Consider the following 115,343-nt stretch of genomic DNA (forward strand, 5'->3'; position numbering starts at 1 on the left):
CCGACCAGCCGTTCGTCCGGCACTGCGCGGAGATCACCGGCGGCAACCCGCTGCTGCTCGACCGGCTGCTGCGCGCCCTGCGCACCGTGGGCATCCCGCCCGGCGCCGACGCCCTGCACCAGCTCAGCTCCCTCCACCAGACCGTACTGACCGCCCTGGTCCCCGAGTTCCTCGCCGCCGGACCCCGCCCCGCCCGGCAGGTCGCCACCGCCCTCGCCGTGCTCGGCCGCGCCGACGCCGACCCGCTCGCCGCGCTCAGCGGGCTGAGCGGCCGGCGCGTGGAGTCCGCCCTGAGCTGGCTGCGCCACATCGAGGCCGTACCGCCCGGCTCCCCGCCGCGGATGCGCGAGGGCATCCGTACGGCCGTCCTCGCCGCCCTCGACGGCCCCGAACTGCAGCGGCTGCGGGTCCGGGCCGCCCGGGTCCTCAGCGATGCCGGGCATCCCGCGGCCGAGGTCGCCGCGCAGCTCGCCCAGCTGGACCGGATCGACGAACCGTGGATGTTCGCGGTACTGCGCGACGCCCTCGCCGAAGCCCCGACCCGCGCGACCGTCAGCGCCGCCGGCCGCTGGCTGCGCGGACCGGGCCGCCGGCTCCCCGCCACCCGGCGCGCGGACCTGCACGTCGAACTGGCCCGCGCGGCCAGCCGTACCGCCGTCGCACCCGCCCACGCCCTCTGGCACCTGCGCCAGGCCCTCGCCGTGACCCCCGGCCCCCGGGAACGGGCCCCCGTCGCCGTGAAGTACGCCATGATGGCGCTCGGCACCGCCAGGGCCCCCGAAGCGCTCCGATTACTGGAGCGGGTCCTGCACGACCTGCGCGCCGCGACGGGCGCCGGCGAGGAGCCCGCCGACCGCGAGGTACGCGTCACCGTCGAATCGGCCCTGCTGGCCAGCGCGGTGAACGACCGGACCGCCCTGCCCTCCGCCCGCGCCCGGGCGGCCGCCCTGCCCGTACCGGGCGGACACAGCCCGGCCGACCGCCGGCTGCTCGCCGCCCTCAGCGCCTTCGCCGCCCTCGACGGCGGATCCGCCGGCCGGGCCGCCGCCCTCGCCCGGCAGGCCCTGCGCGCCGACGAACCCGGCACCGCCGGCTGGGGGGTGTTCTGCTCCTCCGCCGTCCTCGCCCTCGCCGACTGCGTCGACGAAGCACTGACCGCACTGGACCAGGCCCTGTCCCCGGCGGAGACCCACCCGCCGCTGTGGCCCCGGCGCGCCGCGCTGGCAGGGAGGTCCCTGATCCTGCACGGCATCGGCGACGTACCCGCCGCCGCCCGGGACGCCTGGGCCGCCGTCGAGGTCGTCGGACCCTCCGGGGCCCCGCCGTTCGCGCGGATCGCGCTGGCCTCCGTACTCCTCTCCCAGGGCGAGGCCCGGCAGGCCGCCACCGTCCTCGACGAACTCGTACGCGCCACGCCCGACCTGGACCGGAGCGTCTGGGAATGGCACCACCACCTGTACACGAGGGGCCGGATCCTGCGGGAACTGGGCGATCTGGAAGGCGCACTGGACGCGTGGCGCCAGTGCGGCCGCAGCCAGCAGGAGGCCGGCATCGCCAACCCGGTGCTGGCCCCCTGGTGGCTGCCCACCGCCACCACCCTCGGCCGCCTCGGCCGGGGCGCCGAGGCCGCCGCCCTCGTCGCTGCCGCCCAGGAACGCGCCCGGAGCTGGGGCACCCCGCGCGCCCTGGGCCTGGGCCTGGTCGCGCAGGCCTCGGTCGTCGAAGGCCGCGGCCGTACGGCGCTGCTCGCCGAGGCCGTCGACCTGCTGGCCGACTCCCCGGCCCGGCTGGAACTCGCCAAGGCCCAATACCAGTTGGGCCGCGAACTGCTCGTCCTCGGGGACGCCCGCAGCGCGCGCGGCCACCTGCGCCGGGCCATCGGCCTCGCCACCCGCTGCGGCTACCACGTGCTCGCCGCCATCGCCCGCGACGCCCTGGTGACCGCGGGGGGCCGGATGCCGCAGCTCGCCGCCGTCCCCCTCGACTCCCTCACCCACAGCGAACGCCGGATCGCGTCGCTGGCCGGGCGCGGCCACAGCAACAAGAAGATCGCGGAAACCCTGTTCATCACCCCGCGCACGGTGGAGATGCACCTGACCAACGTCTACCGGAAGCTCGACGTGCGCGGCCGCGCCGACCTGCCGCGCGGCCTCGCGGGCCGCTCCGGCGCGCCCGGACGGGCCGACGGCCTGCCCGCCACGCCCTGAGTCCCCGGGTGACGTCACGCAGCCCCCGGCGGCAGCCGGGAGGAGCCCCGACCGACCCGACACCCCCTGGAGGACGGACAGCCATGGAGCGGACGACGACAGCGACGCACCCGGCCCGCCGGACACCCCCCGCCCGCCGTACACCGCCCGCCGGGCGGACGCGGCCGGCCACCCCCGTACAGCCCGCGGCGCTCGTCGGACGGGACACGGAGACCGGGCTGCTGCGCGGCCTGCTGGAGGACCTGCGGGAGGGCCGGCCGGCGCTCGTCGAGGTGCACGGCCCGCCCGGCATCGGACGCAGCTCCCTCCTGGACCACGCCACCGCCCTCGCCGAAGCAGCGGGCGTCCGGGTGGCCGCGGCCCGGGCGACGGCCGAGGAGACCGGCCTGCCCCACGGCGTCGCCGCGCAGCTGCGCGCGCGGCTCCTCCCCGCACGCACCCCGGCCGGCCCCGCCACCGCGCCCGAGAGCGCCACACCTGCGGGCGACGGGCCGGCCGGCGCAGCCCCGGCCGGCCGGCCGGAGGACCTGTGCGCCGTCTTCCTGGAGGCCGCCCGCAGCGGACCCCTGCTGCTCGTCGTCGACGACGTCCAGTGGGCCGATGCGCCGTCACTGCGCCGGCTGCAGGCACTGGCCCGCAGGCTCGCCGGGACGCCGCTCATGCTCCTCACGTCCCGCAACAGCGCGGTACCGGCCACCGCGCACGACCGGATCGAGCCCTGCACCCTGGCCGGCGAGGACACCGTGGCCCGGCACGTGCTGGCCCTGGGCCCGCTGCCCGACCGGGCCGTCGGCGAGCTCCTCGCCCGGACCTGGCGGGCCCCGGTCGACGAGGCCTTCCTCACCGCCGCCGTCCAGCACCTCGAAGGCAGCCCGGCCCTGCTGCGTTCCGTCGTCGGACGGTTCCTCCGGCACGGCTGGACCCCCGGCGCCGACCACCTCGGCCGGCTGGCCGACAGCGCGGCCGAAGCCGTACGGACGCGCACCGTACGGACCCTCACCCTGCTGCCCGAGGAACTCCTCGGCGTCCTGCGCGCCATCGCCGTCGCCGGACCCGACTGCACACCCGGCCTGATCGACGCACTGGCCGGCCCGCGCACCCTCGGCACCGCCCGCGTACTGGCCCTGCTGTCCGGGGCCGGCCTGCTCGCCCCCGGACCCCGGCCCGGCCTGCGGACTCCCGCAGCGGCCCGGGCCGTCCTCGCCGACCTCGGCAGCGAACACCGCGAGGAACTCCACGCCCGGGCCGCCGAATGGGCCCACCGCGCGGCCCTCCCCGACCGTACGCTCGCCCGGCTGCTGCTGGACGCCCGCCGGATCGGCGCCCCCTGGGCGGTGGAGGCCCTCCAGCGCGAAGCCGCCGACTGCCGGGCCACCGGACAGCCCGGCCGCGCCGCCCGGCTGCTCGAACGGGCGCTGCGCGAACCGGCACCACCCGCCCTGCGGGTCCAGCTGCTCACCGACCTCGGCGCGGCCGTCCTGCCCACCGAGCCCGAGGCCGCGAGCCGCCACCTGTACCGCGCCCTGCACCCCACCGGCGACGGCTCCTGGTCCTCGCCCGGGGCCACCGCCGACCAGGCGACCGGCCGCGCCCGGCTGCGCGCCGCGGAACTCCTCGTGGCCCGCGGCGACGTCGTCACCCCCCGCTCCCGCATCGCCCGGGCCGCCGCCGACGCCCGCCCGGGCACCGCCGAACACTCCGGACTGCGCGCCCTGCACCGGATCACCGAGTACATCCGGCCCGACCCGGCCGACGAGGGCGACGCACCCCTGCCCGACCTCCGCCCGACGACACCGGAACGCTCCGCCGAGGCGGCCGTCGCCGCCTGGCGCACCGCGCAACGCGGCCGGGACATCACCCGGGCCCGCTCCCTCGCCCGGGCCGCCCTGGCCCCGCAGGCCCGTGAGCACGTCCCGCTCACCGTCCGCACGGCGGCCGCCCACGCACTCGTCCTCACCGGGGACACCGTGGAGGCACGCCGCGCGCTCGACGAGATCCTGCTGCGTGCCGAACACCGCGACGCCCCCGCGGTCGCCGGCCTCGCCCTGCTCGTCACCTGCCTCGCCGAACTGCGCGTCGGCCGCGACGCGGCCGCCGCGCAAGCCCTGGACCGGTGCGAGGAGCTCATGCCGAGCCGCTGCTGGCATCCGCTGATGGCACCCGGACCCCTCGCGCTGCGGGCCCTGCTGCACCTGCGCAGGGGCGAGCGGCCGGCGGCCGAACGGGTCCTCGCGACCGAGCTGCCGCCCGGCGCCGAAGGCGGGCTGTCCTGGGCCTACCTGCTGTACGCCCGCGGCCGGGTCCGGCTCGCGGGCGGACTGCGCGAGGAGGCGTTCGCCGACCTGCTGGAGTGCGGGCGCCAGCTGCTCGCCCGGCAGGCCGTGAACCCGGCCCTGCTGCCGTGGCGTTCGGCCGCCGCGCGGACCCGCGAGCCCGGGGACCCGGTGGCCGTGGCCCTGGTCGCGGAGGAGCGCCGGCGCGCCCTGCGGTGGGGTTCGCCCACCGCCATGGCGGCGGCGCTGGGGGAGGGGCCCGGGCCCGCGCGGGCGGGATCCCCGGGCCCGGGCCGGCCCGCCGGCTGGCAGTACCGGCAGGCGCTGGTCGCCCTCGGCACGGCCCCGTACTCCGGTCACCTCACCGTCGACTCCCTCCTCGGCAGCGCCCGGGAGGCGACCCCACGGCCCGGGAGCGGCGAGCGCCCGCCGCCGGTCCCGCCCGCGCCGGCGCAGGTACCGGAGGCCCCCCGCGCACCCGAGCCCCGTACCCCGTCCGCGCGGCCGCCGGCCGTCGGCGCGGGGCCGCTGACCCGCGCCGAGCTGCGCGTCGCGGCACTCGCCGCTTCCGGCCGGGCCAACCGGGCCATCGCCGAGGAACTGGCCGTCACCCCCAGGACGGTGGAGCTCCACCTGACCAAGGCCTACCGGAAACTCGGCATCCGGGGACGGCCCCAGCTGCCCGCGGCGCTGGAACGCACACCGAGGGAGACCCCATGACGAGGCCGGCCCGCCCACGCGAAGCACAAGAAGCACGAGACGGAGGCGGACACGGACGCGGCGGAACGACGAGGCCCCTGTTCCACCGGGACAAGGAACTCGACCTGATCACCGACGCGATGGACGCCACGCACCACGGCTCCGGCGGCGGCTCGGTGGTGATCGTCACCGGCGGCCTGGGCACCGGCAAGACCGCCCTGCTGCGGGCACTGCCCGAACGCGCCGAACGCCGCGGCATCCGCGTCGTCACCGCCAGCGGAGCCGTGTTCGAACGCGACTTCGGCTTCGGGGTGCTCGACCAGCTGCTGACCCCCGTCCTGCCGGGCACCGCCATCGCCCTGCCCGGCGACACCACGGGCCCCTCGGCGGGCTCCGAGCAGGACGCCGCGCTCCTCGCACTGCTGGCCGAACGCAGCGCGCACACACCGCTGCTCATGCTGGTCGACGACCTCCAATGGGCCGACGTCCCCTCCCTGCGCTGGCTCGCCCGGCTGGCCGGACGCGTGGCGGAGCTGCGCGTCACCCTGGTCGTCACGCTGCGCGAGGGCGACCCCGGCGAGGACGGACCGCAGCTCCACCAGCTCACCCAACAGGCCTCCCGCGTCCTGCGGTTGCTCCCGCTGCCCCCCGAGGGCACCGCGGACCTGGTCGGCGCCCTGACGGGCCGTCCCGTCGACCCGGCCTGCGCCCGGGCCTGCCACGAGGTGACCGGGGGCCATCCGCTGCTGCTCGCCGCCCTCGTCGAGGAACTGGCCGGTGCCGGAGAAGGGGCCCTGGACGACGTACGGGCCGTCCACGCGGCCCGGCCCGTGGCCCTGCACGAGAGGTTCGCCGTCGTCCTGCGCGACCAGCCCATGCCCGTACGGGAGTTCGCCGCCGCCCTCGCCGTGCTCGGCGACGGCGCCGACGAGGAGATGACCGGCCGGCTCGCCGGCCTCGACGACACCGGCCGGACCGAAGCCGTCCGGGTACTGCGCCGGCTCGGCCTGCTCGCCGAAGGCCCCGTACCCCGGTTCGTGCACCCGGTGGTGGCCGACGCCGTCGAGGAGGCGATGACACCCGCCGAGGCCGAGAGCATCCGCGTACACGCCGCCCTGCTGCTGCACCTGGGAGGACACCCCGCGGAACGGGCCGCCGCCCAGCTGCTCGCCGCCTCCGCCACCTGCCACGAGGACTGGCAGCTCGACGTCCTGCGGGCCGCGGCGGGCGCGGCCCGGCGGCGCTCCGCCCCGGACACCGCGGCCCGCTACCTGCGCCGCGCCCTGCTCGGCAGCCCGCCCGAAGGACAGGACCGGGCCGAGCTGCTGGTGGAACTGGCCACCGTCGAACGGGACTTCGCGCCCCGGGTGGCCCTACGGCACTTCGCCCAAGCCCTGATCCTGTTCCCGGACGCGGACCAGCGCGCCCGGGTGGCGGGCCTGATCCCGCCGTTCCTCCTCGACGGCTGCCCACCCGCCACCCTCGACACCGTCGTCAGGACGGCGGCCGAACTGGACGGGGCGGCGGAACCCGCCGGCGCCGCCCGCCGGTACGCGCGACGGCTGGAGGCACGGCTGCGGCACGTCGCCCCGGCCGGTCCCTTCGAGCCGGCCGGCTCCGGCCCCCGCCTGCGGTCCCTGGGCCCCCGCCCCTGCCTGGACACCGCGGCCGACCGCGAACTGGTCACCGTACTGCTGCACGGCGCCGCCATGGCCCAGACGGTCACCGCCGCCGAGGCCGTACCGCTCGCCGAACGGCTCCTCCAGCACGAACCCGCCGCCGCGGACCACGCGCACACGGCCCTGCCGCTGCTGACCGACGTCCTGGTCGCCTCCGACTCCCTCGGCACCATCGGCCCCTGGCTGCACACCGCCCACGACCGGGCCCGCAGGGAGAACGCCGACGTGCCGCGCGCCGTCATCGCCGTGGAACTCACCCGGCTCGCCCTCGCCCGCGGCGACCTGACGGGGGCCCGGGCGTACGCCGCGGAGGCACTCGCCCTGGACGTCACCGACTGGGCCACGCTCCAGACCCTTGCCGCCGTCGTACTGACCGCCCTGGAGGCCCGCGACGCCGCGCTGTGCGAACGGCTGCTGTCCGGGACCCGGGAGGAAGCCGTCCCCGGCCACCGGCCCTCCCCGCGACGGCTCCTCCACGGTGCGGCCGCCGCACTGCGCGGGGACCTCCCCGCCGCCCTGGACTGCGTCCTCGACTGGGGCCGCACCGCCGAGCACGCCCACTGGCGCAACCCGGGCATGGCGCCCTGGCGTTCGTGGGCGGCCGCGCTGGAGTACCGGACGGGCAGGTTGGACCGGGCCCACGACCTGATGGACGAGGAGTACGCGCGCGCCCTGAGCTGGGGCAGCCCGGTGCCCGTCGGACGCGCCCAGCGGGGCAAGGGCGCCCTCACCGAGGGCGCGGGCGGCATCCGGCTGCTGAGGGAGTCCGCGGACACCCTGGAGGGGACGGCCAACGCCCTCGAACGGGCCCGGACCGCGCTCCTCCTCGGCCGGCGCCTGCTCGCCCGGGGAGAGGCGACCGAGGCCGAGCGCCGGCTGACCCGTGCCCGCGAGGAAGGCCTCGCCTGCGGCGCGCCCTGGCTGGCAGAACGGGCCGGGCTGGCCCTGCACGGCATCGCCGGATCCCCCCGCGCGGACGTGGTGGCCGCACTGACCCGTACGGAGCGCCGGGTCGCCGGCCTCGCCGCCCGCGGCGCCTCCAACAAGGCCATCGCCGAGCGGCTGGAGGTGAGTTCGCGGGCCGTCGAGAAGCACCTCACCCACGCCTACCGCAAGCTGCGCATCGACGGCCGTACCGGTCTCGCCGCGATGTCCCGGCTGCTCTCCGACGACACCGGCCCCGTGCGCCCGTAGCGCCCCGTAGTGCCCTGACGGCGGAGGGAGACGACCGAACCGAACCGAAACTCCTACGGTACCGTCGGTAACCGTACCCTCCGCCCCCCGCCCACAGGGTTAGCGCACCTGGGATTGATTTCGTTGACACCCTTCAACGCGTCTTCATACCTTCATTTTCGGCGGTGATCGAACTGCGTGGCCGAGGCCCTGTCGAGGCCGGATTCCCACAGAGCCTCAGCACATCCCGCCTCGGTCGAAGAATGCGTGCCAGCCAGGAGAGGGAAGAAATGAGCCAGGGCGCACCGGTTGTCTTTTCAACGGTCCGAGACGGATATTTCAATCCGCCGTCGATGACGCAGTCACTGCGGCAGACCGCCCCTATCACCCGGATGGAATTCGCCGACGGACATCTCGGCTGGCTCGTCACCGGGCATTCCGCCGCCCGCGCCGTCCTCGCCGACAACCGGTTCAGCGCCCGCGGGGAACTCAAGCACCCGCCGGTACCGCGCGCCGCCACCCTGGACGAGGCCCCGGCCGCCCCGCGCGGCATGTTCATCCAGCACGACGACCCCGAGCACCAGCGGTACCGCAAGCTCCTCGTCGGGCAGTTCACCGTCCGGCGGATGCGGCTGCTCACCGAATGGATCGAGGGGATCACCGCGGAGCGCCTCGACGCCATGGAACGCCTCGGCTCCGAGGCCGACCTCTTCGAGCAGTTCGCGCTGCCCATCCCCTCCCTGGTCATCTGCGAACTCCTCGGCGTGCCCTACGCCGACCGCGAGGCCTTCCAGCACGACACCCACGTCTGGAGCAGCTTCGGCGAATCCACCGAGGTCGTGACGGCCGCCTTCCTGTCGCTGGGGACGTACCTGCAGGGCCTGGTGCGGCTCAAGCGCGCCGAGCCCGCCGACGACATCCTCAGCGGCCTGATCACCGCCGACCCGGACCTCACCGACGAGGAACTCACCTCGATCGCCTTCCTGCTGCTGGTCGCCGGACACGAGACGACCGCCAACCAGCTCGCCCTCGGCACCTTCGCCCTGCTGCGCCACCCCGAACAGCTCGCCGCGCTGCGCGCCGACCCGTCCCTGATCGAGGGCGCCGTCGAGGAGACGCTGCGCTACCTCAGCATCGTCCACCACGGCCCCACCCGGGCCGCCCTGGAGGACGTCGAGATCGACGGCGTCCTCATCAGGAAGGGCGAGGTCGTGATGGTCTCCCTCGCCGCGGCCAACCGCGACCCCGAGCGTTTCGACGACCCCGAGACCTTCGACGTGACCCGGCGCGCCGCAGGCCACCTCGGCTTCGGGCACGGCATCCACCAGTGCCTCGGCCAGCAGCTGGCCCGCATCGAGCTGCGCGTCGGCTTCACCGCCCTGCTGGAACGCTTCCCGGCCCTGCGGCTGGCCTGCCCGCCCGAGGAGATCAGGCTCCGCCACGACATGCAGGTCTACGGCGTGTACGCGCTGCCCGTCGCCTGGTGACCGGCGGCCCCCTGAGGGTCGACGCCGACCGGGACCTGTGCTGCGGCGCCGGCATGTGCGCCCTGCTCGCCCCCGAGGTCTTCGACCAGAGCGACGAAGGGGTCGTGCTGCTGCTCGACGCCCGCCCGCCCGCCGCGGTGCACGCCGCCGTCCGCGAGGCCGCCGACCAGTGCCCCTGCGCGGCGATCACCCTGCACGAGACCCCCGAGGCCCGCTGAAGGCCTCCTCCCCAAGGCCTCCTCCCCAAGGCCTCCCACCCAGGGCCTTCCGCGCTCCGCCGCGCGACCCGCCCCCCCCCGCGCCACCGCTCGCACCACCTTCGGAAAGCCAGGTACACACCGTGGAACAGCCCCTGTCCCGTCGCCGCATGCTCGGACTCACGGCCCTCGGCGCCGCCGCCCTGGCGGGCAGCACCACCATCGGCGCCCCCCGCGCCCTGGCCGCCGACCGCTCCGGCAGCCGGGCGTTCGTCCCCGCCGTCGTCATCGGGACGGGCTACGGCGCCGCCGTCACCGCCTTACGCCTCGCCGAGGCCGGCGTCCGCACCGTCATGCTCGAAATGGGCCAGCTGTGGAACCAGCCGGGTCCCGACGGGAACGTCTTCTCGGGCATGCTCAAGCCCGACAAGCGCTCCAGCTGGTTCAAGACCCGTACCGAGGCCCCGCTCGGCAGCTTCCTCTGGCTCGACCTGGCCAACCGGGACATCGACCCGTACGCGGGCGTCCTGGACCGGGTCAACTTCGACCAGATGTCCGTGTACGTGGGCCGCGGCGTCGGCGGCGGCTCCCTCGTCAACGGCGGCATGGCGGTCGCCCCGAAGCGCTCGTACTTCGAGGAGGTGCTCCCGCGCGTCGACTCCGCCGAGATGTACGGCCGTTACTTCCCGCGCGCCAACTCCATGCTCCGGGTCAACCACATCGACAACGGCTGGTTCGAGAGCACCGAGTGGTACAAGTTCGCCCGGGTCTCCCGCGACCAGGCCCAGAAGGCCGGCCTGGGCACCGTGCACGTCCCCAACGTCTACGACTTCGACCACATGCGGCGCGAAGCGGCCGGCGAGGTCCCCAAGTCGGCGCTGGCCGCCGAGGTCATCTACGGCAACAACAGCGGCAAGCAGAGCCTGGACAAGACCTACCTGGCCGCCGCCCTGGGCACCGGCAAGGTCACCATCGAGACCCTCCACCAGGCCAGGACCATCCGGCAGCAGAAGGACGGCACCTACCTGCTGACCGTCGAGCAGAGGGACGCCGACGGCAAGCTGCTCGCCACCAAGGAGGTCTCCTGCCGTCACCTCTTCCTCGGGGCCGGCAGCCTCGGCTCCACCGAACTGCTGCTGCGCGCCCGGGAGACCGGCACCCTGCCCGACCTCAGCTCCGAGATCGGCGCCGGCTGGGGCCCGAACGGCAACGTCATGACCGCCCGCGCCAACCACGTGTGGAACCCCACCGGCGCCAGCCAGTCCTCCATCCCCGCCCTGGGCATCGACGACTGGGACAACCCCGAGGCCCCCGTCTTCGCCGAGATCGCCCCCATGCCGGCCGGCCTGGAGACCTGGGTCAGCCTCTACCTGGCGATCACCAAGAACCCCGAGCGCGGCACCTTCGTCTACGACGCGGCCACCGACCGGGCGAACCTGCGCTGGACCCGCGACCAGAACACCCCCGCCGTCAACGCCGCGAAGTCGCTGTTCGACCGGATCAACAGGGCGAACTTCACGACGTACCGCTACGACCTCTTCGGCAAGCAGGTGAAGGCCTTCTCCGACGACTTCTCCTACCACCCGCTCGGCGGCTGCGTCCTGGGCAAGGCCACCGACGACTACGGCCGGGTGTCCGGCTACAAGAACCTCTACGTGACGGACGGCTCCCTCATTCCCGGCTCCATCGGCGTGAATCCGTTCGTCACCATCACCGCACTCGCCGAGCGGAACATCGAGCGCGTCATCCAGCAGGACATCGCCGGGTCGTAAACCCTTCCGGGTCATCACGTCGCGAATCGTCACGGGGGTCCCCCCGGCATGCCCGCACGCCGAAATGCGCTGCGGCACCAGCAAATTGGCAGTAGTTCAACGGGTCGATGGAGCACATAATGCGTGAGTCTGTTTCGATGCCGGACGGATCCGGGATCAGCGCACACGACGACGTGATCGTGGTGACCGGATCGGCGCACCGCCCGCCGGGCGGGACCGACGCGCCCGAGCCGTTCGACACCGAATTCCTCGCGGACTCCACCGGAACCCCGCCGGACCACAGCCTGACCGACGCGCTGCCGTACGGGCCCGCCGCCGCGCAGGTGTGGTGGCAGGCGCTGGAGGACGCCGGCGTCGTCCTCGCGGCGGAACCGGGCCCGCGCGCCGGCGTCTTCCTCGCCGTACCCGACGGCGGGGAACTCCCGCAGGACGGCGACACGGCCACCGCCGTCGGCGCCGTCCTGCGGACCGCCCCCGGCGCGGCCCCGCTGGTCCGGCGGGTCCCCTCCGGCGCCCAGGCGCTGCGGGAGGCCCACGACAGCCTCCACCGGGGCGGGACCACCCTCGCCCTGGCCGCGGGCCCGGACATCCTGCTCCCCGGTACCGACGCCGTGTCCGGCGGCTACGGCGCCGTCCTGCTCAAGACACTCGCGCGGGCCGTCGCCGACGGCGACCGGGTGCACGCCGTGCTGTCCGCCGACGGGCGCCTCACCGCCCCCGGGCCCGGCCTCGCCGCGGACGGAGCCGACACCGGCCCGGCCGGCCCCGAGGACACCGCCGTCGAACATCCCCTGCCCTGGATCCTCTCCGCCGCCGGCCCCGAGGCGCTGCGCGCCCAGGCCCAGCGGCTGCACGACCACCTCACCGCACACCCCGGCCTCGACCCCGCCGCCGTGGGGCGGGCCCTCGCCACCACCCGGCACCGCTTCCCGCACCGCGCCGTCGTCCTCGGCGCGGACACCGGGGAGCTCCTCGACGCCCTGGCCACCGTCGCCCGGGGCGGCTTCGCGGCCGACGCCGTCCGCGGCCACACCGGCCCCGCCACCGGCCGCCCGGTCGCCTTCGTCCTCCCCGGCATCGGCTCGCAGTGGCCCGGCATGGCCGTCGAACTCCTCGACTCCTCCCCGCAGTTCCGCACCGCCGCGCTGGAGTGCCAGGAGGCCCTGGCCCCGCTCACCGGCTGGCTGCTCACCGACGTGCTGCGCGGCGCGCCCGGCGCCCCCGCCCTCGACACCCCCGACGTCAGCATGCCCGCCACCTTCGCCGTCCAGGTCGCACTCGCCCGGACCTGGACGGCCTACGGCGTACGGCCCGCCGCGTACGCGGGCCACAGCATCGGGGACATCGCCGCCGCCCACCTGTCCGGGGCGCTGACCCTGCCGGACGCCGCCCGGGTCATCACCGCCTGGGGCGAGAGCCTGGCCGAACTCGCCGCACGCGGCGGGGACATGCTCGCGGTGACCCTGCCCGGCCACCGGCTGGCCGACCGCCTGCGCCCCTGGGACGGCAGGCTCGACGTCGCCGCGTACAACGGCCCCGAGTCCGTCGTCGTCTCCGGCGACACCGACGCCGTACACGAACTGCGCGCCGCCCTGGAGGCGGACGGCGTCCGTTGCCGCCGCGTCGCCGCCGGAGCCGCCTGCCACTCTTTCCACGTCGACGGCGTCCGCGACCGGATGCTCGCCGCACTCGCCGACATCGCCCCCCGGGCCACCCACACCCCGCTGTACTCCTCCGCCACCGGCGGCATCGTCGACGGCCGCACCCTGGACGCCGGCTTCTGGTTCGAGGCCCTGCGCCGCCCCGTACGGTTCGAGCAGACCACGCACGCCCTGCTCGCCGACGGCCACCAGGCCCTCATCGAGGTCAACCCGCACGCCTCGCTCACCGCGGCCGTGCAGGAGACCGCCTCCGCCGCCGGCCGGCACGCCGTCACCGTCAGCACCCTGCGCCGGGACCAGGGCGGCCCGCGCCGGTTCCGTACCGCACTCGCCGAGGCCTACGTACAGGGCGTGCACATCGACTGGGCCCAGGCGTTCCCCGCCGCCCCGGCCGGCCGGATGCCCCTGCCGACCTACCCCTTCCGGAGCACCGGCGGCGCCGCCGACGACCGGGCCCCGTACGGCCGGCTCGCCGACCTCCCCGAGGCCGAACGCGAGCGCACCGCCGCCGCACTCGTCCGCTCCGTGACCGCCGCGCTGCTCAGCCTCCCCGACCCGGCCGCCGTCGGCGCCGGACAGGCCTTCCGCGACCTCGGCCTGGACTCCGTCACCGCCGTCGAACTGCGCAACCGGCTCGCCGGGGCCACCGGCCTCGCCCTGCCGCACACCGTCGTCTTCGACCACCCCACCCCCCGCTCGCTGACCGCCCGCATCATCGCCGAAGCCCTCGGCACCCGCGACGAGGCCGCCGACGACACCACCACGGCCGCCTGGGACGAACCCGTCGCCATCGTCGCCATGAGCTGCCGCCTGCCCGGCGGCATCGACACTCCCGAAGCCCTGTGGCAGCTGCTAGCCGAGGGCGGCGACGCCGTGTCCGCCCTGCCCGGCGACCGCGGCTGGGACGTCGAAGGCCTCTACGACCCGGAGCCCGGCCGCCCCGGCCGCTACTACCAGCGCGAAGCGGCACTGCTCCACGAAGCCGCCGACTTCGACCCGGAGTTCTTCGGGATCTCCCCGCGCGAGGCCCTCGCCATGGACCCGCAGCAGCGGCTCCTCCTGGAGACCGGCTGGGAGGTGCTGGAACGCGCGGGCATCGACCCCGCCACCCTGCGCGGCACCCGTACCGGCACCTTCGTCGGAGCCATGACCCAGGACTACGGGCCCCGGCTATACGAGGCACCCGAGGACGTCAGCGGCTACCTGCTGACCGGTAACACCGCCAGCGTCGCCTCCGGACGCCTCGCCTACACCTTCGGCTTCGAGGGTCCCGCCGTCACCGTCGACACCGCCTGCTCGTCCTCGCTGGTCGCCCTGCACCTGGCCGCCCAGTCGCTGCGCACCGGCGAATGCTCGCTGGCCCTGGCGGGCGGCGTCACCGTCCTGCCGTCGGCGGGCTCCTTCATCGAGTTCAGCAAGCAGCGCGCGCTGGCCCCCGACGGGCGCTCCAAGGCCTTCTCCGCCGACGCCGACGGGTTCGGCCTCGCCGAGGGCGCCGGAATGGTCCTGCTGGAACGCCTCTCGGACGCCCGCCGCAACGGCCACCGGGTCCTGGCCGTCGTACGCGGCTCCGCGATCAACCAGGACGGCGCTTCGAACGGCCTCACCGCCCCCAGCGGCCCCGCACAGCAGCGGGTCATCCGCCAGGCACTGGCCAACGCGGGACTGACGGGCGGCGACGTCGACGTGGTCGAGGCGCACGGCACCGGAACCAAGCTCGGCGACCCCATCGAAGCGCAGGCACTCCTGGCCACGTACGGCCAGGACCGGCCGGCGGACCGCCCCCTGTGGCTCGGGTCGCTCAAGTCCAACATCGGCCACACGCAGGCCGCCGCGGGCATCGCGGGCGTACTGAAGACGGTGCTGGCCCTCCAGCACGGCACCCTCCCCAAGACCCTGCACGCCGATACGCCGTCCCCCCACATCGACTGGACGTCCGGCCGCGTACGGCTGCTCGGCGAGGCGGCCGACTGGCCCGCGACCGGCCGCCCGCGCCGCTCCGGCGTGTCCTCGTTCGGGATCAGCGGCACCAACGCGCACGCCATCATCGAAGAAGCCCCGACCGCCCCCGAGACCGCCGACCCCGAGACCCCGGAGGCCCCGGCCGGCGAAGCCGCCCCCGCCGCGGGCCCCGTGCCGTGGCTGCTGTCGGCCCGCACCGCCGAGGCGCTCACCGCCCAGGCAGGCGCCCTCCTCGCCCACACCCGGACCCACCCCGGCACCCGCCCCGCCGACACGGGCCACTCGCTCGCCACCACCCGCGCGGCGTTCGAGCACCGCGCCGTCGTCGTCGGCACCACCGAAGCGGAACTGACCGAAGGACTGCGGGCACTGGCGGAAGGCGGCACCTCGCCCCGCACCGTCCAGGGCGCCGCTGCCGATGACCGCCGCGTCGTGTTCGTCTTCCCCGGCCAGGGCTCCCAGTGGGCCGGCATGGCCGTTGACCTCCTCGACACCTCAGCGGTCTTCCGCGAGCGGATGCGCGCCTGCGGCGAGGCCCTCGCCCCGTACGTGGACTGGTCCTTGGAAGACGTCCTGCGCGGGGCACCCGGCGCTCCCGCCCTCGACAGCGCCGACGACGTCGTCCAGCCCGCGCTGTGGGCCGTCATGGTCTCCCTCGCCGAACTGTGGCGTTCCTTCGGCGTCCACCCCGCGGCCGTCATCGGCCACTCCCAGGGCGAGATCGCCGCCGCCGCCGTGTCCGGCGCCCTCGGCCTCGACGACGCGGCCCGCGTCGTCGCCCTCCGCAGCCGCCTCCTGTCCAGGCTCGCCGGGCTCGGCGGCATGGTCTCCGTACCCGAGCCCCTCGCCGACGTCACCCGGCGCCTGGAACGGTGGGGCGACCGGCTCGGCATCGCCGCGGTCAACGGACCCCGCTCCACCGTCGTCTCCGGCGACGCCGACGCCCTCGACGAACTCCTCACCACCTGCACCGCCGACGGGGTCCGGGCCAAGCGGGTCCCCGTCGACTACGCCTCGCACTCCGCCCACGTCGAGATCATCGAGGCCGAACTCGCCGAGGCACTCGCCGGCATCACCCCCGAGCCCCCGCAGGTGCCCTTCTACTCCACCGTCACCGGCGAGCCCGTCACCACCGCGGACCTCGGCGCCGCCTACTGGTACACCAACCTCCGCACCACCGTGCGGTTCGAGCCCGCCGTCCGCCGGCTGATGGAGGACGGCCACCAGGTCTTCGTCGAGTGCAGCCCGCACCCCGTCCTCGCCATCGGCCTCCAGGAGACCGCCGAGGCAGCCGGCGCCACCGCCGACGTCGTCGCCTCGCTGCGCCGCGGCGACGGCGGACCGGCCCGCTTCCTGACCTCGCTCGCCGACGCGTACGTCCGCGGCGTCCCCACCGACTGGTCCGCCGCCTTCGCCGGACTGCGCCCCCGGACCGTCGCCCTGCCCACCTACCCCTTCCAGCGGCGCCGGTTCTGGCTCGACGCCGCCCCGGCCACACCCGCCGCGGGCACCGGCACCGCCGCCTACAGCGACGAGGAGACCCGCTTCTGGACGGCCGTCGAGAACGCCGACGTACAGGCCCTGACCAGCTCGCTGGAACTGGCCCCCGACGCGTCCCTCGACCACATGGTCGACCGGCTCGCCCACTGGCGGCGCCGGACCACCGAGACCACCCTCGTCGACAACTGGCGCTACCGCGTCACCTGGACGCCCACGGCCACCCAGGCCCAGCGCGGCAGCAGGTCCCCGCTGACCGGCACCTGGCTGCTCGTCACCGCCGCCGCCCACCACGACAGCGCCGACACCACCGCCGTCCACGACGCCCTCACCGCACGGGGCGCCCGCGTCGAACGCATCACCCTCGACCCGGCCACCGACAGCGACCGGGAGAGCGCCGCCCGGCGCCTCACCGACCACCTGAACCAGGCCGGACTGGACACCGACCAGGTCAGCGGGGTGCTCTCGCTGCTCGCCACGACCGCCGGGGACGCCGACACCCTGCCCGGACACCGTGTCCTGCCCGCCCTCGCCGCCACCCTCGCCCTCGTCCAGGCCCTCGGCGACACCGGCATCGGCGCCCCCCTCTGGTGCGCCACCTCCGGCGCCGTCTCCACCGGACCCGCCGACCCGCCCCGCCACCCCGCACAGGCCCAGCTGTGGGGCCTCGGCCGGGTCGTCGGCGCGGAATCCCCCCAGCGCTGGGGCGGCCTCGTCGACCTCCCCGAAACCCTGGACGAACGCACCCTCGACCACCTCACCGCACTCCTCGCCGACTCCGACTCCGGCTCCGGCTCCGGATCCGACGGCGAGGACGAGATCGCCGTACGCGCCACCGGAACCCTCGCCCGCCGCCTCGTACGGGCGGACACCCACACCACCGCCCCCTCGCCCGAGTACGTCCTGGCACGCCCCCACGGCACCGTCCTGATCACCGGCGGCACCGGCACCCTCGGCGCCCACGTCGCCCGCTGGCTCGCCCGCTGCGGAGCCGCACACCTCGTCCTCACCAGCCGCAGCGGCCCCGCCGCGCCCGGCGCCACCGAACTCCGCGACGAACTCACCGCCCTCGGCACCCGCACCACCATCGCCACCTGCGACGTCACCGACCGCGACGACCTCCGCCGGCTCCTGGACTCCCTGCCCGCGGAACACCCCCTCACCGGCGTCATCCACGCCGCGGGCGTCCTCGACGACGGCGTCATCGACGCCATGACCACCGAACGCCTCGCACACGTCCTGCGCCCCAAGGTCGACGCCGCACTCCACCTGCACGACCTCACCGCCGGGCACGACCTGGACTTCTTCGTCCTCTTCTCCTCCATCGCCGGCGTCGTCGGCAACGGCGGCCAAGGCGGCTACGCCGCGGGCAACGCCTTCCTCGACGCCCTCGCCCACCAGCGCCGCGCCCAGGGCCTCCCCGCCACCGCCATCGCCTGGGGCTCCTGGGGCAGCGGCCGCATGATGGGAGACCTCGCCGAACAGCACCTCACCCGGCGCGGCATCCTCCCCATGCCCGCCGACCTCGGCATCGCGGCCCTGCGCCGGGCCATGGAACACCACGACACGGCCGTCACCCTCGCCGACATCGACTGGGACCGCTTCGTCCCCGCCTTCGCGATCAGCGGCGACTACCCGCTGCTGCGCCGGCTCCCCGAAGCACAACGCCTCCTCGACACCGCCGGCACCCCCGCCACCACCGCCGCGGGCGGCCCCGCGCTCGCGCAGCGGCTGACCGGACTGTCCGACACCGAACAGCTCCGGGCCGTCGTCGAACTCGTCCGCACCCAGGCCGCCACCGTCCTCGGACACGCCGGCGTCGACGCCATCGCACCCCGACGCGCCTTCCGTGACACCGGATTCGACTCCCTCACCGCGATCGAGCTGCGCAACCGGTTGGCCGGCGCAACCGGCATGCGCCTGCCCACCACCGTCGTCTTCGACTACCCCAACCCGACGGAACTCGCCGGATACCTCCACGCCCAGATCTCCGGCAGCCCGCAGGCCGGCCCCGCCGCCGCACCGCTCACCCGGCCCGCCGACGACGACGAGCCGATCGCCATCGTCGCGATGAGCTGCCGCTTCCCGGGAGGCGTGACCTCCCCCGAGGAACTGTGGAAGATCCTCGACGAGGGCCAGGACGTCCTCTCCGGATTCCCCGAGAACCGCGGCTGGCAGCTCGACTCCCTCTACCACCCCGACCCGGAACACCCCGGCACCACGTACGCCCGCGAAGGCGGATTCCTCCACGACGCGGGCGAGTTCGACGCCGGATTCTTCGGTATCTCCCCGCGCGAGGCCCTCGCCATGGACCCCCAGCAGCGGCTGCTGCTCGAAGTCACCTGGGAAGCCTTCGAACGCGCCGGCATCGACCCCGCCACCCTCAAGGGCACCCGGTCCGGAGTCTTCATCGGCTCCAACGGACAGGACTACGCCTCGGGCCTGCGCAAGGCCCCCGAAGGCGTCGAGGGCTACCTGCTCACCGGCCGCGCCGCCAGCGTCGTGTCCGGCCGCCTCGCCTACACCTTCGGCCTCGAAGGCCCGGCCCTGACCGTCGACACGGCCTGCTCGTCCTCCCTCGTCGCACTCCACCTGGCCGTCCAGTCGCTGCGCCTGGGCGAATGCGAACTGGCTCTCGCGGGCGGCGTCACCGTCATGTCGGGCCCCGGAATCTTCGTCGAGTTCAGCCGCCAGCGCGGGCTGGCCCCCGACGGCCGCTGCAAGGCCTTCGCGGCCGCCGCCGACGGCACCGGCTGGGGCGAAGGCACCGGCATGCTCCTTCTGGAACGCCTCTCCGACGCCCGCCGCAACGGCCACCGGGTCCTGGCCGTCGTACGCGGCTCCGCGATCAACCAGGACGGCGCTTCGAACGGCCTCACCGCCCCGAACGGCCCCGCACAGCAGCGGGTCATCCGCCAGGCACTGGCCAACGCCGGTCTGTCCGCCACCGACGTCGACGTGGTCGAGGCGCACGGCACCGGCACCAAGCTCGGCGACCCCATCGAAGCGCAGGCACTGCTCGCCACGTACGGCCAGGACCGGCCGGCGGACCGGCCGCTGCGGCTCGGCTCGCTCAAGTCCAACATCGGCCACACCCAGGCCGCCGCCGGTGTCGCGGGCGTCATGAAGCTCGTACTGGCCCTCCAGCACGGAGAACTCCCCAAGACCCTGCACGTGGACGCGCCGACCCCGCACGTCGACTGGACGACGGGCGCGGTCGAGCTGCTGGCCGAGTCCGTGGCCTGGCCCGACGACCGCACGCACACCCGCCGGGGCGGCATCTCGGCCTTCGGCGTGAGCGGCACCAACGCCCACGTCATCATCGAACAGGCCCCCGCCCCGGAGACGGAGCCCGACACCACGGCAGCCCCTGCCGCACCGATGACGGCCGTCCCCTGGCTGCTCTCCGCGAACACCACCACCGCCCTGCGCGCCCAGGCCGACCGGCTGCGCACCTACCTCGCCGACCACCAGGACGCCACCCCGGCCGACATCGGCCTCTCCCTCGCCACGGGCCGTGCGGCCCTCCAGCGGCGCGCCGCCCTCGTGGGCACCGACCGCGACGAACTGCTCCGCGCACTGACGGCCCTCGCGGACGGACACCCCGCCGACGCCACGCCCCACGTCATCACCGGCGCCACCGACTCCGCCGGCGGAAACGACGGCGCGCGGACCGCGTTCCTGTTCTCGGGGCAGGGGAGCCAGCGGCTCGGGACGGGACGTGAACTGTACGCGGCCCACCCCGTGTTCGCGGATGCGTTCGACGCGGTGTGCGCTCATGTGGACACGCACCTCGAGCGTCCGCTGCGCGACGTCGTCTTCGGTGAGGACGCGGAGCTGCTGAACCGGACCGCCTACGCGCAGGCGGCGTTGTTCGCCGTCGAGGTGGCGTTGTTCCGGCTGGTGGAGTCGTGGGGGGTCCGGCCGGATCTGCTGGCCGGGCATTCGGTGGGCGAGTTCGCCGCGGCCCATGTGGCGGGGGTCTTCTCCCTCGAAGACGCGGCGGCCCTGGTGACAGCGCGCGGCCGCCTCATGCAGGCGCTCCCCGACCGGGGTGTCATGGTGGCGGTGCAGGCCTCGGAGGATGAGGTACGGGAACTGCTCGCCGGGTACGAGGAGCACGCGGGCATCGCGGCCGTCAACGGGCGGTCATCGGTGGTGGTTTCGGGTGCGGAGGGTGCCGTAGCGGCAGTCGTCGACCGGTTGTCGGCCGACGGCCGGAAGACGAAGGCCCTCGCCGTCTCGCACGCCTTCCACTCGCCGCTGATGGATCCGATGCTGGCCGAGTTCCGGGCCGTCGTGGAGAGCGTCTCCTTCGAGAGCCCGCGCGTGCCCGTCGTCTCCACCCTCACCGGGCGCCTGGTGGCGGGGGAGGAGTTCTGCTCCGTCGACTACTGGGTGCGCCACGTCCGCGAGGCGGTGCGCTTCGCCGACGCCGTCACCTCACTCGCGGGCGAGGGCGCGACCACCTTCCTGGAGATCGGCCCGGGCGGCGTTCTGACCGCCATGGCGCAGGACTCCTTGGACGACCACGCGGTCACGATCCCGCTCCTGCGCGCCGACCGCGCCGAGGACGTCGCCGTCACCACCGCCCTCGCCCACCTCCACGTCCACGGCACCCCCGTCGACTGGACGGCCGTCTTCGCCGGACACGGCGCCCGACGCGTCGACCTGCCCACCTACGCCTTCCAGCGCGAGCACTACTGGCTCCACGTCCCCGCGACCGCCGACGTCACCGCGATCGGTGTCGCCGACACCGAACACCCCATGCTCGGCGCCACCGTCGTGCTCCCCGACGGCGCCATCGTGCTGACGGGCCGGCTGTCGCTCGCCACGCATCCCTGGATCGCCGACCATGCCGTGTCCGGCGTCGTCCTCGTCCCCGGCACGGCCTTCGTGGAGCTGGCACTGCGCGCCGGACAGGAAGCAGGCTGCACGCAGATCGAGGAACTGACCCTGGAGGCGCCGCTCGTCCTCCCCGAGCACGGCGGGGTCCAGCTCCGCCTCACCGTCGGGGCACGAGACGCGTCCGGACGCTGCGCACTGGAGCTGTACTCCCGGCCGGAGGACACGTCCGGGGCACAGGACTGGACGCGGCACGCGGGCGGCACGCTGTCCGCCGAACCGCCGAAGCCCGCGCCCGCGTCGTCCGAACTCACCGTGTGGCCGCCGCAGGGAGCGGTACGGGTCACCACGGACGGCCTGTACGACCTGCTCGACGACCTCGGCTTCGGCTACGGCCCGGTCTTCCGGGGCCTGAAGGAGGCCTGGCGCCACGGCGACTCCCTGTACGCCGCCGCCGCGCTGCCCGAGGAGTCGGCGCCCGAAGCCTCCGCCTACGGCCTGCACCCCGCCCTCCTCGACGCCGGGCTCCACGCCTCCTGGCTCGGCCTGCTGTCCGGGACCGGGACCGGTCAGGGGCTGCTGCCGTTCTCCTGGAGCGACGTGCACCTGGAGGCCGCCGGCGCAGCCGCCGTACGGATCAAGCTGACCCCGGCCGGGACGGACGCCGTATCGGTCCTCGTCGCCGACGGATCGGGCCGGCCGCTCGCGACGATCGGCGCCCTCACCCTGCGCCCCGTCTCCGCCGACCGGCTGCGCCGGGCCGCGAATCCCCGTAACGACTCCCTCTTCCGCCTCGGCTGGACCCCGGCGGCCGTTCCGGCTGCCGGACCCGTGCCCGCGTTCGACGTGGCGGCGCCGGGCCGCCCGGCCACCGAAGGCGGTACGGCCGCCGAGGTACGGGCCGTGACCCACCGGACGCTCCGGCTGCTCCAGCAGCGGCTGGCCGAGGACCGGACCGACGCGCCGCCGCTCGTCCTGGTCACCCACAACGCCGTCGCGACGCACGCCGGTGAACGCGAAGCCCTCGACCCGGCCCAGGCCGCCGCCTGGGGCCTCGTCCGCTCGGCGCAGTCGGAGAACCCGGGGCGCTTCGTCCTCCTCGACCTGGATCCCGGCCTGGACCCGGACAGCGACCTCGGCCGGGAGCGCGTCCGCGCGGCCGTGAGCACGGGCGAACCGCAGCTCGCGGTGCGCGGCGGCACGGTCCTGCTGCCCCGCCTGGCGCGGACGACGCGCGACGGCGGCGACGGGCAGGAAGGCCCGGGCGCGACGACGTTCCCGGACGGCGGGACCGTCCTCGTCACGGGTGCGACCGGCACGCTGGGCCGCCTCGTCGCCCGGCACCTCGTCACCCGGCACGGAGTCCGGCACCTCGTACTGACCGGACGCCGGGGCCCGGCCGCCGACGGCGCCGCCGCCTTCGAGGCCGAACTGACCGGACTCGGCGCCCACGTCGTCACCGCCGCGTGCGACGTGGCCGACCGTGACGCGCTCGCCGCTCTGCTCGCGGCGATCCCCGCGGAGCACCCGCTGACCGGGGTGGTGCACGCGGCGGGCGTGACCGACGACGGGATCGTCCCCGCGCTCACCCCCGAGCGCGTCGACCACGTGCTCCGCCCCAAGGTGGACGCCGCACTCAACCTGCACGAACTCACCCGGGACACGGACCTGTCCGCGTTCGTGCTCTTCTCCTCCGTCTCCGCCACCCTCGGTGGCGCCGGACAGGCCAACTACGCCGCCGCGAACTCCTTCCTCGACGCCCTGGCCCAGCAGCGCCGCGCGGCCGGCCTGCCCGCCGTGTCCATGGCCTGGGGGCTGTGGGCCGAAGGCAGCGGGATGACCGGCAAGCTGGACACGGCCGACCTCGCACGCATCCGCCGCATGGGCCTGGTCGCCATGGACTCGGCCACCGGCCTCGCCCTGTTCGACGCCGCCTGCGCGGTCGGCGACGACGTCCTCTTCCCCGTCCCGCTCGACCATGCGGGGCTGCGCGTCCAGGCCGCCGACGACAAGGTCCCCGCACTGCTGCGCGGCCTCGTCACCACCCCGGTCCGCAAGGTCCGGGCCGTGAGCGACGACCCGGCCGTCGGGGCCGCCGACCGCGCCACCGCCCTCGCCCGGAGCCTGCACGGACTCCCCGAGACGGAGCAGGACCGCGTCCTCGCCGACCTGGTGCGCCTCCAGATCGCCACCGTGCTCGGCCACGCCTCACCGGACCAGGTCGAACCGGAACGCCAGTTCAGGGACCTCGGCTTCGACTCGCTCACCGCCGTCGAACTCCGGAACCTCCTCAACGCCGTCACCGGCACCCGGCTCCCCGCGACCCTGGTCTTCGACCACCCCACACCCCTGGCCCTCACCCGCTTCCTGCGCACCGAGATCCTCGGAGACGGTCCCGACGGGACCGGCAACCGTACGGCGACCCCTGTGAGCCCGCTGTCCGCCGGCCTCCCCGCCGTCGACGAGCCGATCGCGATCGTGGGGATGAGCTGCCGTTATCCGGGTGGGGTGCGGTCTCCGGAGGATCTGTGGCGGCTGGTCGCGGAGGGCGGGGACGCGGTGGGTGGTTTCCCGGCCGATCGTGGCTGGGCGTTGGATGCGCTGTACCACCCGGATCCGGATCATGCGGGGACGAGTTATGCGCGGGACGGTGGCTTCCTGTACGACGCGGCGGAGTTCGATGCCGGGTTCTTCGGGATCTCGCCGCGTGAGGCGCTCGCGATGGATCCGCAGCAGCGGCTGCTGCTGGAGACCTCGTGGGAGGCGTTCGAGCGGGCCGGGATCGACCCCGCCACGCTGCGCGGTTCGCGTACCGGAGTCTTCGCCGGGGTCATGTACCACGACTACGGCTCGCGCCTGTCCGCCGCACCCGACGGATTCGAGGGATACCTCGTCAACGGGAGCGCGGGCAGCATCGCCTCCGGCCGAGTGGCCTACACCTTCGGTCTGGAGGGGCCGGCGGTGACGGTGGACACCGCGTGCTCCTCGTCGCTGGTCGCGCTGCACCTGGCCGCGCAGTCCCTGCGCCAGGGGGAGTGCTCGATGGCCCTGGTCGGCGGGGTGACCGTCATGGCGACCCCGAACGTCTTCGTGGAGTTCAGCCGCCAGCGCGGGCTGGCCGCCGACGGCCGCTGCAAGGCCTTCTCGGCCTCGGCCGACGGCACCGGCTGGGCCGAGGGCGCGGGCATGCTGCTCGTGGAGCGCCTCTCGGACGCCCGCCGCAACGGCCACCAGGTGCTGGCCGTCGTACGCGGCTCCGCGATCAACCAGGACGGCGCCTCCAACGGCCTCACCGCCCCGAACGGGCCGGCGCAGCAGCGCGTCATCCGGCAGGCCCTCGCGCAGGCCGGGCTGTCCGCCACCGACGTCGACGCCGTCGAGGCCCACGGCACGGGCACCACCCTGGGCGACCCCATCGAAGCTCAGGCGCTGCTGGCCACGTACGGCCAGGACCGGCCGGAGGACCAGCCCCTGTGGCTGGGCTCCCTCAAGTCCAACATCGGTCACACGCAGGCTGCCGCGGGTGTGGCGGGTGTGATCAAGATGGTGATGGCGATGCGTCACGGTGTGCTGCCGAGGACGTTGCACGTGGACGAGGCGTCGCCGCACGTCGACTGGTCGGCGGGCGCGGTCAAGCTGTTGACCGAGCCGGTGGAGTGGGCGGAGTACGGTCGTCCGCGCCGGGCGGGCGTGTCCTCGTTCGGTGTCAGCGGCACCAACGCGCACGTCGTCATCGAGCAGCCGGCACCCGGCGACGAGCCGGAGACCGCCACGGCGGCGGGCGGTGCGCTCGCGTGGTCGCTGTCCGCCAAGGACCCGGCGGCCCTGCGCGAGCAGGCCGCACGCCTGCTGACGCACCTGACGGAACACCCGGACCTCGCCCCCGCCGACGTCGCCCTGTCCCTGGCGACCTCCCGGGCCGTACTCGGCCTGCGGTCCGCGGTCGTCGGCACCGGCCGCGAAGAACTCCTGAGCGGCCTGGCCGCCCTCGCCTCGGCCCGCCCGGCGCCCGGCGCGCTCCTGCGCGGTGAGACGTCGACCGGAGCACCCGCAGGGGGGAACCGGACCGCGTTCCTGTTCTCGGGGCAGGGGAGCCAGCGCCTCGGGATGGGGCGTGAACTGTACGCGGCCTTCCCGGTGTTCGCCGCAGCCTTCGACGAGGTCTGCTCCGCACTGGACCCGCACCTCGAACAGCCCCTGAAGAGCCTGGTGTTCGGCGACGACACGGAGCTGCTGAACCGGACCGGCTCCACGCAGCCGGCGTTGTTCGCCGTCGAAGTGGCCCTGTTCCGGCTCGTGGAGTCCTGGAGCGTGCGGCCGGACTTCCTGGCCGGTCATTCGGTGGGTGAGTTCGCGGCCGCGCATGTGGCGGGGGTGTTCTCGCTCGAAGACGCGGCGCGGCTGGTGGTGGCGCGCGGCCGTCTGATGCAGGCGCTCCCGGCGGGGGGCGTCATGGTCGCGGTACAGGCTTCCGAGGACGAGGTACGGGAACTGCTGGCCGGTCACGAGGACCGTGCGGGTATCGCCGCCGTCAACGGGCCCTCTTCGGTGGTGGTTTCGGGCGCTGAAGACGCGGTGGCCGCGGTCGTGGAGCGGCTGGAGGCACAGGGCCGCAGGACGAAGGCCCTCGCCGTCTCGCACGCCTTCCACTCGCCGTTGATGGATCCGATGCTGGCCGAGTTCCGGGCCGTCGTGGAGAGCGTCTCCTTCGAGAGCCCGCGCGTGCCCGTCGTCTCCACCCTCACCGGGCGCCTGGTGGCGGGGGAGGAGTTCTGTTCCGTCGACTACTGGGTGCGTCACGTCCGCGAGGCGGTGCGCTTCGCCGACGCCGTCGTCTTCCTCGCCGACGAGGGCGTCCGTACCTTCCTGGAGATCGGGCCGGGCGGTGTCCTGACCGCCATGGCGCAGGACTCCTTGGACGACCATGCGGTCACGATCCCGCTCCTGCGCGCCGACCGCGCCGAGGACGTCGCCGTCACCACCGCCCTCGCCCAGCTCCATGTCCACGGCATACCCGTCGACTTGACGGCCGCCCACGCCGGGCACGGCGCCCGGCGCGTCGACCTGCCCACTTACGCCTTCCAGTACGCGCACTACTGGCTCGACGCACCGACCGCCCCCGGCGATGTCGCCGCGGCCGGCCTGGCCGCCGCCGGGCACGCCCTGTTCGGAGCGGTAGCCCTGCTGCCGGACGGCGCCGGGGCGCTGCTGACCGGGCGGCTGTCGCTGGCCACGCACCCCTGGCTGGCGGACCACACCGTCTCCGGCGTGACGCTGCTGCCGGGAACCGCCTTCCTGGAGATGGCCGTCCGGGCCGGCGACGAGCTGGGCTGCGGCCGCGTCGACGAACTCACCCTCGCCGCACCCCTGGTGCTCCCCGAGCACGGCGCGGTCCAGGTGCGGGTCGTGGTCGGCGCCGCCGAGGACGACCCGGACCGGCGCACGGTACGGATCTACTCGCGCCCCGACGCCATGGACGAGGCCGCCACGGTCCTTCCCTGGACCCGCCACGCCACAGGGTTCCTCGTACCGGACACGGAGGGGGCAGCCGCGTTCGCCGCGACGGCGGACGCCTGGCCGCCGGCCGACGCCACCGCCGTCGACATCCACGACCGCTACGGGCAGCTGGCCGAGGCGGGATTCGGCTACGGGCCCGTGTTCCAGGGCCTGCGCGCGGTGTGGCGGCGCGGGGACGACGAGCTCTTCGCCGAGGTCGGGCTGCCCGAGGACACCTCGGTCGCCGGTTTCGCCCTGCACCCCGCGCTCCTCGACGCGGCGTTGCACGCCATGACCGTGGGCGAGTTCCTCGCGGCGGGCCACGAAGGCCGGCTGCCGTTCGCCTGGGGCGGCGTGAGCGTCCACGGGACCGGCGCCGAAACGCTGCGGGTCCGCCTGACCCGGGCCCCCTCCGGGCCGGACGCGGTGGCGCTGGAGATCGCCGACGGCCTGGGCCGGCCCGTGGCATCGGTGGACTCCCTGACCCTGCGGGCCGTCACTCCCGGGCAACCCTCGCCGCTCCGGGACGCCCTGTTCCGGGTGGACTGGGAGCGGTACGAGCCGGTCCCGGGCGCGGAGCCCGCGGGCGTGGTGCTGTGCGAGGACCTGCCGGCTGCGGATCCCGGGCCGGAAGCCGTGGCCGTCGCGGTGCAGGGCCCGTCCGGCGGAGGCGAGGACGACGCGTCGGCCGCCTCGGCCGCGCGGCGGGTGCTGGACCTGCTCCAAGAATGGCTGCGGGAGGACCGGTTCGCGGCATCGCGCCTGGTCGTCGTGACGCGAGGTGCTGTGACCGCATCGGCCTCCGCCGCCGATGTGGATGCGGCGCAGGCCGCCGTGTGGGGACTCGTGCGCTCGGCGCAGTCGGAGAACCCCGGCCGGTTCGTCCTCGTGGACGTCGACACCGACGCCCCGGGCACCGCCCCGCTGGCCGCCGCGGTCGCCTCGGGTGAACCGCAGCTGGCGGTCCGCGACGGCGCGCTGTTCGTCCCGCGTCTGACGCGGGCCGCCGACACCACCGCCGACACCACCGCCGACACCACCGACGATGCCGCCGCCGATGCCGCCGACACGGGCCGCCGCCCCGCCTTCTCGGCCGAAGGGACGGTCCTGGTGACCGGCGCCTCCGGTGCGCTGGGGCAGCTCGTCGCCCGCCACCTGGTCACCGCGTACGGGGTGCGGCACCTGCTGCTGGCGAGCCGCCGCGGTCCCGACGCCGCGGGCGCGCCGGAGTTCGCCGCGGAACTGCGGACGCTGGGCGCCGACGTACGGACCGTCCGCTGTGACGTCGCGGACCGTACGGCGCTGGCCGCGCTCCTGGCCTCGGTACCGGCCGACCAGCCGCTGACCGGGGTGGTGCACGCGGCCGGCGTGACCGACGACGGGATCGTCCCCGCACTCACCCCCGACCGCGTCGACCGCGTCTTCCGCCCCAAGGCCGACGCTGCCCTGCACCTCCACGAGCTGACCCGCGACGCCGACCTCACCGCCTTCGTCCTCTTCTCCTCCGCCGCCGGCACCCTCGGCAGCGCCGGACAGGGCAACTACGCGGCCGCGAACTCCTTCCTCGACGCCCTCGCCGAAACCCGGCGCGCCACCGGACTGCCCGCCGTGTCGATCGCCTGGGGCCTGTGGGCGCAGACCAGCGCCCTCACGGCCGACCTGGCCGTCGCGGACCGGCACAGGATCAGCCGGTCCGGACTGGTCGCCCTGGAGGCACAGGAGGGCCTGGCGCTCTTCGACGCCGCCTGCCGCTCCGACCTCGCCACCGTCGTCCCCGTACGACTGGACTTCGGTGCACTCCAGGCGCAGGCCCGCGCCGGAACGCTGCCCCCGCTGTTCCGGAAACTGGTACGCGGCTCCGTACGGCGTGCGCTCCACGGCACGCACCCGAACACGACGGAGTCCTCGCTCGCCGACCGGATCGCTGCCCTGCCGGCCGCCGAGCGGCACGCCGTCGTCCTCGACCTGGTCCGGACCCAGGTGGCCGCGGTACTCGGACACGAATCCGTCCGGTCGGTCGCGGTGGACCGGCAGTTCAGGGACCTCGGCTTCGACTCGCTCACCGCCGTCGAACTCCGCAACTCCCTCAACACGGCCACCGGCCTGCGACTGCCCGCGACCCTGGTCTTCGACCACCCCACCCCCGAAGCGCTCACCCGGTCCCTGCTGACCGAACTCGTCGGCACGGAGTCCGGTGCCGCGGAGCACGCTCCGGCACCGGTCGCCGCCGCCGACGAGCCGATCGCGATCGTGGGGATGAGCTGCCGTTATCCGGGTGGGGTGCGGTCTCCGGAGGATCTGTGGCGGCTGGTCGCGGAGGGCGGGGACGCGGTGGGTGGTTTCCCGGCCGATCGTGGCTGGGCGTTGGATGCGCTGTACCACCCGGATCCGGATCATGCGGGGACGAGTTATGCGCGGGACGGTGGCTTCCTGTACGACGCGGCGGAGTTCGATGCCGGGTTCTTCGGGATCTCGCCGCGTGAGGCGCTCGCGATGGATCCGCAGCAGCGGCTGCTGCTGGAGACCTCGTGGGAGGCGTTCGAGCGGGCCGGGATCGACCCCGCCACGCTGCGCGGTTCGCGTACCGGAGTCTTCGCCGGGGTCATGTACCACGACTACGGATCACAGCTCGGCGGACCCGTACCCGAAGGCCTCGAAGGACACCTCGGCATGGGGACGTCCGGCAGCGTGGCTTCGGGACGGCTCTCCTACACCTTCGGCCTGGAGGGGCCGGCGGTGACGGTGGACACCGCGTGCTCCTCGTCGCTGGTCGCCCTGCACCTGGCGGCCCAGGCCCTGCGCCAGGGGGAGTGCTCGATGGCCCTGGTCGGCGGGGTGACCGTCATGGCGACCCCGAACACGTTCGTCGAGTTCAGCCGCCAGCGCGGACTGGCCGCCGACGGCCGCTGCAAGGCCTTCTCCGCGCACGCCGACGGCACCGGATGGGCCGAAGGCGTCGGCATGCTGCTCGTGGAGCGGCTTTCAGACGCCCGCCGCAACGGCCACCACGTCCTGGCGGTGGTGCGCGGCAGCGCGGTCAACCAGGACGGTGCCTCGAACGGGCTGACCGCCCCGAACGGGCCGGCGCAGCAGCGCGTCATCCGGCAGGCCCTCGCACAGGCCGGGCTGTCCGCCACGGATGTCGACGCCGTCGAGGCCCACGGCACGGGCACCACGCTCGGCGACCCGATCGAAGCTCAGGCGCTCCTGGCCACGTACGGCCAGGACCGGCCGGAGGACCAGCCCCTGTGGCTGGGCTCCCTCAAGTCCAACATCGGCCACACCCAGGCCGCCGCAGGCGTCGCGGGCGTGATCAAGATGGTCGAGGCCATGCGGCACGGCATCCTGCCCAAGACCCTGCACGCCGACGAGCCGTCGCCGCACATCGACTGGTCGTCCGGATCGGTACGGCTGCTCACCGAACCGGTCGAATGGGCGGAGCACGGGCGTCCCCGCCGCTCGGCCGTATCGTCCTTCGGCGTCAGCGGCACCAACGCGCACGTCGTCCTCGAACACGTACCGAGCCCGGAACCCGCACCGCCCGCCGAGAACGCGCCGGCGCCCGGAGCCGTCCCGTGGCTGCTCTCGGCGAAGGACGAGATGTCCCTGCGCGCTCAGGCGCAGCGCCTCGCGTCCCATCTCGACGCGCACCCGGACCTGGGCATCGCGGAGGTCGGGCGCTCCCTCGCCACGACGCGTGCGGCGATGGAGAGGCGTGCGGCGGTCGTCGGCACTCGGCGCGAGGACCTGTTGGAGGGCTTGACGTCCCTCGCCGCCGGCCGCCCGGCAGCCGGAGTCGTACACGGTGAGACGTCGACCGGAGCGCCCGCAGGGGGGAACCGGACCGCGTTCCTGTTCTCGGGGCAGGGGAGCCAGCGGCTCGGGATGGGACGTGAACTGCACGCCGCCTTCCCGGTGTTCGCCGAGGCCTTCGACGGGGTCTGCTCCGCGCTGGACGCACACCTCGAACTGCCGCTGCGCGATGTGGTGTTCGGCGAGGACGCCGAGCTGCTGAACCGGACCACGTACACGCAGCCGGCGTTGTTCGCCGTCGAGGTGGCGTTGTTCCGGCTGGTGGAGTCGTGGGGGGTCCGGCCGGATCTGCTGGCCGGGCATTCGGTGGGCGAGTTCGCCGCGGCCCATGTGGCGGGGGTCTTCTCCCTCGAAGACGCGGCGGCCCTGGTGACAGCGCGCGGCCGCCTCATGCAGGCGCTCCCCGACCGGGGTGTCATGGTCGCCGTGCAGGCCTCGGAGGACGAGGTACGGGAACTGCTGGCCGGTCACGAGGACCGTGCGGGTATCGCCGCCGTCAACGGGCCCTCTTCGGTGGTGGTTTCGGGCGCTGAAGACGCGGTGGCCGCGGTCGTGGAGCGGCTGGAGGCACAGGGCCGCAGGACGAAGGCCCTCGCCGTCTCGCACGCCTTCCACTCGCCGTTGATGGATCCGATGCTGGCCGAGTTCCGGGCCGTCGTGGAGAGCGTCTCCTTCGAGAGCCCGCGCGTGCCCGTCGTCTCCACCCTCACCGGGCGCCTCGTCCCGGCGGAGGAGTTCTGTTCCGTCGACTACTGGGTGCGTCACGTCCGCGAGGCCGTGCGCTTCGCCGACGCCGTCACCTCCCTCGCGGGCGAGGGCGCGACCACCTTCCTGGAGATCGGCCCGGGCGGCGTTCTGACCGCGCTGGTCCAGGACGTCCTGGACGAAGCCCACACGGTCACCGTCCCCCTCCTGCGCGCCGACCGCGCCGAGGCCCTGGCGGTCACGACCGCCCTCGCTCACCTCCACGTCCACGGCACCCCCGTCGACTGGACGGCCGTCTTCGCCGGACACGCCGCCCAACACGTCGACCTGCCCACCTACGCCTTCCAGCGTCGCCGCTACTGGCTCGCGGCGGGTTCCCCCGCCGGTGACGTGGCGTCGGCCGGGCTCGTCGCGGCCGAACACTCCCTGCTGGGCGCGGCCGTCACCCTCGCGGACGGTGACGGGGCCCTGCTCACCGGCCGGCTGTCGCTCGACACGCACCCGTGGCTCGCCGACCACACGGTCATGGACACAGTCCTGCTGCCCGGCACCGCCCTGGTGGACGTGGCGCTGCGCGCCGCCGACGAGGTGGGCTGCGACCGCGTCGACGAGCTGACCCTCGGCGCCCCGCTCGTCCTGCGCGAGCAGGGGGCCGTACGGCTCCAGGCCGTCGTCGGCGGGCCGGACGCGACCGGGCACCGTACGGTCAACGTCTACTCCCGTCCCGAGAGCGCCGACACCGTCGAGCCGTGGACCTGCCACGCGACCGGTGTCGTGTCCGTGGACGCACGGCCCCAGGCGCAGGGCGAACCGCCGCACGACCTCGTCGACTGGCCCGCCTCCCGGGCCGACCGGCTGGACACCGGCGGCGCGTACGAGCGGCTGGCCGGCCTCGGCTTCGGCTACGGACCCGTCTTCCAGGGCCTGCACGGCCTGTGGCGGCGCGGCGACGAGGTGTTCGCCGACGTACGACTGCCCGCCGGGACGCGGGTCGAGGGCTTCGGGGTCCACCCGGCCCTGCTCGACTCCGCACTCCACGCGATCGGCCTCGGCGGCCTGCTGCCCGACGCCGGACAGGGACGGATCCCCTTCGCCTGGAGCGGCGTGACGGTCCACGCCACCGGAGCGACGGCCCTGCGGGTCAGGATCACCCCGGCCGGCGCCGACGCGGTGGCCCTGTGGGCGACCGACGGGGCGGGCCGGCCCGTGGCCTCGGTCGACTCCCTGGTACTGCGCCCCGTCTCGACGGAACAACTCGCCCGGGCGGGCCGCGAGCACGGGCGGTACGACTCCCTCTACCGCGTCGACTGGACCCCCCTTCCCCGCACCTCGGAGGACCCCGTGAGCGAACCGGGAGAGCAGTGGACCCTCATCGGCGGCGACGACGGTCTGCGCGCCGCCCTGGAGGACTCCGGCGCGAGCGTCTCCTCCCACCCCGGACCGGACGGGGCGACGGGGGCACTGCCGGGCGTCGTGCTCGCGGCCGTCGACGTCCACCCCGACGGCGACCACCCGGTGGCGCACGCCCACGCGACCGCGCACCGGACCCTGGACCTCCTCCAGCGGTGGCTCGCCGACGAGCGGCACGCCCGCACCCGGCTGGTCGTCCTGACCAGCAACGCGGTCGTCGCCAAGGACCGGGACCAGGAGGACCGCGACAAGGAGGTCGACCCGGCGCAGGCAGCGATCTGGGGCCTGGTGCGTTCGGCGCAGTCGGAGAACCCCGGCCGGTTCGTCCTCGTCGACCTGGACCGCGACGCCGCCTCCGTACGGGCGCTGCCCGCACTGCTGGCCTCGGGTGAGGAACAGTTCGCCGTACGCGGCGGGTCGGTGCTCGTGCCCCGGCTGGCCCGCGCCGAGAACCAGGCCCCGCTCGGCGACGTCAGCCCCGCGTTCACGGCCGCCGGCACGGTCCTCGTCACCGGAGCCTCCGGCCTGCTGGGACGCCACCTCGCGCGGCACCTCGTCACCGGGCACGGCGTACGGAACCTGCTGCTCGTCAGCCGCACCGGCGGCCGGGCCGCGGGCATGGCCGAACTGGAGGCGGAACTCGCCGCACAGGGAGCCCGGGTCACCGTGGCCGCCTGCGACGTCGCCGACCGCGAAGCCCTGGCACGGCTGCTGGCGGCGATCCCCGCCGAACACCCCCTGACCGCAGTGGTGCACGTGGCGGGAGTGACCGACGACGGCATCGTCACCAGCCTCACCGCCGAACGCATCGACCGGGTGTTCCGGCCCAAGGTCGACGCCGCCCTGCACCTGGACGAACTCACCCGCGACATGGAACTCTCCGCGTTCGTCCTCTTCTCCTCCGCGGCCGGTGTCTTCGGCGCGGCGGGCCAGGGCAACTACGCCGCCGCCAACTCCTTCCTCGACGCACTCGCCCAGCAGCGCCGCGCGGCCGGCCTGCCCGCCGTATCACTGGCCTGGGGGCTGTGGGCCGAGAGCAGCGGGATCACCGGCGCGCTGAGCGACGCGGACCGCGGCCGCATGGCCCGGAGCGGGGTACTGCCCCTGGCCACCGACGAGGCCCTCGCACTCTTCGACGCGGCGACGGCCCACTCCCCGAGCGCGGTGGTTCCCGTACGGCTGAACCGGACGGAGCTGCGCAGCCAGGCCGCCGCCGGCGCCCTGCCCGCCCTGCTCACCTCGCTGGTCCGGGTCCCGGCCCGGCGTACGGCCCCCGGCGCGGCAGCGCCGGGCGGACCGGACACCGGCACGCAGGCCGGGGCCGGGGAGCGGGAACTCCCGGCCCGCCTGGCCCGCCTCACCGACGCCGAACAGCGCAAGCTGCTGCTCGACCTGGTGTGCGAGCACGTCGCCGCGGTCCTCGACCTCTCCTCGCCCCGGGCCGTCCGGCCCGGACAGGCCCTGCGCGACCTCGGCTTCGACTCACTGACCGCCGTCGAGTTCCGCAACCGGCTCGGCCAGGACACCGGGCTGCGGCTGCCGCCCACGCTCGTCTTCGACTACCCGACCCCGGCCGAACTCGTCGAGTACCTCAAGGCCGAGGCCGCCCCGTCCGGCCCCGGCGTCACCGGGATGCTCGCCGAACTCGACCGGATCGGGACGGCCTTGCGGACCACGGCGGACGCCGGTGCCGAAGGCCGCGACGCCATCACCGCGCGGCTGCGGGAACTCCTCGACCAGTGGGCCACCGCTCCCGGCACGGAGACCGCCGACGCGGCCGATTCCCCGGCCGTGGCGGAGGAACTCGACGCCGCCACGGACGACGAGATGTTCGAGTTCATCGGCAAGGAGTTCGGGATCTCCTGAACCACGGAGTCGGCGGCGACCCGCCGCGCACCGCCCATCTGCCGGCTTCCGGCCCCACCAGCTCGACGTAAAAGGTGACTCAGGTGTCCGACCTCCAGGCCAACCTCCAGGCGAACAACAACGAGGAAAAGCTCCGCTACTTCCTCAAGCGGGTATCGGCCGACCTCCACGAGGCCCGCGAGCGGCTGCGGGACCTCGACGCGGCACAGCACGAGCCGATCGCCATCGTCGCGATGAGCTGCCGTTTCCCCGGCGGCATCACCTCACCCGAGGGCCTCTGGCAGTTCCTCGCGGACGGCGGGGACGCCATCACCGCCTTCCCCGCCGACCGCGGCTGGGACCTCGAGTCCCTCTACGACCCCGACCCGGACAGCCGTGGCACCAGCCACGTCCGGGACGGCGGATTCCTCGACGGGATCGACCTCTTCGACGCCGGCCTCTTCGACATCTCGCCGCGCGAGGCCCTCACCATGGACCCCCAGCAGCGCCTGTTGCTGGAGTCCTGCTGGGAGACGTTCGAACGGGCCGGAATCGACCCCACGACCCTCAAGGGCAGCCGTACCGGCGTGTTCACGGGCGTGATGTACCACGACCACACCTCGGTGCTCGCCCAGGCCGTCGAGGACGTCGACGGCTACATCGGCACGGGCAGCGCCGCGAGCGTCGTATCCGGACGGGTCTCGTACACCTTCGGACTGGAAGGGCCCGCGGTGACCGTCGACACCGCGTGCTCCTCCTCCCTGGTCGCCCTGCACCTCGCCGTCCAGGCTCTCCGGCGGGGCGAATGCGACCTGGCACTCGCGGGCGGGGTGACCGCCATGCTCACGCCCACGTCCTTCGTCGACTTCAGCCGGCAGCGCGGACTGGCCGCCGACGGCCGCTGCAAGCCCTTCGCGGCCGCCGCCGACGGCACCGGCTGGAGCGAGGGCGCGGGCATGCTCCTGGTGGAGCGGCTCTCCGACGCCCGCCGCAACGGCCACCAGGTCCTGGCGGTCGTCCGCGGCTCGGCCGTGAACCAGGACGGCGCCTCCAACGGCCTCACCGCCCCGAACGGCCCTTCGCAGCAGCGGGTGATCCTGCAGGCGCTCGCCGACGCCGGGCTGTCCGCCACCGAGGTGGACGCGGTGGAGGCACACGGCACGGGGACGACGCTGGGTGACCCGATCGAAGCGCAGGCGCTGCTGGCGACGTACGGGCAGGATCGGCCGGCGGACCGGCCGTTGTGGCTGGGGTCGTTGAAGTCGAACATCGGGCACACCCAGGCCGCGGCCGGGGTGGGCGGGATCATCAAGATGGTCGAGGCGATGCGCCACGGAGTCCTGCCGAAGACCCTCCACGTGGACGCGCCGACCCCGCACGTCGACTGGTCGGCCGGAGCCGTACGCCTCCTCACCGAGCCCGTCGCCTGGCCGGAACACGACCGCCCCCGACGGGCGGCGGTCTCCTCGTTCGGCTTCAGCGGAACCAACGCCCACGTCGTCATCGAGGAGCCCCCGACGCCGGAGCACGGGCCGGCCGACGGCGCGGGCGACCCGGCGCGGGCAACACCCGTACTGCTCTCGGGGAAGAACGCGGCCGCGCTGCGCGGCCAGGCCGCCCGGCTCCTCGTCCACACGGAGAACCACCCCGACGGGTCCCTGGCCGACCTGGGCCTGTCCACGGCGACGACCCGGGCCGCCCTGGACCACCGGGCGGCGATCGTGGCATCGGACCGCGACGAACTGCGCCGCGCGCTGGAGCTGCTCGCGCGGGACGACGCCGGGGGCGCGGGCACGGTGACCGGCGTCGTCAAACCCCGGCAGACGATGGCGTTCCTCTTCTCCGGGCAGGGAAGCCAACGGCTCGGGATGGGCCGTGAGCTGTACGCGGCCTTCCCGGTGTTCGCCGAGGCCTTCGACACGGTGTGCTCCGCACTGGACGCGCACCTCGAACTCCCGCTGAAGAGTGTGGTGTTCGGTGTGGACGCGGAACTGCTGAACCGGACGGAGTACGCGCAACCGGCGCTGTTCGCGGTCGAAGTGGCCCTGTACCGGCTGGTGGATTCCTGGGGGGTCCGGCCGGACTTCCTGGCGGGCCATTCGGTGGGCGAGTTCGCTGCCGCCCATGTGGCGGGTGTGTTCTCACTGTCGGATGCGGCGCGGCTGGTGGCGGCGCGCGGCCGTCTGATGCAGGCGCTCCCGGCCGGAGGTGTCATGGTCGCGGTGCAGGCCTCGGAGGACGAGGTACGGGAACTGCTCGCCGGGTATGAGGAGCACGCGGGCATCGCCGCCGTCAACGGGCCTTCGTCCGTGGTGGTTTCGGGCGCGGAGGACGCCGTAGCGGCAGTGGTCGGGCGGCTGTCGGACGACGGCCGCAAGTCGAAGGCGCTGTCCGTCTCGCACGCCTTCCACTCGCCGCTGATGGACCCGATGCTGGCCGACTTCCGGGCCGTGGTGGAGGGCGTCTCCTTCGGAGCCCCGCGCGTCCCGGTCGTCTCCACCGTCACCGGACATCCGGTCCCGGCGGAGGAGTTCGGCTCCGCCGACTACTGGGTGCGCCACGTCCGCGAGGCGGTCCGCTTCGCCGACGCCGTCACCGCCCTCGCCGGGGAAGGTGCGAACACCTTCCTGGAGATCGGCCCGGGCGGGATCCTGACCGCCCTGGCGCAGACCGCCCTGGAAGGCGACGCTGCCGTCGTCCCCCTCCTGCGCGCGGACCGGCTCGAGGACGTGGCCGTCGCCACCGCCCTCGCGGGGCTCCACGTCCACGGCACGCCCGTCGACTGGACGGCCGTCCACGCCGGACGCGGAGCCCGCCGCGTCGACCTCCCCACGTACGCCTTCCAGCGCGAGCACTACCGGCTGGAGACGCGGCCCGCCCCGGGCGATCTCACCCGCGCCGGTCTCTGGTCGGCCGATCACCCGCTGCTGGGCGCCGTCGTCACCCTGGCCGACGGTGAAGGGGTCCTGCTGACGGGCCGGGTGTCGCTCACCACGCACCCCTGGCTCGCCGACCACGTGGTGACGGGTGCGGTGCTCCTGCCCGGAACGGCGCTCGTCGAGCTGGCGTTCCGGGCCGGCGACCAGGTGGGGTGCGCCCGGATCGAGGAACTGACCCTGGAAGCCCCCCTGGTCCTGCCCGGACAGGGCGGCGTACAGCTCCAGGTGGTCGTCGACGGCCCCGGCGCGAACGGCCTGCGCGCCGTACGGGTGTACTCGCGGCACGACGACGCCCTGGCGGCGGACGCCTGGACCTGCCACGCCTCGGGACTCCTGTCGGCCGGTGCGGGCACCCGCCCGGACCGGAGCCCGGACACGCCCTCGGACCCCGCGCTCACCGAGTGGCCCCCCGCCGGAGCCGAACCGCTCGACGCCGGAGCCCTCTACGACCGGATGACCGAACTCGGCCTGGAATACGGCCCGGTGTTCCGGGGCGTCCGGACCGGGTGGCGGCGCGGCGAAGACGTCTTCGCGGAGATCGCCCTGCCCGAAGGAACCGACGTCACCGGCTTCGGCATGCACCCCGCGCTGTTCGACGCCGCCCTCCACACGGCGGGTCTCGACGCCCGCGCGGCGCGCGCCGACGGACCCCGGATCCCGTTCGCGTGGAACGGGGTCGACCTCCACGCGACCGGGGCCACCGCGTTACGGCTCCGCCTCACGCCGGCGGCGGCCGGGAAGGGCGCGGCGTCGCTGTCCCTCGCGGACGCCACGGGCCGTCCGGTGCTCTCCGTGGAGTCCCTGGACCTGCGCCCGGTCGCCGTGGAACAGCTGGCCACCGCCGGGGGAGACCGTGCCGGGGGGCTGTTCCGGCTGGAGTGGAAGCCGGCCGCGGACCCCGCTCCCGCCTCGGAGCTGCCGGTCGCAATGTTCGACACCCTGGCCGGGCTGCCCGCCGACGGGACCCCCGTCCCCGACCTGGTGGCGGTACCGGCGCCGGTACCCGCCCCGGGGAGCGCGGGGACGGCGACGGCGGCCCGCCCGGCCGCGGCTGCCCAGGCGGCGCTGGAACTGGTACAGGAGTGGCTGTCGGACGAGCGGTACGCCGCCTCGCGGCTGCTGATCGTCACCCGGGGCGCGGTCGCCGTCGAACCGGCCGCGGCCGCCGACCCCGCGCAGGCGGCGGTCTGGGGCCTGGTGCGTTCGGCGCAGGCGGAGAACCCCGACCGCTTCGTCCTCGTCGACGTCGACGTCGAGGCCGATGCCGACGGGGACGACCTGCCGCCGCTCGCGGCCGCGGCCGCCACGGGCGAGCCGCAGCTGGCGGTACGCGGGAAGGCGCTGTTCGCGCCCCGGCTGGTGCGCGCGGCCGAACCGCCGGCGGGCGGCGAGGCCCCCGCCGCCACGGTGTTCGCGCCGCACGGCACGGTCCTGGTGACCGGCGCGTCCGGGGTACTGGGGCGCGTGGTGGCCCGGCACCTGGTGGCCGAGCACGGCGTCCGACGGCTGGTCCTGGCGAGCCGTCGCGGTCCCACCGCCGACGGCGCGGCCGAGTTCGCGGCCGAGCTCGGCGCACTGGGCGCCGAGGTGGACACCGTGGCCTGCGACGTGGCCGACCGGGAGGCCCTGGCCGGGCTGCTGGACTCACTGCCGGCCGCCCACCCGCTGACGGGCGTGGTCCACGCCGCGGGCGTGACCGACGACGGCGTCGTACCGGCCCTGACACCCGAACGGGTATCGAAGGTGTTCGGCCCGAAGGTGGCCGGAGCCCTGCACCTGGACGAACTGACCCGGGGCCTCGACCTGTCGGCCTTCGTGCTGTTCTCCTCGGCCGCCGGAGTCTTCGGCAACCCCGGACAGGGCAACTACGCCGCCGCGAACGCCGCCCTGGACGCACTGGCCCACACCCGCCGAGCGGCCGGCCTGCCCGGCCTGTCGCTGGCGTGGGGCCTGTGGGCGACCACCAGCGCCCTCACCGCCACCCTCGCCGACGCCGACCACCGGCGCATGAACCGCTCCGGGCTCGTCGCGCTGGAGACCGGAGAAGGCCTCGGACTCCTCGACGCCGCCCTGCGCTCCACCGAGCCGCTGCTCGTACCCGTCCGCTGGGACCCGCCCGCGCTGCGCGAACAGGCCCGCGCGGGGGCACTGCCCCCGCTCCTACGGGACCTGGTCCCCGCGCCCGTACGCCGTACCGAGGCGGCCGCGGCGACCTCCGGGGACACGGCCCGCTCCGCACTGTCGGAGCGGCTGCGGGAACTGCCCGAGGGCCGCCGCACCGAGCTGCTCGTCGAACTCGTACGCGCGCACGCGGCCTCCGTACTGGGACACGACCGGCCCGAATCCGTACAGGCCACCCAGGCGTTCCGGGAGCTGGGCTTCGACTCCCTCACCGCCGTCGAACTCCGCAACCGCCTCGTCTCCGCGACCGGCGTACGACTGCCGGCCGGGCTCGTCTTCGACCACCCGACCCCCGACGCGCTCGCCCGCCACCTCCTCGGCCAACTGGACGGAACCCGCCCGGCCGCGACCGCCCGGGCCGCCACCCCGACCGGGGGAGCCGCCGACGAGCCCCTCGCCATCGTCGCCATGAGCTGCCGATACCCGGGCGGCGTGCGGTCCCCCGAGGACCTGTGGCACCTCCTCTCCACGGGCACCGACGCCATATCCGACTTCCCCACCGACCGCGGCTGGGACCTCGACCTCCTCGCCGAGCACGACACCACCGGCTCCAGCAGCACCCGCAAGGGCGGATTCCTCTACGACGCGGGCGAGTTCGACGCGGCGTTCTTCGGGATCTCCCCGCGCGAGGCCCTCGCCATGGACCCCCAGCAGCGGCTGCTGCTGGAGACCTCCTGGGAGGCGTTCGAACGGGCCGGCATCGACCCCGCCATGCTGCGCGGCAGCCGCACCGGAGTCTTCACCGGCGTCATGTACCACGACTACGCCTCCTCGCTCCGGTCGGTCCCGGAGGGGGTGGAAGGCTTCCTCGGCACCGGCAACTCCGGGAGCGTCATCTCCGGCCGCCTCTCCTACACCTTCGGCCTCGAAGGCCCCGCGGTGACGGTGGACACCGCCTGCTCCTCGTCGCTCGTCGCCCTGCACCTGGCGGTCCAGGCGCTGCGCCAGGGCGAGTGCGAACTCGCCCTGGCGGGCGGGGTGACCGTCATGGCCGGCCCGGGCGCCTTCGTGGAGTTCAGCCGCCAGCGCGGCCTGGCCGCTGACGGCCGCTGCAAGGCCTTCTCCGCGAACGCCGACGGCACCGGATGGGGCGAGGGCGTGGGCATGCTGCTGGTGGAGCGGCTGTCGGACGCCCGGCGCAACGGCCACCCGGTGCTGGCGGTGGTGCGGGGGAGTGCCGTGAACCAGGACGGTGCGTCGAACGGGCTCACGGCCCCGAACGGGCCGGCGCAGCAGCGCGTCATCGAACAGGCCCTGGCGAGTGCGGGGTTGTCCGCTGCGGACGTGGATGTGGTGGAGGCGCACGGTACGGGGACCCGGCTGGGTGATCCGATCGAGGCGCAGGCGCTGCTGGCGACGTACGGGCAGGACCGTCCGTCCGATCGGCCGTTGTGGCTGGGGTCGTTGAAGTCGAACATCGGGCACACTCAGGCGGCGGCCGGGGTGGGCGGGATCATCAAGATGGTCGAGGCGATGCGCCACGGCGTCCTGCCGAAGACCCTCCACGTGGACGAACCCTCCCCGCACGTCGACTGGTCGGCCGGAGCTGTCCGCCTCCTGACCGAACCCGTGGCATGGACAGAACACGACCGGCCCCGACGGGCGGCCGTCTCCTCGTTCGGTTTCAGCGGCACCAACGCCCACGTCGTCCTCGAACAGGCACCGGCCGTCACCCGGCCCGCCCCGGAGACGACGCCCGCACCGCCGTTCGCGGCGCCCTGGGTCCTGTCCGCCAAGACCCCGGACGCGCTGCGCGCGCAGGCACGGCGACTCCTGTCGTACGCGAGGCAACATGCACAGGACGACGACGGACGCCATGAGGTGGCGTACTCGCTGGCCACCGGCCGCACCGCCCTGGAGCACCGCGCCGCAGTGGTGGCAGCGGACGCGGCCGGCGCCCTGGAGGGGCTGGCAGCCCTCGCGAACGGCGACGTGTCGCGGTCCGTGGTGCGGGCCGTCGCCGTGCCCGGTACGAAGCGGGCCTTCCTGTTCTCGGGGCAGGGGAGCCAGCGGCTCGGGATGGGACGTGAACTGCACGCGGCCTTCCCGGTGTTCGCCGAGGCCTTCGATGCCGCGTGCTCCGCACTGGACACGCACCTCGAACTGCCGCTGAAGAGTGTGGTGTTCGGTGAGGACGTGGAGTTGCTGAACCGGACGGAGTATGCGCAGCCGGCGTTGTTCGTGGTCGAGGTGGCGTTGTTCCGGCTGGTGGAGTCGTGGGGTGTGCGGGCGGACTTCCTGGCCGGGCATTCGGTGGGCGAGTTCGCCGCCGCCCATGTGGCGGGGGTCTTCTCCCTCGAAGACGCGGCCGCTCTGGTGGCTGCGCGTGGCCGTCTGATGCAGGCGCTCCCGGCCGGGGGTGTCATGGTCGCCGTACAGGCCTCGGAGGATGAGGTACGGGAACTGCTGGCCGGCTACGAGGACCGCGTGGGCGTCGCCGCCGTCAACGGGCCCTCAGCCGTGGTGGTTTCGGGCGCTCAGGACGCCGTGTCCGCGGTCGTCGACCGGTTGTCGGCCGACGGCCGCAAGTCGAAGGCGCTGTCGGTCTCGCACGCCTTCCACTCGCCGCTCATGGACCCGATGCTGGCCGACTTCCGCAAGGTCGTGGAGACGGTCACCTTCCACGCCCCGCGCCTGCCGGTCGTCTCCACGCTCACCGGCCGTCCGGTGGCGACCGACGAGTTCTGCTCCGTCGACTACTGGGTCCGCCACGTCCGCGAGGCCGTGCGCTTCGCCGATGCCGTCACCGCCCTCACCGACGAGGGGGCGGGCACCTTCCTGGAGATCGGCCCCGGCGGGGTCCTGACCGCGCTGGCCCAGGACGTCCTGGACGACGCGCACGCCGCGACCGTCCCCCTCCTGCGCGCCGACCGCCCCGAGGCCCTGGCCGTCATCACCGCCCTCGCCCAGCTCCACGTCCACGGCACGCCCGTCGACTGGACGGCCGTCTTCGCCGGACGCCGCGTTCAGCGCGTCGACCTGCCCACCTACGCCTTCCAACGCACCCGCTACTGGCTCGAATCCGCTCCCGCACCCGGGAACGTCGCAGCCGCCGGCCTGGCCGAAGCCGGTCACGCCCTGCTCGGAGCCGCGGTCGCGCTCGCGGACGGCGAGGGGATCGTCCTGACGGGGCGGCTGTCACAAGCGACCCACCCCTGGCTCGCCGACCACGTGGTGATGGGGGCCGTACTGCTCCCCGGCACCGCTCTGGTGGACCTGGCCCTGCACGCCGCCCGCGACGAGGCCGTCCGGTGCGACCGGCTGGACGAGCTGGTCCTCGGGGCCCCGCTCGTCGTGCCGGACGATGCCGCCGTCCGGATCCAGGTCCGCGTCGGCGTATCCGACGGCAACGGCCGCCGTCCCCTGGAGATCCACTCCCGCACCGAGGGTGCGCCGTCCGACGAGCCGTGGACCCGCCACGCGGCCGGGACGCTGTCGTCCGCCGCGACCGCCGACGCCGCCACCCCGCTCGCCGACTGGCCGCCGTCGGAGGCGGTCTCCGTTCCCGCTGAGGTCGTGGACTCCCTGTACGCGCGGATGGCGGGCCTGGGGCTCGACTACGGCCCGCTGTTCCGGGGAGTGCGCGCCGCGTGGACGCGGGACGACGTCCTCTTCGCCGAAGTGGAACTGCCCGAGGGGACCGACGTGTCCGGCTTCGGACTGCACCCGGCGCTGCTGGACGCGGCTCTGCACACCGTCGCCCTCGGCACCGGCCTCCTCGGCCCCGACGCCGATGCCGCTGACCGGGCACGGGTTCCGTTCTCCTGGAGCGGGGTCACGGTGCACGACCTGCCCCCGGCGGGTGCGTCGGCCCTGCGGATCCGGCTGGCTCCCGCCGGTCCGGACACCGTCTCGCTGCTTGCCGCCGATGCCCTCGGCCGGAGCCTGGCCTCCGTCGACGGGCTCGTCCTGCGGCCGGTCTCCGCCGAGCAGCTCGCCGCCGCACGGGCCGGGGGGTCCCGGGACTCCCTGTTCCGGGTCGACTGGGCGGCACTGCCCCTGCCGCAGCCGCCGGGCCCGGACGGGCCGTCGACCGCCGATCACATCGTGGAGCTCGGCCCCGACGGCCCCGACGGCCCCGACGGCCCGGACACCGCAGCCGGCCCGGCCGGGTCGGCCGAGGCCGTACGTTCCGCCGCCCGCCGCGCCCTGGCCCTCGTACAGGAGTGGCTGACGGCGTCCGAGGCCGATGCGACGGACGCGCGGCGGCTCGTCGTCGTGACCCGGAACGCGGTCGCCGTCGATGCCGACGACGCGGCGCGCCTGGACCCGGCCCAGGCGGCCGTGTGGGGCCTGGTCAGGTCCGTCCAGGCCGAGCACCCCGAACGCCTCGTCCTGGTGGACACGGACCGCTCGCATCCGGACGGCCTGCTGACGGCCGTACTCGCCACCGGTGAGCCGCAGTCCGCCCTCCGGGACGGCCGGGCCCTCGTACCGATGCTGGCACGCGCGGCCGGCGCCACGGCTCCCGGACTGCCCGCCTCCCTGGGGCTGAACCCGGAGGGCACCGTCCTGGTGACCGGTGCGACGGGTGCGCTAGGCCGGCTCGTGGCACGGCACCTGGTGGCGGCCCACGGCGTGCGGCACCTGGTGCTGACCAGCCGCCGGGGACCCGACGCCGACGGCGCGGCCGCCTTCGCCGCCGAACTGGCGGCGCTGGGCGCCGAAGTGGCCACCCTGGCGTGCGACGCGGGGGACCGCACCGCGCTCGCCGCCGTCCTCGACGGCATCCCGGCCGCGCATCCCCTGACCGGGGTCGTGCACGCCGCCGGTGTGCTCGACGACGCGCTGGTGGGAGCGCTGACGCCGGAGCGGCTGGACAACGTCCTGGGGCCCAAGGCCGACGCCGCCCTCCACCTGCACGAGCTGACCCGGGACCGGGGCGCGGACCTCGCGGCCTTCGTCCTGTTCTCCTCGCTCGCCGGTACGTTCGGCAACGCCGGCCAGGCCAACTACGCCGCCGCCAACGCCTGCCTGGACGCCCTCGCGCAGTCGCGCCGGGCGGCCGGACTCCCCGCCGTCTCGCTGGCCTGGGGCCCCTGGGCCTCGGACCCCGACTCCGACGGCACGCACGGGATGGCCGGCGCGGCCGGCGCCGCGGCCCTCGCCCGGATGGCCCGGGCCGGCGTGTCACCGCTCTCCCCGTCCGAGGGCCTCGCCCTCTTCGACACGGCGACCGCGACCGGTACCGGCCCGGACGCGGTGCTCCTGCCCGTACGCCTCAACCTCCCCGCCCTCCGCCACCGCGCCGGGACCGAGCCGCTCCCCGCCCTGCTGCGCGGCCTGGTACGGGCCCCCGCCCGCCCGGCGCCGGCCGCCGGGCCCGGGACGGCCGCCCTCGCCGGGCAGCTGGCCGGGGCGTCGCAGGACAAGCGGCGACGGATCCTGCTCGGCGTCGTCAGGAGCCAGGTCGCCGCCGTGCTGGGGCACGCCTCCTCCGAGGCGGTCGGCGCCGCGCAGGCCTTCCGCGACCTCGGCTTCGACTCACTCACCGCCGTCGAACTGCGCAACCACCTCGGCGCGATCACCGGACTGCGCCTCCCGGCGAGCCTGCTGTTCGACTACCCGACCCCGACGGCCCTCGCCGAGCACCTCGGCGCCGCGCTGCCCACCACCGGGGGCGCCGACGGCGGCGGGGCGGATCCGGCGCCCTCCCTGCTCTCCGAGATCGACCGCCTGGAAGCCGCGTTCGCACAGTCCCCGTACGACAGGACGACGCGGGCCACGGCCACCCTCCGGCTGGAGGTCCTGCTCGCGAAATGGCGCGAAGCGGGACGCGACACCGGCCGCGACACCACGCTCGACACCACCCTCGACACCGGCCACGCGCCCGGGGACGGAGCCGCGACCGAGATCGAGGAGGCCTCCGACGAGGAACTCTTCGACCTGCTCGACGGCGAGCTCGGCACCCACTGATCGACCAGCACGACATCCCTTCGCGTTGAGGAACAGAACCCAGATGACGACAGACGTGAACAAGCTCCGCGACTACCTCAAGCGTGCCACCGTCGATCTGCGGCACGCGCGCCGGCGACTGCGCGAGGCCGAGGGCAAGAACCGCGAACCGATCGCGATCGTGGGCATGAGCTGCCGCTTCCCCGGCGGCGTCCGGTCCCCGGAGGACCTGTGGGACCTGATCGCCTCGGGCGGCGACGCGATCTCCGGCTTCCCCACCGACCGGGGCTGGGACCTCGACGCGCTCTACGACCCGGACCCCGAGAACCCGGGGACGAGCTACGCGAAGGAAGGCGGATTCCTCCACGAGGCAGCCGAGTTCGACCCCGCCTTCTTCGGGATCGGCCCCCGCGAGGCCCTCGCCATGGACCCCCAGCAGCGGCTGGTCCTGGAGGCCGCCTGGGAGGCGGTGGAACGGGCCGAACTGGACCCGGTGTCCCTGCGCGGCAGCCGTACCGGGGTGTTCGCCGGAGTCATGTACCACGACTACGTCTCCCGTCTCCCGGCCATGCCCGAAGGCGTCGAGGGATACGTCAGCACCGGCAACACCGGCAGCGTCGTGTCCGGCCGCATCGCCTACACGCTGGGGCTGGAAGGCCCCGCCGTGACCATCGACACCGCCTGCTCCTCCTCCCTCGTGGCGCTGCACCTCGCCGTCCAGGCCCTGCGCCAGGGCGAGTGCGACATGGCGCTCGCGGGCGGTGTGACCGTGATGGCCGGGCCGACGACGTTCGTCGAGTTCAGCCGCCAGCGCGGCCTGTCCCCCGACGGCCGCTGCCGGGCGTTCTCGGCGTCCGCCGAAGGCACCGGCTGGTCCGAGGGCGTCGGCATGCTGCTCGTCGAGCGGCTCTCCGACGCGGTCCGGCTGGGCCACCCGGTGCTGGCCGTCGTCCGGGGCTCCGCCGTCAACCAGGACGGCGCGAGCAACGGCCTCACCGCGCCCAACGGCCCCGCCCAGCAGCGCGTCATCCACCAGGCCCTGGCCAACGCCCTGCTGTCCCCGGCCGACGTGGACATCGTCGAGGCCCACGGCACCGGCACCACGCTCGGCGACCCGATCGAAGCCCAGGCGCTGCTCGCCACGTACGGCCAGGACCGGCCGGCGGACCGGCCGCTGTGGCTCGGCTCCGTCAAGTCCAACCTGGGGCACACCCAGGCGGCGGCCGGCGTCGCCGGGATCATCAAGATGGTGCAGGCCCTGCGCCACGGCGTACTGCCGAAGACCCTCCACGCCGACGAACCGACCCCGCACGTCGACTGGTCGGCCGGGGCCGTCTCCCTGGTCACCGAGAACGCCGACTGGCCCGACACCGGCAGGCCCCGGCGCGCCGGTGTCTCCGCCTTCGGCGTCAGCGGCACCAACGCGCACATCGTCATCGAACAGCACCTCGCCCCCACCGGGCAGCCGGACGCCGAAGCCCCGGACGCCGAAGCCCCGGACGGTGAGCCCTCCGACGCGGCCGCCGAGTCGGGAGTGCCCGCCGCCCCGGCCCGCACCGCCGACGCACCGGGCACCGGGCTTCCGCTCGTCCCCTGGACCCTCTCCGGCAAGAACGCCGCCGCCCTCGCGGCACAGGCCGCCCGGCTCCGCTCCCACCTGGCCGCCGCCGGTCCGGCCACCACCCCCGACACGCTCGACATCGCGTACTCCCTCGCCACCACCCGTACCGCCTTCGCCCACCGCGCCGTGCTCCTCGCACCGGACCGGGCCGGACTCGACCGGGCCCTGGACGCCCTCGCCGACGGACAGCCCGACGCCGCCGGCACCGCCCTCGTACGCGGTACCGCCGACGACACCCGCCAGGTCGCCTTCGTGTTCCCCGGCCAGGGCTCCCAGTGGGCCGGCATGGCCGTCGAACTCCTCGACGGTGCCCCGGTGTTCCGCGAGCGCATCCGCCAGTGCGAGGAGGCCCTCGCACCCCACGTCGACTGGTCGCTGACCGAGGTCCTGCGGGGCGCGCCCGGGGCCCCCGGCTTCGACCGGGTCGACGTCGTCCAGCCCGTCCTGTTCGCCGTCATGGTGTCGCTGGCCGAACTGTGGCGCTCCCACGGCGTCCACCCCTCGGCCGTCGCGGGCCACAGCCAGGGCGAGATCGCCGCCGCGTGCGTCGTCGGCGCCCTCTCCCTCGCGGACGCCGCGAAGGTGGTGGCGCTGCGCAGCCAGGCACTGACCGCGCTCTCCGGCCGGGGCGGCATGCTGTCCGTCGCCCTGCCGCTGGAGCAGCTCACACCCCGCATGGCGCACTGGGGCGAGCGGCTGTCCGTCGCCGCCGTGAACAGCCCGACGTCGATCGTCGTCTCCGGTGACTCCGACGCGCTCACCGAACTCCGCGACGCCCTGCACGCCGACGACGTCCGGGCCCGGCTGATCGCCGTGGACTACGCCTCCCACTCCGCGCACGTCGAGGCCGTCCGCGAACGCGTCCTCGACGCGCTGGCCGACATCACCCCGCAGACGTGCGACGTGCCGTTCTACTCCACGGTCACCGGCACGGTCGTGGACACCGACACCCTCGACGCCGAGTACTGGTACCGCAGCCTGCGCCGGACCGTACGGTTCGAAGAGGCCACCCGCGCCCTCGTACGGGACGGCCACGACGCCCTCATCGAGGTCAGCGCCCACCCGGTGCTGACCATCGGCATCCAGGAAACCGTCGACGACCTCGGCTGGAACGCCGTCCCCCTCGCCACCCTGCGCCGCGGCGAAGGAGGCACCGACCGCTTCCTGCGCTCCGCCGCCGAGGCCCACGCCCACGGCGTCGCCCTCGACTGGCCGGCCGTCTTCGCCGGCACCGGCGCCCGCCGGACCGCCCTGCCCACGTACGCCTTCCAGCACGAGCGGTACTGGCTCGACGCCCCGCACACCGCCGCGGACGCCGCGGGCCTCGGCCTGGCCTCCTCCGACCACCCGCTGCTGGGCGCCGTCGTCACCCTCGCCGACTCCGACGGCCTGCTGCTGACCGGCCGGCTGGCCACCCACACCCACCCCTGGCTCGCCGACCACGTCGTGATGGGCGCGACCCTCCTGCCCGGTACGGCCTTCGTGGAACTCGCGGTCCGCGCCGGCGACCACGTCGGCTGCGACACCCTGACCGAACTCACCCTCCAGGCACCGCTGGTCCTGCCCGACCGGGGCGGCGTCGTCGTCCAGGTCGCGGTCGGCCCGGCCGACGGATCCGGCAGCCGGGACGTCACCGTCCACTCCCGCCCCGACGGCGCGGCACCCGACGACAGCTGGACCTGCCACGCCACCGGCGTCCTGACATCGGCCCCCGACGCCGAGCCCCCCGCGCAGGACCCGGCCGTCTGGCCGCCCAGCGGCGCGACCGCCGTCGAACTCGCCGACTTCTACCCCGAGCTCGCCGCCCGCTCCTTCGCCTACGGCCCCGCCTTCCAGGGCCTGCACGCCGCCTGGCGCCTCGGCGACGAGGTGTTCGCCGAAGTGGCCCTGCCCACGGACCCCTCCGGCCCGTCCGACACCGCCAAGTACGGGCTGCACCCGGCCCTCCTCGACGCCGCCCTGCACGGCGTCGGCTTCGGCCCGCTCGGCGACATGGGGACCGGGCGGATGGCCTTCGCCTGGGAGGACGTACGCCTGTACGCCACCGGAGCCACCCGGCTCAGGGTCCGGCTGACACCGGTCGGCGCCGACGCCGTGACCCTCACCGCCACGGACGACAGCGGCCGGGCCGTCGCCACCGTCGGTACCCTCACCTTCCGCGAAGTGCGCGAGGAACACCTCCGCGCGGCGCTCACCGACCACCACGAGTCCCTCTACCGCGTGGACTGGCCCGTCCTGCCGCTCGCGGACACCGCGCCCGGCACCACCACACCCTGGGCCGTCGTCGGCGTCACCCCCGAGGCCGATGCCGACGAGGTCGCCCGCGCCCTGCGCGGCGCGGGCCGGTCGGCGGACACCCACCCGGACCTGGCCGCCCTCACCGAGGCGATCGCCGCGGGCGCACCGGTGCCCGCGACCGTGGCCGCCGTCGTCCCCGTAGCCGACACGTCCGACACGTCCGACGCCGACACGGTCCGGGCGACCGCGCGGAGCGCCCTCGCCCTCGTCCAGGCCTGGCTGGCCGACGAACGCTTCGCCGCCTCCCGGCTCGTCGTCCTCACCCGGGACGCCGTCCCGGCACCCCGCGACACCGACGACCGCGTACGCGGGACACGGCCCGCGCACGCACCCGTCTGGGGTCTGATCCGCTCCGCCCAGTCCGAGCACGCCGACCGCCTGGTCCTGGCCGACACCGACGGCGAGCCGGACTCCCTGCGCCGCCTCGCCGCGGCCGTCGCCACCGGGGAACCCCAACTGGCCCTGCGCGCGGGCCGGATGTCCGTACCCCGCCTGGCCCGGGTACCCGTCACCACCGACGCCGCCCCCGCCCGAGCCCTTGACCCGCAGGGCACCGCCCTGATCACCGGCGGCACCGGCGCCCTCGGCAGACTCGTCGCCGCGCACCTCATCACCGCCCACGGCGTCCGCAACATCGTCCTCACCGGCCGCCGGGGCCCCGACGCCGCCGGGGCCGCCGAACTCCGCGACGAACTCACCGCACTCGGCGCCACCGTCACCCTCGCCGCCTGCGACGCCGCCGACCGCGAAGCCCTGGCCGCCCTCCTCGCCGGCCTCCCCGCCGACCGGCCGCTCACCGCCGTCGTCCACGCCGCGGCCGTGGTGGCCGGTGGGCTCGTCGACGCCCTCACCCCCGACGACCTCGACCAGGTCCTGCGGCCCAAGGTCGACGCCGCACTCAACCTCCACGCCCTCACCCGCGACCACGACCTCGCGGCCTTCGTCCTCTTCTCCTCCTTCGCCGGTACCCTCGGCGGCGCCGGGCAGGCCGCCTACGCGGCCGGCAACGCCTTCCTGGACGCCCTCGCCCACCAGCGCCGCGCCCAGGGCCTCCCGGCCTCCTCCCTCGCCTGGGGCGTCTGGGACGAGCGCGGTGACCAGACCCGCCTGGACACGGGCGACCTGCGCCGGATGGCCCGCGCCGGCCTCGTCCCGCTCGGCGCGGAAGAGGGCCTGCGCCTCCTCGACACCGCCCGGACCCTGGACGACGCGGCCCTGGCGCCCGTACGCCTCGACCTGGCCGCGATGCGCACCCAGGCGGCGGCGCACCCCGTCCCGCCCCTGCTGCGCGGCCTGATCCGGACGCCCTCCCGGCGCACCGCGCAGAGCGCATCCGGCCACGGAGGCCACTCCGCGGAACTCTCCCGGCTGGCCGCGCTGCCGCCCGCGGAACGCAAAACCACCCTCCTCACCCTCGTGCGCCACCAGGTCGCCGCCGTACTCGGCCACACCGCCCCCGACGCCGTCGACCCCGGCCGGGCCTTCCGCGAACTGGGCTTCGACTCCCTGGCCGCGATGGAACTGCGCAACCGGCTCGCCACCGCCACCGGAGTACGGCTGCCCGCGACCGTCGTCTTCGACCACCCCACCCCCTCGGCACTCGCCGGCCACCTCCTGGACGAGATCCCCGGTGGCCACCCCGGCACCGCCCTCGTCACAGCCGCACCCGACGCGCCCGGCCGACGCCCCGGCGCGGACACCGACGAACCCGTGGCCATCGTCGCGATGAGCTGCCGCCTGCCCGGTGAGGTCCGCAGCCCGGAAGACCTCTGGGACCTCGTGGCGAACGGCACCGACGCCATCACCGGCCTGCCCGTCAACCGCGGCTGGGACCTCGACGCGCTGTACGACCCGGACCCCGACCACCCCGGCACCAGCTACGTCCGGGAAGGCGGCTTCCTCCACGACGCGGGCGAGTTCGACGCGGCGTTCTTCGGGATCTCCCCGCGCGAGGCCCTCTCCATGGACCCCCAGCAGCGGCTGCTGCTGGAGACCTCGTGGGAGGCGTTCGAGCGGGCCGGAATCGACCCCGCCACGCTGCGCGGCAGCCGCACCGGAGTCTTCGCCGGCACCAACGGGCAGGACTACGCCGTCGGCCTCACCCAGCACCGGCACGACGGCACGGACGGCACGGACGGCATGGAGGGCCACCTCCTCACCGCCAACTCCGCCTCCGTCGTCTCAGGACGGCTCTCCTACACCTTCGGCCTCGAAGGCCCCGCCGTGACGGTGGACACCGCCTGCTCCTCCTCCCTGGTCGCCCTCCACCTGGCGGCGCAGTCCCTGCGCCGGGGCGAATGCGACCTCGCCCTGGCAGGCGGCGTCACCGTCATGTCGACCCCGGGCGCGCTGATCGGCTTCAGCCGCCAGCGCGGGCTGTCCCCGGACGCCCGCTGCCGCGCCTTCGCCGCCTCGGCCGACGGCACCGGCCTGGCCGAGGGCGCGGGCATGCTGCTCGTGGAACGCCTCTCGGACGCCCGCCGCAACGGCCACCGCGTACTGGCCGTCGTGCGGGGCTCCGCGATCAACCAGGACGGCGCCTCCAACGGCCTCACCGCCCCGAACGGCCCGGCGCAGCAGCGCGTCGTCCGGCAGGCACTCGCCGACGCCGGCCTGACGGCCGGCGAGGTCGACGCGGTCGAGGCCCACGGCACGGGGACGACGCTCGGCGACCCGATCGAAGCGCAGGCCCTGCTCAAGTCCTACGGCAACGACCGCCCCGCCGACCGGCCCCTGTGGCTGGGCACGGTCAAGTCCAACATCGGTCACACGCAGGCCGCGGCGGGTGTGGCGGGTGTGATCAAGATGGTGATGGCGATGCGTCACGGTGTGCTGCCGAAGACGCTGCACGTGGACGAGGCGTCGCCGCACGTCGACTGGTCGGCGGGCGCGGTCAAGCTGCTGACCGAGCCGGTGGAGTGGGCGGAGCCCGGTCGTCCGCGCCGGGCAGGCGTGTCCTCGTTCGGTGTCAGCGGCACCAACGCGCACGTCGTCATCGAACAGGCACCGGCCGAAGCCGCCGACGAACCCCGCCCCGAGCCGGAAGACGCCGACACCCGACCGGCCGTCCCCTGGCTGATCTCCGCGAAGGACGAAGCCGGCCTCCACGCCCAGGCCGAACGCCTCCTCGGGCACGTCCGGTCCACCCCCGGAACCGACGCCACCGACATCGCCCTCTCCCTGGCGACCACCCGCACCGCCTTCCCGCACCGCGCGGCGGTCATCGGCGCGGACCGCGACCAGCTGATCCGGGAGCTGACCGCCCTCGCACACGGCGACACGTCCGGCACGCAAACCCTCCGGGGAACGGCCTCCGCCACCGGCAGCCGGACCGCGTTCCTGTTCTCGGGGCAGGGGAGCCAGCGGCTCGGGATGGGACGTGAACTGCACGCGGCCTTCCCGGTGTTCGCCGCAGCCTTCGACGCCGCGTGCTCAGCACTGGACGCGCACCTCGAACAGCCCTTGCGGGACGTCGTGTTCGGTGAGGACGCGGAGCAGCTGAACCGGACGGAGTATGCGCAGCCGGCGTTGTTCGCGGTCGAGGTGGCGTTGTTCCGGCTGGTGGAGTCCTGGGGGGTCCGGCCGGACTTCCTGGCCGGGCACTCGGTGGGCGAGCTCGCCGCCGCTCATGTGGCGGATGTGCTCTCGCTGGAGGACGCGGCGAGGCTCGTGGCGGCGCGTGGCCGTCTGATGCAGGCGCTTCCCGACGGGGGAGTGATGGTCGCCGTACAGGCCTCGGAGGATGAGGTACGAGAACTGCTCGACGGTTACGAGGGGCGTGCGGGTGTCGCCGCCATCAACGGCCCGTCATCGGTGGTGGTTTCGGGCGCGGAGGACACCGTAGCCGCAGTCGTCGACCGGTTGTCGGCCGACGGCCGCAAGACGAAGGCCCTCGCCGTCTCCCACGCCTTCCACTCGCCGCTCATGGACCCGATGCTGGCCGACTTCCGCAAGGCCGTGGAGACGGTCACCTTCCACGCCCCGCGCCTGCCCGTCGTCTCCACGCTCACCGGCCGTCCGGTCCCGTCCGACGAGTTCTGCTCCGTCGACCACTGGGTCCGCCACGTCCGCGAGGCCGTGCGCTTCGCCGATGCCGTCACCTCCCTCGCCGACGAGGGCGTCCGTACGTACCTGGAGATCGGCCCCGGCGGGGTCCTGACCGCGCTGGCCCAGGACGTCCTGGACGACGAACACGCGGTCACCGTCCCCCTCCTGCGCGCCGACCGTGCCGAGGACGTGGCCGTCACCACCGCCGTCGCCGGACTCCACGTCCGCGGGATCCCCGTCGACTGGACGGCCGTCCTCGCCGGACGCGGAGCCCGGCGCATCGACCTCCCCACCTACGCCTTCCGCCGCACGCCGTACTGGCTCCTCCCCGCCGACCCGCACGAGCCCGCACCCGCCACGGGCGCCGCCGACCCGGCGGCGGACGGGTTCTGGGAAGCCGTCGAGAGCCAGGACCTCGCAGCCCTCACCGGGCAGTTGGAAGTCGACGAGGACACCCCGCTCAGCTCCGTACTGCCGGCCCTGTCCCAGTGGCGACGGCAGCAGCGGGACCGGTCCGTCGTCGACGGCAGCCGTTACCGGATCGCGTGGAAGCCGCTCACCGGCCGGGAGGCCGCCCAGCTGACCGGTCCCTGGCTGCTCGCCGTCCCCGCCGGCACCGAGGACGACCCCACGGTCAGCGGCCTCACGGCCGCACTGTCCCGCCACGGCGCAGACGTCGTATCGCTGGTCGTGCGCGCCGACGAGGACCGTCCGGCGCTCGCCGGACGCCTGCGCCTGGAGCTTGGTGGCACCTCACCGGCCGGGGTCCTGTCGTTGCTCGCGCTCGCCGAGGAACCGCACCCCGCCCACCCGGAGCTGACCACCGGTCTCGCGATGACCACGCTGCTCGTCCAGGCGCTGGGCGACGCGGAGGTGGCGGCACCGCTCTGGTGCGTCACCACGGGAGCGGTCACGGTCGGCCGGTCCGACCCGCTGGCCGGCCCCGTCCAGGGCATGGTCTGGGGGCTCGGACGTTCGGTGGCCCTGGAGTTCCCGGAGCGCTGGGGCGGACTGGTCGACCTGGCCGGTGCCCCGGACGAGCGGACGGCCCGCCGTCTGGTCTCGGTGCTGGCCGCACCTGCTGCCGAGGACCAGCTCGCGATCCGGTCGTCCGGGATCTTCGTCCGGCGCCTGGTGCGCACCCTCCCCGCTGCCGTACCGGCCGGCGGGGCCTGGCAGCCGCGCGGCACCGTACTGATCACCGGTGGCACCGGCGCGCTGGGCGCGCGGGTGGCGCGGTACGTCGCGGAGCGCGGCGCGGAGCATGTCGTACTGACCGGCCGGCGCGGCCCCGAGGCTCCCGGTGCGGCTGAACTGGCGGCAGAAATAGAGGAGTTGGGTGTCAAGGTCACCGTCGCCGCCTGCGACGTGTCCGACCGCGAGGCCGTCGCCGCCCTGCTCCGGTCGCTGCCCGAGGACCGGTATCCGCTGTCCGCGGTGGTGCACGCGGCAGGCATGCCACAGTTCGCGCCGACCGACACCCTGGACCTCGGCGACCTCGCGGACGTCGTCTCCGCCAAGGTGACGGGCGCGACGCACCTCGACGCGCTGCTGGGCGACCGGCCGCTGGACGCCTTCGTCCTCTTCTCCTCGGTGGCCGGCGTGTGGGGCAGCGGCCGGCAGGCCGCCTACTCGGCAGCCAACGCGTTCCTCGACGGACTCGCCGAACAGCGGCGCTCCCGAGGCCTCGCCGCCACCGCGGTGGCCTGGGGCCCCTGGGCGGACGGCGGCATGGTGGACGAGGGCGAGGCGGAAGCGCACCTGCGCCGACGCGGTCTGCCCGCGATGTCCCCGGACACCGCGATCGCCGCGCTCCAACGCGCCCTGGACCACGACGAGACCACGGTCGTCGTCGCGGACGTCAGCTGGGACCGGTTCGCACCCGCCTTCACCATCGCCCGGCCCAGTCCACTCCTCGCCGACCTCCCGGAGGTGCGCAAAGCCCTCGCCGACACCGCGTCGACCGCAGGCACCGGTGACGGCCGGGGGGACGCCGCGGCGTCCTCCCTCGGCACCGAGCTCGCGACCCTCGCGGAGCCGGAGCGCCGACGCGTCCTGCTCGACCTCGTCAGGACCGAGGTGGCCCGGGCGCTCGGCCACCCGGGCCGGGACGCCGTGGCCTCCGACCGGTCCTTCAAGGACCTCGGGTTCGACTCGCTCACCGCTGTCGAACTGCGCAACCGGCTGAACACGGCCACCGGGCTCCGGCTGCCGACCACCCTGGTCTTCGACCACCCCAACGCGGACGCCCTCGCCGCGTTCCTGGCCGCCGAGGTCGCCGGACCGGGCGCCGCCACCGTGGGCGCGAGCGCCGCCACACCGGCCGGGCGTACGGCGACGGCCCCCGACGAGCCGATCGCGATCGTCGCCATGAGCTGCCGGTTCCCGGGCGGCGCGAACTCCCCAGAGCAGCTGTGGCAGCTCCTCGTGGACGGCGTCGACGCCGTGTCGTCCTTCCCCGCCGACCGCGGCTGGGACCTCGACGCCCTGTACCACCCGGACCCCGAACACCCCGGCACCACGTACGTCGACGAGGGCGCGTTCCTCTACGACGCCGGCCGCTTCGACTCCACGTTCTTCGGGATCTCCCCGCGCGAGGCCCTCGCCATGGACCCCCAGCAGCGGCTCCTCCTGGAAGCCGCCTGGGAGGCACTGGAACGTGCCCGGCTCGCACCCTCCGCCGTACGCGGCAGCCGGACCGGTGTCTTCGTCGGCTCCGGCTACCAGGGATACGGCGCGGGCCCGGGCGACCTGCCCGACGGCGTGGAGGGGCACCTCCTCACGGGCGCCTCCAGCAGCGTCATGTCGGGCCGGATCGCGTACTCCCTCGGCCTCGAGGGACCTGCCATGACGGTGGACACGGCCTGCTCGTCCTCACTGGTCGCGCTGCACCTGGCCACGCAGGCCCTGCGCCAGGGCGAGTGCGAGCTCGCACTCGTCGGCGGCGCGGCCGTGATGGCGAGCCCCAACGCCTTCGTCGAGTTCAGCCGCCAGCGCGGGCTGGCCGCCGACGGCCGCTGCAAGCCGTTCGCGGCCGCCGCCGACGGCACGGGCTGGGGCGAGGGCGTCGGCATGCTGCTGGTCGAGCGGCTGTCCGACGCGCAACGCAACGGCCACCCGGTACTCGCGGTCGTGCGGGGCAGCGCGGTCAACCAGGACGGCGCCTCCAACGGCCTGACCGCCCCCAACGGCCCCGCGCAGCAACGCGTCATCCGCCAGGCACTCGCGAACGCCGGGCTGTCGACCGCCGACGTCGACGCCGTCGAGGCGCACGGCACCGGCACCGCGCTCGGCGACCCCATCGAAGCGCAGGCGCTGCTGGCCACGTACGGCCAGGACCGGCCCGCCGACCGGCCCCTGTGGCTCGGCTCCCTCAAGTCCAACATCGGCCACACCCAGGCCGCCTCCGGTGTGGCGGGCGTGATCAAGACCGTGATGGCGCTCCGCCACGGCATGCTGCCGAAGACCCTGCACGTGGACGCGCCGACCCCGCACGTCGACTGGTCGACGGGCGCGGTACGCCTGCTCACCGAGCCCGTCACCTGGACGGAGAACGGCCACCCGCGACGGGCGGCGGTCTCCTCGTTCGGCGTGAGCGGCACCAACGCCCACACCATCATCGAGCAGGCCCCGGCCCCCACGCCCGGCGCGGCGGCCGACGACGGAACGCCTGCCGAAGCCCCCTACCTGCCCTGGACGGTGTCGGGCAAGGACGAAGCGTCCCTGCGCGCACAGGCACACAACCTCCTGACCCACACGGCGAACCACCCGGACCTCGCCCCGGCGGACCTCGCCCTCTCGCTGGCCGAATCCCGCACCGCCCACACCCACCGCGCGGTCGTCCTCGGCCGCACCACGGACGAACTGGCCGCCGGCCTGAAGTCCCTGAGCCAGGGGGAGCCGGCCGCGGAACTCGTACGGGGCGTCGCGCGCCCGGCGGAAGGACGTACGGGATTCCTGTTCTCGGGGCAGGGGAGCCAGCGGCTGGGGATGGGGCGTGAACTGTACGTGGCCTTCCCGGTGTTCGCGGATGCGTTCGACGCGGTGTGTGCTCATGTGGACGGTCATCTGGAGCGTCCGCTGCGGAATGTTGTGTTCGGTGAGGACGTGGAGCTGCTGAACCGGACGGAGTATGCGCAGCCGGCGTTGTTCGCGGTCGAGGTGGCGTTGTTCCGGCTGGTGGAGTCGTGGGGTGTGCGGGCGGACTTCCTGGCCGGGCATTCGGTGGGCGAGTTCGCCGCCGCCCATGTGGCGGGGGTCTTCTCCCTCGAAGACGCGGCCGCTCTGGTGGCCGCGCGTGGCCGTCTGATGCAGGCGCTTCCTGAGGGGGGTGTCATGGTGGCGGTGCAGGCCTCGGAGGACGAGGTACGAGCGCTGCTGGCCGGTCACGAGGACCGTGCGGGTATCGCTGCCGTCAACGGGCCCTCAGCCGTGGTGGTTTCGGGCGCTCAGGACGCCGTAGCCGCAGTGGTCGGGCGGCTGTCGGCCGAGGGCCGCAAGTCGAAGGCGCTGTCCGTCTCGCACGCTTTCCACTCGCCGCTCATGGACCCGATGCTGGCCGACTTCCGCAAGGCCGTCGAGAGCGTCTCCTTCGGCGCTCCCGCCCTGCCCATCGTCTCCACCCTCACCGGCCGCCCGATCCCGGCCGACGAGTTCTGTTCCGTCGACTACTGGGTCCGTCACGTCCGTGAGGCCGTCCGTTTCGCGGACGCGGTCACTGCTCTCGCCGAGGAGGGTGTGAACACGTTCCTGGAGATCGGCCCGGGTGGTGTCCTGACCGCCCTGGCCGAGGGTGTCCTAGACGGCGGCCCCACCGTCGTCCCCGTCCTGCGGGCCGACCGCCCCGAGGCCCTGGCCGTCACCACCGCCCTCGCCCAACTCCACGTCCACGGCACCCCCGTCGACTGGACGGCCGTCCTCGCCGGAGACGGCGCCCAGCGCATCGACCTCCCCACCTACGCCTTCCAGCGTGAGCACTACTGGCTCGAGACGGCCGCGGCCCCCGCCGCACCGGCCCGCGGGACGGGGCCCGAGGACCCGGCGGAAGCGGAGTTCTGGGAGGCGGTCGAGAGCGGGCGGGCCGAGGCGCTCGCCGCTCGGCTGGGCGTGGAAGCCGGGGCGCCGCTGGATGCGCTGTTCGGCGCGCTGTCCTCTTGGCGCGAGGAGAGCCGTACCCGTTCCACGCTGGACGGCTGGCGCTACCAGGCGGTGTGGCAGCCGCTCACCGGCACGCCGTCCCGTCCGCTGTCGGGCCCCTGGCTGGTCGTGGCGCCGGACGCCGAGGCCGCCGAGCCGTACGCCCGGACGCTGCGCGACCGGGGCGCCGGCCCGCTGTGCGTCACCGTCTCCGACCCGGGGGCCGACCGCGCGGCGCTCACCGAGCTGCTGCGCGACGCGGTCGCCGGGGACGCGGCACCCGTGGCCGGCGTGCTGTCGCTGCTGGCGCTCGACGAGCGCAGCCACCCGGTCCACACCGGCCTGCCGGCCGGCCTGACGGCCACCGTCGCGCTCGTACAGGCCCTCGCCGCGCTGGAGTTGGACGCACCGCTGTGGTGCGTCACCGCGGCCGCCGTGTCGGTGAGCGGCTCCCAGCCGCTCACGCGGCCGCTCCAGAGCCTCGTATGGGGCCTCGGGCGTGCGGTGGCGCTGGAGGCCCCGCAGCGCTGGGGCGGTCTGGTCGACCTCCCCGCGACGCCCGACGAGCGGGCGCTCGCCCGGCTGGCCGACGTACTCGGTGACTCCGGCGGCGAGGACCAGCTCGCCGTACGCGCTTCCGGGCTGCTGGTACGCAGGCTGGCCCGGATGCCCCGTGCCACCGGGGGAGCCGACCGCGCCTGGAAGCCGCGCGGCACCGTACTGATCACCGGCGGGACGGGCTCGCTCGGCGGGCACGCCGCCCGCTGGCTGGCCCGGGGCGGCGCCGAGCACCTGGTCCTCACCAGCAGGCGCGGTGAAGCGGCCGCGGGGGCGCCCGAACTCGCGGCCGAACTCAGGGCGCTGGGGGCGCGGGTCACGGTCGCCGCATGCGACGTCGCCGACCGGGCGGCCCTCGCCGGCCTGCTGGACGGGCTCACCGACGACCCCGCACCGCTCACCGCCGTCGTGCACGCCGCGGGACTTCCGCAGTTCTCGGCCGTCGCGGACACCAGCCCGGCGGAACTCGCCGCCGTCGTATCGGCCAAGGTCACCGGCGCGGTCCACCTGGACGAGCTGCTCGCAGACCGGGAACTGGACGCGTTCGTCCTCTTCTCGTCCGTCTCCGGCGTGTGGGGCAGCGGCAGCCAGGCCGCCTACTCGGCGGGCAACGCCTTCCTCGACGCGCTCGCCCAGCACCGCCGGGCCAGGGGACTCACCGCGACCGCCGTGGCCTGGGGTCCCTGGGCCGAGGGCGGCATGGCCGCCGACGGCGGGGCCGAGGAGTACCTCCGGCGCAGCGGACTGCCCTCGCTCTCCCCGGCCCTGGCGGTGGCGGCGCTCCAACTCGCCATGGACCGCGACGAGACCGCCGTGGTGGTGGCCGACGTCGACTGGCCGAGGTTCGCCCCGTCCTTCACCATCGGCCGGCCGAGCGCCCTGCTCTCCGCCCTCCCCGAGGCCCGGGCGGCGCTGGACGGCGCCGAAGACGGTGACACCGACCGGGGCGACGGCGCAGCCACCAGCACCGCATCGGACCTGGTACGGAGGCTCTCCGGCCTCACCCCGCCGGACCGGCACGAGCTGCTGCTGGAACTGGTCCAGAAGGAGGCCGCGGCCGTACTGGGCTACCCGAGTACGGACGCGGTCGAGCCCGACCGCGCCTTCCGGGACCTCGGCTTCGACTCGCTGACCGCGGTCGAACTCCGCAACCGGATCGGCGCCGCGACGGGTCTGCGGCTGCCGATGACGATGGTCTTCGACCACCCCACCCCGGACGCGCTCACCGGCCGTCTCCTCGGCGAACTGCACCCCGCGGGAACGGGCGCCGGCCAGGGGGACGGAGGGCCGGACGAAGCTCACGTACGGCAGGCCCTCGCGTCGATCCCGCTGGCCCGCCTGCGGGAGGCCGGGCTGATGGACGCCCTGCTGGACCTGGCGGCGGCACCGTCCGCCGGCCGGACACACCCGGACGGCGCCGCCCGCGACCTCGCGAGCGGCCCCGACGCGGACGCGGACGCGGACGCCGACTCCGCGATCGCGGAGATGGACCTCGACAACCTCATCGAACTGGCGCTCGGCGACAGCGAAGCCTGATCAACGGCCTGAGTACGGAGCACATGATGACCACATCGAACGAGAAGATCGTTCAGGCACTGCGGGCCTCCCTCCAGGAGACCGAGCGGCTGCGCCGCCAGAACCGGAAGCTGACGTCCGACGCCCACGAGCCGATCGCGATCGTCGCGATGAGCTGCCGCTTCCCCGGCGGGGTGACCTCGCCCGAGGAACTGTGGCGGCTGGTGGCGGACGGCGGCGACGCGATCACCGGCTTCCCCGCCGACCGCGGCTGGGACCTGGACGCGCTGTACGACCCCGACCCGGACCACCCGGGCACCTGCTACGTACGGCACGGCGGGTTCCTCGACGGCGTCGGCGAGTTCGACGCCGGGTTCTTCGGCATCTCGCCGCGCGAGGCCCTGATGATGGACCCGCAGCAGCGGCTGCTCCTGGAGACCGCCTGGGAGGCGTTCGAACGGGCCGGCATCGACCCGGCAGCCCTGCGCGGCAGCCGCACCGGAGTCTTCGCCGGCACCAACGGCCAGGACTACGCACGGCTGTCCACCTCCCCGGAGGACTTCGACGGATACCTGGGCACGGGCAACGCCGCCGCCGTCATCTCCGGACGCCTCGCCTACACCTTCGGCCTCGAAGGCCCCGCGGTCACCGTCGACACAGCGTGCTCGTCGTCGCTGGTCGCCCTCCACCTCGCCGCCCAGGCACTGCGCAAGGACGAGTGCTCGCTCGCCCTGGTCAGCGGAGTGACGGTCATGTCCACGCCGGGCGCGTTCATGGAGTTCAGCCGGCAGCGCGGCCTGGCCGCCGACGGCCGGTGCAAGCCGTTCTCCGCCGCCGCCGACGGCACCGGCTGGTCCGAGGGCGTCGGCATGCTCCTCGTCGAACGGCTCTCCGACGCCCGGCGCCTCGGCCACCGCGTCCTCGCCGTGGTCCGGGGCAGTGCGGTCAACCAGGACGGCGCCTCCAACGGCCTCACCGCCCCCAGCGGCCCCGCGCAGCAGAAGGTCATCCGGCAGGCCCTGGCCGACGCCGGCCTCACCGGCGCGGACGTCGACGCCGTCGAGGCACACGGCACCGGCACCGCGCTCGGCGACCCCATCGAAGCCCAGGCACTCCTGGCCACGTACGGCCAGGACCGGCCCGCCGGCCGGCCCCTGCTGCTCGGCGCGCTCAAGTCCAACATCGGCCACACCCAGGCCGCCGCCGGTGTCGCGGGCGTCATCAAGATGGTCATGGCCATGCACCACGGGGTCCTCCCGGGCACCCTGCACCTCGACGCACCCTCCCCGCACGTGGACTGGTCGGCGGGCGCCGTCCGGCTGCTCACCGAGCCCGTCGACTGGCCGCGCGGGGAAGGGCCGCGCCGGGCGGGCGTGTCCTCGTTCGGCGTCAGCGGCACCAACGCCCACGTCGTCCTCGAGGAACCCGCCCCCGAACCGGCCGCCGACCCGACGGAGGAGCCCGCGCCCTCCCGGACCCCGCTCCTCTGGCCGCTCTCGGCCCGCAGCCCCGAGGCGCTGCCCGAACAGGCCCGGCGCCTCCTGTCGTACGCACAGGACCACCCGCTGATCCCGGCCGCCGACCTCGCCCACGCCCTCGCGACGACACGTGCGGGGCTCCCGCACCGCGCCGCCGTCGTCGGCCGGGACCGCGATGAACTGCTCGCCGCCCTCACCGCCTTCGCCCGCCACGAACCGACGGGCTGTGTCTTCGAGGGCACGACGACGGCACGCAAGAGCAAGGTGGCGTTCCTGTTCTCGGGGCAGGGGAGCCAGCGGCTCGGCATGGGCCGTGAGCTGTACGCCGCCTTCCCGGTGTTCGCCGAGGCCTTCGACGCGGTGTGCGCCGCGCTCGACCCCCACCTCGAACTGCCTTTGAAGAGCGTGGTGTTCGGCGAGGACGCCGAACTCCTGAACCGGACCGGCTCCACGCAGCCCGCGCTGTTCGCCGTCGAAGTGGCGTTGTTCCGGCTGCTGGAGTCCTGGGGTGTCCGGCCGGACTTCCTGGCGGGCCATTCGGTGGGCGAGTTCGCGGCGGTCCACGTGGCGGGTGCCCTGTCGCTGGACGACGCGGCGCAGCTCGTGGCGGCGCGCGGCCGTCTGATGCAGGCGCTCCCGGCCGGGGGAGTGATGGTGGCGGTGCAGGCCTCGGAGGATGAGGTGCGGGAACTGCTCGCCGGGTACGAGGACCGTGCGGGCATCGCCGCCGTCAACGGGCCCTCAGCCGTGGTGGTTTCGGGCGCTCAGGACGCCGTAGCCGCAGTCGTCGAGCGGCTGTCGGTCGATGGCCGCAAGTCGAAGGCGCTGTCCGTCTCGCACGCCTTCCACTCGCCGCTCATGGACCCGATGCTGGCCGACTTCCGCAAGGCCGTCGAAGGCGTGGCCTTCGCCGAACCGGCCATCGCGGTCGTGTCCACGGTCACGGGCCGCCCGGTGACCGCCGGGGAGCTGGCCGACGCCGGGTACTGGGTGCGGCAGGTCCGTGAGCCCGTGCGCTTCGCGGACGCGGTGGGCGCCCTGTCGGACGCCGGAGCGTCGGTGTTCGTCGAGATCGGCCCCGGCGGTGTCCTGACGGCCCTGGCGCAGCCGCTGTTCGGCACACGGCCGGCGGTGGCCCTGCCGGTCCTGCGTACGGACCGCCCCGAGGACCTCGCGGTCACCTCCGCCCTGGCCCAGCTCCACGTCCACGGCGTCACGCCCGACTGGACCGCACTCCTCGGCGCACGCGGCCCCGTACTCCCCGACCTGCCCACGTACGCCTTCCAGCGCCGCCGGTACTGGCTGGAGTCGACGGCCTTCTCCGGCGGGCAGCCCGACGCCGGAGCGGCGGACCCGGCCGAGACCGGGTTCTGGGAGGCCGTGGAGCGCGCGGACCTCGAAGCGTTCGCGCAACGGCTCGACCTGGCCGACGACGCACCGCTCAGCTCCGTACTGCCCGCGCTCACCCTGTGGCGGCGCAGGCACCGCGAACGGTCCACCCTGGACGGCCGGCGCTACCGGACCGCGTGGAAGCCCGCGGCGGCCCCCGCCACCGGGCTCCGGTTACCCGGCACCTGGCTCGTCGCCGTGCCCGCCGGGCCCCTGGCGGACGACGACCCCTGGGTGGCCGCCGTCCTGCGCGCCCTGCGCGACCACGGCGCCGAGGTCCGCCCCGTCCCCGTGGAGCCGGGCGCCGGACGCGCGGACCTCGCCGACCGGCTGCGGACCGCGACGGCCGACGAGGACGCCGCGGGAGTCCTCTCCCTGCTGGCGCTCGCCGAACACCCGCACCCCGCACACCCCGTGCTCCCCGAGGGGCTCGCCGCGACCCTCGCGCTCGTCCAGGCCCTCGGCGACACCACCCTCCACGCACCCCTGTGGTGCGTGACCCGGGGCGCCGTGTCCACGGGCCCCTCCGACCCGCTCCGCAGCCCGCACCAGGCACAGGTCTGGGCACTCGGCCGCACAGCGGCGCTCGAACACTCAGCCCGCTGGGGCGGCCTGCTGGACCTGCCCGAGGTACTGGACGACCGAGCGGCCCGCCGCTTCGCCGCCACGCTCGCAGGCGCCCACGCGGCCGAGGACCAGCTGGCCGTACGGGCCGCGGGGGTCTTCGTACGACGCCTGCAGCGCTCCCCGCAGGGCGCGGCGGGCCCGCACACCGCGACCGCCGGATGGCAGCCGCGCGGAACCGTCCTGATCACCGGGGGCACCGGCGCCCTGGGCGCACACGTGGCCCGCTGGCTCGCCGACGCCGGCGCGGCACACCTCGTACTGATCAGCCGGCGCGGAGCAGCCGCGGCAGGCGCCGACGCGCTCCGCACCGAACTGGAGGAACGCGGAGCGAAGGTCACCATCGAGGCCTGCGACATCGCCGACCGCGACGCCGTGGCACGGCTCCTCGACGGCCTGACCGGGGACCATCCGCTGACCGCCGTCGTGCACGCCGCCGGAGTGGGCACACCCGGCATGCTGGCCGGGACGACGCCTCAGGAGTTCGCGGACGTCCTCGCGGCCAAGGCGGCGGGCGCCCGCCACCTGGACGACCTGCTGGGCGACCGCCCGCTGGACGCCTTCGTGCTCTTCTCGTCGATCTCCGGCGTATGGGGTGCGGCCGGGCAGGCCGCGTACGCGGTGGCGAACGCCTCCCTCGACGCGCTCGCCGAGCACCGCCGGGCACGCGGCCTCACCGCCACGGCCGTCGCCTGGGGGCCCTGGGCGGGCGGCGGAATGGTCGAGGACGGCGACGCCGAGGAACGGCTCCGCAAGCGCGGACTCCCCGCCCTCGACCCGGCGTCCGCCCTCGCGGCGCTCCGCGCGGCCCTGGAACACGACGAGACGACGGTGACGGTCGCCGACGTCACCTGGGAGCACTTCGCACCCTCCTTCACCCTGCTCCGGCCCAGCCCGCTGATCGCAGACATCCCCGAGGCCGCCGCCGCCCTGGCCGCGGCAGCGGACGCGACCGCGCGAACGACGCCCCACGGCGAACTGCCCGCATTCGTCCGCCGGACCATGACCCTGACCGGGCCCGAGCAGGCCCGCGCGGTCCTCGCACTCGTACGGAGCGAGGCGGCGGCCGTACTCGGCCACCCGGACACGGACGCCGTCGCCGCCGAACGCGCCTTCCGCGAACTGGGCTTCGACTCCCTGACCGCCGTCGAACTGCGCAACCGGCTGAACACGGCCACCGGTGTCCACCTCCCCGCCACCCTCGTCTTCGACCACCCCACCCCGGCCGTCCTGGCCGCCCACCTGCTGACCGAACTGACGGCCGCCACCAGCGGCCACACCGCCTTGGCCACCCGCACCGTGGCGGGCCCCCGCACCTCCGAGGACGACGAGCCCGTCGCCATCGTCGCCATGAGCTGCCGCTACCCGGGCGACGTACGCACCCCCGAAGACCTCTGGCGGCTGGTCGCCGAAGGCCGCGACGCGATCGGCGGCTTCCCCGCCGACCGGGGCTGGGACCTCGACTCCCTCTACGACCCGGACCCCGACCGGCCCGGCACCACCTACGCCAAGGACGGCGGATTCCTCTACGACGTCGCCGACTTCGACCCGCTGTTCTTCGGGATCTCGCCCCGCGAGGCCCTCGCCATGGATCCGCAGCAGCGGCTGCTGCTGGAGACCTCCTGGGAGGCGTTCGAACGGGCCGGGATCGACCCCACCTCGCTGCGGGGCACCAGCACGGGCGTCTACATCGGCTCCGGCTACCAGGACTACGCGGCGCGCCTGCTGAGCGTCCCGCAGGACCTGGAGGGCTACATCGGCACCGGAAGCTCCGGCAGCGTCGTCTCCGGCCGGATCGCCTACACCTTCGGTCTCGAAGGACCGACGCTGACGGTGGACACAGCCTGCTCGTCCTCGCTGGTCGCCCTGCACCTCGCCGCCCAGGCCCTGCGCCGCGGAGAGTGCGACCTCGCCCTGGCCGGCGGGGTGACGGTGATGTCCAGCCCCCACGCCTTCATCGAGTTCAGCCGGCAGCGCGGACTGGCCGCCGACGGCCGCTGCAAGTCCTTCGCGTCCGCCGCCGACGGCACGGGCTGGGGCGAAGGCGTAGGCCTGCTGCTGGTCGAGCGGCTCTCCGACGCCCGCCGCAACGGCCACCAGGTACTGGCGGTCGTCCGCGGCTCGGCCGTGAACCAGGACGGCGCCTCCAACGGCCTGACCGCCCCGAACGGCCCGGCACAGCAGCGGGTCATCCGCCAGGCCCTGGCGAACGCGGGGCTGTCGACCGCCGACATCGACGTGGTCGAGGCGCACGGCACCGGCACCAAGCTCGGGGACCCCATCGAAGCCCAGGCACTGCTGGCCACCTACGGCCAGGACCGAGACGGGGACCGGCCGCTGTGGCTGGGCTCGCTGAAGTCGAACATCGGGCACACGCAGGCCGCCGCCGGAGTGGGCGGGATCATCAAGATGGTGCAGGCCCTCCGACACGGCGTCCTCCCCAGGACCCTGCACGTGGACGCGCCGACCCCGCACGTCGACTGGACGACGGGCGCGGTCGAGCTGCTGGCCGAGCCCGTGGCCTGGCCCGACGACCGCACACACACCCGCCGCGCCGGAATCTCCTCCTTCGGCGTGAGCGGCACCAACGCCCACGTCATCATCGAGCAGGCCCCGCCGCAGCCCCCGGCCCCGGCCCCGGCCCCGGACCACGACGAGACCCGCCCCGAGCCGGGCGTCGTCCCGTGGCTCCTGTCCGGCACCAGCCCCGAAGCCCTCCGCGACCAGGCCGAACGCCTCCTCGCTCACATCGAGAGCCACCCGGAGCTCGAACCGGCCGACGTGGCCCTGTCGTTGGCCACGACACGCGCCGCCCTGGACCACCGAGCGGTGGCGCTCGGCACCGACCGGAACGACTTCCTGCCGACGCTGCGCGCCCTGGCGTCCCGTGACACGGCCGCCCCGGCCCTCCGCGGCACCGTCTCCTCGGACCGCAGGACGGCGTTCCTGTTCTCGGGGCAGGGGAGCCAGCGGCTGGGGATGGGGCGTGAACTGTACGTGGCCTTCCCGGTGTTCGCGGATGCGTTCGACGCGGTGTGTGCTCATGTGGACGGTCATCTGGAGCGTCCGCTGCGCGACGTCGTCTTCGGTGAGGACGTGGAGCTGCTGAACCGGACGGAGTATGCGCAGCCGGCGTTGTTCGTGGTCGAGGTGGCGTTGTTCCGGCTGGTGGAGTCGTGGGGTGTGCGGGCGGACTTCCTGGCCGGGCATTCGGTGGGCGAGTTCGCCGCCGCCCATGTGGCGGGGGTCTTCTCCCTCGAAGACGCGGCCGCTCTGGTGGCGGCGCGCGGCCGTCTGATGCAGGCGCTTCCCGAGGGGGGTGTCATGGTGGCGGTGCAGGCTTCGGAGGATGAGGTACGAGCGCTGCTGGCCGGGTACGAGGACCGTGCGGGTATCGCTGCCGTCAACGGGCCGTCATCGGTGGTGGTTTCGGGCGCGGAGGACGCCGTAGCCGCAGTCGTCGACCGGTTGTCGGCCGAGGGCCGCAAGTCGAAGGCGCTGTCCGTCTCGCACGCTTTCCATTCCCCGCTCATGGACCCGATGCTGGCCGATTTCCGCAAGGCCGTCGAGACGGTCGCCTTCGACACTCCCACCCTGCCCGTCGTCTCCGCCCTTACCGGCCGTCCGGTCCCGGCGGAGGAGTTCTGCTCCGTCGACTACTGGGTCCGCCACGTCCGTGAGACCGTCCGTTTCGCGGACGCGGTCACTGCTCTCGCCGAAGAGGGAGTGAACACGTTCCTGGAGATCGGCCCGGGTGGTGTCCTGACCGCCCTGGCCGAGGGTGTCCTAGACGGCGGCCCCACCGCCGTCCCCGTCCTGCGGGCCGACCGCCCCGAGGCCCTGGCCGTCACCACCGCCCTCGCCCAACTCCACGTCCACGGCACCCCCGTCGACTGGACGGCCGTCCTCGCCGGAGACGGCGCCCAACGCATCGACCTCCCCACCTACGCCTTCCAACACACCCGGTACTGGCTCGACACCGGCCCCGCCGTCGGGGACCTCGCCGGCGCCGGCCTGCGATCGGCGGACCACGCGCTGCTGGGCGCAGCGGTGGCACTCGCCGACGGCGACGGCGTCGTCCTCACCGGGCGGCTGTCGCTGACGGCCCAGCCCTGGCTGGCGGAACACCAGGTCATGGGCGCGGTGCTGCTGCCCGGTACGGCCCTGGTGGACCTCGCGATCCGGGCCGCCGACGAGACCGGCTGCGACCGGGTCGACGAGCTCACCCTCCAGGCTCCGCTCGTCCTGCCCGCCCAGGGCGGCGTCCAGCTCCAGGTCACCGTCGCCGGACCCGACGACACCGGGCGCCGGACCGTGCAGGTCCACTCCCGGCCGGACGGCGCGAGCCCCGACGAACCCTGGTCGACCCACGCCGTCGGCGTACTCGCCACGGAGCCGCCCGTACGCCCAGGCCTGGGGGAGGAGCTCTCCCCGTGGCCGCCCGCCGCCGCCCGGCCCGTCCCGCTCGAGGGGTATTACGAGCGGCTGACGGAACTCGGCTTCGGCTACGGGCCGGTGTTCCAGGGGCTGCGCGGGCTGTGGCAGCGTGACGGGGAGGTGTTCGCGGAGGTCGCGCTGCCCCAGGACACCCCCGTCGATGGCTTCGGCGTGCACCCGGCCCTGCTCGACTCCGCCCTCCACGCGGTCGGCCTCGGCGGCCTGCTGCCCGACACCGGGCAGGGGCGGATCCCGTTCGCCTGGAGCGGCGTACGGCTGGACGCGACCGGTGCCACGAGCCTGCGCGTCCGGCTGACCTCGCCCGCCCCGGACACGGTGTCGCTCCTCGCCGCCGACGCCACGGGCCGGCCGGTGGCTTCCGTGGAGTCCCTCGTGCTGCGGGCGGTGACGGCCGATCAGCTGTCCTCCGCGCGGCAGGTCGAGCACCAGGACACCCTGTACCGGTTGGACTGGCCCACCCTCCCCCTGGAGGACACCGCCGCACCCGCCTGGACCGTCACCCGGGCCGAAGACCACGCGGGTCTCCTCACGCTCCTCGCCGGCCTCGGCGACGCGGACACGCTCCCGGACGCCGTCCTGCTGCCGGCCCCGCGCGCCACCGGCGACGGTACGGCGCAGGACGTCCACGCGGTGACCCGGCAGGGCCTCGAACTCCTGCGGACCTGGCTCGGCGACGACCGGACCGCGCACGCCCGGCTGGTCCTGCTCACCCGGGGCGCGGTCGCCCCCACACCCGGAACCACGGTCACCGATCCGGCCCAGAGCGCCCTCTGGGGCCTCGTACGGTCCGCCCAGTCGGAGAACCCGGGCCGCGTGGTCCTCGTCGACACCGACGACGACGACCTCGACGGTCACGGGCCCTCCGGGCGGGCGCTGCCCGCCGCGCTGGCGACCGGCGAACCGCAGTTCGCGCTGCGCAACGGCGTCGCGTACGTACCCCGGCTCGCCCGCCGGACCGCCGCCGACGCGCTGCGCCCCGGCCCCGGTGCCACCGCCTGGCGCCTGACCACAGGGGCCACAGGGGCGACAGCGGCGACAGGGGCCGCAGGCGCCGCCGGCACCCTCGACGACCTCGCACTGACCGAGAACCCCGCGGCCACCGCCCCGCTCGGCGAGGGCCAGGTCCGGATCGCCGTACGCGCCGCCGGCGTCAACTTCCGTGACGCCCTCATCGCCCTCGGCATGTACCCGGGCGCCGCCACCCTCGGCAGCGAGGCCGCGGGCGTCGTGGCCGAGACCGGCCCCGGAGTCACCGCACTGGCCGTGGGCGACCGCGTGTTCGGCATGATCCCCGAGGCGTTCGGCCCGCTCGCCGTCACCGACCACCGGATGGTGGCGCGGATGCCGCAGGGCTGGACGTTCACCGAGGCGGCCTCGGTGCCGATCGTGTTCCTCACCGCCTACTACGCCCTCGTCGACCTGGCGGGCCTGCGGGCCGGACAGTCGCTGCTGGTCCACTCCGCGGCGGGCGGCGTCGGCATGGCCGCGACCCAGCTGGCCCGCCACCTCGGCGCCGAGGTCTACGGCACCGCGGGCCCCGGCAAGTGGGCAGCCCTGCGGGCGGCGGCCGGCCTGGACGGGGACCACCTCGCCTCGTCCCGCGACCTCGGCTTCGAACAGCGGTTCCTGACCGCCACCGAAGGCCGCGGCGTGGACGTCGTACTCAACTCCCTCGCCGGCGACTACGTGGACGCCTCACTGCGCACACTGGCCGACGGCGGCCGCTTCCTCGAGATGGGCAAGACGGACGTACGCGACCCCGCACAGGTCGCCGAGGACCACCGGGGCGCCGCCTACACCGCCTTCGACACCATCGAGGCAGGGCCCGACCGCATCGGCGCCATGCTCCGCGAACTGGTGGCGCTGTTCGAGACCGGGGCGCTGCGTCCGCTGCCCGTCACCTGCTGGGACGTACGCCAGGCACCCCGCGCACTGCGCCACCTCAGCCAGGCCCGGCACATCGGCAAGCTCGTCCTCACCGTCCCCGCCGCGCCCGACCCCGCCGGCACCGTCCTCGTCACCGGTGCCACCGGGGCCCTCGGCGCTCTGGTGGCCCGCCACCTGGTGACCGGACACGGAGTCCGGCACCTGCTGCTCACCAGCAGGCGCGGGCCGGCGGCCGACGGAGCGGCCGCGCTACGGGACGACCTGCTCGCCCGGGGCGCCGAGACCGTCACGGTCGCCGCCTGCGACACCGCCGACCGGGACGCGGTCGCCGCACTGCTGGCCGGCGTGCCGGCGGACCGGCCGCTGACCGCGGTGATCCACGCGGCCGGTGTGCTCGACGACGGCCTGGTCGCCTCGCTCACCCCGGACCGGCTGGAGGCGGTCCTGCGCCCCAAGGTCGACGCCGCGCTCAACCTCCACGACCTGACCCGGGACCTGGACCTGTCGGAGTTCGTCCTCTTCTCGTCCGTCGCCGCGACCCTGGGCAGCGCCGGGCAGGGCAACTACGCCGCCGCCAACGCGTTCCTGGACGCCCTCGCCCAGCGCCGCAGGGCGGCCGGCCTGCCCGCCACCGCCATCGCCTGGGGCCCGTGGGCCGACAGCGGAATGGCCTCGGGGATGGACGAGCCGGGACGCGAGCGGATGGCCCGCTCCGGACTGCTGTCCTTCCGCGCGGAGGAGGGCCTCGCCCTCTTCGACGCGGCCCGGACCGGCGAAGATGCCGTCGCGGTCCCCGTACGCTTCGCCCCCGCCACGCCCACCGCGGGCCCGGACGCCGGCGACCGGGAGATCCCGGCGGTCCTGCGCGCCCTGGTCCGCCCGGCCACCCGGCGCACCGCCAGGGACGCCGTCGCGGCCGGCGGAGCCGACGCCCTGCGCGACCGGCTCGCCTCCCTGTCCGAACCCGAACGGGACAGCGTCCTGCTCGACCTGGTACGCAGCCAGGTGGCGGCGGTGCTCGGCCTCGGCGGCCCGCGCGACGTCGACCGGAACCGGGAGTTCAAACTGCTCGGCTTCGACTCGCTGACCTCGGTGGAGCTGCGCAACCGTCTCAACGCCGCCACCGGACTCCGGCTGCCGGCCACCCTCGTGTTCGACTGTCCCACCCCCGTCGCGCTCGCCGAACGCGTCCGGTTCGACCTCGCGCCGGACCCGGCGCAGGCCCCGTCCGCCCTGGCGGTCTTCGGCGAACTCGACCGGCTGGAGACGGCCCTCGCCGCCGTCGGCGCCGACGACGACCTCGTCCGCTCCCGGATCAGGACCCGCCTGCACGGTGTGCTGGCGGCCTTCGGCGAGAGCACCGCGACCCACGAACGGGCGGGCGGCCCGTCGCCCGACGAGGCCTCCGACGCACGGCTGCGCAGCGCGACCGTCGACGACATCTTCGCGCTCATCGACCAGGAGCTCGACGGGCCCTGAGCACCCGGACCCCCACGGTGCACACCTCCGCGGCCCGCACCACCGCACCACACTCCTGACACATCCCGGCGGGTGAACGACACATGCAGAACCAGCACGACGAGCACAACGAACCCGGCAACGGCCAGAGCGACAACGAACAGAAACTGCTGGACTACCTCAAGCGCGTGACGGCGGACCTCAAGCAGACCCGGCGCCGCCTCCAGGAGGTGGAGGCCAAGGACCAGGAACCCATCGCCATCGTGGCGATGAGCTGCCGCTACCCCGGACAGGTGGACAGCCCCGAAGCGCTCTGGCGACTCGTCGACAGCGGATCGGACGCCGTCACCGGCTTCCCCACCAACCGGGGCTGGGACCTCGACGGACTGTACGACCCCGACCCGGGCACGCCCGGCAAGTGCTACACCCGCGAGGGCGGCTTCCTCCACGAAGCGGGCCGCTTCGACCCCGGCTTCTTCGGGATGTCCCCGCGCGAGGCCCTCGCCACCGACCCGCAGCAGCGGCTGCTCCTCGAAGTCGCCTGGGAGGCGTTCGAGCGGGCCGGGATCGCCCCCACCTCCGTCAAGGGCTCCCGGACCGGAGTGTTCGTCGGCCTCGCCTACCAGGGGTACGCGGGCAGCGGAGACACCCGGGAAGAACTGGAGGGCTTCCTGCTCACCGGCACCGCCCCCAGCGTCGCCTCCGGCCGGGTGTCGTACACGTTCGGCCTCGAAGGCCCGTCGCTGACCGTCGACACCGCGTGCTCCTCCTCCCTGGTCGCCCTGCACCTGGCGGTCCAGGCCCTGCGCCAGGGCGAGTGCTCGATGGCCCTCGCGGGCGGCGCCGCCGTCATGGCCGCCACCGGCATGTTCACCGAGTTCAGCCGGCAACAGGGCCTCGCCGTGGACGGCCGCTGCAAGTCCTTCGCCGCCGAGGCCGACGGCACCGGATGGGGCGAGGGCGTGGGCATGCTGCTGGTGGAGCGGCTGTCGGACGCCCGGCGCAACGGCCACCCGGTGCTGGCGGTGGTGCGGGGGAGTGCCGTGAACCAGGACGGTGCGTCGAACGGGCTCACGGCCCCGAACGGTCCGGCGCAGCAGCGCGTCATCGAACAGGCCCTGGCGAGTGCGGGGTTGTCCGCTGCGGACGTGGATGTGGTGGAGGCGCACGGTACGGGGACCCGGCTGGGTGATCCGATCGAGGCGCAGGCGCTGCTGGCGACGTACGGGCAGGACCGGCCGGCGGACCGGCCGTTGTGGCTGGGGTCGTTGAAGTCGAACATCGGGCACACTCAGGCGGCGGCCGGGGTGGGCGGGATCATCAAGATGGTCGAGGCGATGCGCCACGGCGTCCTGCCGAAGACCCTCCACGTGGACGAACCCTCCCCGCACGTCGACTGGTCGACAGGAGCTGTCCGCCTCCTGACCGAACCCGTCGAGTGGACGGAGAACGGCCACCTGCGCAGGGCGGCCGTCTCCTCCTTCGGAGTGAGCGGTACCAACGCCCACACCATCATCGAGCAGGCCCCGCCGGCCCCCGACGCCGAGGAGGCCCGGACCGCCCCGGCCGGCGGGCCGCGTCCCGTGGCATGGACCCTCTCGGGGCGCAACGCCGCTGCCCTGCGCGAACAGGCGGAACGGCTCCTGACGCACGTCCTCGGGCTCGGTGACGTCAGTACGGTGGACGTGGCCCACTCCCTGGCCACCTCGCGCGCCGCACTGGAACACCGTGCCGCCGTGGTCGGTGCCGACCTGCCCGAACTCGTCGCCGGCGTAAAGGCGGTGGCCGAGGGCACCGCTGCCGCGCAGCTGGTCCAGGGCACCGCGGGCCGTGACGGCGGAACCGCCTTCCTGTTCTCGGGGCAGGGGAGCCAGCGGCTCGGGATGGGCCGCGAGCTGCACGCCTCCTCTCCCGCGTTCACGGAAGCGTTCGATGCGGCCTGCTCCGCGCTGGACCCCCACCTCGAACGCCCTCTGAAGAGCGTCGTGTTCGGCGAGGACCCGGATCTCCTGAACCGGACCGGCTATGCGCAGCCGGCGTTGTTCGCGGTCGAGGTGGCGCTCTACCGCCTGGTGGAGTCCTGGGGTGTCCGGCCGGACTTCCTGGCCGGGCATTCGGTGGGCGAGTTCGCCGCCGCGCATGTGGCGGGTGTGCTGTCCCTGGAGGACGCGGCGCAGCTCGTGGCGGCGCGCGGCCGCCTGATGCAGGCACTCCCGGCCGGTGGTGTCATGGTCGCGGTACAGGCCTCGGAGGACGAAGTACGAGCCCTGCTCGCCGGGTACGAGGACCGTGCGGGCATCGCGGCGGTCAACGGCCCGTCATCGGTGGTGGTTTCGGGCGCGGAGGACGCCGTAGCCGCAGTCGTCGACCTGCTGTCGGCCGACGGCCGCAAGACGAAGGCCCTCGCCGTCTCCCACGCCTTCCACTCGCCGCTCATGGACCCGATGCTGGCCGACTTCCGCAAGGTCGCCGAGTCGGTCACCTTCCACGCCCCGCGCATCCCCGTCGTCTCCACCCTCACCGGCCGCCCGGTCCCGTCCGAGGAGTTCTGCTCCGTCGACTACTGGGTCCGCCACGTCCGTGAGGCCGTCCGCTTCGCCGACGCGGTCACCTCCCTCGCCGACGAGGGAGTGAACACCTTCCTGGAGGTCGGCCCGGGCGGTGCCCTGACGGCCATGGCCCAGGACTCCCTGGACGGCGAACACGCGAACGCGGTCCCCCTCCTGCGCCCCGACCGGCCCGAAACCCTCGCCGTCACCACCGCACTCGCCCAGCTCCACGTCCACGGCACCCCCGTCGACTGGACGGCCGTCCTCGCCGGAGACGGCGCCCGCCGCATCGACCTGCCCACCTACGCCTTCCAGCGCGAGCACTACTGGCTCGAAGCCGCCGCACCCGCCCGCGGTCCCCGGTCCACGGTCGAGGACTGGCAGTACGACGTCACCTGGAAGCACCTGGCCGATCCGGCGGCCGTGCCCGTCGACGGGCACTGGCTGCTGGTCGTGCCCGACGTCGGCCCGGACCACGACAGCGGCGCCGTACCCCTCGCGGCCGGACTCCGGGGCGCGCTCGCGGCCCACGGCGCCCGCGTCACCTGCCTCACCGTCGAAGGCACGGAAGACAGGGAGGCGCTCACCGTACGGCTGCGCGAGGCCACGGACGGCACGGCCGCTCCGCGAGCCGTCGTCTCGTTGCTCGGCCTGGACGAGCGCCCGACGGCCGGCCTGGCCGCACTGCCCGGCGGCGTCGCCGGCACGCTGACCCTGGTCCAGGCGCTGGGCGACGCGGGCGTCGGGGCACCGCTGTGGTGCGCCACGCGCGGGGCGGTGTCCACCTCGCCCGGCGACCACGCGGTGACGGCCCCCGGCCAGGCCCAGATCTGGGGACTCGGCCGCGTGGCCGCGCTGGAGCACCCGGACCGGTGGGGCGGCCTCGTCGACCTGCCCCGGGCCTGCGACGGGCCCGTACTGGACCGGCTCCTCGCCACCCTCGCCGCCGGCGGCCCGGAGGACCAGCTCGCCGTCCGCGCGGACGGCGTGTACGCCCGCCGCCTCGCCCGGACCGCCGACGCGACCGCCCGGTCGGCCGAGCAGTGGCACTCCCGGGGAACGGTGCTGATCACCGGCGGGACCGGTGCGCTGGGCGGGCACGTGGCCCGGCTGCTCGCCGCCCGGGGCGCCGAACACCTGGTGCTGACCAGCCGCCGCGGCCCCGCCGCCGACGGCGCCGACGAACTGCGCACCGAACTGGAGGCGCTGGGCGCCCGCGTGACGCTGGCCGCCTGCGACGTGTCCGACCGGGACGCGCTGGCCCGGCTCCTCGCCGACCTCACCGGACCCGAAGCGGCCGGCGTCCCGCTCACGGCCGTGGTGCACACGGCGGGCGTCGACACGCCCGCGCTGCTCGCCGACACCGGTCCGGCCGCTTTCGCCGCCGTCCTGGCCGCCAAGGCGGCGGCCGCCGCCCACCTCGACGAGCTCCTCGACGAACTCCCCGGCGGACCGGCCGAACTGGACGCGTTCGTGCTGTTCTCGTCCATCGCCGGGGTGTGGGGCGCGGGCGGCCAGGCCGCGTACAGCGCCGCCAACGCCCACCTCGACGCGCTCGCCGCCGCCCGCCGGGCCCGCGGCCTGCCCGCCACCGCCCTGGCGTGGGGCCCCTGGGCCGAGTCGGGCATGGCCGCCGGCCCCGAGGTGGCCGAAGGCCTGCGCCGGCGCGGCCTCGAACCCCTGGCCGCCGGGTCCGCGCTCACGGTCCTGGACCGCGCGGTCGGCCGGAACGCGACCGCCGTCACCGTCGCCGACGTGGACTGGGCGCGCTTCGCCCCCACCTTCACCGTCGGCCGCCCCAGCCCGCTGCTCGGCGATCTGCCCGAGGTCCGGGAGGCGGCCTCCGCACGGCCCGGGCACACCGACGGGGCCGCCGACACCGCGGGCGCCCTGCGCCGGACCCTCGCCCAGGCCGACCCGGCCGAACGGGACCGCACCCTCGTGGAACTCGTACGCGCCGAGGCCGCGGCCGTACTCGGACACCCCGGCCCCGAGGCCGTCGAGCCCGGGCGGGCCTTCCGCGACCTCGGCTTCGACTCACTGACCGCCGTCGAGCTGCGCAACCGGCTGGTCGGCGCCACCGGGCTGCGGCTCCCCACCACCCTGGTGTTCGACTACCCGTCGGCGCTCGACCTGGCGGGCGCGCTCCTCGTCGAACTCCTCGGCACCGGCGACACCACCGAGACCGCGGCCGCGCCCGTACGGGCCGACGACGAGCCGATCGCGATCGTCGCCATGAGCTGCCGCTACCCGGGCGGGGTCCGCTCCCCGGAAGAGCTGTGGCGGCTGGTCGACGAGGGCACGGACGCGATGTCGGTGTTCCCCGACGACCGGGGCTGGGACCTGGACACCCTCTACCACCCCGACCCCGACCACCCGGGCACGACGTACGCCCGCGCCGGCGGGTTCCTCTACGACCTGGCCGACTTCGACGCCGCGTTCTTCGGGATCTCGCCGCGCGAGGCCACCGCCATGGACCCCCAGCAGCGGCTGCTCCTGGAGACCTCCTGGGAGGCCTTCGAACGGGCCGGAATCGATCCGGCGAGCGTCCGCGGCAGCCGGACCGGAGTGTTCGTCGGGTCCGGCTACCAGGACTACATCCGGCGCGGCATCGCCGTACCCGAAGACGTCGAGGGCTACCTCGGCACCGGAAACGCGGCCAGCGTCGCGTCCGGACGCATCGCCTACACCCTCGGACTCGAAGGCCCGGCCGTCACCGTGGACACGGCGTGCTCGTCCTCCCTCGTGGCCCTGCACATGGCGGCGCAGGCCCTGCGCCAGGGCGAATGCGAACTCGCCCTGGCCGGTGGGGTGACGGTCATGTCCAGCTCCGGTGCCTTCGTCGAGTTCAGCCGGCAGCGCGCCCTGTCCGCCGACGGCCGCTGCAAGGCGTACTCCGCCGACGCGGACGGCACCGGCTGGGGCGAAGGCGTCGGCATGCTGCTGGTGGAGCGGCTGTCCGACGCCCGCCGCAACGGCCACCGGGTCCTCGCCGTCGTCCGCGGCAGCGCCGTCAACCAGGACGGCGCCTCCAACGGCCTCACCGCCCCCAGCGGCCGCGCCCAGCAACTCGTCATCCGCCAGGCCCTCGCCAACGCCGGACTGTCCGCCTCCGACGTCGACGCCGTCGAGGGCCACGGCACGGGCACCCGGCTCGGCGACCCCATCGAAGCCTCCGCGCTGCTGGCGACGTACGGCCAGGACCGCGCCGGGGACCGGCCGCTGTGGCTGGGCTCCCTCAAGTCCAACATCGGGCACACCCAGGCCGCCGCCGGAGCGGGCGGCATCATCAAGATGGTGCAGGCCCTGCGGCACGGCGTCCTCCCCAGGACCCTGCACGCCGACGAGCCGACCCCGCACGTCGACTGGAGCGCCGGAGCCGTCCGGCTGCTGACCGAGCCCGTCCCCTGGGACGCGGCCGACCGCCCCCGGCGGGCCGCCGTCTCCTCCTTCGGCATGAGCGGGACCAACGCCCACGTCATCATCGAGGAAGCCCCGCCCGCCACCGCCCGCCCCGACGCCGGCCCCGACGACCCCGCCCCCCTGCCCCCGGCCGGAACGGCGGCGGTGCCGCTGCTGCTGTCCGCCCGCACCGGTACGGCACTGGAGGAGCAGGCCGGACACCTCGCCGCCCTCCTGCGCCAGGACCGGACCGGGCCGCGCGACATCGGGTACGCCCTCGCCACCACCCGCACCCTCTTCGACGAGCGCGCCGTGGTCGTCGGTGAGGACCGCGGCGAACTGCTCGAAGCCCTGGACGCGCTGGCTACCGGCGCCTCCCACGAGCTCGCGGTCCGCGGCTCGGCCGGATCCCCCGTCCAGCCGGTGTTCGTCTTCCCCGGCCAGGGCTCCCAGTGGGCGGGCATGGCCGTCGAACTCCTCGACACCTCGCCCGTCTTCCGCGACCGGATCACCGCCTGCGGCGAGGCACTCGCCCCGCACGTGGACTGGTCGCTCGAAGACGTCCTGCGCGGCACGGACGGCGCCCCCGCACTGGAGGGCCCGGACGTGATCCAGCCCGTCCTGTGGGCGGTGATGGTGGCGCTCGCCGAGCTGTGGCGTGCCTGCGGGGTACGCCCCGCCGCCGTCGTCGGCCACTCGCAGGGCGAGATAGCGGCCGCCGTCGTCGCCGGAGCACTCACCCTGGAGGACGGCGCCCGGCTCGTGGCGCGCCGCAGCGCCCTGCTCGTCCGGCTGTCGGGCCGGGGCGGCATGGTGTCGGTTCCGCGGTCCGAGGCCGAGGTCACCGAACGGCTCGCCCCCTGGGAGGGCCGCCTCAGCGTGGCCGCCGTCAACGGGCCGCGCACCGTCGTCGTCTCCGGCGACACCGACGCGCTGGCCGAGTTCCTCGACGCCTGCGCCGCCGACGCGGTGGCGGCCAAGCCCGTCAAGGTGGACCTGGCCTCGCACTGCGCCCAGGTCGAAGCGGTCCGGGACGAACTGGCCGCCGAACTCGCCCCGCTCACCCCGGGCATCCCGAAGATCCCGTTCTGCTCGACGGTCACGGGCGAACCCCTCGACACCGCGCCGGACGCCGCCTACTGGTACCGCAACCTGCGCAGCACCGTGCGCTTCGAACAGGCCACCCGGCGCCTGCTGGCCGACGGACACCGGGTCTTCATCGAGATCAGCCCGCACCCGGTACTGGTGTACGGACTCCAGGACACCCTCGACGACGCGCGTACGGACGGACCCGCCGAGGCCGTCGTCCCGACCCTGACCCGCTCCGCGGGCGGCGCCCGGCGCTTCCTCGGCGCCCTGGGCGAGGCCCACGCGCACGGCGTCCCCGTCGACTGGACCGCGGTGTTCGCCGGCCCCGCCGGCACACCGGCCGAGCTGCCGACGTACCCCTTCCAACGACAGCGGTACTGGCTCGACGCGCCCACCGCACCCGACACGGCGGCGGACACCTCCCCGGCGCCGCAGACCGCCGCGGACGCCGAGTTCTGGGCGGCCGTGGAACACGAGGACCTGACCTCCCTCTCCGAGGGACTGTCCTTCGACGAGGACACCACCCTGCGCTCCGCGCTGCCCGCCCTGCACGCCTGGCACCGGGCCCGCCGCGACGAGGCCGCCACCGACGGCTGGCGCTACCGGATCGGCTGGAAGCCGCTCCCCGACACCGCGCCGCCCGCCCTGGCAGGGCGCTGGCTCGCGGTCGTCCCCCGGGACCGGCTCGGCGACCCGGCGGTGGAACTGGCCCTGCACTCCCTCGCCACCCACGGAGCCGAGACCGTCCTGCTGGCCGTCACGGGCGACGAGGACCGTCCCACCCTCGCCGCCACCCTGCGGGAAGCCGCCCGCGGGGTACGCGGAGTCCTCTCCCTGCTCGCCCTCGACGACCACCCCCACCCGCACCACCCCGCCGTCCCGCTCGGCCTCGCCGCCACCCTGCACCTCGTCCAGGCCCTCGGCGACGCCGCCGTCGACGCCCCGCTGTGGTGCGTGACCCGGGGCGCGGTGTCCACCGGGCCCGCCGACCCCCTCCACGCCCCGTCCCAGGCACCGGTCGCGGCCCTGGGCCGGGTCGTGGCCCTGGAGCACCCGGCCCGGTGGGGCGGCCTCGTCGACCTGCCCGCCGACGTACGCGCCACGGACACCGGCACCGGACGCCGGCTGGCCGCCGCGCTGTCCGCGGCCACCGGAGAGGACCAGATCGCCGTCCGCGCCGAAGCCGCCCACGCCCGCCGCATGCTCCGCGCCCCCGGCGCCGACGCCCCCGCCGGGCCCGGCTGGCAGCCGCGCGGCACCGTCCTGGTCACCGGCGGCACCGGCTTCATCGGGGGCCGGGTCGCCCGCTGGCTGGCGGGCGCCGGCGCCGAACACCTCGTACTGACCAGCCGCCGAGGCCCCGCAGCCGACGGCGCCGACGAGCTGCGCACCGAACTGGAGGCCCTGGGCGCCCGCGTGAGCGTCATCGCCTGCGACATGGCGGACCGCAGCGCGGTGGCCGCACTCCTGGACTCGCTCACCGCGCTGCCGCCGCTCAGCGCCGTGGTGCACGCCGCCGGCGTCGGTACGCCCGCCATGCTCGCGGACACCACCGTGGCCGAGGTCGCGGCCGTCATGGAGGCGAAGGCGGCGGGCGCGACCCACCTGGACGAACTGCTGGGCGAGCGCGCACTGGACGCCTTCGTCCTGTTCTCCTCCGGCGCCGCTGCCTGGGGGAGCGGCGCACAGTCCGCCTACGCCGCGGCCAACGCCTCCCTGGACGCCCTCGCCGAACACCGGCAGGCGCGCGGCCTGACCGCCACCTCCATCGCCTGGGGCGCCTGGGGCGGCGGCGGAATGGTCGACCTGGCCGCGGAGGAGCGGCTGCGGCTGCGCGGCCTCGACCCGATGGACCCCGCACGCGCCGTCCTGGCCCTGCGCCGCGCGGTCGAACACGGCGACACCGCGGTGATCGTCGCCGACGTGGACTGGAAGCGCTTCCTGCCCGGCTTCACCGCGGCCCGGCCGAGCCCCCTGCTCGCCGGCCTGCCCGAGGTGGCCCGCCTCCTGGCCGCCGAAGAGACCGGAGCGGGCGGCCGGGCCGACACCGAACCCCTCCTGGCCCGTCGGCTGGCAGGGCTCTCCGGAGCCGAACGGGACGCCGCGGTCCTGGAGTTCGTACGCTCCGAGGCCGCGGCCGTGCTCGGTCACCCCTCCGCCGACGCGGTACGGGACCGGCACGTCTTCCTGGAACTCGGCTTCGACTCGCTGACCGCCGTCCAGCTCGCCAAGCGCCTCAGCATGGCCACCGGCCTGAAACTGCCCAGCACCCTGGTCTTCGACCACCCCACCCCCACGGCCGTGACCACCCGCCTCCTCACCCTCCTGACGGAAACCCCGGCCGCCCCCCTCAAGGCGGACCAGGACGATCTCCTCGTCGGCCTCTACCGCCGGGCCGGTGAACTCGGCAGGCTCACCGAGGGCATCGAGATGCTCACCGCCGCCGCACGGCTGCGGCCCGTCTTCGACACCGCGTCGGCCGCCGGCCACCGGCCCGTCCCGGTCAGGCTGGCGCACGGCACCGAAGGGCCTCAACTGGTCTGCTTCGGCCCGTACATGGCCCCCTCCGGGGTGCACCAGTACGCGCGCTTCGCCGCCGCGTTCGGCGGCCGGCGCACCGTCTGGGCCCTGCCCGAGCCCGGCTTCGGCCCGGGGGAGGCACTGCCGCAGGACGTCGCCGCCCTCGTCGAGGTCCACGTCCAGTCCGTCGCCGAGTGCGCGGGCGAGGAGCCCGTGGTACTCGTCGGCTACTCCTCGGGGGGCTGGGTCGCGCACGCCGTGGCCTGCCGCCTCGAGGAGCTGGGCCGGCCCGTCGAAGGCATCGTGATGCTCGACAGCTTCACCCGCACGCAGGGCCTCGGGGACCGCTTCCAGTCGGCGGTGGTGCGCGAGCAGTCCGCGCGCTTCGACTTCATCTCCGCCCCCGGCACCCAGCTCACCGCTATGGGCGGCTACCTCGCCGCCTTCGAGCACTGGGACGCCCCGGACGCCAAGGTACCCACGCTGGTCGTCCGCGCCGAGGACCGCATGGCCGACGGCGAGCCGGGGGCCGACGACCGCCCGCCGGCCCCCGAGCACGCCCGGACCGTCACCGAAGTCCCCGGCAACCACTACACGCTGATGGAACGTCACGCACAGTCGACGGCAAGGGCGGTCGACGAATGGCTCGTCCAGCTCCCCTGACCCCAGCTCCCCAGCCATCCGAAGGGCCCACCCGCATGACGACCCCCTCCACCCCCTCCAACGCCCATGACGACAGCCTGTGGGTACGCCGGTTCCAGCCGAGGCCGGACAGCGCCGTCCGGCTGGTCTGCCTGCCGCACGCCGGCGGCTCCGCGAGCTTCTACCTCCCCATGGCCCGCACCATGCCGGACTTCGTGGACGTGCTGTGCGTCCAGTACCCCGGCCGGCAGGACCGCCGTACCGAGCCGCTCCTCGACACCGTCCCCGCACTCGCCGACCAGGTGTTCACCGCACTGCTGCCCTGGGCGGACCGGCCGTTGGCGTACTTCGGGCACAGCATGGGCGCCTCGGTGGCCTACGAGGTCGCCCGCCGCTTCGAACGCGAGAAGGGCGTCGTCGCGGCGGCCCTCTTCGCCTCGGGCCGCCGGGCCCCCTCGGCGCCCCGCCACGAGACCGCGCACCTGCTGGACGACCGGGGCCTGATCGAGGAGGTCAAGAGCCTCAGCGGCACCGACACCCGGCTCCTGGGCGACGACGAGGTGCTCCGGATGGTCCTCCCGGCCATCCGCGCCGACTACCGGGCCGCCGAGACCTACACCCCGGAACCGGGGGAGCCGTTGCACTGCCCCGTGGTCGCGATGATCGGCAGCGACGACCCGAAGGTGACGGAGGCGGAAGCGGCGGCCTGGTCCACCCACACCGAAGGCCCGTTCGCCCTACGGGTCTTCTCCCAGGGCCACTTCTACCTGGTGCGCGACCAGGCCGAGGTGATCCGCACCCTGTCCACCCACCTCCGCACCTCCCTCACGCCCTGACCCACCCGCCCCCGCCCCCGCCGCCCCCGAACCGGACACGGCGGGGGCGGCGGCCCGTGGGCACCCGAAGGTTCGAAGCGGGCTCCTGTGAGGTGTCGAACGTACGCGGCCCCGGGCCGGCCCGTGCCGTGACACGGACGACGACGGCGCTCCTGACGGGCTCACAGCACGGCGCCGGCCCTGATCACGTGCCGCAGGTGCCGCTCGGGGCGGGTGAGAACGGCCAGGTCCGCCAGCGGGTCGCCGTCCACGACGAGCAGGTCGGCGTGCGCACCCGGCGCGAGGGTGCCGATCTCCCCCTCCATCCGCAGCAGCCGGGCCGCCGTGGTGGTGGCGGAGCGGATCACGTCCGCGGCGGGCTGGACCTCGGCGCGCAGCGTGAACTCCTCCAACTGCGCCGAGTGCAGCGGCCCGAGCAGGTCGCTGCCGTACACCAGGCTGACGCCCGCCCGGTGGGCCTTCTCCAGGGCGGCCAGCCCGTGGTCGCGGACCTCGATCAGCTTGCGGTAGGAGGACTCCGGCAGACCGGACTGCCGTCCCAGCCGCGCGGTCCGCTCGTAGGCGACCAGGGTGGGCACCAGGAAGGCGTCGTGCTCCAGCAGCAGGGCGACGGTCGCGTCGTCGATCAGGTTGCCGTGCTCGACGCACCGCACGCCGGCCCGCAGGGCCCGGTCGATGGCGCGCGGATGGTAGGCGTGCACGGTGACGTACCGGTTGTGGTTCTCCGCCTCCTCCACGGCCGCGCGTATCTCCTCCGCGCTGTACTGGACGGCGGCGATCTCGTCGTGCGGCGAAGCCACCCCGCCCGACAGCAGCACCTTCAGGTGGGCGGCCCCCTTGCGGAACTCGTCCCGGGCCGCCCTGCGGACGGCGTCGACGCCGTCCGCGATCCGGGCGAAGTCCGGACGGTTCTCGCAGCAGGGCACGGAGTCGTCCCCGAGCGGTCGCAGGTCGCCGTGGCCGCCCGTCTGGGAGAGCGCCTTCCCGCCGTGGACGAGTCGGGGGCCGAGTGCCAGGCCCTCCGCCAGGGCCCGGGCCATGCCGTGGTCGGCGCCGCCGACGTCGCGGACGGTGGTGAAGCCGCGGCGCAGCATCCGTTCGGCCTCCGCGAGCGCCCGGACGGTCAGGTACCCGGGGGTCCAGGAGGCGATGGCGGGCAGGTCGAGGGAGGTGACCAGCAGGTGGACGTGGGCGTCGATCAGGCCGGGCAGCACCGTGGCGCCGGCCGCGTCGAGCACCCGTACGTCCTGCCCGGCGCCGGGCGGGCGACCGGTGCCGGTGGCGGCGATCCGGCCGTCGGCGACCTCGATCCACGCCCGGTCGGTACGGGTGCCGGTCTCCGGGTGCAGCAGGTGGGCGTCGGTGATCAGCAGTCGGCTCATGGTGGGGGTCCTCTCGCGACCTCGTTTCGATACGACCTGTATTGAATACACCATGTATCGTGACGGGTGTGAATTCCTCCCCGGCCGAACCCGCCGCGCCCCGGCCCCCGCGGCGCCGTGTCCACACCCGAGCCCGCATCCTGTCGGCGGCAGGTGAGCTCTTCCTGTCCGCGGGGTACGCGCGGACGAGCATCGAGGACATCTGCGCCGCTGCCGGCTACACCCGCGGGGCCTTCTACTCGAACTTCGCCACCAAGGAAGACCTGCTGCTGGCCCTCTTCGACGAGCAGGCGGCCGACCGGATGGCCGAACTGGAGCGCCTGGCCGCAGCGGCCGAACAGCTGGGGCCCGAGGAACGGGCGCGGCGGCTGGTCGAGGCGCTGCTGCGGGTCGAGCCCGCCGAAACCGGGTGGATCCTGCTCTTCCTGGAGTTCCGCCTCCTGGCCGCCCGTACGCCCGAACTCGCCGAGCGGGTCGCCGCGCACGACCGCGCGGTGACAGCGGCGGTGGCAGCCCTGCTGGAGAGGGGCCTGCCGGAACTGGTACCGCCCGGCGCCGAAGCCGGACAGGCCGCCGAGGTGATCCTGGCCGCCCGCGAGGGCTTGCTCGCCCGCACGGCCGCGGGCGGCCCGGCCGCCGCGCAGCTGCTGAACGCGGCGATGGCGGTACTGGCCGGCCTCCTGGGCTGACACGGCGGTCCGGAGTACGGGGAGAGTGCGGCCGCGGCCGCAGGTGTGCACCGCGCCCACGCGCAACCGGCGCCGACGCGGTGCTGGACTCAGTCCAGGCTGCCCGGGACGGTGCGCCAGCGGGCCCGCAGCACACCGTCGGCGTCCGGCAGTACGGCGCTGAGCAGGGGGCGGCGTTCGTCCGCGGCGGCCGGCAGGAGGAGGGCGGAGCGGGCGCGGGCCAGGGCCGGCCGGAGACGGTCGAAGTCCTCCTCGTCCGCGCTGGTCCGGCAGAGACGGCCCTCGGCGTCCTCCCAGACCACTTCCACGGACTCCTCGGTGGACAGCGCGGCGAGGACGGCCCCCACACCGGCCGTCGGAGCCGGCCAGGCGCCGATCATCGCGCGGGGCGCCAGCCCGGCCCGGACGGCGGGCAGAGAGGACGGGGTCAGGCGGTGCCAGCGGGTCAGGTTGTGGACGTAGCCCTCCTCCAGCAGACCGGCCTGCCCGTCGGCGACGGCCTGTGCCAGCCGGGCCCAGAAGCCGTCGTCGGCCGGGCACTGCTCGCCCGGCTCCTCGTCGCGGTCCCGCTCGTACGCGGAGCCGCTGATCCTCTCGGCGAACAGGCCGAGCTCGGCGGTACGGCGGACGGCGACGTCCCCCGGTACGGCGGAGCCGACGTACACGTACTGGTCCCACCCGACCTCGACGAAGAAGCGCCCCTCGGCCTCCAGGGTGTACCCGCCGGGATCACCACGCAGCATGCCCCGCACCAGCTCCAGCGCGGTGGCCGGCGGAACCACCAGCCCGTCGTACAGCTCCGCCAGCCCGGCGGGCAGCGGCGGCTCACCGGCCGGGTCGCCCTCCCGCCAGGAGTCCCGCCACGGCAGGATCGGCTCCCGAACGGCCAGTTCGCGCACCCCGGCCTCCGCGGCGAACGCACCCACCGCCGCCAGGTACGCCGCCTCCACCGGCCCGTGGTCGCAGCCGGTGTCTTCCGCCCCGACGTAGTGGCCGTGCTCGTCACGGTCGGCCGGGTCGTACTTGGTCACCCGGTGGACGAAAGGCAGTCGCATGAACGGCAGACTAGGCCGTCTCTTTCGGAACGTGCCGGTTGAGCCCGAGGGGAAACCGTCGCTCAGCGCAGCCGGAGCTCGCCGGTGACGCCGGCGTGGTCGGAGGGCCAGAGGCCCGAGGGAGTCCGGTCGGCCTGCTCGTCGCCCACCCGGTCGCTCGACAGGGCGGTGATCCTGCCGCGGTAGAGCACGTAGTCGATGCGCTGGGCGAGGCTGGAGGTGGGGTTGAGCAGGTTGGCGGCCTGGCAGCAGGTGAAGCCGGGGTCGCGGCGGTGGGTGGCGGTCCAGGCGTCGCTGAAGCCGGCGGCCAGGATGTCGTCATAGCTCGTGGTGTTGCTCTCGGGTGTCGCGCCGACCCCGCCGGCGGCCGAGTTGAGGTCGCCGAGGAGCACGGTCGGAAGCTTGGTCTTCAGCGGGCCCGCGAGCAGCTCGTCGGCCTGTGCTTCCTGAACGGAGGCGACCGCGGGCTCCAGGTGGGTGGTGACCACCCGGGTGGTGCGCCCGTGCACGGTGGCATCGGCGGCGACCCAGCCGCGGCGGATCTGGAGCGGAGGACTGGGCGGGCAGCCGAGTACCGGTCGGCACAGGGGCACGAAGCTCCGGAACTGGGCGGCGCGAGCGTTGGCCACGGAGAACTTCCGCGCGGGCAGGTCGGTGCGGGCCAGGAGTACGTCACGGTCGGTGAGGCGGATGTCCTGCAGGCCCGCGGGCGTGGAACGCGGGGCCTCGAAGTCAGTGCCCACGGTGACGGTGGCCACGGCCGCGTAGTGCTTCCCGCGGGCGGAGAGCTCGTCGAGAAGGATCTGCAGGAAGTCGTACTCGACATGCGTGGCGCTGCCCTGCCCGGCGGGCGTCTGACTGCGCCACAGCACGGCCTCCTGAAGGCCCACCAGGTGGGGGTCGCTGTCGGCGATCTCGTCGGCCAGCGCCTCGGCGCGCTCGGGGAAGTTCGTCGCCTGGACGTTCGCGTACACCGCGGTCACCGCCGCCACCAGCCCCTGGGGGCTGGTGGCGGCGAGGACGGGCGCGAGGTCGGCCCCCAGGTAGAGGTTGCGGGTCAGGACCCGCACCGAGGTCTGCCCGCCCTCCGCGGCGGAGGCCGCGCCGAGTGACGCGGGTGCGAGGAGCGCGAGCGCGCACAGGGCGGATGTGAACCAGCGACGAGCCATGCGGGCGACCCTTTCGGCGAGGAGCGGGCGGATCCCGCATCCTCGCCGCAACCTATGGCGTCCCGGAGGCCGCGGCGATCCGGCTGTAGGCCGGGCGGCCGAACCGCACCGCGGGACCTCTGGAACGGCCGGCGAACCGGCCTCGATCCCGGCGAAGTCCGCGCTGAGGACCTCCCTGCGAGCCGGTCACAGCACTATGGCGCGTATCGAGTCGTGATCGATTTGCGGGATGTGCCTTCGCGGCACGGTCCGGTCCGATAGACGGTCTTACGTGACGCGAGTGCAACTGACCGATCCGGATCGGGAGTTCATCGAGCCGTACCTGCCGATCGGCGAGTACGGCCCGTACCCCGAGCAGTTCATCCCCGTCCTGAAGAAGGTACGGGTACGCGGGCCCGTCGGCCGACCCCGCATCCGGCCGGACGCGGTCGCCGGGGACAAGGCGTACTCGTCCCGCGGATCCGCGCCCACCTGTGCGAACGCCGTATCAAGGCGGTCATCCCGGAGAAGAAGGACCAGGCCGCCAACCGGAGGAAGAAGGGCTCCAGAGGTGGCCGACCCGTCAGCCACGACGCCGAGGTGCCGGACGCCAAGGGCGGGCAGGAGTTGAGTCAACGGTCAACCAGCCGTGGACGCGGGGCCTCACCCGTGGATTCCGCGTCGGTGCCGACCGGGCCGCGGGGAAGCATCCGGTCCAGCCACTTCGGCAGCCACCAGTTGGTCCGGCCGAGGAGTGTCATGGTCGCCGGTACCAGCACCATGCGTACGACCGTGGCGTCGATGAAGATCGCGGTGGCCAGGCCGAGCCCGAACATTTTGGTGGAGGGGTCCTCGGCGACGGCGAAGGACAGGAAGACCGCCACCATGATGAGGGCGGCCGAGGTGATGATCCGGGCGGTGCGCGAGACGCCCTCAACGATCGCCGTGCCGTTGTCGCCGGTGCGCAGGTACTCCTCGCGTACGCGGGAGAGGAGGAACACCTCGTAGTCCATCGACAGGCCGAACAGGATGGCGAAGAGGAACATCGGGATGAACGACACGATCGGAACCGTCGCTTCCAGCCCGATGAGTGCGCCTCCCCAGCCCCACTGGAAGACCGCGACCATGATGCCGTAGGCCGCGCCGATGCTCAGCAGGTTCAGCAGTACCGCCTTGAGCGGTACGAGTATCGAGCGGAAGACCAGCATCAGCAGCAGGAACGACATCGCCAGCACGGCGGCGACGAGCACCGGCAGGCGTTGGCTGGTGCGTTGGCCCACATCGGACAGGCTCGCGGTGGCGCCGCCGACGTGGGCCCTGGCCGGGCCGTGCCCGATCGCCGTGGGCAGCACGTCGGTGCGCAGCCGGGCGATGGTGTCGGCCGTGGCCTTGTCCTGAGGGCTGGTGGTCGGGAACACCACGAGGGTCGCGATGCCGGTGGCCCGATCGACGTGCGTCGGCGCGACGGATGCGATGCCCGGATCCGCCGCGACCGCCCCGACGAGTCGGTCCAGCACTCCCGGATCACCGGTGGGGTCCGCGGCGATGACGAGGGGACCGTTGGTGCCCGGGCCGAACCCCTCGGCGACGAGGTCGTAGGCCCGGCGCTCGGTACGGCTGTGGGGCAGTGAGCCGTCGTCGGGCAGGCCCACGCGCAGGCCGAGCACGGGCAGCGTCGCGGTCAGCAGCAGCGCCGCCGCGCCGACCGCGTACGGCACCGGGTGCCGGCTGACGTGCCCGATCCAGCGCCGCCAACCGGCGGCGGGAGCGGCGCCCGCCACCGGGTCCCGCCGCCGTGCGAGCCGGCCCAGCTTCCCGGTCTGCAGAGCCCGGCCGATCCGGCCGGCCCGGGCCAGGCGCGGGCCCGCCGCGCCGAGGAAGGCCGGCAGCAGCGTCACCGACGCGAGCACCATCGTCAGGACGACGATCGAGACGGCAACCCCGCCCACCGTCATGAACGGCACGTTCGCGACCGCCAGGCCGAGGATCGACACGACGACGGTGCCGCCGGCGAAGACCACCGGCCGCCCCGCCGTTGCCACCGCTCGTCCGGCCGCCGCCTGCGGATCGAGCCCGCACGCGAGGTACTCCCGGTGCCTGGCGAGCACGAACAGCGCGTAGTCGATGCCCACTCCGAGCCCGACCATGCTGCCCAGGACCGGTGCGAAGGTGGGGACGTCCGTGACCCCCGCCAGTACCGTCATCGTGGCGACCCCGATGGTCAGCCCGAAGACCGCCATGCCGATCGGCAGCGCGGCGGCGACGAGCGAACCGAACGCCAGAAACAGGATCGCGGCCGCGGCGAGGAGGCCGATCAGCTCGCTCGCGCCGCCGTCGGGGTCGGAGAAGGCGTAGAAGAGGTTCCCGCCCATCTCGATGCGCAGGGGCAGATCGGCGCGCAGCCGGTCGCCGAGAACGACGAGGGCGTCGAGGTCTTCGGCCGACAGCCGGCTCTGGTCGGGGTACTGCACCCGGACGACTGCGATCCGCCCGTCGGCCGAAACGAGGCCGCCGCGCACGGCGGTGTCCCCGCCCGCGGTGAGTGCCCCCGCCGGGTCGCTCGTGCCGAGCACGTGCGGCAGCCGCTTCACCTCGGCCCGCAGCCGCGTGAGAGCGGTGCGCGCGCCGTCGTCGTCGAAGAACGTCGCAGCGCCGTCGAGGGGGGTGACGACCACTTGGGCGGTCATCCCCTCCTGGCCGGTGCCCGCCCGCTCGATCAGTTCCGCGGCCCGCTGGGAGTCCAGTCCCGGAGCGGTCATCGAGTCCGCGGTCCGCCCGCCGAAGGCGACGGCGGCGAGGACGGCGAGCGTGGCGGCGATCAGCCATGCCGCGATCACCCGCCAGGGATGGCGGGCGGCGCTTGCGCCCAGGCGCAACAGGGCTTTCGAGAGCATCGGGTCCTCCAACAAACTTGTCGGCCGTCCTTGTACGGCCGCCGATGCCGAGGCTCGTCGCCACGGCGCTCCGCGGCATCGGCCCGCGGGCCGCGGATCCGTAGGCCCCAGGGCGGAGTGACGACCCGTCCTTTCGGCCGATGCGCGGCACGCCGCGGTCCCTAGGCTGAGAACCGTGCTACGAGACGACCTGCGAACCCTGTGGACCGAACCCCGGCCGCCCGACGCGCCCGCCCGGGTGCGGCGGGACTGGGCGCTGCTCGCGGTGGGCCTGTGCGGTGTGGCGCTGGAGGCCACCCTGCGCGAGAACGTCGTGTGGCGGCCGGTGGCGGTGGTGTTCGCCGTATGGCTGTGCCTGCTGCCCTTGTGGCGCCGGACCCGCCCACTGGCGATGGTCAAGCTGGCGTTCGGCTCGGTGATCCTGCTTCAAGTGGCCTCGCTCGTCGCCGCACCGCGCGAGCCGGTCGGCCTGGACATCGACGCGGTCGTGCTCGTGCTGGTGTACGCGCTGCCCCGGTGGGGATCGGGACGGGAGATCGTGCTCGGTGGCGCGGTGATCCTCGCGGCCTGCACCCTGGCGACCGTCACGTACGAGACCCCGGTCGTCGAAGAGGTCGGGGGCCTCGTCTTCCTGCTGCTGCCCGGCGTGGTCGGGGCTGCCGTGCGGTTCCGGGTGACCGCTCGCGAGCGGCAGTTGGAGCAGGTGCGTTCCCGCGAGCGCGAGCAGCTCGCCCGGGAACTGCACGACACGGTGGCCCACCACGTGTCGGCCATGGTGATCATCGCCCAGGCGGGCCGGGTGCTCGCGGGCACCGACCCGTCCGCCGCCGTCGAGGCGCTGGAGGGGGTCGAGGAGGAAGGGGCGCGCACGCTGGAGGAAATGCGCGCCATGGTCGCCGCGCTGCGCGACCGCGGGGTCGGCGCCGAGCTGGCGCCCCCTGCCGGAGTCGCGGATCTGGAGCGCCTGGTGCGCACCCCGGGGGCTCGCCTCAGGGTCGACCTGGGGCTCGACGGCGAACTGGACGCGCTGCCCCCGGCCGTGGACGCGGCCGTCTACCGGATCGTGCAGGAGTCGCTGACCAACGCGCTGCGCCATGCGGTCGACGCGACCGAGCTCGTCGTCCGGGTCACCGCGGAACGGCACACGGTACGGGTGAGCGTGCGCGACAACGGCCGGCGCACCGGCCGGGGTCGCGACGGATACGGACTTACCGGATTGCGCGAGCGCGCGACGCTGCTCGGCGGCACACTACGAGCCGGCCCGGGTACCGACCGGGGCTGGCATGTCGAAGCCGAACTGCCGAGAGCGAGGAGCGAGAGCGGTGTCCATTCGCGTCCTCGTCGCTGACGACCAGACGATCATCCGCACCGGGTTGCGGATCATACTGAACGCCCAGCCCGGCATCGAGGTGGTCGGCGAGGCCGCCGACGGGCGGGAGGCGGTACGTCTGGCCCGCGAACTACGCCCCGACGTCTGCCTGTTCGACATCCGCATGCCCGTACTCGACGGGCTCGAGGCCACCCGGCTGGTCGCCGGCCCGGGCGTCGCCGACCCGCTGGCCGTGGTCGTCATCACCACGTTCGACCTTGACGAGTACGTCTACGGCTCACTGCGTGCCGGGGCCCGCGGATTCCTCCTCAAGGACACGGGACCGGACCTTCTGGCGCAGGCCGTACGGTCGGCGTCCGACGGTGAGGCGCTCATCGCGCCCAGCGTCACCGTCCGTCTGCTCCAGGCATTCGCGGACCTGCCCGCCGGCCGGCCCGTGGCCCAGCCGGTCTCCCCCGTCACCGCCCGCGAGGAGCAGGTGCTCCTCGCCGTCGCTCGCGGGCTGACCAACACCGAGATCGCCGATGCACTGCACATCAGCCTCAGCACGGTGAAGACGCATCTGGCCAGCCTGATGGCCAAACTCGGCGCCCGCAACCGGGTCGAGATCGCGATGTGGGCCTACGAAACGCGCCGTATCCTCCCCGGAACCTGAGCCGGGTGCCGGGCCATGTCCCATGAGTCCCCGCCCGGACATCAGTGCACCGGTCGGCTCACGTCGGCTCCACGTGCCTCACCCGCCCCAGAGCGTGACGTACCAGGAGGCCGGAACTGGGACGGTGAGACACCCGATTCCGCCCGGCACGCCGAGAGCAGGCACCAGACGCCGCGGGGCCGCCCTCCGGGCGACGACGCGAGTTCGACGACAGGCCCTAGCACCGGGCGTCCGGCCGGAGCCGGGACAGGTCGCGGTCCGCGAGCTCCGGCCGGGCCGCGAGCGTGGCGTGGACCGCGTCCAGGACAGGGAGCGCGGCATGGGCGGTAGCCAGGGCCACGTCCTTCGCTGCCAGGGCCACCGGGAAGTGGGAGGCGTCCGCGAAGGTCCGGGCGACCGCCCCGGCGAGGGGGCCCGCGGACAGCTGTTCGCGGACCAGAGCGGCGGGCAGGCCCAGGGCCCGGCCCAGCGTCAGCGCCTCCGCCACCAGGGCGACTCCGCCGACGACCGCGTTGATCAGGACCAGCTTCATGGCCGCGCCCGAACCGGCCGGCCCGCACTCACTGACCTTGCCGAGCGTGGCGAGGAGCGTACGGACCGGGCCGGGCAGCGGGTCGCCGCCCACCAGCACCCACAGCTCGCCGGTGCCGGCCCGGTCCACACTGCCCATGACCGGGGCGTCGGTCAGGCTCACCCCCTCGGGGAGCCGCGCCGCCAGTTCCCGTACCGGGTCCGGGCCGACCGTGGAGGTGTCCACCCAGTGCGTGCCCGGGCGCAGGGCCGGCAGCACCTCTTCGGCGACGGCCCGCAGCGCCGCCGGGTCGGCCAGCATCGTGACGACCAGGTCCGCGTCACGGACGGCCCCGGCGGGCGAGGACGCGAGCGTGGCCCCGGCCTCCACCAGCGGGCCCGCCTTGGCCGGCGTCCGGTTCCACACGGTCAGCTCGTAGCCGCAGGCGAGGAGATGACGGGCCATCGGAGCGCCCATGTGGCCGAGGCCGAGGAACGCGATCTTCTGCGTGGTCTGCATGCTCCGACGCTAGAGCCGCTCCCGCCATGCGACAAGCGAATGTCTAGCATGGCAGCCATGCCCACAGCGCACAGCTTGTACGAGGTCTTCCTGACCGTGGCCCGGCTGGCCTCGTTCACCGCCGCCGCCCGCGCCCTCGGCTACACCCAGTCCGCCGTCTCACGGCAGATCCAGAGCCTCGAGGACGAGTGGGGCACCCCGCTCTTCGACCGCCTTCCCCGCGGAGTGCGCCTCACCGAGGCCGGACACGTCCTGCTCCCTCACGCCGAGGCGCTGGGGGAGCGGCTGCGCACTGCCCGCGCCGAACTCGACGCCCTGCGCTCGCTCGACCGTGGACGGCTGCGGGTCGGCGCCTTCTCCACCGCCGACGCCGCCCTCCTGCCGCGCGCCCTGGCCGCATTCCGTGCCCGGTACCCCGCCGTCACCGTCACCCGGGCCGAGGGCTCCTCCGGCCGGCACCTGGCCCTGCTCGCGGCCGGTGACCTCGACCTCGCGGTGGTGGGGACGGCATCCGGGAACCCCCTGGACGACGTCACACTGCACCACCTCCTCGACGAGCGGATGTACGTGGCCCTGCCGCTCGGCCACCGGTTCGCCGGCCGGGACTGCCTCCGGCTGGCCGAGCTGGCGGAGGAGGAATGGATCGCCGCCAGCACCCGCCCCGAGGAGACCTTGATGAGTACGGCGCTGGCGAGCGGATTCCGCCCCCGCATGGGCTTCGTCGCCGCCGACTGGATCGCCAAACAGGGCTTCGTCGCGGCCGGCCTGGGGATCACCCTCGTCCCGGCGCTCGCCACCTCCTCCGCCCGCCCCGACATCACGCTCATCGCCCTGCACCCCGAGGACGCCCCGCGCCGCCGCGTCTACGCCGCCACCCCGCCCGGGATCTCCCCCTCCCACGCGGTCACGGCCTTCCTCGACCGACTCCGGGAGGAAGCCGCCCGCCTGGCACCCTGAGGCAGTGCCGCTACTCGCCGGGAGGCCGGTACCGGATGTGCTCGGCCCTGCCCAGGGCGTCCAGTGTTTCTTCGACGCTCAGGAGAACGGTCGTCTCGAACGAGCTGAGCGCCCCACCCCCACTGATCGCCAGCGCGACCGCGGCCATGGACACGTTGTCCGGAGCTTCCCAGAGGTTGTAGCCGTCGTGCGTGCCGAAGGCGTACCAGAAGCCGTGCAGCTTCCCGCCGACGGACTCGATGTACGACTGCGCGGCCTTCGCACGGTCCTCGGGGTGGCCGATCAGCCTCGCCCACGTCTCAGGGGTGTAGCTGAACCTCGACAGATAGAGCGGCATCGTCTCTCGCTTTCGTTTCGTCGACGATGCCCGCGCGGGGCGGCAGAAGGACCGGGGCGGATCGCGGTTCCCCCGAACAGCCGAGGACGACGACCGCCCCGGCCCACGGCCCGGGTCAGTGGATCCTGTGCTCCGTCCAGAACGGGCCGAGGTCCGCCACCGCGAGCGGTCAGGACACCGTGGCCGCGCTGTCCACCTCGGTCAGCCTGACCGTGCACAGCCCGCCGCGCTCGCTCTTCACGTCCGTCACCTTGAGCTGCGTGCCCGGCGTGAGGATGTACTCCTCCTCCCCGGTGAAGGCGGAGAAGTTCCGGATCCCCACCGCCTTGGCGGGCGTCACCTCGAAGAGCGTCCGCTTGCCGCGGCTGCCCAGGAAGGACCGGGCCACGTTCCGCTCGGAGGTGCACGAGGAGACGCCCCACCAGGTCACCGTCCGGCCGACCGGGTACTGCGCCCGCAGATCCAGCGACACGCCGCGCCACAGTGGCTGCGTGTGGGCGGGCAGCCCCGATACCGCCGAGAACAGCAGTCGCAGGTACGGCAGGTAGGGCGTCACCCTGGTGCGGTCCGGGGAGCGGAGGACGGCGTTGATCTCCCGGTAGAAGGCGGACTCGCAGGTGTAGAGGTAGAGCGCGGCGATCGCGTCGGCGGACAGGCCGCTGGAGGTCTCGTCCGCCCGCCGCTTGCCGAAGTCGCGCGACCGGCCGATGTGTCCGGTGAGCCCGGCCAGCGTCTCGGCGACCGGTGCGACGGCGTCCTGGAAGTCCATCAGCGGGGTGTCGAACACCCCGGTGATGGCGGGGAGGACCAGGCCCTCGTCCTTGACGCTGGTGAGGCGCTCCAGGTACAGCTGGTGCAGGTTCATGGTCGATTCGATGAAGGCGCCCATACGGGCCGCGACACCCCCGTCCGATCCGCCCGCCCCGGCCGCGCCCTCGTTCCACCCCTTGCTCGGCAGCCAGTCGATGCCGTCGGCGCCCAGCGACGCGAGGGCCTCGTTCACCAGGGCGAAGTGGTCGCCCTCGCAGAAGATGTCGCCCTGCGCCGCCGGGTTCGCGTGGTCGATGTGCCGGACCTCGACGTCCGGGTACTTCTCCTGGAGCCGCAGGACCACCCTCTTCAGATTGCGGGCGTGCGCCCCCCACCAGGCGAACACGACCCCGCGGTCCTCCTCGTCGGCGTCCTGCTTGGCCTTGAGTATCTCCTCGACGATCCGTTCGGCGACGGGCCGCCAGAACGCCGTGTGCTGGTCGGCGCCCATCGCTCCGTCGCCGCTGGCCGTGAGCGAGGCGTTCAGCAGCAGCACGCCCTGCGTGAGCATCGCCTGGAACCACTCCGGCGGCTGGACCGTGTCCCGCTCCTTCAACAGCGCGCGGACGTCGGCGATGGGCGTCTTCTTGGCGATGCCGTACTTCCACATCGCCGCCGCCTTGATGAGGCAGCGGATGCTGACGACCCTGCCGAACTGACTGTCCTTCCAGTCGCTGAAGGTGTTGTCGAACATGGCTATACCGGTCGCGCTCTCCGGGCGCGGGTACGGGTTCTGGCCGAAGGCGACGACCTTCCACTTGTGCGGCGGATGGGGCTTGAGGGCCTGGAAGGTCAACTCGCGGACCGGGACGACCTCGGGGCTGCGGCCCTTCCCGATGAAGCGGGCGGCGTCCGGCTGCGCCTCGATGACGGGCTTCAGGAGCGGAAGCCAGGGCTCACCGCCGCCGTTGAAGAGTTCGGCGAGAGCCAGGGGGTCGTTCGCGTCAGTCATGGGGGAGTGGCTTTCGCTGGTCGTGGTCGTGGTCGTGGTCGTGGGCGCGGTCGAGGGAGGGACGAGGCCGGCAGGAGCAGGCGCAGGGGCGGCGGCCTTCGGCGGCACGATGCGTACCCGCTCCTCGACCGGGGCGTCCTCGATGCCGCCCAGCTGCGCGATGATCGTGGCGCGCAGCTCGTCGTCGTCCTCGAACCAGTGGTCGTGGAAGAGCGTGTAGCCGGTCCACATCAGATTGGCGCACACCCTGGCCGGTACCCGACCGGTCTGCGCACCCATCCCGACCAGCGCTACGGAACGGATGCTGCCCGGCGCCTTCCGGTTCTGCCGGTGGACGGCCTGGAACGCGGCGGCGCACGCCAGGGCCACGTTCAGCGTGGCACTCACGTTCTGCGAGGACTGCACCATGGTCGGCGTCGATATCAGGAACCGTGGGACGCTCGCCCCGGACGGGACACAGACCGCGCTGCCCACCGGGAGCGCTCCGGCGAACCGGTCCCGGATCGCCCGCTGCACCCGTACCTGTATGCCGGATCCGAGGTACCGCTTGACGGCGGCGTCGACCCCGCCGTCCATCCGGCCCCGGGAGTTCGTCGGGGTGACCCAGGCGTCGACGTCCTCGTCGAGGATCGAGCCCTTGCGGATCTCGATGCCCGGGGTGTCCGCGAACGCCGCCCGCCACGCCTCCACCACACGCTCGTTGACGTCTGTCAGCACCACCCGCAGCGGGGGCTGAACACTGCTCTCGGTCATCGTCCACTCCTGTCGGGGAAAGGCCCTTGCACTACCCCGAACGTAACCGGCACCACTGACAACGCGGCTCCGGAAAGCGGCTGATGACCTGCCGTCACGGCACCCCGCGAGCACGGCTGCGACGCAGCCGCCCAGGCTGTGGCCGATCACGCTGACCGTCGCCCGCGCGGGCGCGTTCGTCAGGAGGAGGGTGAGCGGCCCATTGGGCTACTCGCGACCGCGCGTCCGCCGTGGCGGCCATGAAAATCGCTGTCCGGATGCCGGAGCACGGTGATAGACACCCGGAGTGGAAAACATTGTCGGGTCGGAGGCGGCATGGCCAAGGAATTCCAAGTGACGTACGACTGCGCCGACCCGGGCGCGCAAGCGGCGTTCTGGGCTCAGGCGCTCGGCTACCGCGTCCAGGGGCCGCCCGCGGGCTTCCCCGACTGGACGGCCGCGCTGACGGCGCGGGGCGTGCCGCCCGAGCATCACAACGACCAGGCGGCCATCACGGATCCGGACGGCAAGGGACCGCGGTTGTTCTTCCAGAAGGTCCCGGAGGGCAAGACGGCAGCGAAGAACCGCTTGCACCTGGACGTACGCGCAGCCCCCGGCCTGATTGGGGACGAGCGGATGGCCGTGCTGGAGACGGAGGCCACCAGGCTGGAGGGGCTGGGAGCGAACCGGCTGTACCGGCTCGATGCCGATGACCAGGACGAGGGGATCATCGTGATGACCGACCCGGAAGGGAATGAATTCTGCCTGGACTGATGTGGGGGTGCGGGTGGTACCAGGTGGTGGCCGCGGGCCGGTCGACGGGCCAGGGCCGGGGGAGACCGCCCGAGTGAGGCGTGCGGCTCGGCGAGGTTCACCCGTTCGCGGCGCGGGCGACGTCGTCTCCGGCAACCCGCCGCACGAGGCTCGCGCGGAGTCCGGCCAGCCGGCCGATCTCGGGTCAAGCCCAGCGTTGACGGGGACTCTCGAAGACGGCGGCCCGTGTGTCGCTGAGTACGGCCTGCGCCGCAGGCCTACCCTTCAGACCCATCGTCCCGGAGGGAGCGGAAGATGTCCGATACGGCGATTGTCGACCTCGCACCACAAGCCCGGATCCTGGCCGGTCTCGTGGTGGGTGTTCCGGACGCCCGCCTCGCCGGCCGTACGCCGTGTCCCGCGTACGCGGTCAGTGACCTGCTGGGCCACCTCGCAGGACTCGCTGCCGCCTTCCGTGACGCGGGACGCAAGGACCTGGGCCCCACGACGGACACGGCCCCCGGCGCGGCCGCGCCGTCCTTGCCCGCCGACTGGCGCGAGGAGCTGCCCCGGCTCCTCGGGGAACTGGCCGAGGCCTGGAAGGACCCGGCTGCCTGGACCGGTATGACCCGCGCGGGCGGAGTGGACCTGCCCGGCGACATCGCGGGCGCGGTGGCCGTCGACGAGCTGGTCATCCACGGCTGGGACCTGGCCCGGTCCACCGGCCAGGAGTACGCACCCGATGGGGCCGCGCTGAGAGCCTCGCACGCCTTCTTGCTGGCGTCCGTCGAGGACGAGGGCCGTGGGGAGATCTTCGGAGCGGTCGTGCCCGTACCGGACGACGCCCCGCTGCTGGACCGGGCGGTGGGGCTCAGCGGGCGCGATCCGGGATGGACGGCGCCGAGATCTCACTGACGCCGACCGAGGCGTCTTCCACAGCGGACCGGCCGACCGGCGGCGTCGAGGATCCGGGTGCGGTACCAGGAAGGCGGCGTTCGAGGCGCCCGTCTCCTTCGATTCGGGGGCGGAATCCGCCCCCGACCACCCCCGCCAAAGGGGTACGAACGGTTACAGCAGGTGAGATTCCGGCGCTGTGCCGGTGACCCGCCCCACAGGACCCAGGTCACATACGAGCCGGGCTAGTAGCCCCTGAAGCCCCCGTACGCACCACCTGGCACCGCCTCCCACCTGCACGGACACACCCACCCCTGCCTCCGGGCCGTTGCACCCCCGCTGCGAGGTCCACTAGTAAGCGGCATCGTTGCCAGCCCTGCCGGCGGTCTGTAGAACTGGATGAGTCGCCAGGCGGCACGGGTGCTTCACCCGCCGCCGACGGATCCCCTCTCCCCCGTGTGAGTGGCTCACGCATGTCCCGGCATGCCGCGACCGTCCTTGTCCCCTTCGGAAGGTTCATCCGTGTCCAACGCTGTCATCCGCCGCATCGCCGCCTCGAAGAAGACCCTCGCGGGTTCCGTCCTCGCCCTGGGCGTCGCCGGTTCCCTGCTCGCCGCGGCGCCCGCCCAGGCGGCCCCCGCGAGCGCCAAGGCGATCGCCCAGCAGATGATCAAGGACCCGGCGCAGTTCGCGGCCTTCAACAAGATCGTTTCGCACGAGAGCGGCTGGGACTACACCGCCACGAACTCCTCCTCGGGCGCCTACGGCCTGGTCCAGGCCCTGCCGGCCTCGAAGATGGCCTCGGCGGGCTCGGACTGGAAGACCAACCCGGCCACCCAGATCAAGTGGGGCCTGGACTACATGAACGAGCGCTACGGCAGCCCCGTCGGCGCCTGGAACTTCTGGCAGAACAACCACTGGTACTAAAAACCACCAGCAGTAACCGCCAGACACACGCACGAGAGACGCCCGGCCGGGATTCCCCGCCGGGCGTCTTCGCGTACACGGCGAGCGCGAGGTCCCGGAGAGGATCGGCAGCCGGCGGCCCGGGGAACAAGGACCGCACCCCGGACGATCCCGCGGGGGTGGGCCGGCGTCAGCCTCGGAAGTCGCGCCTGGCCGTCCGTGAGAGGGCCGGGTGGGTGGTGAAGTGGTCGAGAGCGGCTTCGCTGACGCGGTCGTCCGACGCGCCGCGTTCGAACCAGGCCCAGTCGCCGTTGCCGTTGCATTCGAGGAACACCGGGGTGCCCTCGGGGGTGGCGAGGAAGTCGAAGCCCGAGAAGGAGTAGCCCGTGCGGGCCAGGAGAGCCGTGACGTGGCGGGCCAGCGGCGCCGGAACGTCCGTCGCGGTGACCGATACGGACTCCGGCCGGGCCCAGACGTCGCGCGGATCGTGCTTGCGGATCTCGTAGGCGAACAGGCGGGTGCCCACGTTGAACACGCGGACCTCGTGGGTGTGCGGGAGGTACTGCTGGAAGAGCAGCGGCACCGGCTCCGCGGTCACGGCGGAGGGGGTGACCCGCCGGGGGAAGGCACCCGTCACCTGGGCGGGTTCCGGCTGGACGAAGTGGTCGCCGGGCACCTTGGCGATCAGGTCCGCAGGCCGGCATCCCAGCGAGGCCGCTGCTTCCTCCGTGCTGCTGGCGAGCACCGTCCGGGGGACGGGGACTCCGGCGGCGGCTGCCTGGCGCAGCTGGGCGAGGCGGCTCGCCCGGCGGGACGCGGGCGGGTTGACGTGGGTGGTGGGCCATTCACGCACCACCTCCAGAACGGCCGCCCACTGGTCGCGGACGTAGCGCCCGAGGAGCGGTGAGGGCCCGGTCACGACGGCGTTGGGGACGAAGTGCCTGATCCACAGCAGGACGGGCCGCACGAGCAGGCCGTCGATGCGCATCGTGTCGGCCTCGGGGTCGAGGACGAGGCGGCGCTCCGCGCAGTCGTCGGCGTCGATCCGGTACAACGGGAAGCCCTGGAGCCCCAGTTCGAGTGAGAGCCGGTCGACCTCCGCGTCGTGGGCGGAGGTGAGGACGACCAGGGCCGGTTCGGGTACGTCGGCGGGCAGCGTACGGAGCTGCGCGCGGAAACGGCGCTGGTAGTCGACGCCGGCCTGCCGGAACGTGTCCTCGAAGCGCTCGCCCCGCAGGAGGAAAGGGGTATAGGGGGCGGTGGGGGAGTCGGCGTTCCGGGCCGTGGGCATGGGGCGGGCTCTCCAGGTGTGGGGGGGGGGCGTCGGCGGGAGGCCTGGGGGCGGGCAGGGCACACCGCGTGGCGGGCCCGCCCAGGTGGGCAGCCCGCCACGCGGCTCCGGCCGACGGCCGGGCGTACGGACGTACGGGCGTACGGACAGGGCCTGGATCGGCCCGGTGCGGGTCCTCGCCCTACTCGGTCTCGCTCTTGTTCAGGCGTGCGCGCGACGCCTCGTACTGGCGCATGAAGTCCTCGAACTCCTTCTGCATGCTGTTCACCCCCTTCGGTGTGCGACGGTGTGGTGGTCCGATCCGCCCACGGGTCGCCCCGCCGGCGGACGGGTCTTCGCGGCGGCACGGCGGAATCAGGGCTTCGGCGCCTGCTCGGCGAGCCGCTCCTTCAGGCGCTCCGCCGCTTCCACGTCCTGCGCTATCACGCAGTACGGGACGGCGCCGAGCTTCTCCCGCCAGGAGTTCAGCAGCACGACTCCGGTTCGCGTGGCCCGGTCGTAGGCGATTCCCTCGCTCTCCAGGTGCTTGCGGGCCTCCGCGAAAGAGGCCACGGGCCAGGAGACGTACTCGGCCAGCAGGCGGTCGCGGGCGTAGTCCGCTCCGGCCAGCTGCTTGCCGAGGTGGTAGACGTGGGTCGACCCGGTCACCAGGCCGTTGTACTCCGTGAAGAGGACCTCCGAGGCGCCCGAGCCGTCGGAGCCGGCGTCGACGACGATGGCGTCTGCGCTCAGGACGCCCCGGTACCCCATTGCCTGGAGCACCTCGCTCAGCTTGCGTCCGCCCGCCATCAGCGCTCGCTCCTGCTCGGCCGTCAGGCCGGGGGCGGGGAGGTAGGAGTGGTCGGCGACCGGTTCGGCCACCATCTCGCCCTGGCCGCCGAGTTCGATCTCCTCGTCCCCGATCCGGAACTCGGCGAAGACGGCCCGGCTGCCGGGGTGGTACGCCTCGACGACGATCCGGTGGAGCCGGCCCTCGGTCAGCCACTCCCAGCGCTCGTTGAGGTAGATGCGGACGGCGTCGCGGGCATCGGGGAGGACGACCGTACGCCCGGCGCCGTTGACCTTCAGGTCCTCCGTGAGGGTCAGGACCTCGTTGCCGTTGCCGGCCCCGAGGAACTCCTTCTTCAGGATGACCGGCCGGCCCGCGTCGAGGAGCCGTGTGATCAGGCGGTAGGCGCTCTCGGGGTTGGCGCTGACACCGCCCTCGGGCAAGGGGACGCCGACGCCGGCGGCGAGCGTACGGAAGATCGCCTTGCTGTCGGCGATCAGGGCGCCGCCCTGGTCGAGGAACTCATGGCCGGGTACCGCCGACGGCGCGCCCAGCGCCCTGGCGAGTTCGACCACCGCCTCGTTGGGGCAGAGCGCGAACACCTCGTCCAGGGTCCGCCCGGCCAGCGCCTGCCTCGTCCGGTCCACCAGCTCGGGGTCGAGCAGCCACTCGCCGGGCCGGTTCCCGGCCGGCGGGACGACGACGGTGATGCTCGCGGGGTCCGTGCCGGTCAACTCGGTTGCGTAGGATAGGAATTCCTCGTCCGGGGCCTCGGGGAGGACCAGGACGTCGCCGTCTCGGATGAACCAGAGCAGGCGCTGGGCCCACCAGCCCATGACGGCCTTTCCCCATGTTCCCACCAGGTCTTCGCTCGGTCGGTTGCCGATCAGGAGCCGGGGCATGTCTGTTGTCCACCTCGTCGTCCGTGTGCGGGTAAGGGGAAAAGCGGTAACGGGAGAATGCGGCACGGGAGAATGCGGCACTGGGAAATGCGGATCGGGGAAATGCGGAGCGGGAAAATGCCGCGCGGCGCGTCGGGATCCGGACAGGGCGTGTGGCCAGGCGCATCGAATTGCATGCGCACACGGATGGAAGATCCGGCTTGCGTCGTCGTCGCGCCGCGGCGTGCGTCCCGCGGGGATCGGGAGAGCCGGGTGGGGTCGGGAAATCCTGGTTGATACCGCGCACTCGGGTTCCGTCGGAACAGCGTCGGTTCGTCCCGCGGGCCGGGGGCCTCGCTGCATTCGATGGAAGCACACCCGAACCCGCAGTCGGCCGCCCTTGTGACCCACGCCACATTCTCTTGGGTGGTGAATGCACGGATCCGGACACTTCCGGTCGGCCGGTCATTGCCCTCGTGAAGCCTTTCGGGTGTCCGTGCGTGCTTGCTCCAGTGGCATTGCTGACCAGGCATATTCCTCCGACACGCCCGGAATTCGGGCCCTGCGCACCGCAGGGCGGACGCCCCTCGCCGGGGAAGACCGAAAAGCGGTGACCGCGGAGACGGCCCCTTGCCCTTGATCGCCCTGGGAGCTGAGGCTGGAGAGCGCGACAGCCCCGTCCGGGGCCGGTCGGAGCCGAGCGGGGCGGTGGCTCGCCCCAGGCGATCGATGGAGCACGCGATGATGCTGAACAGCTTCGACGAATGGTCCACGCTCAAGGAGGTGATCGTCGGCTCGGCCGCCAACTACACCTCGCACGAACGGGAGTTGTCCTTCGACCTCTTCTTCCACGACAACATCGCCGGCGACAACGCGAGCCGGTCCGAGTGGTACTACCCCCGCCTCACGGTCGGCGGCGAACCGGCCGGTGAAGGCGGGCGACGCGGTCGCGTACCGATCAAGCAGCGTTACGTGGACGAACTCGTCGAGGACCTGGAAGGCATCGTCGACGCGCTCACCGGCCTCTCGGTCACGGTGCACCGCCCCCTGGACCTCGACGCCGGCACCAGCGAGGTCCGCACCCCTGCCTGGTCCGCCTCCGTGGTCCCCCCGCTGAACATCCGCGACAACACCCTGATCCTGGGCGACGAGATCATCGAGACCCCACCCATGATCCGCTCCCGTTACTTCGAGACGCAGCTCCTCACCCCCGTCTTCCAGCGGTACTTCGACCGGGGCGCCCGCTGGACGGTGATGCCGCGCCCCCTGATGACCGACGCGTCCTTCGACCTCACCTACGCCCGCGAGAGCACCGTCGGCGGTCCCACCGAACCCATCGGTACGCCGAACCCCTCCCCCTACGACGTGGGCATCGAGATGATGTTCGACGGGGCCCAGGTGCTGCGGCTCGGCCGCGATCTGGTGGTCAACGTCTCCACCGCCCACCACGCGCTGGCCTGCGACTGGCTCGAGCGCCACGTGGGGGACCGGTTCCGCATCCACCGGGTGCACCGGCTCAGCGACAGCCACATCGACAGCATGGTCCTCGCCCTGCGGCCCGGCACCCTGCTGGTGCGGTCCGAGGCCGTCGCCGACAAGCTGCCGGAGGCGCTGCGCGGCTGGGACCGGATCGTCGCACCCACCCCCGAGAGCGACAACTTCCCCCGCTACGAGGACAAGGACCTGGTCCTGACCAGCCCGTTCATCGACCTCAACGTGCTGTCCGTCAGCCCGGACACCGTCCTGGTCAACGAGGCCTGCCCCGAGCTGATGCGCACCCTGGAGAAGCACCGGTTCACGGTCGTCCCGGTGCGCCACCGGCACCGCAGGCTGTTCGGAGGAGGCTTCCACTGCTTCACGCTCGACACCGTGCGCGAAGGCGGCCCGGAGGACTACCTCGGATGACCCGGACCGGCGCCGGCGCCCGGCTCGCCGGGGTCGGCACCGCCGTCCCCGACACCACCTACACCCAGCGCGAACTGCTCGACCTGCTCGCCGTCACCGACCCGCGGGTCCGCTCCGTCTTCCTCAACAGCGCCATCGAACGGCGCGGCCTGACCCTGCCCGACCCCGCCCCGGACGGCTCGCCGGTCGTGGAGTCCCAGGGCGAGCTGCTGCGCAAGCACACCCGCCAGGGCCTGCAACTGGGCCGCACGGCGATCGAGAACTGCCTCGCGGACGCCGGAGCCCGGCTGTCGGACGTCCGCTACCTCTGCTGCGTCACCTCCACGGGCTTCCTCACCCCCGGCTTCTCGGCCCTGCTCATCAAGGAACTCGGCATCGACGTCTCGTGCTCGCGGCTCGACGTCGTCGGCATGGGCTGCAACGCCGGCCTGAACGCGCTGAACGCCGTCGACGGCTGGGCCCGCGCCCACCCCGGCGAACTGGCCCTGCTGGTGTGCGTGGAAGTGTGCTCGGCCGCATACGTCTTCGACGCCACCATGCGCACCTCCGTCGTCAACAGCCTCTTCGGCGACGGGGCGGCGGCCGTCGCCGTCACCACGGCCGGCGCAGCGCGGGAAACCCCGCTCGCCCCGACCCTGCTCGGCTTCTCCAGCCGCATCATCCCCGAGGCGGCCGACGCCATGCGCTACGACTGGGACGACCGGCAGGGCAAGTTCAGCTTCTGGCTCGACCCGCAGATCCCCTACGTCGTCGGCGCGCACGCACCCGGCGCTCTGGACCGACTGCTGCACGACACCGGGCTGCTCCCGTCGGACATCGCCCACTGGGTCGTGCACTCCGGCGGCAAGAAGGTCGTGGACTCCGTCCGGATCAACCTCGGCCTGACCCGGCACGACGTACGGCACACCACGGGCGTACTGCGCGACCACGGCAACCTGTCGAGCGGCTCCTTCCTCTTCTCCTACCAGCGACTCGCGGCCGAAGGCAGAGCACGCCCGGGGGACGTGGGGGTCCTGATGACGATGGGGCCGGGCTCGACGATCGAAATGGCACTGGCGCGGTGGTGACCCCCGGGCCGGGACGACACGACGCGACGACGAAGGGAACTCCGGTGCGGACGCACGACGAACCGCCACCGCCCGCGCAGGGCGGGCCGGCCGGGCACCACACACCGGCCGGCGCGACGAGGAACCCGCCGGACAGCGCACCCGACGGACCGGACATCACCCTGCGGCTGGACGCCGCCCACCCGCTGCCCCGGCTGACCGCCGCCGTCGACGCGGCCTGCGACCGGGCCGAGGCACGGTCCGAGCGCACGGTCGTGATCGTACGGCTCCCACAGGCACCCGCCGCGGCCCGGTCCTGGCCGGGGCCGGTGGACATCCAGCAGATCAACCGCTGGGAGCGGGCCGTACGGAGACTGGAGCGGCTCCCCGCGATGAGCATCGCGGTGGCCACCGGGCCGTGCGGCGGCCCCGCCCTCGACCTGCTGCTGGTCAGCGACTACCGCATCGGCGCCCCGGACCTGCGCCTCCTCGTCCCCGTCAACGACGGCCACTTCTGGCCGGGCATGGCCGTGTACCGGCTCTCCCAGCAACTCGGCGCCGCCCGCACCCGGCAGATCGTGCTGTGGGGCGACGACATCGACGCGCCCCGCGCCCACGAACTGGGCCTCATCGACCAGATCGCGGCGGACACCGACGAGGCCGTCCACACGGCGACCGTCCTGATGGGCCGGATCTCCGACCGCGAGCTCGCGGTCCGGCGACAACTGCTGCTGGAGGCACAGACCCTGGAGTTCGACGACGCCCTCGGCGCACACCTGGCCGCCTGCGACCGGGAACTGCGCCGTCTGACCGCACCGGCGGCCGCCAGGGAAGCCGGAGGCACCGGATGAGCGAGCACATCAGCGGCCGGGCGAAGGACCCGTCCGCCGGTCACGACCGGCTGCCCGCCGCCCCCGCACCCCTCGGTGACCTGACCCCCGACGCCGAAGCCCTCGCCCGCCACACGGCCGAAGGCGAACGGCTCCTCGCACTCCTGCCGCCCCGCCCCCGGCGCACCGAAGCCGACGCCCACCGCGCGACCGCCCTCCACGACAGCTGCCGGGCCGCCCGCCACGCCTTCCTCGCCCGCCACGCCGACGCCGTCTACGACACCCTCACCGCCGGCCGCACCCGCCGGCCCCGCCTGGCCGAACTGGCCGCCGAGGCCGCCCTGCGCTTCCCCGGCCTGGTCCCGGACGCGGCCCGCCTCGCCGAGGAACGAGAACGCGTCCAGGCCCACAAGGAGGGCCGCGAGATCGACCAGGGCATCTTCTTCGGCGCGCTCCTGCGGTCCCCGACCGCCGGCACCCACCTCATCCAGACGATGCTGCGCCCCGCCCCGGGATCCTCCGCCCACCTGGCGGAGTTCCACCGCCGGGACCGGCTGGAACTGCCGGCCGTCCTCGTGGAGCGCCGCGGCGAGGCGGCCCACGTCACCTTCCGCAACGCCCACTGCCTCAACGCCGAGGACAACCGGCTCATCGCCGACCTGGAGACCGCCGTCGACGTCGTCCTCCTCGACGACCGGATACGCGTCGGAGTCCTGCGCGGCGGCCCGGTGACCCATCCGCGGCACGCCGGGAAACGGATCTTCAGCGCCGGGATCAACCTCAAGGAACTGCGTTCCGGCGCGATCTCCTTCGTCGACTTCCTGCTCGGCCGCGAGCTCGGGTACGTCAACAAGATGGCCCGCGGCCTGCTCGGCGAGGGCGACGGCGACGGCGAGCGTGCCGCCCCGTCCGGAGCCGTCACCAAACCCTGGGTGGGCGTCGTCGACGCGTTCGCCATCGGAGGCGGGATGCAACTGCTCCTCGTCCTCGACCGAGTGATCGCCGAGGAAGGGGCCTTCCTCAGCCTGCCCGCCGCCGACGAGGGCATCGTTCCCGGCCTCGGCAACCTCCGGCTCACCCGCCTGACCGGAGCCCGGCTCGCCCGGCAGATCATCCTCTCCGGCCGCCGGATCCACACCGACGAGCCGGCCGCGGCCCTGCTGATCGACGAGGTCGTACCGGCCGCCGCCCTCGACGAGGCCGCCGAGCGCGCCGTACGCGACCTGGCCGGACCGGCCGTGGCCGCCAACCGCGCCATGCTCACCCTCGCCGAAGAACCCCTGGACCTCCTGCGCGGCTACCTGGCGGAATTCGCCGTCGTCCAGGCCCACCGCATCCACAGCCCCGACGTCCTGGCCAAGGCCGAACGCCACTGGGCCCGCTCCCGGACGGCCGGCGACCCCTCCGCGGAGCAGCCGTCCGCCGGCGAACGGGCCCCCGTATGACCGTCCTCGACCACCAGGCCCTGCACGCCTCGCTCCAGGACCCCGTACTGGAGTCCATCGGCTTCCTCAACGAGATCATGAGCCGCCACCCCGACGCCGTCTCCTTCGCCCCGGGCGCCCCCCACCCCGACCCGTACGCCGACCTGGACCCCACCCGCTACCTGGACCGCTTCGTCGCCCACGCGGCGGCCGAACCCGGGAGCACCCCCGCCCGGGCGGCCCGGCTGCTCTACGAGTACGGCCCGGCCCGCGGCATCGTCGGCGCCGTCGTGGCCGATGCCCTGCGCCGCGACCAGGGCATCGACGCCGACCCGGACACCCTCGTGATCACCGTCGGCGCCCAGGAGGCGATGCTCCTGACCCTGCGCGCCCTCATCGCCTCCCCGAACGACCTCCTGGCCGTCACCGACCCCTGTTTCGTGGGCATCACCAGCGCCGCCAGCCTGCTCGGGGCCGAGGTCGTCCCCGTCCCCGAGGACGACCGCGACGGCCTCGACATCGACGCGCTGGCCGAGGCCTGCCGAACGGCCCGCCGCACCGGCCGTCGCATCCGCGCCTGCTACGTCGCCCCCGACTACGCCAACCCCAGCGGCTCCCGCATGGAGGCCGACCGCCGCCGGCGACTCCTGGAGCTGGCGGAACGGGAGGACTTCCTCGTCCTGGAGGACAACGCGTACGGGTTCACGGCCGCCCCCGGCACCGAACTGCCCGCCCTCAAGGCGCTGGACACCGCACGACGGGTCGTCCACATCGGCACCTTCGCCAAGGTGTGCTTCCCCGGCGCCCGCGTCGGCTACGTCGTCGCCGACCAGAGCGTCCGCACCGCCGCGGGCACCGTCCCCCTCGCCGCCGAACTGGCACGGCTGAAGACCGCCGTCACGGTGAACACCTCCCCGATGTGCCAGGCGCTGGTCGCGGGCATGCTGCTGGAGCACGGAGGCTCGCTCGCCGAGCTGAGCCGCACGCGCTCCGCCCTGTACCGGCGCAACCTCGCCCACCTGCTGCGGGCCCTGGACCGCGAGAGCGCGGGCGGGCTGCCGGACGGGGTGGAGTGGAACCGTCCCGGCGGCGGATTCTTCGTCCGGATGCGGCTGCCCGTCCCGGCGGACGCGGCGCTGCTGGAGGTCTGCGCCGCCGAGTACGGCGTGCTGTGGACGCCCATGGCCCCCTTCCACCCGGGCGGCGGCGGCACCCACAGCCTGCGGCTGTCGTGCAGCTACCTGGACCCGGACCGGATCGACGAAGGGGCGCGCCGGCTCGTCGCCTTCCTACGGGCGCGGGCGCGGGCCCGGGCCCGGCCGACCACCGCCGACGCGACCGCCCGGGGAGCCCGGCGATGAGCGACACCGGCGCCACCGCACCCGGCAGCCGCCCCGCACCCCAAGGGTGCCCCGTCCACGCGGACGCCCCCACCCATCCGACCACCCGCGACCCCGCCCACCCCTTCGACCCGCCCCCCGCCCTCACCGCCCTGCGCGAGAAGGCCCCGCTCACCCGCCTGCGCTACCCCGACGGCCACATCGGCTGGCTGGTCACGGGCCACGAACTGGCCCGGCAGGTCCTCGCCGACCCGCGTTTCAGCGCACGCTCCGAGCTGAAACGGGTCCCGGTGGCCCGGCCGGGCACGGACCCCTTCTACGGCAGTCCCGCACTGCCGGGCTGGCTGGTCGACATGGACGCACCCCACCACACCCGGCTGAGGCGACACCTGATGGGCTGGTTCACCGCCCGGCGGACGCGGGCCCTGACCCCCCGCGTCGAACGGATCGTCGACGAGCGGCTGGAGGCGATGGCCGCCCTCGGCGGGCGGGCCGATCTCGTCGAGTGCTTCGCGCTGCCCGTCCCGTCCCTGGTGATCTGCGAACTGCTGGGCGTTCCGTACGGCGAACGCGCCGGGTTCCAGCGCAACAGCGCCACCCTCTTCAAACTCGACGCCACGGCCGAGCAGGCCGCCACCGCGATGGCCGAGCTCGACGCCTTCCTCGCCGACCTGGCCGGACACCGGCGCCGCAGCCCCGGCGACGACCTCCTGAGCGCCCTGGCCGTCGGCGGCGAACTGTCGACCGCCGAGATCGCCGGCGTGGGCGCCCTGCTGCTGTCGGCCGGGCACGAGACGACGGCCGGCTCCCTCGGACTCGGCGCGCTGGCCCTGCTGACCCACCCCGACCAGCTCGACCGCCTGAGGGCCGACCCGTCCCTCGCCGCGAACGCGGTCGAGGAACTCCTGCGCTACCTGACCATCTTCCATTTCGGTGTGCCCCGCTCCCCGCTGGAGGACGTCACGCTCGCGGGCCACGACCTGCGCGCGGGGGAGTCCGTGACCGTCTCGCTGTCCGCCGCGAACCGCGACCCGGCGCGCTTCGAGGACCCCGACCGCCTCGACATCACCCGCCCCACGTCAGGGCACCTGGCCTTCGGGCACGGAGCACACCAGTGCATCGGCCAGCACCTGGCCCGCACCGAGATGCGGATCGCCTTCCCCGCCCTCTTCGCCCGCTTCCCCGGCCTGAGGCTCGCCGTGCCGCCCGCGCAGGTGCCGCTGGGCGAGGACATGGGCTTCTACGGAGTGCACGGGCTGCCGGTCGCCTGGTGAGCGGTACCGGCGCCGCCCGACCCCACCCCGTCAGCCGTGCCAGGACTTCCACAGCTCCGCGTACGCCCCACCCCGGCCCACCAGGTCCTCGTGGGCCCCGCTCTCGACGATCAGGCCGTCCTCCATCACCACCACCCGGTCGGCGTCGTGGGCGGTGTGCAGCCGGTGCGCGATGGAGACGACCGTCCCGCTCAGCAGCCCGGACAGGGACCGCTCCAGGGTGCGGGCGGTGTGCGGGTCGAGCAGGGCGGTCGCCTCGTCGAACACCACCACCGGCGGATCGCGCAGCACCAGCCGGGCCAGCGCCAGCTGTTGGGCCTGGGCGGGCGTCAGCTCGCCGGCGCCGGAGCCCACCTCGTGGTCCAGGCCCAGCGCGGACGCCCACTCCCAGGCCGCGACGGCCCGCAGGGCACGCTCCAGGTCCGAGGGGTCCGCGTCGGGGCGGGCGATGAGCAGGTTGTCGGCCAGAGTGCCCCGGAAGACGTGGAACTCCTGCGTGACCAGGATGACGTCCCGGCGCAGCTCGGCCGACGACAGCCCGGAGCGCGGCACCCCTCCCAGGGCGACGCGGCCCCGGGAGGGCGCGTCGATCCCGGCGAGGAGCCGGCCGAGGGTGGACTTGCCGGCGCCGGAGGGGCCGACGACCGCCAGGCGTTCCCCGGGAAGCACCCGCAGGTCGATGCCGCGCAGGCTGTCCTTGCCGTCCCGGTAGGAGAAGTGCACCCCCGCCAGTGCGATACCGCCCCGGGGAGTCGCGTCGGACGCGGGTTCCGAAGCCGCCCGCGCGTCGGCCGGCGCCGGTTCTGCCGCGCCGCGCACCCCGAGGACGCGGGCCAGGGAGGCGCCGCCGACCTGGAGTTCGTCCATCCAGAAGAGCAGGGTGTCGACGGGCCCGATGACCTGCTGGACGTACAGGGTGGCAGCGGTGACGGCGGCCAGGCCGACCATGCCCTCGATGTACATCAGCCCGCCGATGACCAGGGTGGCGGCCACCGGCAGGATGTAGCCGGTGTCGGCGATCGGCAGGTAGACGCTGCGCAGGTTCAGGGTGCGGAGTTCGGCCGCGTACGAGGCGGCGATGTCCGCGTCGGTGCGCCGGCGCCGGCGCCGCTGGAGCCGCAGCGCCTCCACCGTACGGGCGCCCGCCACGGTCTCGGAGAGGTGGTCGGTGAGGTGGGCGTACGAGGCGTTCGCGCGCAGGTAACCGGCCCGCGCGCGGCGCAGGTACCAGCGCGTCGACAGCCACAGCACCGGCACGGCGACCAGGCAGGGCAGCACCAGCAGCGGATCGGTCAGGCAGATCGCCCCGATCGTCAGCACCACGGTGGTGCCCGCCACCAGGGTGTCGGGTACGGCCCGCTGCACGGTGAAGGCCAGCACGTCGATGTCCCGGGTGGTACGCGTGACCAGCTCTCCGGTCCCGGCCCGCTCCACCGTGTGGGTCGGCAGGGCCAGCACCCGGCCGACGAACTCCTCGCGCAGATCGGCGAGTACGGTCTCCCCCAGGCGCAGGGAGGCGAGCCGTGCGAAGCGGGTCAGCACGGCCTGGAGGATCACCGCGGCGCAGATGGCGAGGGCCACGGGGGTGACGGAGACCGTGCCGTCGGCCGCGCTCTCGACGATCCGGCCGAGCAGTTGGGGGGCGGCCAGCGCGGCGACGCAGGCCAGCGCGTGCAGCAGCAGCGAGCGGCCCAGCGGCCCGCGGTGGCGGAGCATCGTGCTGCGGGCGTAGGAGCGCACTTCCCGCTGGGAGGCGACCGGCAGCCGGTCGGCCGGCGGGGCGGCGGTCATGCCAGGACCTCCCGGGTGACGACGGTGCGGTAGTCGCCGTGCGCGAGCAGGCTCTGGTGGCCGCCCTCGGCCACGGCCTTGCCCTCCTGCACGAACACGACGTGGTCGGCGTGGGCGAGCAGGAGGGGGCTGGTGGTGAACACCACGGTGGTCCGGCCGGCCCGGTACGGCCCGAGCCGCCGGGCGACCCGGCCCTCGGTATGGGCGTCGAGGGAGTTCGTCGGATCGATCAGGACGAGCACCTCCGCGTCCGCCAGCAGGGCGCGGGCCAGGCGCAGCCGCTGCTGCTGGCCGCCGGAGAACTCCCGCCCTCCGCCGATCTCCTGGGACAGCCCGTCGGGCAGGGCCTCGATGACATCGCGCGCGGAGGCCGCCTCCAGCGCCCGCAGCAGGGCGGCGTGTCCGGGCTCGCCGTCGTGCGCGTCGCCGGGGGCGAGTTCGCCGTCCAGCCGCCCCGAGAACAGGGTGGCCCCGTTGTCGGCGACCAGGACGCGGCGGCGGACGTCCTCGGTGGGGTAGTCGGACAGGGGCGTCTCGCCGTTGCGGGCCGCGGGGTCGCCGTAGCGGCCGATCCGGTCCGCCAGCGTCCGCGCGTCCCCGTCCGTGGCGCAGACCACCCCGAGCAGCCGGCCCGGCGGTACCGTCAGCCCCGAGTCCGGGTCGTGCAGCCGCAGGGGCTCCCCGTCGGGCAGCGGCCGGGTGCCGGACGCCAGCTCCGGCCGCAGGCCGAGGAAGCCCAGGACACGGCCCGACGCCACCGCCGCCCGCGTGAACTGGTCGAGCATCGTCGTGACCTGCCCCAGCTGCTGGGTGAGGAAGACGGCGTACCCGTAGAACGCGACGAGCAGGCCGGGTTCGAGACGACCGGTGCTCACCTGGTACGCGCCCAGCCAGACGATGGCCACCAGCAGTGTTCCCGGCAGCAGGACGCGCAGGAAGGCGATGTTCGCGACGGCCGTCGCGACCCGTACCCCCTCGGCGCGCACGTCCTGCGAGGCCTCGCGGTAGCGGCGCCCGTAGACGTCCTCGCCGCCGATGCCCCGGAGCACGCGCAGCCCGTCGATGATGTCGACGGACAGATCGGTGAGCGCCCCCTGCCGGTCGCGCAGCCGCTCCTGCCGGCCGTGCAGCAGCCGCAGCAGCCGGGCCACGGCGACCGCGATCAGCGGTACGCCGACCAGCACCACCAGCCCCAGCTGCCACGAGGTGACCAGCATGAACACGGACGCGAAGAGGATGGACACGACCGCCCCGCTGCCGCGGGCCGTGCCCTCCACGGCCGTGCCGAGGTGGCCGACGTCCATGGCGCTGACGCTGACCACCGAGCCGGTCGAGGCCCGCCGGGGCAGTTCCGCGCCCAGCTCGGTGGCCTGCCGGACGACGAGCTGGGTGGCCCGGTAGGCGGCCCCGAACCGGTTGGCGGTCGACGCCCGGTCGCGCAGCATCCCGACGACGGCCTGGAAGACGCCGAGCAGCAGCACCGCCCCGCCCCACACGAGCAGGGCGTTCCGGTCGCGGGCGAGCAGCCCCCGGTCGATGCCGAGCCCGATGGCGACCGGCACCAACGCCTGCGCCAGGGTGCACAGCACGCCGAGCACGGTGGCGAGGGCGAGGCTGCCCCGGTGCCGGGTGGCGAGCCAGACGAGGAAACGCACGGGCGAGGTGGTGATGGGAACGCCGGGGTCGGGGACGGGGAAGCGGCCGCGGCCCGCGAGAGCGCTCGTCACCGTTTGGTCCCGATGGTCAGGCCGTGCTCGTAGGGGTAGCCGGTGAGGGTGCGTACGGAGTCGAAGCCGGCCCGCAGCGTCCACTGCTCGTAGTCGCGGGCGGGGTAGGCCATGCCCTGACCACTGGCGAGCACGTTCAGGTAGAGGGAGAGCCGGGCGGAGTACCAGCCGCGCGTCTCGTCGTCGGAGACGTTGTAGCCGTAGACGAACACCCGCCCGCCGGGCGGCAGGACGGAGTGTGCCTTCGCCAGCAGCTCCGTGATCTGCTCACCGGAGAAGATCTCCAGCACGTGACTGAAGAGCACCGCGTCGGCGCCGGCCGGGAAGGGGTCGGAGAACAGGTCTCCGGGGTGCAGCCGGATGGGACCGCTGCCCGGCTCGCCGGCTCCCCGGCGGGCCGCCGCCAGCTCCGACACCGACGGGATGTCGAAGATGGTCGAACGCAGCTGCGGATGGCGGGTGGTGAGCCGCTCGCTGGTGGTGCCGTCGCCGCCGCCCACGTCGAGCAGGTGCCGTACGGTGGCGAACTCCTCGCACTCCACCAGCGCGTCGAGGCTCTTGAGCGTGAAGGCGCTCATGCTGCGGTGGAAGACGCCCTCCAGCTCCGGGTTGTGCGACAGCCTCCGGTAGAGCGTCGGCTCGTCGCCGGGATGCGCGGCCAGCGCGGTGTTGGTGCCGGCGGCGAGGGCCTCGCTCATCCGCGTGAAGGCCGGATAGTAGATCTCCTTCCAGCCGGTGAGGATGTGGCGCCAGCTGTCGGGTCCGTCGGGAACGAGCAGTTCCTCGGCGGCCCGTGCGTTGTGGTAGCCGCCGTCCGCGTGCCGCTCCAGGAGCCCGGTGGTGCACACGGCGTGCAGCAGGACACGTGCCGAGTGGGCGGGCACGCCGGTGAAGGCGGTCAACTCCTCGAAGGAGGCACCGGGATGTTTGGCGAGGAAGCCGAAGAGGTCCCATTCCAGGGCGGTGACGACGGCGTTGAAGAGCGCCGGTGCGTTCACCAGGAAATGGAACCGTTCGGCGACGGGGTCGACGGCGGTCGGGTCGTCATCGGCAGAGGGATTCACTTCCGCACCTCTCGTCAACAGATCGGCGCGGGCCGGACGGCGGCTCCGCGGCCGGTTGCAAGATCACGATCGCGCAGTCCGCATGCTCACACAGCCCCGATATGTCCGCAACGGCGATCGTCACGATCCGGCCGCCGTCCACCGCCCGCCGCCCCTGCCCCGGCCGCGACCGCCGCTGCAAGGCGCCCCTGCCCCACCCGGGTACGGGGCCGGACAACATCGGCCGGTTCCCGG

37 protein-coding genes and 1 pseudogene (1 of these 38 only partly in view) are annotated in these 115,343 nt (G+C 74.3%); 26 read left to right on the forward strand and 12 right to left on the reverse strand.

Translation table 11 applies throughout. The features are described from left to right. The 12 genes from OOK31_RS17060 to OOK31_RS17135 all read left to right on the forward strand — a co-directional run. Positions 1–2,207, forward strand: partial view of a LuxR family transcriptional regulator gene (locus tag OOK31_RS17060; protein ID WP_267088089.1) — the 3' portion only. The gene continues 601 nt to the left of window position 1, outside the view; the window shows 2,207 of its 2,808 coding nt (coding positions 602–2,808); its start codon lies off the left edge, out of view; the stop codon is at positions 2,205–2,207. Between the two features lie 83 nt (positions 2,208–2,290). Continuing rightward, entirely contained in the window at positions 2,291–5,200 is a 2,910-nt protein-coding gene (locus OOK31_RS17065; protein WP_267088090.1) for a LuxR family transcriptional regulator, read from the forward strand. Continuing rightward, positions 5,197–8,052 (forward strand): LuxR family transcriptional regulator, encoded by a 2,856-nt coding sequence (locus OOK31_RS17070; protein WP_267088091.1) that lies wholly within the window; start codon positions 5,197–5,199, stop codon positions 8,050–8,052. Before OOK31_RS17065 ends, OOK31_RS17070 begins: the two co-directional genes overlap by 4 nt. Before the next feature lie 332 nt (positions 8,053–8,384). Beyond that, positions 8,385–9,518 carry a cytochrome P450 gene (locus OOK31_RS17075; protein ID WP_267088092.1) on the forward strand — a complete coding sequence of 378 codons (1,134 nt, stop codon included), beginning with the start codon at positions 8,385–8,387 and terminating at the stop codon, positions 9,516–9,518. A gap of 11 nt (positions 9,519–9,529) precedes the next feature. Then, complete coding sequence (locus OOK31_RS17080) at positions 9,530–9,736, forward strand: ferredoxin (RefSeq protein WP_267088306.1); 207 nt, start codon at positions 9,530–9,532, stop codon at positions 9,734–9,736. 149 nt (positions 9,737–9,885) lie between these two features. Then, positions 9,886–11,487 carry a GMC oxidoreductase gene (locus tag OOK31_RS17085; RefSeq protein ID WP_267088307.1) on the forward strand — a complete coding sequence of 534 codons (1,602 nt, stop codon included), beginning with the start codon at positions 9,886–9,888 and terminating at the stop codon, positions 11,485–11,487. A 119-nt stretch (positions 11,488–11,606) separates the two neighbouring features. Then, complete coding sequence (locus tag OOK31_RS17090; RefSeq protein WP_267088093.1) at positions 11,607–34,742, forward strand: type I polyketide synthase; 23,136 nt, start codon at positions 11,607–11,609, stop codon at positions 34,740–34,742. A gap of 83 nt (positions 34,743–34,825) precedes the next feature. Further along, positions 34,826–45,757, forward strand: a complete 10,932-nt coding sequence (locus OOK31_RS17095; RefSeq protein ID WP_267088094.1) for a type I polyketide synthase — start codon at positions 34,826–34,828, stop codon at positions 45,755–45,757. 43 nt (positions 45,758–45,800) lie between these two features. Next, positions 45,801–60,932: a type I polyketide synthase gene (locus tag OOK31_RS17100; protein WP_267088095.1), complete on the forward strand. Its 15,132-nt coding sequence runs from the start codon at positions 45,801–45,803 to the stop codon at positions 60,930–60,932. 26 nt (positions 60,933–60,958) lie between these two features. Then, a complete protein-coding gene (locus OOK31_RS39400) occupies positions 60,959–72,226 on the forward strand; it encodes a type I polyketide synthase (protein WP_323188220.1) in 11,268 nt (3,755 codons plus the stop codon). A gap of 83 nt (positions 72,227–72,309) precedes the next feature. Continuing rightward, entirely contained in the window at positions 72,310–82,428 is a 10,119-nt protein-coding gene (locus OOK31_RS17125; RefSeq protein WP_323188221.1) for a type I polyketide synthase, read from the forward strand. A gap of 35 nt (positions 82,429–82,463) precedes the next feature. Beyond that, positions 82,464–83,243: a thioesterase II family protein gene (locus OOK31_RS17135; protein ID WP_267088096.1), complete on the forward strand. Its 780-nt coding sequence runs from the start codon at positions 82,464–82,466 to the stop codon at positions 83,241–83,243. A gap of 161 nt (positions 83,244–83,404) precedes the next feature. Here the strand turns inward: OOK31_RS17135 and OOK31_RS17140 are convergent, their stop codons facing one another. Then, on the reverse strand, positions 83,405–84,625 hold the full coding sequence (locus OOK31_RS17140) for an amidohydrolase family protein (RefSeq protein ID WP_267088097.1): 1,221 nt from the start codon (positions 84,623–84,625) through the stop codon (positions 83,405–83,407). Positions 84,626–84,693: 68 nt separating this feature from the next. Here OOK31_RS17140 and OOK31_RS17145 point away from each other — a divergent pair, with 68 nt between their 5' ends. Next, on the forward strand, positions 84,694–85,314 hold the full coding sequence (locus tag OOK31_RS17145; protein ID WP_267088098.1) for a TetR/AcrR family transcriptional regulator: 621 nt from the start codon (positions 84,694–84,696) through the stop codon (positions 85,312–85,314). A gap of 89 nt (positions 85,315–85,403) precedes the next feature. On the opposite strand, the gene OOK31_RS17150 is transcribed toward OOK31_RS17145, so the two are convergent. Both OOK31_RS17150 and OOK31_RS17155 read right to left on the reverse strand, forming a co-directional pair. Next, entirely contained in the window at positions 85,404–86,369 is a 966-nt protein-coding gene (locus OOK31_RS17150) for an RNA-binding protein (protein WP_267088099.1), read from the reverse strand. 62 nt (positions 86,370–86,431) lie between these two features. Beyond that, entirely contained in the window at positions 86,432–87,538 is a 1,107-nt protein-coding gene (locus OOK31_RS17155) for an endonuclease/exonuclease/phosphatase family protein (protein WP_267088100.1), read from the reverse strand. Between the two features lie 331 nt (positions 87,539–87,869). Between OOK31_RS17155 and OOK31_RS17160 the strand changes: the two are divergent. Beyond that, positions 87,870–88,120: pseudogene (locus OOK31_RS17160) on the forward strand (IS5/IS1182 family transposase); the annotation flags it as partial. A gap of 29 nt (positions 88,121–88,149) precedes the next feature. Here OOK31_RS17160 and OOK31_RS17165 read toward each other — a convergent pair. Further along, positions 88,150–90,411: an MMPL family transporter gene (locus OOK31_RS17165; RefSeq protein ID WP_267088101.1), complete on the reverse strand. Its 2,262-nt coding sequence runs from the start codon at positions 90,409–90,411 to the stop codon at positions 88,150–88,152. 175 nt (positions 90,412–90,586) lie between these two features. Between OOK31_RS17165 and OOK31_RS17170 the strand changes: the two genes are divergently transcribed. Continuing rightward, entirely contained in the window at positions 90,587–91,759 is a 1,173-nt protein-coding gene (locus OOK31_RS17170) for a sensor histidine kinase (protein WP_267088102.1), read from the forward strand. Beyond that, entirely contained in the window at positions 91,734–92,396 is a 663-nt protein-coding gene (locus tag OOK31_RS17175; protein WP_267088103.1) for a response regulator transcription factor, read from the forward strand. Before OOK31_RS17170 ends, OOK31_RS17175 begins: the two co-directional genes overlap by 26 nt. 217 nt (positions 92,397–92,613) lie before the next feature. On the opposite strand, the gene OOK31_RS17180 is transcribed toward OOK31_RS17175, so the two are convergent. After that, a complete protein-coding gene (locus OOK31_RS17180; RefSeq protein ID WP_267088104.1) occupies positions 92,614–93,426 on the reverse strand; it encodes an NAD(P)-dependent oxidoreductase in 813 nt (270 codons plus the stop codon). A gap of 57 nt (positions 93,427–93,483) precedes the next feature. Here OOK31_RS17180 and OOK31_RS17185 point away from each other — a divergent pair, with 57 nt between their 5' ends. Then, on the forward strand, positions 93,484–94,383 hold the full coding sequence (locus tag OOK31_RS17185; RefSeq protein WP_267088105.1) for a LysR family transcriptional regulator: 900 nt from the start codon (positions 93,484–93,486) through the stop codon (positions 94,381–94,383). Between the two features lie 10 nt (positions 94,384–94,393). On the opposite strand, the gene OOK31_RS17190 is transcribed toward OOK31_RS17185, so the two are convergent. Next, positions 94,394–94,720 (reverse strand): GYD domain-containing protein, encoded by a 327-nt coding sequence (locus OOK31_RS17190; RefSeq protein ID WP_267088106.1) that lies wholly within the window; start codon positions 94,718–94,720, stop codon positions 94,394–94,396. 169 nt (positions 94,721–94,889) lie between these two features. Next, positions 94,890–97,235, reverse strand: a complete 2,346-nt coding sequence (locus OOK31_RS17195; RefSeq protein WP_267088107.1) for an ADP-ribosyltransferase domain-containing protein — start codon at positions 97,233–97,235, stop codon at positions 94,890–94,892. Positions 97,236–97,550: 315 nt separating this feature from the next. On the opposite strand from OOK31_RS17195, the gene OOK31_RS17200 reads away from it, so the two are divergent. From OOK31_RS17200 to OOK31_RS17210, 3 genes are all read left to right on the forward strand, one after another. Continuing rightward, complete coding sequence (locus OOK31_RS17200; protein ID WP_267088108.1) at positions 97,551–97,988, forward strand: VOC family protein; 438 nt, start codon at positions 97,551–97,553, stop codon at positions 97,986–97,988. A gap of 294 nt (positions 97,989–98,282) precedes the next feature. Continuing rightward, positions 98,283–98,882: a TIGR03086 family metal-binding protein gene (locus OOK31_RS17205; protein WP_267088109.1), complete on the forward strand. Its 600-nt coding sequence runs from the start codon at positions 98,283–98,285 to the stop codon at positions 98,880–98,882. A gap of 462 nt (positions 98,883–99,344) precedes the next feature. Further along, positions 99,345–99,788 (forward strand): transglycosylase SLT domain-containing protein, encoded by a 444-nt coding sequence (locus OOK31_RS17210; protein ID WP_267088110.1) that lies wholly within the window; start codon positions 99,345–99,347, stop codon positions 99,786–99,788. 169 nt (positions 99,789–99,957) lie between these two features. Here the strand turns inward: OOK31_RS17210 and OOK31_RS17215 are convergent, their stop codons facing one another. Together OOK31_RS17215 and OOK31_RS17220 are read right to left on the reverse strand one after the other, a co-directional pair. Beyond that, the gene (locus OOK31_RS17215; RefSeq protein ID WP_267088111.1) at positions 99,958–101,058 is read right to left on the reverse strand and encodes a hypothetical protein; all 1,101 of its coding nucleotides are present in this window, start codon (positions 101,056–101,058) and stop codon (positions 99,958–99,960) included. Between the two features lie 354 nt (positions 101,059–101,412). Beyond that, positions 101,413–102,729 carry a peptide ligase PGM1-related protein gene (locus OOK31_RS17220; RefSeq protein WP_267088112.1) on the reverse strand — a complete coding sequence of 439 codons (1,317 nt, stop codon included), beginning with the start codon at positions 102,727–102,729 and terminating at the stop codon, positions 101,413–101,415. A 720-nt stretch (positions 102,730–103,449) separates the two neighbouring features. On the opposite strand from OOK31_RS17220, the gene OOK31_RS17225 reads away from it, so the two are divergent. From OOK31_RS17225 to OOK31_RS17250, 6 genes are read left to right on the forward strand one after another with little or no spacing between them, the layout of a single operon-like run. Continuing rightward, positions 103,450–104,613, forward strand: coding sequence for a glycine amidinotransferase (locus tag OOK31_RS17225; RefSeq protein WP_267088113.1), 1,164 nt, complete (start codon positions 103,450–103,452; stop codon positions 104,611–104,613). Next, on the forward strand, positions 104,610–105,680 hold the full coding sequence (gene dpgA / locus OOK31_RS17230; protein ID WP_267088114.1) for a 3,5-dihydroxyphenylacetyl-CoA synthase DpgA: 1,071 nt from the start codon (positions 104,610–104,612) through the stop codon (positions 105,678–105,680). The genes OOK31_RS17225 and dpgA overlap by 4 nt, the downstream gene beginning before the upstream one ends. A 44-nt stretch (positions 105,681–105,724) precedes the next feature. Continuing rightward, positions 105,725–106,510, forward strand: coding sequence for an enoyl-CoA-hydratase DpgB (gene dpgB, locus OOK31_RS17235; RefSeq protein ID WP_267088115.1), 786 nt, complete (start codon positions 105,725–105,727; stop codon positions 106,508–106,510). Continuing rightward, positions 106,507–107,934, forward strand: a complete 1,428-nt coding sequence (dpgC, locus tag OOK31_RS17240) for a (3,5-dihydroxyphenyl)acetyl-CoA 1,2-dioxygenase DpgC (protein ID WP_267088116.1) — start codon at positions 106,507–106,509, stop codon at positions 107,932–107,934. Before dpgB ends, dpgC begins: the two co-directional genes overlap by 4 nt. Beyond that, positions 107,931–109,274 (forward strand): PLP-dependent aminotransferase family protein, encoded by a 1,344-nt coding sequence (locus OOK31_RS17245; RefSeq protein WP_267088117.1) that lies wholly within the window; start codon positions 107,931–107,933, stop codon positions 109,272–109,274. The genes dpgC and OOK31_RS17245 overlap by 4 nt, the downstream gene beginning before the upstream one ends. Next, the gene (locus OOK31_RS17250; RefSeq protein WP_267088118.1) at positions 109,271–110,527 is read left to right on the forward strand and encodes a cytochrome P450; all 1,257 of its coding nucleotides are present in this window, start codon (positions 109,271–109,273) and stop codon (positions 110,525–110,527) included. Before OOK31_RS17245 ends, OOK31_RS17250 begins: the two co-directional genes overlap by 4 nt. Positions 110,528–110,557: 30 nt before the next feature. On the opposite strand, the gene OOK31_RS17255 is transcribed toward OOK31_RS17250, so the two are convergent. From OOK31_RS17255 to OOK31_RS17265, 3 genes are read right to left on the reverse strand one after another with little or no spacing between them, the layout of a single operon-like run. Further along, complete coding sequence (locus tag OOK31_RS17255) at positions 110,558–112,318, reverse strand: ABC transporter ATP-binding protein (RefSeq protein WP_267088119.1); 1,761 nt, start codon at positions 112,316–112,318, stop codon at positions 110,558–110,560. Beyond that, entirely contained in the window at positions 112,315–114,045 is a 1,731-nt protein-coding gene (locus OOK31_RS17260) for an ABC transporter ATP-binding protein (protein WP_267088120.1), read from the reverse strand. The genes OOK31_RS17255 and OOK31_RS17260 overlap by 4 nt, the downstream gene beginning before the upstream one ends. Further along, complete coding sequence (locus OOK31_RS17265; protein ID WP_267088121.1) at positions 114,042–115,109, reverse strand: methyltransferase; 1,068 nt, start codon at positions 115,107–115,109, stop codon at positions 114,042–114,044. Before OOK31_RS17265 ends, OOK31_RS17260 begins: the two co-directional genes overlap by 4 nt. Positions 115,110–115,343: the final 234 nt, after the last annotated feature.

This window comes from Streptomyces sp. NBC_00249, from assembly GCF_026342355.1.
Classification (GTDB): Bacteria; Actinomycetota; Actinomycetes; order Streptomycetales; family Streptomycetaceae; genus Streptomyces.

Excerpts from the sequence above, each read along its gene's own strand:
- OOK31_RS17165 (WP_267088101.1), bottom strand. The coding sequence starts at position 90,411 with ATGCTCTCGAAAGCCCTGTTGCGCCTGGGCGCAAGCGCCGCCCGCCAT.
- OOK31_RS17100 (WP_267088095.1), top strand. The coding sequence starts at position 45,801 with ATGACGACAGACGTGAACAAGCTCCGCGACTACCTCAAGCGTGCCACC.
- OOK31_RS17150 (WP_267088099.1), bottom strand. The coding sequence starts at position 86,369 with ATGCGACTGCCTTTCGTCCACCGGGTGACCAAGTACGACCCGGCCGAC.
- OOK31_RS17065 (WP_267088090.1), top strand. The coding sequence starts at position 2,291 with ATGGAGCGGACGACGACAGCGACGCACCCGGCCCGCCGGACACCCCCC.
- OOK31_RS17155 (WP_267088100.1), bottom strand. The coding sequence starts at position 87,538 with ATGGCTCGTCGCTGGTTCACATCCGCCCTGTGCGCGCTCGCGCTCCTC.
- OOK31_RS17215 (WP_267088111.1), bottom strand. The coding sequence starts at position 101,058 with ATGCCCACGGCCCGGAACGCCGACTCCCCCACCGCCCCCTATACCCCT.
- OOK31_RS17090 (WP_267088093.1), top strand. The coding sequence starts at position 11,607 with ATGCGTGAGTCTGTTTCGATGCCGGACGGATCCGGGATCAGCGCACAC.
- OOK31_RS17075 (WP_267088092.1), top strand. The coding sequence starts at position 8,385 with ATGACGCAGTCACTGCGGCAGACCGCCCCTATCACCCGGATGGAATTC.
- OOK31_RS17220 (WP_267088112.1), bottom strand. The coding sequence starts at position 102,729 with ATGCCCCGGCTCCTGATCGGCAACCGACCGAGCGAAGACCTGGTGGGA.
- OOK31_RS17140 (WP_267088097.1), bottom strand. The coding sequence starts at position 84,625 with ATGAGCCGACTGCTGATCACCGACGCCCACCTGCTGCACCCGGAGACC.
- OOK31_RS17255 (WP_267088119.1), bottom strand. The coding sequence starts at position 112,318 with ATGACCGCCGCCCCGCCGGCCGACCGGCTGCCGGTCGCCTCCCAGCGG.
- OOK31_RS17200 (WP_267088108.1), top strand. The coding sequence starts at position 97,551 with ATGGCCAAGGAATTCCAAGTGACGTACGACTGCGCCGACCCGGGCGCG.
- OOK31_RS17185 (WP_267088105.1), top strand. The coding sequence starts at position 93,484 with ATGCCCACAGCGCACAGCTTGTACGAGGTCTTCCTGACCGTGGCCCGG.
- OOK31_RS17250 (WP_267088118.1), top strand. The coding sequence starts at position 109,271 with ATGAGCGACACCGGCGCCACCGCACCCGGCAGCCGCCCCGCACCCCAA.
- dpgC (WP_267088116.1), top strand. The coding sequence starts at position 106,507 with ATGAGCGAGCACATCAGCGGCCGGGCGAAGGACCCGTCCGCCGGTCAC.
- OOK31_RS17070 (WP_267088091.1), top strand. The coding sequence starts at position 5,197 with ATGACGAGGCCGGCCCGCCCACGCGAAGCACAAGAAGCACGAGACGGA.
- OOK31_RS17190 (WP_267088106.1), bottom strand. The coding sequence starts at position 94,720 with ATGCCGCTCTATCTGTCGAGGTTCAGCTACACCCCTGAGACGTGGGCG.
- OOK31_RS17205 (WP_267088109.1), top strand. The coding sequence starts at position 98,283 with ATGTCCGATACGGCGATTGTCGACCTCGCACCACAAGCCCGGATCCTG.
- dpgA (WP_267088114.1), top strand. The coding sequence starts at position 104,610 with ATGACCCGGACCGGCGCCGGCGCCCGGCTCGCCGGGGTCGGCACCGCC.
- OOK31_RS17245 (WP_267088117.1), top strand. The coding sequence starts at position 107,931 with ATGACCGTCCTCGACCACCAGGCCCTGCACGCCTCGCTCCAGGACCCC.
- OOK31_RS17195 (WP_267088107.1), bottom strand. The coding sequence starts at position 97,235 with ATGACCGAGAGCAGTGTTCAGCCCCCGCTGCGGGTGGTGCTGACAGAC.
- OOK31_RS17125 (WP_323188221.1), top strand. The coding sequence starts at position 72,310 with ATGCAGAACCAGCACGACGAGCACAACGAACCCGGCAACGGCCAGAGC.
- OOK31_RS17180 (WP_267088104.1), bottom strand. The coding sequence starts at position 93,426 with ATGCAGACCACGCAGAAGATCGCGTTCCTCGGCCTCGGCCACATGGGC.
- OOK31_RS17210 (WP_267088110.1), top strand. The coding sequence starts at position 99,345 with ATGCCGCGACCGTCCTTGTCCCCTTCGGAAGGTTCATCCGTGTCCAAC.
- OOK31_RS39400 (WP_323188220.1), top strand. The coding sequence starts at position 60,959 with ATGACCACATCGAACGAGAAGATCGTTCAGGCACTGCGGGCCTCCCTC.
- OOK31_RS17225 (WP_267088113.1), top strand. The coding sequence starts at position 103,450 with ATGATGCTGAACAGCTTCGACGAATGGTCCACGCTCAAGGAGGTGATC.
- OOK31_RS17135 (WP_267088096.1), top strand. The coding sequence starts at position 82,464 with ATGACGACCCCCTCCACCCCCTCCAACGCCCATGACGACAGCCTGTGG.
- OOK31_RS17085 (WP_267088307.1), top strand. The coding sequence starts at position 9,886 with ATGCTCGGACTCACGGCCCTCGGCGCCGCCGCCCTGGCGGGCAGCACC.